This window comes from Pseudomonas sp. GW821-FHT09H03, assembly GCF_059415945.1.
This window is the reverse complement of record NZ_JBWKOF010000005.1, coordinates 124,746-240,088: the sequence shown is the minus strand read 5'-3', so window position 1 is coordinate 240,088 and position 115,343 is coordinate 124,746. Positions and strand designations below refer to the sequence as shown.

Annotated in this window: 86 protein-coding genes, 1 tRNA gene and 4 pseudogenes (1 of these 91 only partly in view); 43 read left to right on the top strand and 48 right to left on the bottom strand. The window is 60.5% G+C overall.

The features are described 5' to 3' along the window. The 4 genes from AC07OG_RS09330 to cobM all read left to right on the top strand — a co-directional run. Positions 1-5 carry the final stretch of a CbtB domain-containing protein gene (locus AC07OG_RS09330; protein ID WP_060540617.1) on the top strand. 187 nt of this gene lie to the left of the window's left edge, so 5 of the gene's 192 nt are visible here — the last part of the coding sequence; the start codon falls outside the window, past its left edge; the stop codon is at positions 3-5. An 11-nt stretch (positions 6-16) separates the two neighbouring features. Continuing rightward, the gene (locus AC07OG_RS09325) at positions 17-724 is read left to right on the top strand and encodes a CbtA family protein (RefSeq protein ID WP_495066839.1); all 708 of its coding nucleotides are present in this window, start codon (positions 17-19) and stop codon (positions 722-724) included. Then, positions 721-1,134 carry a cobalamin biosynthesis protein gene (locus tag AC07OG_RS09320; protein WP_060540615.1) on the top strand — a complete coding sequence of 138 codons (414 nt, stop codon included), beginning with the start codon at positions 721-723 and terminating at the stop codon, positions 1,132-1,134. Before AC07OG_RS09325 ends, AC07OG_RS09320 begins: the two co-directional genes overlap by 4 nt. Before the next feature lie 83 nt (positions 1,135-1,217). Next, complete coding sequence (cobM, locus tag AC07OG_RS09315; RefSeq protein WP_060540614.1) at positions 1,218-1,964, top strand: precorrin-4 C(11)-methyltransferase; 747 nt, start codon at positions 1,218-1,220, stop codon at positions 1,962-1,964. A gap of 282 nt (positions 1,965-2,246) precedes the next feature. On the opposite strand, the gene nfuA is transcribed toward cobM, so the two are convergent. Next, a complete protein-coding gene (gene nfuA / locus AC07OG_RS09310) occupies positions 2,247-2,831 on the bottom strand; it encodes a Fe-S biogenesis protein NfuA (protein ID WP_060540613.1) in 585 nt (194 codons plus the stop codon). Between the two features lie 208 nt (positions 2,832-3,039). Between nfuA and AC07OG_RS09305 the strand changes: the two genes are divergently transcribed. After that, a complete protein-coding gene (locus tag AC07OG_RS09305; RefSeq protein WP_495066838.1) occupies positions 3,040-7,143 on the top strand; it encodes a dermonecrotic toxin domain-containing protein in 4,104 nt (1,367 codons plus the stop codon). A gap of 57 nt (positions 7,144-7,200) precedes the next feature. Here AC07OG_RS09305 and AC07OG_RS09300 read toward each other — a convergent pair whose 3' ends face one another. Beyond that, positions 7,201-9,498, bottom strand: a complete 2,298-nt coding sequence (locus AC07OG_RS09300) for a fatty acid cis/trans isomerase (protein ID WP_495066837.1) — start codon at positions 9,496-9,498, stop codon at positions 7,201-7,203. A 156-nt stretch (positions 9,499-9,654) separates the two neighbouring features. Between AC07OG_RS09300 and metH the strand changes: the two genes are divergently transcribed. After that, complete coding sequence (gene metH, locus AC07OG_RS09295; protein ID WP_060540610.1) at positions 9,655-13,365, top strand: methionine synthase; 3,711 nt, start codon at positions 9,655-9,657, stop codon at positions 13,363-13,365. A 68-nt stretch (positions 13,366-13,433) separates the two neighbouring features. On the opposite strand, the gene AC07OG_RS09290 is transcribed toward metH, so the two are convergent. Further along, positions 13,434-20,489 carry an NEL-type E3 ubiquitin ligase domain-containing protein gene (locus tag AC07OG_RS09290; RefSeq protein WP_495066836.1) on the bottom strand — a complete coding sequence of 2,352 codons (7,056 nt, stop codon included), beginning with the start codon at positions 20,487-20,489 and terminating at the stop codon, positions 13,434-13,436. Between the two features lie 152 nt (positions 20,490-20,641). On the opposite strand from AC07OG_RS09290, the gene AC07OG_RS09285 reads away from it, so the two are divergent. The 3 genes from AC07OG_RS09285 to AC07OG_RS09275 all read left to right on the top strand — a co-directional run bounded on the left by AC07OG_RS09285 (position 20,642) and on the right by AC07OG_RS09275 (position 23,596). After that, entirely contained in the window at positions 20,642-20,860 is a 219-nt protein-coding gene (locus AC07OG_RS09285) for a DUF2970 domain-containing protein (protein WP_060540608.1), read from the top strand. Positions 20,861-21,459: 599 nt separating this feature from the next. Then, positions 21,460-23,118 (top strand): nitrite/sulfite reductase, encoded by a 1,659-nt coding sequence (locus AC07OG_RS09280; protein WP_495066835.1) that lies wholly within the window; start codon positions 21,460-21,462, stop codon positions 23,116-23,118. Further along, on the top strand, positions 23,102-23,596 hold the full coding sequence (locus AC07OG_RS09275) for a DUF934 domain-containing protein (protein ID WP_060540606.1): 495 nt from the start codon (positions 23,102-23,104) through the stop codon (positions 23,594-23,596). Before AC07OG_RS09280 ends, AC07OG_RS09275 begins: the two co-directional genes overlap by 17 nt. Before the next feature lie 82 nt (positions 23,597-23,678). On the opposite strand, the gene AC07OG_RS09270 is transcribed toward AC07OG_RS09275, so the two are convergent. Together AC07OG_RS09270 and sohB are read right to left on the bottom strand one after the other, a co-directional pair. Then, positions 23,679-27,539, bottom strand: a complete 3,861-nt coding sequence (locus AC07OG_RS09270) for a dermonecrotic toxin domain-containing protein (protein ID WP_495066834.1) — start codon at positions 27,537-27,539, stop codon at positions 23,679-23,681. Between the two features lie 197 nt (positions 27,540-27,736). Beyond that, positions 27,737-28,759 carry a protease SohB gene (gene sohB / locus AC07OG_RS09265; protein WP_060540604.1) on the bottom strand — a complete coding sequence of 341 codons (1,023 nt, stop codon included), beginning with the start codon at positions 28,757-28,759 and terminating at the stop codon, positions 27,737-27,739. A 199-nt stretch (positions 28,760-28,958) separates the two neighbouring features. On the opposite strand from sohB, the gene AC07OG_RS09260 reads away from it, so the two are divergent. From AC07OG_RS09260 to AC07OG_RS09240, 5 genes are all read left to right on the top strand, one after another. Beyond that, entirely contained in the window at positions 28,959-29,669 is a 711-nt protein-coding gene (locus AC07OG_RS09260) for a histidine phosphatase family protein (protein ID WP_060540603.1), read from the top strand. Positions 29,670-29,733: 64 nt separating this feature from the next. Continuing rightward, positions 29,734-30,048, top strand: coding sequence for an SCP2 sterol-binding domain-containing protein (locus AC07OG_RS09255; RefSeq protein ID WP_008154977.1), 315 nt, complete (start codon positions 29,734-29,736; stop codon positions 30,046-30,048). 126 nt (positions 30,049-30,174) lie between these two features. Further along, positions 30,175-31,038 carry a LysR family transcriptional regulator gene (locus AC07OG_RS09250; RefSeq protein ID WP_495066833.1) on the top strand — a complete coding sequence of 288 codons (864 nt, stop codon included), beginning with the start codon at positions 30,175-30,177 and terminating at the stop codon, positions 31,036-31,038. Positions 31,039-31,144: 106 nt separating this feature from the next. Then, complete coding sequence (locus AC07OG_RS09245; RefSeq protein ID WP_495066832.1) at positions 31,145-32,278, top strand: SRPBCC family protein; 1,134 nt, start codon at positions 31,145-31,147, stop codon at positions 32,276-32,278. After that, positions 32,275-33,351 (top strand): SMP-30/gluconolactonase/LRE family protein, encoded by a 1,077-nt coding sequence (locus tag AC07OG_RS09240; protein WP_495066831.1) that lies wholly within the window; start codon positions 32,275-32,277, stop codon positions 33,349-33,351. Before AC07OG_RS09245 ends, AC07OG_RS09240 begins: the two co-directional genes overlap by 4 nt. A 40-nt stretch (positions 33,352-33,391) precedes the next feature. Here the strand turns inward: AC07OG_RS09240 and AC07OG_RS09235 are convergent, their stop codons facing one another. Continuing rightward, positions 33,392-33,547: a hypothetical protein gene (locus AC07OG_RS09235; protein WP_495066830.1), complete on the bottom strand. Its 156-nt coding sequence runs from the start codon at positions 33,545-33,547 to the stop codon at positions 33,392-33,394. Positions 33,548-33,658: 111 nt separating this feature from the next. Next, a complete protein-coding gene (locus AC07OG_RS09230) occupies positions 33,659-33,901 on the bottom strand; it encodes an HP1242/YdcH family protein (protein WP_060540600.1) in 243 nt (80 codons plus the stop codon). A gap of 218 nt (positions 33,902-34,119) precedes the next feature. On the opposite strand from AC07OG_RS09230, the gene AC07OG_RS09225 reads away from it, so the two are divergent. From AC07OG_RS09225 to AC07OG_RS09195, 7 genes are all read left to right on the top strand, one after another. Next, a complete protein-coding gene (locus tag AC07OG_RS09225; RefSeq protein WP_218423214.1) occupies positions 34,120-34,641 on the top strand; it encodes a DUF4142 domain-containing protein in 522 nt (173 codons plus the stop codon). 259 nt (positions 34,642-34,900) lie between these two features. After that, the gene (locus AC07OG_RS09220) at positions 34,901-35,752 is read left to right on the top strand and encodes an STAS domain-containing protein (RefSeq protein WP_060540598.1); all 852 of its coding nucleotides are present in this window, start codon (positions 34,901-34,903) and stop codon (positions 35,750-35,752) included. 4 nt (positions 35,753-35,756) lie between these two features. Beyond that, positions 35,757-36,119 carry an STAS domain-containing protein gene (locus AC07OG_RS09215; RefSeq protein WP_218423216.1) on the top strand — a complete coding sequence of 121 codons (363 nt, stop codon included), beginning with the start codon at positions 35,757-35,759 and terminating at the stop codon, positions 36,117-36,119. After that, entirely contained in the window at positions 36,116-36,520 is a 405-nt protein-coding gene (locus AC07OG_RS09210) for an anti-sigma regulatory factor (RefSeq protein ID WP_060540596.1), read from the top strand. The genes AC07OG_RS09215 and AC07OG_RS09210 overlap by 4 nt, the downstream gene beginning before the upstream one ends. An 11-nt stretch (positions 36,521-36,531) precedes the next feature. Continuing rightward, positions 36,532-37,542 carry an ATP-binding protein gene (locus tag AC07OG_RS09205; protein ID WP_495066915.1) on the top strand — a complete coding sequence of 337 codons (1,011 nt, stop codon included), beginning with the start codon at positions 36,532-36,534 and terminating at the stop codon, positions 37,540-37,542. After that, a complete protein-coding gene (locus AC07OG_RS09200) occupies positions 37,535-38,410 on the top strand; it encodes a sensor histidine kinase (protein WP_218423217.1) in 876 nt (291 codons plus the stop codon). Before AC07OG_RS09205 ends, AC07OG_RS09200 begins: the two co-directional genes overlap by 8 nt. Beyond that, the gene (locus AC07OG_RS09195; RefSeq protein ID WP_060540593.1) at positions 38,400-40,343 is read left to right on the top strand and encodes a PAS domain-containing hybrid sensor histidine kinase/response regulator; all 1,944 of its coding nucleotides are present in this window, start codon (positions 38,400-38,402) and stop codon (positions 40,341-40,343) included. The genes AC07OG_RS09200 and AC07OG_RS09195 overlap by 11 nt, the downstream gene beginning before the upstream one ends. Before the next feature lie 121 nt (positions 40,344-40,464). On the opposite strand, the gene AC07OG_RS09190 is transcribed toward AC07OG_RS09195, so the two are convergent. From AC07OG_RS09190 to AC07OG_RS09105, 18 genes are all read right to left on the bottom strand, one after another. Further along, on the bottom strand, positions 40,465-43,101 hold the full coding sequence (locus AC07OG_RS09190) for an excinuclease ABC subunit UvrA (RefSeq protein ID WP_495066829.1): 2,637 nt from the start codon (positions 43,099-43,101) through the stop codon (positions 40,465-40,467). A 141-nt stretch (positions 43,102-43,242) separates the two neighbouring features. Further along, positions 43,243-45,354, bottom strand: a complete 2,112-nt coding sequence (locus tag AC07OG_RS09185) for a hybrid sensor histidine kinase/response regulator (protein WP_495066828.1) — start codon at positions 45,352-45,354, stop codon at positions 43,243-43,245. 146 nt (positions 45,355-45,500) lie between these two features. Continuing rightward, complete coding sequence (locus AC07OG_RS09180) at positions 45,501-48,599, bottom strand: error-prone DNA polymerase (RefSeq protein WP_201782591.1); 3,099 nt, start codon at positions 48,597-48,599, stop codon at positions 45,501-45,503. Further along, entirely contained in the window at positions 48,575-49,990 is a 1,416-nt protein-coding gene (locus AC07OG_RS09175; protein ID WP_495066827.1) for a Y-family DNA polymerase, read from the bottom strand. The genes AC07OG_RS09180 and AC07OG_RS09175 overlap by 25 nt, the downstream gene beginning before the upstream one ends. A gap of 7 nt (positions 49,991-49,997) precedes the next feature. Continuing rightward, positions 49,998-50,615 (bottom strand): translesion DNA synthesis-associated protein ImuA, encoded by a 618-nt coding sequence (gene imuA / locus AC07OG_RS09170; RefSeq protein WP_218423222.1) that lies wholly within the window; start codon positions 50,613-50,615, stop codon positions 49,998-50,000. Further along, a complete protein-coding gene (gene lexA / locus AC07OG_RS09165; protein WP_060540587.1) occupies positions 50,615-51,232 on the bottom strand; it encodes a transcriptional repressor LexA in 618 nt (205 codons plus the stop codon). The genes imuA and lexA overlap by 1 nt, the downstream gene beginning before the upstream one ends. Before the next feature lie 117 nt (positions 51,233-51,349). Beyond that, entirely contained in the window at positions 51,350-51,622 is a 273-nt protein-coding gene (locus AC07OG_RS09160; RefSeq protein WP_495066826.1) for a DUF971 domain-containing protein, read from the bottom strand. After that, positions 51,619-52,581 carry a HEAT repeat domain-containing protein gene (locus tag AC07OG_RS09155; protein WP_495066825.1) on the bottom strand — a complete coding sequence of 321 codons (963 nt, stop codon included), beginning with the start codon at positions 52,579-52,581 and terminating at the stop codon, positions 51,619-51,621. The genes AC07OG_RS09160 and AC07OG_RS09155 overlap by 4 nt, the downstream gene beginning before the upstream one ends. After that, positions 52,578-53,426 carry an ABC transporter ATP-binding protein gene (locus AC07OG_RS09150; RefSeq protein ID WP_495066824.1) on the bottom strand — a complete coding sequence of 283 codons (849 nt, stop codon included), beginning with the start codon at positions 53,424-53,426 and terminating at the stop codon, positions 52,578-52,580. Before AC07OG_RS09150 ends, AC07OG_RS09155 begins: the two co-directional genes overlap by 4 nt. After that, complete coding sequence (locus AC07OG_RS09145) at positions 53,426-54,208, bottom strand: ABC transporter permease (protein WP_060540583.1); 783 nt, start codon at positions 54,206-54,208, stop codon at positions 53,426-53,428. Before AC07OG_RS09145 ends, AC07OG_RS09150 begins: the two co-directional genes overlap by 1 nt. 41 nt (positions 54,209-54,249) lie before the next feature. After that, on the bottom strand, positions 54,250-54,699 hold the full coding sequence (locus AC07OG_RS09140) for a hypothetical protein (RefSeq protein WP_495066823.1): 450 nt from the start codon (positions 54,697-54,699) through the stop codon (positions 54,250-54,252). Between the two features lie 183 nt (positions 54,700-54,882). Continuing rightward, entirely contained in the window at positions 54,883-56,307 is a 1,425-nt protein-coding gene (locus AC07OG_RS09135) for an ABC transporter substrate-binding protein (RefSeq protein WP_495066822.1), read from the bottom strand. Positions 56,308-56,593: 286 nt separating this feature from the next. Further along, positions 56,594-56,839, bottom strand: coding sequence for a 4Fe-4S dicluster domain-containing protein (locus AC07OG_RS09130; protein ID WP_007946457.1), 246 nt, complete (start codon positions 56,837-56,839; stop codon positions 56,594-56,596). A 26-nt stretch (positions 56,840-56,865) separates the two neighbouring features. Next, on the bottom strand, positions 56,866-58,596 hold the full coding sequence (locus AC07OG_RS09125; RefSeq protein WP_495066821.1) for a fumarate reductase/succinate dehydrogenase flavoprotein subunit: 1,731 nt from the start codon (positions 58,594-58,596) through the stop codon (positions 56,866-56,868). Beyond that, positions 58,593-59,345 (bottom strand): GntR family transcriptional regulator, encoded by a 753-nt coding sequence (locus tag AC07OG_RS09120; protein ID WP_495066820.1) that lies wholly within the window; start codon positions 59,343-59,345, stop codon positions 58,593-58,595. Before AC07OG_RS09120 ends, AC07OG_RS09125 begins: the two co-directional genes overlap by 4 nt. A 154-nt stretch (positions 59,346-59,499) precedes the next feature. Further along, positions 59,500-60,468 (bottom strand): Gfo/Idh/MocA family protein, encoded by a 969-nt coding sequence (locus tag AC07OG_RS09115; protein WP_218423227.1) that lies wholly within the window; start codon positions 60,466-60,468, stop codon positions 59,500-59,502. A 16-nt stretch (positions 60,469-60,484) separates the two neighbouring features. Further along, positions 60,485-61,372 (bottom strand): Dyp-type peroxidase, encoded by an 888-nt coding sequence (locus AC07OG_RS09110; RefSeq protein WP_495066819.1) that lies wholly within the window; start codon positions 61,370-61,372, stop codon positions 60,485-60,487. A gap of 301 nt (positions 61,373-61,673) precedes the next feature. After that, a complete protein-coding gene (locus AC07OG_RS09105) occupies positions 61,674-62,714 on the bottom strand; it encodes an AraC family transcriptional regulator (RefSeq protein WP_495066818.1) in 1,041 nt (346 codons plus the stop codon). Between the two features lie 207 nt (positions 62,715-62,921). On the opposite strand from AC07OG_RS09105, the gene AC07OG_RS09100 reads away from it, so the two are divergent. Next, positions 62,922-63,866 carry a SphA family protein gene (locus AC07OG_RS09100; RefSeq protein ID WP_060540576.1) on the top strand — a complete coding sequence of 315 codons (945 nt, stop codon included), beginning with the start codon at positions 62,922-62,924 and terminating at the stop codon, positions 63,864-63,866. Positions 63,867-63,983: 117 nt separating this feature from the next. On the opposite strand, the gene AC07OG_RS09095 is transcribed toward AC07OG_RS09100, so the two are convergent. The 3 genes from AC07OG_RS09095 to AC07OG_RS09085 form a co-directional block, all read right to left on the bottom strand. Next, entirely contained in the window at positions 63,984-65,192 is a 1,209-nt protein-coding gene (locus AC07OG_RS09095) for a DSD1 family PLP-dependent enzyme (protein ID WP_495066914.1), read from the bottom strand. Between the two features lie 74 nt (positions 65,193-65,266). Then, entirely contained in the window at positions 65,267-66,661 is a 1,395-nt protein-coding gene (locus tag AC07OG_RS09090) for a D-arabinono-1,4-lactone oxidase (protein ID WP_495066817.1), read from the bottom strand. Positions 66,662-66,680: 19 nt separating this feature from the next. After that, the gene (locus AC07OG_RS09085) at positions 66,681-67,070 is read right to left on the bottom strand and encodes a c-type cytochrome (protein WP_256352456.1); all 390 of its coding nucleotides are present in this window, start codon (positions 67,068-67,070) and stop codon (positions 66,681-66,683) included. A 269-nt stretch (positions 67,071-67,339) separates the two neighbouring features. On the opposite strand from AC07OG_RS09085, the gene AC07OG_RS09080 reads away from it, so the two are divergent. Beyond that, positions 67,340-68,965 (top strand): NADP-dependent glyceraldehyde-3-phosphate dehydrogenase, encoded by a 1,626-nt coding sequence (locus AC07OG_RS09080; RefSeq protein WP_060540572.1) that lies wholly within the window; start codon positions 67,340-67,342, stop codon positions 68,963-68,965. A gap of 128 nt (positions 68,966-69,093) precedes the next feature. On the opposite strand, the gene AC07OG_RS09075 is transcribed toward AC07OG_RS09080, so the two are convergent. Next, positions 69,094-69,987, bottom strand: coding sequence for a DMT family transporter (locus AC07OG_RS09075; protein WP_495066816.1), 894 nt, complete (start codon positions 69,985-69,987; stop codon positions 69,094-69,096). Positions 69,988-70,122: 135 nt separating this feature from the next. Between AC07OG_RS09075 and AC07OG_RS09070 the strand changes: the two genes are divergently transcribed. Further along, complete coding sequence (locus tag AC07OG_RS09070) at positions 70,123-70,560, top strand: Lrp/AsnC family transcriptional regulator (RefSeq protein ID WP_060540570.1); 438 nt, start codon at positions 70,123-70,125, stop codon at positions 70,558-70,560. 57 nt (positions 70,561-70,617) lie between these two features. Continuing rightward, on the top strand, positions 70,618-70,944 hold the full coding sequence (locus AC07OG_RS09065) for a YceK/YidQ family lipoprotein (RefSeq protein WP_060540569.1): 327 nt from the start codon (positions 70,618-70,620) through the stop codon (positions 70,942-70,944). A gap of 58 nt (positions 70,945-71,002) precedes the next feature. Here the strand turns inward: AC07OG_RS09065 and AC07OG_RS09060 are convergent, their stop codons facing one another. Continuing rightward, on the bottom strand, positions 71,003-71,674 hold the full coding sequence (locus AC07OG_RS09060; protein ID WP_060540568.1) for a Bax inhibitor-1/YccA family protein: 672 nt from the start codon (positions 71,672-71,674) through the stop codon (positions 71,003-71,005). Between the two features lie 122 nt (positions 71,675-71,796). On the opposite strand from AC07OG_RS09060, the gene AC07OG_RS09055 reads away from it, so the two are divergent. Beyond that, positions 71,797-71,884: transfer RNA gene (locus AC07OG_RS09055), tRNA-Ser, on the top strand. Between the two features lie 439 nt (positions 71,885-72,323). After that, entirely contained in the window at positions 72,324-72,533 is a 210-nt protein-coding gene (locus AC07OG_RS09050; RefSeq protein WP_060540567.1) for a hypothetical protein, read from the top strand. 368 nt (positions 72,534-72,901) lie between these two features. Here AC07OG_RS09050 and AC07OG_RS09045 read toward each other — a convergent pair whose 3' ends face one another. Beyond that, positions 72,902-73,822, bottom strand: coding sequence for a LysR family transcriptional regulator (locus AC07OG_RS09045; protein ID WP_495066815.1), 921 nt, complete (start codon positions 73,820-73,822; stop codon positions 72,902-72,904). Positions 73,823-73,951: 129 nt separating this feature from the next. Between AC07OG_RS09045 and AC07OG_RS09040 the strand changes: the two genes are divergently transcribed. From AC07OG_RS09040 to AC07OG_RS09010, 7 genes are all read left to right on the top strand, one after another. Next, positions 73,952-74,599, top strand: coding sequence for an FMN-dependent NADH-azoreductase (locus AC07OG_RS09040; protein WP_495066814.1), 648 nt, complete (start codon positions 73,952-73,954; stop codon positions 74,597-74,599). Between the two features lie 43 nt (positions 74,600-74,642). After that, a complete protein-coding gene (locus AC07OG_RS09035; RefSeq protein WP_495066813.1) occupies positions 74,643-75,539 on the top strand; it encodes a pirin family protein in 897 nt (298 codons plus the stop codon). 141 nt (positions 75,540-75,680) lie between these two features. Continuing rightward, positions 75,681-76,442, top strand: a complete 762-nt coding sequence (locus AC07OG_RS09030) for an SDR family NAD(P)-dependent oxidoreductase (RefSeq protein WP_495066812.1) — start codon at positions 75,681-75,683, stop codon at positions 76,440-76,442. Positions 76,443-76,877: 435 nt separating this feature from the next. Beyond that, the gene (locus AC07OG_RS09025) at positions 76,878-77,786 is read left to right on the top strand and encodes a LysR substrate-binding domain-containing protein (RefSeq protein WP_218423236.1); all 909 of its coding nucleotides are present in this window, start codon (positions 76,878-76,880) and stop codon (positions 77,784-77,786) included. 247 nt (positions 77,787-78,033) lie between these two features. Further along, positions 78,034-78,780, top strand: coding sequence for an SDR family NAD(P)-dependent oxidoreductase (locus AC07OG_RS09020; RefSeq protein WP_495066811.1), 747 nt, complete (start codon positions 78,034-78,036; stop codon positions 78,778-78,780). Positions 78,781-78,790: 10 nt separating this feature from the next. Further along, a complete protein-coding gene (locus AC07OG_RS09015) occupies positions 78,791-79,084 on the top strand; it encodes a putative quinol monooxygenase (protein WP_095057962.1) in 294 nt (97 codons plus the stop codon). Positions 79,085-79,193: 109 nt separating this feature from the next. Next, on the top strand, positions 79,194-80,450 hold the full coding sequence (locus AC07OG_RS09010; RefSeq protein WP_495066810.1) for a serine hydrolase domain-containing protein: 1,257 nt from the start codon (positions 79,194-79,196) through the stop codon (positions 80,448-80,450). Positions 80,451-80,979: 529 nt separating this feature from the next. Here AC07OG_RS09010 and AC07OG_RS09005 read toward each other — a convergent pair. The 7 genes and pseudogenes from AC07OG_RS09005 to ehuR form a co-directional block, all read right to left on the bottom strand. Further along, positions 80,980-81,294 carry a hypothetical protein gene (locus AC07OG_RS09005; protein ID WP_495066809.1) on the bottom strand — a complete coding sequence of 105 codons (315 nt, stop codon included), beginning with the start codon at positions 81,292-81,294 and terminating at the stop codon, positions 80,980-80,982. A 139-nt stretch (positions 81,295-81,433) separates the two neighbouring features. Then, a pseudogene (locus tag AC07OG_RS09000) lies at positions 81,434-81,719 on the bottom strand (N-alpha-acetyl diaminobutyric acid deacetylase DoeB); the annotation flags it as partial. A 108-nt stretch (positions 81,720-81,827) separates the two neighbouring features. Next, positions 81,828-83,018 carry a beta-barrel domain-containing protein gene (locus AC07OG_RS08995; RefSeq protein ID WP_495066808.1) on the bottom strand — a complete coding sequence of 397 codons (1,191 nt, stop codon included), beginning with the start codon at positions 83,016-83,018 and terminating at the stop codon, positions 81,828-81,830. Continuing rightward, positions 83,015-85,180, bottom strand: coding sequence for a type I secretion system permease/ATPase (locus tag AC07OG_RS08990; protein ID WP_495066807.1), 2,166 nt, complete (start codon positions 85,178-85,180; stop codon positions 83,015-83,017). Before AC07OG_RS08990 ends, AC07OG_RS08995 begins: the two co-directional genes overlap by 4 nt. Beyond that, positions 85,177-86,379, bottom strand: coding sequence for a TolC family protein (locus AC07OG_RS08985; protein WP_495066806.1), 1,203 nt, complete (start codon positions 86,377-86,379; stop codon positions 85,177-85,179). The genes AC07OG_RS08990 and AC07OG_RS08985 overlap by 4 nt, the downstream gene beginning before the upstream one ends. A 140-nt stretch (positions 86,380-86,519) precedes the next feature. Beyond that, a complete protein-coding gene (locus tag AC07OG_RS08980; RefSeq protein ID WP_495066805.1) occupies positions 86,520-94,031 on the bottom strand; it encodes an Ig-like domain-containing protein in 7,512 nt (2,503 codons plus the stop codon). Between the two features lie 650 nt (positions 94,032-94,681). After that, positions 94,682-96,067, bottom strand: coding sequence for a MocR-like ectoine utilization transcription factor EhuR (ehuR, locus tag AC07OG_RS08975; RefSeq protein WP_495066804.1), 1,386 nt, complete (start codon positions 96,065-96,067; stop codon positions 94,682-94,684). Between the two features lie 227 nt (positions 96,068-96,294). On the opposite strand from ehuR, the gene AC07OG_RS08970 reads away from it, so the two are divergent. Continuing rightward, positions 96,295-96,579, top strand: a complete 285-nt coding sequence (locus AC07OG_RS08970) for a hypothetical protein (RefSeq protein WP_495066803.1) — start codon at positions 96,295-96,297, stop codon at positions 96,577-96,579. 44 nt (positions 96,580-96,623) lie between these two features. Here AC07OG_RS08970 and AC07OG_RS08965 read toward each other — a convergent pair whose 3' ends face one another. Next, entirely contained in the window at positions 96,624-97,073 is a 450-nt protein-coding gene (locus AC07OG_RS08965; RefSeq protein WP_495066802.1) for a hypothetical protein, read from the bottom strand. 151 nt (positions 97,074-97,224) lie between these two features. On the opposite strand from AC07OG_RS08965, the gene AC07OG_RS08960 reads away from it, so the two are divergent. Next, positions 97,225-98,031, top strand: coding sequence for a glycosyltransferase (locus AC07OG_RS08960; RefSeq protein ID WP_495066801.1), 807 nt, complete (start codon positions 97,225-97,227; stop codon positions 98,029-98,031). A 77-nt stretch (positions 98,032-98,108) separates the two neighbouring features. On the opposite strand, the gene mqo is transcribed toward AC07OG_RS08960, so the two are convergent. Then, positions 98,109-99,755 (bottom strand): malate dehydrogenase (quinone), encoded by a 1,647-nt coding sequence (gene mqo / locus AC07OG_RS08955; protein ID WP_495066800.1) that lies wholly within the window; start codon positions 99,753-99,755, stop codon positions 98,109-98,111. A gap of 382 nt (positions 99,756-100,137) precedes the next feature. Here mqo and ilvD point away from each other — a divergent pair, with 382 nt between their 5' ends. Then, complete coding sequence (ilvD, locus tag AC07OG_RS08950) at positions 100,138-101,820, top strand: dihydroxy-acid dehydratase (RefSeq protein ID WP_495066799.1); 1,683 nt, start codon at positions 100,138-100,140, stop codon at positions 101,818-101,820. Between the two features lie 151 nt (positions 101,821-101,971). Here ilvD and AC07OG_RS08945 read toward each other — a convergent pair whose 3' ends face one another. From AC07OG_RS08945 to AC07OG_RS08935, 3 genes and pseudogenes are all read right to left on the bottom strand, one after another. Beyond that, entirely contained in the window at positions 101,972-102,697 is a 726-nt protein-coding gene (locus AC07OG_RS08945; protein ID WP_495066913.1) for a methyl-accepting chemotaxis protein, read from the bottom strand. Between the two features lie 132 nt (positions 102,698-102,829). Beyond that, positions 102,830-103,114, bottom strand: a pseudogene (locus AC07OG_RS08940) (HAMP domain-containing protein); the annotation flags it as partial. Positions 103,115-103,681: 567 nt separating this feature from the next. Continuing rightward, positions 103,682-104,356, bottom strand: a complete 675-nt coding sequence (locus AC07OG_RS08935; RefSeq protein WP_495066798.1) for a DUF2238 domain-containing protein — start codon at positions 104,354-104,356, stop codon at positions 103,682-103,684. Positions 104,357-104,457: 101 nt separating this feature from the next. Between AC07OG_RS08935 and AC07OG_RS08930 the strand changes: the two are divergent. After that, a pseudogene (locus AC07OG_RS08930) lies at positions 104,458-104,667 on the top strand (nuclear transport factor 2 family protein); the annotation flags it as partial. 228 nt (positions 104,668-104,895) lie between these two features. On the opposite strand, the gene AC07OG_RS08925 reads toward AC07OG_RS08930, so the two are convergent. From AC07OG_RS08925 to AC07OG_RS08915, 3 genes are read right to left on the bottom strand one after another with little or no spacing between them, the layout of a single operon-like run. After that, the gene (locus AC07OG_RS08925; protein WP_060540552.1) at positions 104,896-106,404 is read right to left on the bottom strand and encodes a tripartite tricarboxylate transporter permease; all 1,509 of its coding nucleotides are present in this window, start codon (positions 106,402-106,404) and stop codon (positions 104,896-104,898) included. Positions 106,405-106,418: 14 nt separating this feature from the next. After that, positions 106,419-106,904: a tripartite tricarboxylate transporter TctB family protein gene (locus AC07OG_RS08920; protein WP_495066797.1), complete on the bottom strand. Its 486-nt coding sequence runs from the start codon at positions 106,902-106,904 to the stop codon at positions 106,419-106,421. A 1-nt stretch (position 106,905) separates the two neighbouring features. Next, positions 106,906-107,871 (bottom strand): Bug family tripartite tricarboxylate transporter substrate binding protein, encoded by a 966-nt coding sequence (locus AC07OG_RS08915; RefSeq protein WP_060540550.1) that lies wholly within the window; start codon positions 107,869-107,871, stop codon positions 106,906-106,908. A 223-nt stretch (positions 107,872-108,094) separates the two neighbouring features. On the opposite strand from AC07OG_RS08915, the gene AC07OG_RS08910 reads away from it, so the two are divergent. Beyond that, positions 108,095-110,488, top strand: coding sequence for a DUF3772 domain-containing protein (locus tag AC07OG_RS08910; protein WP_495066796.1), 2,394 nt, complete (start codon positions 108,095-108,097; stop codon positions 110,486-110,488). A 312-nt stretch (positions 110,489-110,800) separates the two neighbouring features. Here the strand turns inward: AC07OG_RS08910 and AC07OG_RS08905 are convergent, their stop codons facing one another. Together AC07OG_RS08905 and AC07OG_RS08900 are read right to left on the bottom strand one after the other, a co-directional pair. Then, complete coding sequence (locus AC07OG_RS08905) at positions 110,801-112,291, bottom strand: aldehyde dehydrogenase family protein (protein ID WP_495066795.1); 1,491 nt, start codon at positions 112,289-112,291, stop codon at positions 110,801-110,803. A gap of 140 nt (positions 112,292-112,431) precedes the next feature. Then, positions 112,432-112,821 (bottom strand): c-type cytochrome, encoded by a 390-nt coding sequence (locus tag AC07OG_RS08900; RefSeq protein ID WP_495066794.1) that lies wholly within the window; start codon positions 112,819-112,821, stop codon positions 112,432-112,434. 311 nt (positions 112,822-113,132) lie between these two features. Here AC07OG_RS08900 and AC07OG_RS08895 point away from each other — a divergent pair, with 311 nt between their 5' ends. The 4 genes and pseudogenes from AC07OG_RS08895 to AC07OG_RS08880 form a co-directional block, all read left to right on the top strand. Next, entirely contained in the window at positions 113,133-114,455 is a 1,323-nt protein-coding gene (locus tag AC07OG_RS08895) for an alginate export family protein (protein WP_495066793.1), read from the top strand. A gap of 54 nt (positions 114,456-114,509) precedes the next feature. Beyond that, positions 114,510-114,632 (top strand): hypothetical protein, encoded by a 123-nt coding sequence (locus AC07OG_RS08890; protein WP_495066792.1) that lies wholly within the window; start codon positions 114,510-114,512, stop codon positions 114,630-114,632. Next, the gene (locus tag AC07OG_RS08885) at positions 114,633-114,755 is read left to right on the top strand and encodes a hypothetical protein (protein ID WP_495066791.1); all 123 of its coding nucleotides are present in this window, start codon (positions 114,633-114,635) and stop codon (positions 114,753-114,755) included. Then, a pseudogene (locus AC07OG_RS08880) lies at positions 114,734-114,978 on the top strand (methyl-accepting chemotaxis protein); the annotation flags it as partial. The gene AC07OG_RS08885 and the pseudogene AC07OG_RS08880, both read left to right, overlap by 22 nt. Positions 114,979-115,343 lie beyond the last annotated feature (365 nt).

Genomic DNA, 115,343 nt, shown 5'->3' with positions numbered 1-115,343 from the left:
ATTGAGAGCTGCCGACATGATCAAGCGTATCGCGCAAACCGCAGGTTTCACCGGGCTTCTGGCCGCCCTGCTGCTGACCCTCTTGCAAAGCTTCTGGGTGGCCCCGTTGATATTGCAGGCCGAGACCTACGAAATAACCGAGCCGGCCGCCGTTGAAGTCCATGAACACGCAGGGGGCGCCAACGCCGCCCACACCCACGACGCCGAAGCCTGGGAGCCGCAAGACGGCTGGCAGCGCGTGCTGTCGACCACTGGGGGAAATCTGGTGGTGGCCGTCGGCTTCGCCCTGATGCTGGCCGGCCTGTATACCTTGCGCGCTCCGACCAGGACTTCCCAGGGTCTGCTCTGGGGCCTGGCCGGCTATGCGACTTTCGTGCTCGCGCCAACCCTCGGCCTGCCACCGGAACTGCCGGGCACCGCGGCGGCCGACCTGGCGCAACGTCAGCTCTGGTGGATCGGCACCGCGGCTTGCACGGCTGTCGGTATCGCCCTTATCGTTTTCGGCCGTCACTGGCTGATGAAAGCCCTGGGTGTCGCCACTCTCGCCGTTCCCCATTTGATTGGTGCGCCGCAACCTGAAGTGCATTCGATGCTCGCTCCAGAGGCGCTGGAGACACAATTCAAAATCGCTTCGCAGTTGACCAACGTGGCGTTCTGGCTGGCCCTGGGCCTGATCAGCGCCTGGTTGTTCCGCCGCAAAAGCGATGGCCAATACCACGCATGAGTGACATCAGCGCAGCGCCGACCCTCGTGGTCGGCCTGGGCTGCCAGCGCGGCTGCCCGGTCAGTACGCTGCTGGCGCTGCTGGAGCAGGCGTTGCAAGCACACCAGATCCAATTGCATGAAATAAAGGCCCTGGCCAGTATCGATCTCAAGCGCGAAGAGCCGGCCCTGAACGAGTTGGCCGCGCAGCTTGGGCTACCGGTGACCTACTTCAGCAGCGAACAACTTGCCGCCTATGAGCAACATCTCACTCATCAATCGCAAATCGCCTTCGAACGCACCGGCTGCTACGGCGTAGCGGAAAGCGCCGCCCTGGCATTGGCCGAACAACTGGCCCAGGCGCCGGCAAAGCTGCTGATTGCGCGACAAAAATATGCCCAGGCAACCCTGGCATTGGCTGGCGCGGCATAAAATCCCCGATAATCCCCACCTTCGATCATGAGCATTCTTCATCTGAAGCCTTGCCCAGCCGTTTTTTGCCACAGGAACCGAGCATGACCGTCTACTTCATTGGCGCAGGCCCCGGCGACCCCGAACTGATTACGGTCAAGGGCCAACGGCTGATTCGCAGCTGCCCGGTGATCATCTATGCCGGCTCGCTGGTGCCTGCTGCGGTATTGGAGGGTCATAGTGCCGAGCAGGTGGTCAACAGCGCTGAACTGCACCTGGAACAGATCATCGAGCTGATCAGGACCGCCCATGCCAATGGCCAGGACGTCGCGCGGGTGCATTCCGGCGACCCGAGCCTGTATGGCGCGATCGGCGAGCAGATCCGCTACCTGCGCGAACTGCATATTCCCTTCGAAATTGTCCCCGGCGTCACCGCCACGGCGGCCTGCGCGGCGCTGCTGGGTGCAGAGCTGACGCTGCCGGACGTATCCCAGAGCGTGATTCTTACCCGCTTCGCCGACAAAACCGCGATGCCTGCCGGCGAGGAACTGGGTAGCCTGGCGCAGCACGGGGCGACCATGGCGATTCACCTGGGGGTCAATCATCTGGAGAAAATCCTGGTCCAATTGCTGCCGCATTACGGTGCCGATTGCCCGATTGCGGTGATTCACCGGGCGACCTGGCCGGATCAGGATTGGGTGGTGGGGACGCTGGCGGACATTGCCGCAAAGGTTGAGGCCAAGGGGTTTCGGCGCACCGCGTTGATCCTGGTGGGTCGGGTGCTGGGCAGTGATCATTTCAGCGAGTCGTCGCTGTATCGCGCCGGGCATGCGCATCTTTACAGACCTTGAGCACGCCTGCCCCAGTGGTGAGGGGGTTTGCCTGTAGTAAGGAGACTTGAGGGGGCTTACCTGTGGCGAGGGGGCTTGCCCCCGCTGGGGCGCGAAGCGGCCCCCGGCATTCATCCAGATAAACCTTGCATTGAGGTACTGCGACGGCTTCGCCGCCGAGCGGGGCGGTGCGGCGGTCCGACAAGCCCCCTCGCCACAGGCAAGCCCCTCAGCACAGGATATCCATCACCCATAAAAAAACGGCGCTCACGGGGCGCCGTTTTTCATGCCGCAGCGAACCCCTTAGTAGTAGGCGTTTTCTTTCTGCGTGTGGTCGGTCACGTCACGTACACCCTTCAACTCAGGAATACGTTCGAGCAAAGTACGCTCGATGCCTTCCTTGAGGGTCACGTCAGCCTGGCCGCAGCCCTGGCAACCGCCGCCGAACTGCAGGACGGCAATGCCGTCTTCAACCACATCGATCAGGCTGACCTGGCCGCCGTGGCTGGCCAGCCCCGGGTTGATCTCGGTCTGCAGGTAATAGTTGATCCGCTCGTTGACAGGGCTGTCGGCAGTGACCGTCGGCACCTTGGCGTTTGGCGCCTTGATGGTTAACTGGCCGCCCATGCGGTCGGTGGCGTAGTCGACTACCGCGTCGTCCAGGAAGGCTTCGCTGAACGAATCGATGTAGGCGGTGAAGCTTTTCAGCCCAAGCGCCGTGTCTTCCGGCTTCTCTTCCCCCGGCTTGCAGTAGGCAATACAGGTTTCGGCGTACTGGGTGCCGGGCTGAGTGATAAAGACGCGGATGCCGATACCAGGGGTGTTCTGCTTGGAGAGCAGATCAGCCAGATAATCGTGGGCGGCGTCGGTAATGGTAATAGCGGTCATGGAAACTCCTCGCAGGCTTGGGCGCAGTTTACGCCAATCAGCGCGCCGGACAAAGTCCCAGTATTTTTGTCAGGAAAGTGCCAGCGATGGCGCCCGACTCCCGCGCGCCCTCGTACTGCGGTTTTTTGGCGGTACATATATACCGCAGTCACCACCTTCGGCTTCGATAACGTCCTCGCTTGAGAATTCTTTATCAGGCGCCTCCCCTATGACCGCTTCCGCTGCCTTGATCGAAGCCCGACAGCAAACCTACCTGAAACAACTGCTTGAGCATCAACTCGCGCTAAAGCATCTGCTCGACCAACAGCCCGAAGCCGCCGGGGTGCTGGCAGACCTGCTCGATGCAAAAATCCAGCGTTCGTTCCTCGATCATCCCCCGCCCGTTACCCTGGAAGCAGTGAGCTACGAAGAACACATCAAGCTCACCCTCCCATCAGGCTCGGAAACGGTTGTGCGCTCAGGCACAGCGCAACGCCCGTTGTCCGCGCTGTTCAACGACAAGCCCTGGGGAGGAGAGAATTTTGACGCCCCAAACCGGTTTTACCGCTACTACGCCAAAGCCACTTACCAGGTGAATGATCCGTCTGCCCCGCACAAGTTACGCACCATCAACAGCACCATCGGCAGCACGCCAGCATTCGAAACCTTTATTGAAGAGCTGATCCGCAGGCCGGATCGCCACTATCAGCAGCAACTGGACCGTTTCTGGCGCGGGGCATACACGCCGGGCAACCCGATGACCCGTCGCCAATGGCTGGCCGATCAATTGGCCAAGGCCTTGCTGGCCGAAGCGGCATTGCGTGTGGAAGACGGCACACTTGACGAGTCATGCAAGACGCTGGTCGGGCAAATCGTCAGCCATCCATCCAGCCAATTACGCGCACATCTACCGCAAACGCATAGGCCAGCCGCCTTCTCGCTGAGCCTTAAAGGCCGGAACGACGAGCCTGACATCCCTTTGGCCGGGGTATTCGTGCTCTCAAGCAAAACCCCTGTTGCCGATATCGATGCAAACACCGATATCGGTGCAGTCGCGCTTTTCACCCAGGATGTGGGTATTGATTCATTTGTCTCACTGCAGGCTCTTGATCAATTTTTGCGTACCAGATTCACCAATGCCGGTACCGGCGACAGCCTGATGACCCATATCACCTGGCAAGACCAGGCACGCGCCAACGGATACCAGGCGTCACCGCTGTTCAGTTACATTCAAGTTCACGAGAACCTTTTCGAAAATCGAGTGCACGCGTTGCTGGCCTTGCAGAAACAGGACATCGAGTACGGCTGGCGTCAATTGCCCCGACATGAGGTCAACGGCAAGCAGGTCCATGAACTGTTCAACCGTCTGGCCACTATCGGCTCATTCCTGGATACCCGGGACCTGCTGATCGAACGCAGCCGACGTTTCATCGAGGCAAGTTTGCCATCCTGGTACCGGGAGGCCGGTCCAGCGGACCAACAAGCACTCAAACGGCTGGCAGAGTCCGAGCTGGCAGCCAATAAAATCCTGGCCACAAAGATCCGGGAAGCAGCCATACCGCTCCTGCGAGAATTTTCCCGCAAGGAACTGGTCCGGCAACTGGCAATCGATTACCCGGACAAGGAAATTGACCCGGATAAAGTACCCGTCACCATGACCACCAGTATCAACCCCGCCAGCACGGGCGGCGGCGTTGGAGCTGATCAAGTCCCCTACACCAGTGACCCGACAATCCGGCCTGAGTACACGATCACCCTGTCATTGACCGAATTTGCACTAAAAAACAGTAATCCGTGGGACTTCAGCTTCTACAAGTTGTTTACCGGTGAAAAAACCTCGATGTCTGCGTCCGGCAAGACCACGTCCGGCGCACCCATCCAGTTCGATGCAAGCTATCTGACATCCCTCGTCCAGACGCTGGACGTGAGCAAAGGTTACGACCAGTTACTGCAAACACGCCTGATGGAGAAAGGTTCGTCCCTGCGCAAAACCTGGATCGATGCTCACCGAGCCAGCCTGGCGACTCATGCGCTGGCGGCCAGGCTGGACCCAAACTGTTTTCTCGAGGACAGGGAAAACCGTGGCTACCAATGGGTCAAGGCACTCATCGATGGCGATACCCCGGCCAGCCGAAAAACCGTTGGCAAACACAAAATCGTGGCGAGCTCGCTTCTGATTGCCAATTCCCCGGATGCCCGCAACGGCTACAACCTCAATGATGTATTGATGATCAGCGTGGACAATCGCCGAGCGCTGCCCAACGTCATCCTTTACACCCCTTGGGCACCGACGGGACACGCCATCAAGGAGTTTGCCGATAGTGCGACGATGCAGCAGTTCCTCAAGGATCAGTGGGACACATCGCCCGAATGGCGCCACTACTTCATGCAACGCCTGTCAACGCCCGGGCAGGCGGCACTGACCGAAAGCAAGGTCGCTCGCACCCTCTTGTTGAGCGAGCTGGTGCTCAATGCCCGAAGCCGAATCGGCAACCCCTTTGACACCCTTCATACCTTTGCCATTAACACCTCCCTGCACGACGCCTTGTACGAGCAGCAGGTCGTCACGCTGCGGCGTAACGCCGATCATCAATCCACCAGCAACGCCGAAGTCGAACGACAATCGTTGTGGAACAAAATCAGCTTCGGGCTGGACCTGTCGCTGAACCTGATCAGCTTTCTGCCCATCACCAGCGCCTTCAAAGCCGTCCGCAGCGTTACTCGAACGTTCCTGCTGCTCAATCAGATGGCGGCGTCAAAGTCTGCGGCCAGAGCCCTCTGGTCCATCACCGCAGCCAAGGGGCGACCCTTGCGGCTACCGGCATTCGGCGCGGTACCGGCATTCAGACCGCCCCCTGATCTGTCCGGAATAGAGGTGGCGGTCAACCCGCTGGATCTGGACCTGATCAAAGGCAATCTTTTTCAGAGCAAGACTTCGCCCCAACAATACGTCTTGATCGCCCGCAAGCACTACCTGTGCGATACAGCGCAGGGGCAGCGTTTCCTTTACCCCCAGGGTACGGGTTACAAAACCCTGCGCTACCCGCTGGTTCTGGATGAAACACTGGAAAACTGGCAAGCCGAACCCATGCTGCGATTATCAGGAGGCATGGGCCCTATCGAAAAAGGTCCGCTGCAGACCACTTACCTGGATTATGAATTGCCCCCGGCAGACCGAGCGGCGCTGCCGGCGCTCAATGTCTCGCTCGCCGGCTCCATGAGTCTTGGCATGCTACATCCGACCTTTGCGATGAATGCCCAGACAGCGGGCGTGTTGCACATCTTTGCCATTCAATCGAGATTGCGCCGACATGCCAGAAGCTACTTTCGAACCTTCCAGGCCCCTGCCAGACCGTTCATGCTACCGGGCCGGAATCTGTCGCCCGATCAACTTTTCCAATACCTGTTCGGCCAGCGCAATGGGCTGGTGTTCGGAGAAACGCATCACTATTCGCTGACACGTCAGTTTTTAATCAACAACATGGCGGAACTCAAACGCCAGGGTGTCCGGGGGTTTTACCTGGAAGTACTGAACACTGACCTGCACCAGGCCCTTCTGGATCAGTTCAACGCATCACCAACAGCTCATTTGCCTCATGTGCTGAGAGACAGGCTTCAACTGGTTGATGACCTGAGCACCGTCCCGGACGCCTACAGCTACACGCGTCTGGTAGAAGAAGCGCATGCTCAAGCAATCCCGGTCATGGCCCTGGATACCACCGCAAGCTCATTGATCACTGCGCAGACTCTCATACCCTCCCACATCCTGCCGACGCTATCGGATCAACTTGATCGGGTGACGATGTTCAACTTCTTTGCCTGGAAAAAAATTTCATTTGACCAGTTGGCCCACGGCCCGCATCGCTGGGTCGCACTTGTCGGGCAAGGACACAGCAATACACTGCAGAGCATTCCCGGGCTGGTCGAATTGACCAATGCCTCCAGCGTCCGGGTGGACAGTCGTATTGCCACGCAACCGAGCATGCGAGTCAAAAGTGATCCGGGCATCGTTATCCATTCCCCTTCCGGAACTCACCAGGTCACTCACGGATGCGACCTGCTCGCCTGCCTGCCGTGCCCGACAAATGAACACGAGATCGCCTTTCGTGTGCATAGCCCCAATCAGTTCACGACGACCAGAACGCCTTCCGGCCAGATAGCCGTGCACTACGTGAACGCTCAAGGCGAGCGCATTGATGTACCGGTGTTCGCTGACGGCAGCCAGGCCTATGTCAACCACGCAGCATTCGGCGCGGTGAGCAACCGACGTTTCAGTGACCTTGATGCACTGACTGACGCGCTGATGGATGAATTGGCGATGATCGAGGTCTGAGCCCTGTACAGGCTCTGACCTCGCTTTTCTATCGCCTGCCTCGCAGTCAACGACCCGCTAGAGATTCTCGTAGCGATTCATGTCCAGTACGCCCTCTTCCACCGGCTCGGTCTCGTGAATGTAACGACTCAAGTCATGGAAGTACTGCCAGAACTGCGGATGACTGCGACGTATACCCCAGCGCTCGACGATTTTCTCGAAGTCACTCGCATCCCTGGCGCGCTCCATTGCATCCACGAACACGGGAACTTGCCCGGCCGAAATGTTGAACATGAAGTTGGGGTAGCTGCTGAGAACGCCCGGGAAAATCGTGACGGTGTCCAGCCCTGGCTGGTAGCGCAGCGACTCACCCAACAGAAACGCCACATTGCTGTGCGCACGGTTGCGCAAAAGGCTGTAGACCTCGCGTTTGCCGCTGCGAGTCTCGACGCGCAACATGGTCGCTTCCGGCAACAGGTCAATGACCTTCAGACCTGCCGCAGGGCGCGCGGTCAGGCGGCTCATTGCCTGCTCGGCAGCCTGCAACTCGGGATCAATGTTTGGGCGCGAGCAATAGGCGCCCTCGCAGCGATTGATCGGATCGGGCCGGGCATTGAGCTCGCCATACCGGGCCAGCAATTGCCGGGCAAAATCGCGCTTGGGATCTGCCGCGTCCAGTTTCAGCGCGGTCGGTGTGTCATCGTCAATAGCCTCGTAGTCCAGCCACATCTTGAATTTGCCACTGTTCTGATACCAGTCGTCGAGGTAGCCCTCGCGTGAATCGGCGGGCATCAAGCGCAGGAAGTTCTGTTCGGCCCCATTGCGGATCAGGTCGAAGTACAGGCGCGTCTGGGCTTGATGGGAGACGTTGCCGAACACGTCGTAGTTGACCGCCAACTGATAATAAGTGCGCTCCAGCAACGGGAAATCGAACAGCCACATCGTCTGCGGTACGTCGCCAATCAGGCCCTTGGTCACCGAGGCGCTGTCGAAATGGCGGAAAATGCTCAGCAGCGAGTTGTCGTTGCCGGCCCACAGGCTCGACCAGCTCGGTGCCGGCACCTCGGCGTAGCTGTCCCGGCGCAGCACTTCGTATTCGTTGCGTTTGTCGCGGTAGTCATGCCACAAGCTCAGGACACTGCCGACATCGTCGTTCTGTCCCGGCATCGCCAGCAAAGGCGTCGCCTGGCCACGATAATTCGGATCGATAACGTATAGATCGTGCTCCGGCGCCTGGAACAGCGCCCAGAAGTTGTCGCGGATCACGTCCGTGGCAATCTGCCCACGACACACCGGACCACGGATAAAGGTGCGCACGAAGTACTCGGCGTTATCGAGCATGAACTGATAACGCGCCTGGGCCGGAATCGCTTCGAACGTCGCAAACGGGTTGGCCCGGCGCTCCGGTCCGTAACCCGGCAAGGCATCGACCTGCCAGTTGCCGCTGTAGAACAGGCTTTTCACCCGTGCCAGTTTCGCCGCGCTCAGCGGATAGCTGATGTGGGTCTTGTGCACGATCACGCCTTGCACCGGCCACAAGCGGTAATAAAACACGGTGCCCGGATCATCGTTCGGGCGACGGGTATTGATCAGGCCGATCGGCTGGCCGGTCGGTGTGCGCGAGCGCACCCACTGGAAGAAGTGCCCGGGCTCACCCTCCTTGAAAAACACGTGCGCGAGGAACCAGTGCTCATACAGCCAGCGCCCCACCAGGCTTTCCCGGGCGCCGGGCGAGTTCAGCAGGCTTTCCCATTGCACCACCTGCAACGCCTCTTTTGCGCTGGGGACCAGGGCGTGTTCATCGATCGGCGCACCGGACGCCAGCCAGCGCTGCAGCGTCTGGTATTGCTGATCGGTCAGGCCGGTCACCGCCAGCGGCATGCCCTCTTTGGGATGAGTGGCGGCATAGCCGTCAAACTCGGCGGGCGTGGCGCACATATTATTGCGGCTCAGGCCCAGGACGATGTCCGCCGGTAGTTTGGCATTGGGCTGCAATGGGGTTTTATGCCCCAACTCAAGCATCCGCGCCATCAACCCGGCCTGGGTGGCCTGGGCGTCGAGCACCGGATAAAACCCCTTCTGTTGCCAGGCCTGCTTGCCCCAGGCGTCATAAAACAGCCGGGTCGGTGCAACTGCCTGCCTGCGGTCACCATCGTACACCGGGACTTTTGTCGCCCCCCGTGCCGCGCCCTCACCGCTGCCCAGATTGAGCTGGCAGGCAGCGTCGTTGCAGGCATGGCACGCCACGCATTTTTCCGTGAAGATCGGCTGAATGTCGCGACTGTAGGAAATGGCAGAGGAAATCGCCGGGCCCTGCGCCGTTGCGCCCCAGCTTAAAAACAACAGCACAGTGCTGATGACGAAACGATACGACATGTCCCTGGTCCTGATCCTTTTGAAAACGCCGCGATTCTACCGGCCTGACGACCGCGCCAACATGAGCGATATTCATGCAAATCCCGAGGATGCTCTACAAGCGCACAAGTTTGCTATGATCCCGGCCCTTCGTCATGGTCTTACCGAGTAGTCCAAATGTCCGATCGCAGTGTTCGCCTTCAAGCTCTCAAGCACGCCCTCAAAGAGCGCATCCTGATACTCGATGGCGGCATGGGTACGATGATCCAGAGCTACAAGCTCGAGGAACAGGATTACCGTGGCAAACGCTTCGCTGACTGGCCCAGCGATGTCAAAGGCAACAACGACCTGTTGGTGCTGACGCGCCCGGATGTGATTGGCGGCATCGAGAAAGCCTACCTGGATGCCGGCGCTGACATTCTGGAAACCAACACCTTTAACGCCACCCGGATTTCCATGGCCGACTACGGCATGGAAGAACTGGCGTACGAACTGAACGTGGAAGGCGCGCGCCTGGCCCGCAAGGTCGCCGATGCGAAAACCCTCGAGAACCCGGACAAGCCACGCTTCGTCGCCGGCGTCCTGGGCCCGACCAGCCGCACCTGCTCGCTGTCGCCAGACGTGAACAACCCCGGCTATCGCAACGTGACCTTCGATGAACTGGTGGAAAACTACACCGAGGCCACCAAAGGCCTGATTGAAGGTGGCGCCGACCTGATCCTGATCGAAACCATTTTCGACACCCTCAACGCCAAAGCGGCGATCTTCGCCGTGCAAGGTGTGTTCGAGGAACTGGGCGTCGAATTGCCGATCATGATTTCCGGCACCATCACCGATGCTTCCGGTCGCACCCTGTCCGGCCAGACCACCGAAGCCTTCTGGAACTCCGTGGCCCACGCCAAGCCGATTTCCGTCGGCCTGAACTGCGCCCTCGGCGCCAGCGAACTGCGCCCGTACCTCGAAGAGTTATCGAACAAGGCCAACACCCACGTTTCCGCACACCCGAACGCCGGCCTGCCGAACGAATTCGGCGAATACGACGAACTGCCGGCACAAACCGCCAAGGTCATCGAAGAGTTCGCCCAAAGCGGCTTCCTCAACATCGTCGGCGGTTGCTGCGGCACCACTCCGGGCCACATCGAAGCCATCGCCAAGGCCGTGGCCGGTTATGCACCGCGGGAAATCCCGGACATTCCCAAGGCTTGCCGCCTCTCGGGCCTGGAACCCTTCACCATCGATCGCAACTCGCTGTTCGTCAACGTCGGCGAGCGCACCAACATCACCGGTTCCGCCAAGTTCGCCCGCCTGATCCGCGAAGACAACTACACCGAAGCCCTGGAAGTCGCGCTGCAGCAGGTCGAAGCCGGCGCCCAGGTGATCGACATCAACATGGACGAAGGGATGCTCGATTCGAAGAAGGCCATGGTGACCTTCCTCAATCTGATTGCCGGCGAACCGGACATCTCTCGCGTACCGATCATGATCGACTCCTCCAAGTGGGAAGTGATTGAAGCCGGCCTCAAATGCATCCAGGGCAAGGGCATCGTCAACTCGATCAGCATGAAAGAAGGCGTCGAGCAGTTCATTCACCACGCCAAACTGTGCAAGCGCTACGGCGCCGCCGTGGTAGTGATGGCCTTCGACGAAGCCGGCCAGGCCGACACCGAAGCGCGCAAGAAAGAAATCTGCAAGCGCTCCTACGACATTCTGGTCAACGAAGTAGACTTCCCGCCGGAAGACATCATCTTCGACCCGAACATCTTCGCCGTGGCCACCGGCATCGAAGAACACAACAACTACGCCGTCGATTTCATCAATGCCTGTGCCTACATCCGCGATGAACTGCCATACGCGCTGACCTCCGGCGGCGTGTCCAACGTGTCGTTCTCGTTCCGTGGCAACAACCCGGTGCGCGAGGCGATTCACTCGGTGTTCCTGCTGTACGCGATCCGTTCCGGCCTGACCATGGGCATCGTCAACGCCGGGCAACTGGAGATCTACGACCAGATCCCGGCAGAACTGCGCGACGCCGTGGAAGACGTGATCCTCAACCGTACCCCGGAAGGCACCGACGCCCTCCTCGCCATCGCCGACAAGTACAAAGGCGACGGCAGCGTCAAGGAAGCAGAGACCGAAGAGTGGCGCAACTGGGACGTCAACAAGCGCCTGGAGCACGCACTGGTCAAGGGCATCACCACCCACATCGTCGAAGACACCGAAGAATCCCGTCAGTCCTTCGCCCGCCCGATCGAAGTGATCGAAGGCCCGCTGATGTCCGGCATGAACATCGTCGGCGACCTGTTCGGCGCCGGCAAAATGTTCCTGCCGCAGGTGGTCAAGTCCGCCCGGGTGATGAAGCAGGCCGTGGCGCACCTGATCCCGTTCATCGAACTGGAAAAAGGCGACAAGCCAGAAGCCAAGGGCAAGATCCTCATGGCCACCGTCAAGGGCGACGTGCATGACATCGGCAAGAACATCGTCGGCGTCGTGCTCGGTTGCAACGGTTACGACATCGTCGACCTGGGCGTGATGGTGCCGGCGGAAAAGATCCTGCAGGTGGCCAAGGAGCAGAAGTGCGACATCATCGGCCTGTCCGGGCTGATCACGCCGTCCCTGGATGAGATGGTCCACGTCGCCCGGGAAATGCAGCGCCAGGACTTCCACCTGCCGCTGATGATCGGCGGCGCGACCACCTCCAAGGCGCACACGGCGGTGAAGATCGAACCCAAATACAGCAATGACGCGGTGATCTACGTCACCGACGCCTCCCGCGCTGTCGGCGTGGCAACCCAGTTGCTGTCCAAGGAACTCAAGGCCGGTTTTGTCGAGAAAACCCGCCTGGACTACATCGACGTTCGCGAGCGCACCGCCAACCGCAGTGCCCGCACCGAACGCCTGAGCTATGGCGCGGCCATCGCCAAGAAGCCGCAGTTCGACTGGGCAGGCTACACGCCGGTCAAGCCGACCTTCACTGGCACCCGCGTGCTGGACAACATCGACCTTAACGTTCTGGCCGAGTACATCGACTGGACGCCGTTTTTCATCTCCTGGGACCTGGCCGGCAAGTTCCCGCGCATTCTCCAGGACGAAGTGGTCGGTGAAGCTGCCACCTCGTTGTACACCGACGCAAGGGAAATGCTGCGCAAACTGATCGACGAAAAGCTGATCAGCGCCCGCGCGGTGTTCGGTTTCTGGCCGGCCAACCAGGTGCATGACGACGACATCGAACTCTACGGCGATGACGGCAAGCCAATGGCCAAGCTGCATCACCTGCGCCAGCAGATCATCAAGACCGACGGCAAGCCGAACTTCTCCCTGGCCGACTTCGTCGCACCCAAGGACAGTGAGGTCACCGACTATGTGGGCGGCTTCATCACCACCGCCGGCATCGGCGCCGAAGAAGTGGCCAAGGCTTATCAGGATGCCGGCGACGACTACAACTCGATCATGGTCAAGGCCCTGGCCGACCGCCTGGCCGAGGCCTGCGCCGAGTGGCTGCACCAGCAGGTGCGTAAAGACTATTGGGGTTATGCCAAGGACGAAGCGCTCGACAACGAGGCGCTGATCAAGGAGCAATACAGCGGCATCCGCCCTGCCCCGGGCTACCCGGCGTGCCCCGATCACACCGAGAAGGCCCAGTTGTTCGCCCTGCTCGATCCAGAAGCCGAGGAAATGCGCGCAGGCCGCAGCGGCGTGTTCCTCACCGAACACTATGCGATGTTCCCGGCGGCAGCAGTCAGCGGCTGGTACTTCGCCCACCCGCAGGCGCAATACTTTGCCGTGGGCAAGGTCGACAAGGATCAGGTGCAAAGCTACACGTCGCGTAAAGGCCAGGAGTTGAGCGTGACCGAACGCTGGCTGGCGCCGAACCTGGGCTATGACAACTGATTGATTGCCCGAAACACCCGGGGGGCCAGACACTGCCCCCGGGGTCTTCAATCAACGGGATGACAGGTTCACGGCGTGAGCGTGGCGATCTTCGGACCTGATAGTTCGATCAACACCTGCATTTCCTTTTGCTTCATTTCAATGTCCAGCATCACCAAGGCGCTCTTATAGGCCTCATTGAATTGCGGATATTGACCCTCGAGCACCTCCAGCCGTTGGCTGCGCTCTTGTTCCAGTTCGATGAACCGCTCAGGGTTTTCGCTCTTGAGCAGATCCGCCCAATAGGTGCGCTGCACCAAAGCCACGATCAGATCCTGTGACTGCTCGGCAGCGATGACCTTGGCATACGCCTCATCAATCATCTCCCTCGTCACATGCGAGGACTGCTCGTAGCGCATGTTTCTGAACTGCCCCGGCAGGTCCAGCCGATCGGCAAGGCCAATGCGGTACGCCAACTGCACTTCTGCTTCATCGTAATGGAGCTTCAAGCGCTTGCGCAGTTTGATGAAGTCTGCGGCGATCGACTCGATTGTGTCGAGGCGGAACTGGGCCCTGCCAAGCCGGAACAAAAGATTGGCCTGGTCCTGCACTGGAGCCGCCTTCAGAATGCCGCACTCGTAGACTTTCACCTCGATATCACTGAACACCAGGGCGTAACCGTCCGGACAGGTGTCAGACACATTGGCCATTTCAAACAGCACACCCCTGAGGGTTTCATCTTCCTGGGCTGCCCTGAGAACATCCGCGACACGTAACCTCAGCTTGCCGGGTTGTAACTTGTACTCCGGTGTACCCAACAGCTTGTGAAGCATCTTGAAAAAAGCCGTGCTTGCGGGCTCTTGTTTGAAATTGCTCCATATCCCGCTCAGTTCATCAGCTGTGCTGGATGTCGAATCTATCCATTGCTCCCGGGCCACATCCCCTGTCGTGTCGACCACCACTTCTTCGTCACTCGTGTCGTATTCCGATCCGTCAGAAGTGGACTCGCCCTCACCAAACTCGTGCTCATAAGTGCGCAATGCCTGATCAAGACTCTCGGTGGTATAACCCAAGCCATGACCGGTGCGCTCCAGATAACTGCCAATCTCATTCAGCTCATCGTCATCCAGGCTGTTGTCCGTGAGATTGATACCCCTGACCAGCTCGCTCGGGACATCACTCAGAAGTCCCTCGGGCAACACTTCGATCATGTTTTCGCTCAAATTCAGCGTCCTTAGCAAGGGAAGTTGCAGCGCGCCCTCCGGCCAGACGACCAGATTGTTCTCATGCAGGTCGAGCTCGCGCAGATTCCTCAGGGCCGTGACATTGAGTCCCTCCAGCGCGTTCGACGCCAGATTCAATGACTCCAGGGTGGTCAGGGCTGACACTCGAGCCTGCAAGTCCAGTGTGTTGATCATCTCGTTGCGAGCCGCGCTAAGCCTTTTGAGCTGACGAAAGGAGGTAACCGCCTCCGGCAAATTCAACAGGCCATTGGAATCGATCTCCAGGGTGTGGATATGGCTGAATGCGTCGACCAGTCCCTGCAAACCTTGCTCGCTCAGATAAACCCGGTTGATTTTCAAAGTGCCAACATGGGCAAAATCACCCGCCAATGGCGGAAAACTTCCCAGCGGCATCGATGAAAAATCAAGGGTGTAGGCCCCGGCCGGATGCTCGCCCGCCGCTGCGCCGCGAAGGTTTTGCCGCCAGCACGTCAGCAGTTGATCGGCGGCCCGGCGCCGTTCCAGCGCCGACACCCAAGTCAAAGTACGCAAGTCCCCGACCTGATAGGGCGGTTGTTCGATCCAGGCGTTGAGGGTCTGAACCAGATTCTGGTGCTGCTGCTCCCAGTCCGCGATTTGCCCATCAACGTCTTCTGCGTTCATACCCTTGCTGGAAAGTGCCTCTATGCGTTGTGTCGCCTCCGACTCCAGTAACTGGGCATCCAGTCGCATCAGCCGTGCCACTGGCGCAATTTGTTGTAGTTCCTGGGCTGTGATCGAAGGCACTTCAAGCAATAGCGCGGGATTGTGCGACACAAACTCAGGAAAATACTCCGGCTCGCCCCCGGTTCGCCCCTCCAGCAATGCCGTTCGCTCGATCCCCATTACCTTGGGAGCGGAAGTACTGGCCAGCAAATCCGTTCGCGCCCGGGGTGTCAGCGCACACCCGCTGACATCGACCACAGTACTGAAACCTTCGGTCAGCGCCTGCTCGGGAATGGTCGTGATCGCCGTACGGCTCAAATCCAGTTTGCGCAGCCCCGGCAGATCGAGCGCGCCATTGGGCCATTCTTTGATGCCCGTGCGGCCCAGGCGCAAGGTCTGCAGATGGGTCATCGCGGTGACATCCAGCGATTCCACCCGATTGAGCTGCAAGTTCAACTGTTCAAGGGCGGTCAGGCGATTCAAGTCGGCCTGCACCGCCGCCGTGACTGAAAGTTGATTGCGCGCCAGGTTCAACTCTGTCAATCGACCCAGTGTGCTCAACCCCTGGGGAATCGTGGACAATTGATTGCCGCTCAGATCCACCGATCGCACCTCGGGAAAGTGCTGCACAAAACCGCTGAGATCTTCAGCCGACACCCGCAGGTCCGACAGACCCAACACCTGCACATGGGTAAAACCGGTGGTCGGCAGCGCCGGCAGCTCAGGCAACGAGCCCAATGGCGAGCCTGCCAGATCAAGGAACGCCGCGCGAAGCGGTTGCGCCTGAGGAGCCCCCCATGAAGTCGACGGCTGAGCGACCTGCGCAGTTTCCCCGCCATAACGTTTGCGCAGACCGGCAAGCCAACAACTTCTGATGTCGGAGCAAATACGCTGCGCATTCAGCACAGAGGCGTTGAAGCGATCGCCAGTGGCGAATGATTGATGCCACCGGGACAGCTGCCGCTCCAGACTCGTCTCCTCCAGGTTCAGTTGTGTGAAACGCTGCACCAACATGCGATTGGACATGCCCTCGGCGAGCAACTCGCGCATGACGCTGGCGGAAAATACCGAATCATCGGAAAGGATGCGTTGCAAGGTCTTGCGGCAATAGCCGTGCACCATGGCGTCGACGTCAAACACGTGTGCAAGATGACTCGATACGTGCTCGAACGTCCGCATGAACTGCTCGGGTTCCAGCGCCATCCAATTGAGTTTAAGGGCGCGCCAGATATTTTCGTGCCCCGTAAACAACTCCTCCGGCAGCGTTGTAATCGAGGTTTGTTCGATGGACAACGCTTCCAGATCAGGTAAATCCAGCACCCCTTGCGGCCAGCCCATGTCCCCGGCCAGCGTCAGGGAGCGCAAACCGGTCATGGCGCTGACATCCATCCCGTTCACCTTGCCAAGCACGTACAAACGCTCCAGTTGCGGCATTGCACCTATCATTTGTTGCGCGCCATCGGCAAACAACGGTCCGTACCCGTAAATCGCGAGTTCGCGCACTTGTGGCAGGCCGGCAAGAACCTCGGCGACCCGTGCCAGATCGTTGGACTCCGTGTAAGTCAGATCAAGCATTGCGACGTTGGGAAAGGTTTGTGAAATGGCTTCGGGGGTTTGAGTGAGCAACAGGTCCGTATCCATGCACACACGGCGCACATGGGAGAAGTCGGCGGCAAGCGCCGGCAGGCTGTCGATGCCGTTCAACAAAATGATCGTGGAGGCCTCGCCATCGACGATACCCCTGGCTTGCCAGGCTTCTTTAATACTTTGCGCCGCATTCTGCAGATTGCGTGGCTCACCCTGCGCAGTCTCCAGCCAGCGGTCGAGCGTTGCACACAGCCCCTCGTACTCACGAGCGCGCAGATTCAACAGGTGAGCAATCTGCGATTCGGTGCGCCCATCCAGTATCAGCCTTTCAATCATTTGCGACGCCTGTTCATCGGAGAAACGCGGATAAACATCACGCACTCTCCCGACCAGGGACTGGTTCACTGACGCGCCCGCACCTCTTCCGCTCAAGGGGTACCCCAACCTTGCGTCGGCCAGTCGCTGCGGCCGTTTGAAGCGTTGCCTGGCAGCGTTTGGCACCAGCGTCTCGAGCATTTTCTGGCGATGCTGCGTAGCGTAGGCAGTGAGTGTCTCTTGCAGCGCGACACTCTGCCCGACGTGGGGCAGACCCAGCCCTTCGCGGGTAGCGTCGGGCAGAGCGTGCATGATCGAAGAGAAAAAGTTGTCACCCAGCTCCGGCACACTGTTCAGCGCGTTCTCTTGCTGGTCAAAAGCCTGAAACTGATTGGCTTTTCGATGTTGATAGCCATCCTTGACCAGGTACTTGACCTGCGTTGCCGACGGGCTGCCGATGCTGTCGAGCAAGGTGCCGCCGCAGTCGCCCTGGCGCAGCTCGATGCGCAGGTTCTTTGGCCAGCCAGGCAGATTCTGCAAGGCATGCAGGGCCAAACGCTGGCTGTCGGCCGACGCCATACTCTCCAGTGATAATCCGGCCATGGCCTTGTTCAGGCGAGCCAGACGCGCACGCGCTCGTGCCTTGAGTAACAGACTGCCGGGCAGTCGCGCCGTTTGCTTTAAGTGCAGACGCTCTCTGGTGGTCGCTCGAGAAAGTAGTTCTTGTACCGCGTCATTCGACAAGTCGGGAAAGCTGCGCTGCAAGGCCTTGAGTTCAGCCGTTTGCAGCTTTGTTGCGTTGGCGCCCTTTTCGATGCTGTCAAACATTGAGGCTTTATTGGCCGACAAATGATCGGCCAGCTGCTGTCGAAAAACCGCCTCTCGCTCGGCCTCGACCCGGGCGCCTTCGCCACCTAGCAAAGCGGTGATCTCACTCTCGTCCAGCGAGGAAAGCACCCGGTGCGGCAGCTTCCCGAGAGAAACATCCGCGTTTGAAATCCTGATGGCCGGCCTGGTCGGGATTGACGCTTTGCCATAAGTCAATGAAGCGCGACCCGGGTTTGCCTGATCAAAAATCTCGATGACTCGACCCTGCGGCCAACGCGGCATGTTGACCACGTGCGGCAAAGAAATATTAACGAGAGTGTCTGGCACTGATTCGCCCAGGCGCACCCGCTCAATCAGTTCGGTGACTTGGCGGTCGGCTTGAAATTGCGCCAGGACATCAGAGAGCACCGATGGCATTGCCCGGTTATCGGTATGCAACTTGCGCAGTGCATTGTCGTCGATGCCACTGAGCTCTGCGATTTTATCCAGGGTTGCAACGTCAAGTCCGTCGGTTGCGTGGCCCAGGCGCCGTAGCATCATCGCTCGATCCCATTCCAAGGGGCGCTCGAAGCGATGACGCCAGGCGCCCTGACCATTGTGTTCCAGCACCGGGTGATAGGCGTGCGGGTTCTTCGGGTGCTTGAGGCGCCACTTGCCCAAGGCCGGATCGAAAATTTTCTCGTATGGATCGCCATCGAGTTTGATGTAGGTCTTGCCGTTCAATTCATACTGCCCCGACGTGTTGGGCCTGAGCCCTTCGGGCAACACCACATCGCTCTTGTAAGGGGCCAGGCTGGGGCGCCACAGTTGCTCATCGCCAAACGGCAACTTGATATTGACCAGCCCATCGACAAATGGGTTTGACAGCACTTTTGGCGCTTTGCTGGCCACCGCGCCCATCGCAGCCATAAACGCCAGGTTCGCAGCGACCGACCCCAGGTAATTCCAGGCCTGATCGGTATCGCCGATGCTCCAGGCTTCAACCCCATGATAAACATCCGTGGTTAGTTGCACGGCCATCACGGCCATCATCACCTCCCCCAGGCCGGGCACAAAAAATGCGCCCACATTGAGTATGTCGAGCCCCCATTCGGCATAGTGGACCATCCTTGCATGCCAGGCGTCGTGGTCGACCTTGGCCGTCGGCACGGCGAGTTGTTCGGCCGTGTCTTTGAGGCGAGTCTGGTGCCGTGTGTACAGCTCGCCGAACGGCTGCGTATCAAAGAACGCCTCACTGATGTCCAGAGCCGGTTCGTCCCGGTAGGCATGTTGGTAGATTCCGTCACTGTGCCCCAGCAGGGTCTCCTGGCGGAGGGGGAAGTCAGGGCTCCATTTGAGCGTTTGCAGCGCCGTGCTGATCTTGCGCAGAAACTTCCCCGCATCGCCGTGGGGAATCAACCTGAGGAACGCGCGCTGATAGGCCGCATCGCGCAGCCGGTAGCACAAGTCATTTTCAAATGCCTTGAGCGAGGCGTACTCCATGACCGGCGCCAGCGGATCGCCAGGAATGCACACTATGATTCGCGAATCTTCGTAGGTCAGGACGTCAATCAGGTTTACCCCTGGATTCGTCCAGCTGAGATCGATCTTTTTGTTTTTGCGCCGGCTTGCGCCAATGACAAACAATTCACTGACAGGCGAACCCAGCACGTGCAATTGGCTGCACGTGACGCGCTCACCGTCGAGGGTCGGCGATGCGTCGCCGTTGAGCACTGCCAGCAAAGTGTTGTAAGCCGACGAAGTGATCAGCGACTTGAGATGGGCGATATGGGCATGCACGCGCAGGCTGTCCTTCCACGCCTGGATCGTTTGGTCTCGTACGGTAGAAACCCGCTCCGCGGCTTCAAACATCGCCGTCAAGTGATCCTGGTAGCGCTTGCCGATGTCCAGCTCACGGCAGAGGGCGGCGAAATCGGCGGGTTTTATCGAGAGCTTCTTGATCCGGTAACGGGTTGACGGCCCCTTTTGCGGGCGGTTCCAACCATAAGGCCCCTTACCGACCTCCAAATAGGGAACCAGAGCACCCCGCTCTGCAATGACGTCTTCGTCATCGAACGGTTGGCCGTCTGCAAAATTGCGCAGCGCCAACTCCAGCAGTGTCTGGTTGGTGGCGAGATCGTCGCTGAGAATCCTCTGATAGAACCAGGTCTGCGTGACATCCACGGTCAACCCGAACCTTTTTCTCAGCGCTGCCTCGAGCAAAGGTTGCGCGAATTCGGTGACCCCTTTGAGTCCTGTCAGTGTTTGCGCCAACGTCTGGTTGGACGTTCGACTCAACGTCTGACTATCGCGTACGCTTTGGCGCTGTTCGCTGGTCGCTTTCTCAAACCAGTCAGGCATAGCGTTTTCGGCCAGACCTCCCGGCGTTCTGGCCCGATCCAGAGCGCTGATATTTGCCGAGGTGAAATGGCGTATCCGCGAGTGCAGTTTTTTCTTGATGAAATGATTGTGCAGGCCTTTTTCCGTGGCCGATGACGTCCCATTCATTTAGCAATACCTGATGCGATTGGATAAGGCATCAGTCAATCAGCAGGTCCGCGACTCCAGGTGGTATATATCTATGGCGGGTGTCACAGCCTGTGATCTTTTTTCCGCGGCTTGTCTATGCTTGCCTGAGTCACGCGCACAATGAGGGATATATGGACGATCCAGCCGACAATAAACCGCCAACTTTCTGGCAAATGCTGCACAGCGTCCTGGCGGCCGCCTTTGGGGTACAGAGCGGGAAGAACCGGGCCCGGGACTTCACACACGGAAAACCCAGTCATTTCGTGCTGTTGGGCATACTGTTCACGGCAGTGTTTGCGCTGACGCTCTTTGGCATCGTCAAGCTTGTGCTGTTGCTGGCCGGGGTCTGAAACGGCTCAGCGCATCAGCCTCTGCAGGTTGAACGGGTAACGCCCCGTTCGATCCCCCACAGAGGTTTCGACATTCGGCCGTCCGAGCCCCTGGTAAATTCGCTGCGCACTATGGCCAGTGAACATTCCCAGAGCGGTGTTTATTCCGGCTTTTGTCCGCCAATCGTCATCGCCGGGCCCGGACGGGGGTCATTTATTGATGGCTGACCCAGAAAACCGCTGTCCCCACGACCAGAATGATCAGAAACAAAATCGCCCAGGCATCGACCGTGCTATCGCTTTTTTGTGCTTTGGTTGGGTTGCTCATTGCATCGCCTCTTGTCGGTTTTATCGGTGATTGCATAAAGACTCGATCACAGTAAAGACGACGATTGCCCTCACCACAAACAAGGGTAATGCAACGACGATATCCATTAGGCGATTTGGTTCTTTACATATTCTTAAACATCACTTTTGCGCATAACTGCAAACTGGTATCTTGCCCCGGCTCCGAAGGGAGTGCGCGGCCGTGCGCGCAGAATTGCAGAGGTTTTATCGGACTCCGGCAAGCACAAAAACGCAGCTGTATCCGAGCGACCCAGCCTGAGAACAGGACTTATATGTACGTATACGACGAATACGATCAGCGAATCATCGAGGACCGCGTCAAGCAGTTCCGTGATCAGACCCGACGCTATCTGGCAGGTGAGCTGAGCGAAGAAGAATTCCGCCCCCTGCGCCTGCAAAATGGCCTGTATATCCAGCGTTTCGCGCCGATGTTGCGGGTTGCCGTGCCTTACGGCCAGCTGACCTCGCGACAGATACGCATGATGGCCAAAATTGCCCGCGACTACGACAAGGGCTATGCCCACATCAGTACCCGTCAGAACGTGCAGTTCAACTGGCCGGCGGTGGAAGACATTCCAGACATCCTGGCTGAACTGGCCACCGTGCAGATGCATGCAATCCAGACCAGCGGCAACTGCCTGCGCAACGTTACCACCGACCAGTTTGCCGGCGTCGCCGCCGACGAACTGATCGACCCGCGCCCATGGTGCGAGATCGTCCGCCAGTGGACCACCTTCCACCCGGAATTCGCCTACCTGCCGCGCAAGTTCAAGATTGCCGTGAACGGTTCAAGCGCTGACCGCGCCGCCATCGAAGTCCACGACATCGGCCTGGAGCCTGTGCACAACGCCGCCGGCGAACTGGGTTTCCGTGTACTGGTCGGCGGTGGCCTGGGCCGTACGCCGGTCGTGGGTGCGTTCATCAATGAGTTCCTGCCCTGGGAACACCTGTTGAGCTACCTCGACGCCATCCTGCGGGTCTACAACCGTTATGGCCGTCGCGACAACAAGTACAAGGCGCGGATCAAGATTCTGGTCAAGGCGCTGACGCCTGAAGTCTTCGCCGAGAAAGTCGACGCGGAAATGGAGCACCTGCGCGGTGGCCAGACCACGTTGACCCAAGCCGAAGTCCAGCGCGTCGCCAAACACTTCGTCGACCCGGACTACAAGGCCCTGGACAACCAGACCGCCGCTCTGGCCGAGCTCGACAAGGAACACCCGGGCTTCGCCCGCTGGCGCACGCGCAACACCCTGGCCCACAAGAAGCCGGGTTATGTCGCAGTCACCCTGTCCCTGAAGCCGACCGGCGTTGCACCGGGCGACATCACCGACAAGCAGCTCGACGCCGTGGCCGACCTGGCCGACCGTTACAGCTTCGGTCAACTGCGCACCTCCCACGAGCAGAACATCATCCTGGCCGACGTCGAGCAGGACAAGCTGTTCACCCTGTGGGGCGAGTTGCGCGAGAAAGGCTTTGCCACGCCGAACATCGGCCTGCTCACCGACATCATCTGCTGCCCGGGTGGCGACTTCTGCTCCCTGGCCAACGCCAAGTCGATCCCGATCGCCGAATCGATCCAGCGTCGTTTCGATGACCTGGACTACCTGTTCGACATCGGTGAACTGGACCTGAACATTTCCGGTTGCATGAACGCCTGTGGTCACCACCACGTCGGCCATATCGGCATTCTCGGCGTGGACAAGAAAGGCGAAGAGTTCTATCAGGTTTCCCTCGGCGGCAGCGCCAGCCGCGACGCCAGCCTGGGCAAGATCCTCGGCCCGTCCTTCGCCCAGGAAGCCATGCCTGACGTGATCGAGAAGCTGATCGATGTGTACATCGAACAACGTACCGAAGACGAGCGCTTCATCGACACCTATCAGCGTATTGGCATCGACCTCTTCAAGGAACGCGTCTATGCAGCGAATCATTAAGAACAACGAAGTCGTCGACGAAACCTGGCACCTGCTGCCCAAGGACTTCAATATCGACGAGATCAGCAACTGCGACGACCTGATCGTGCCGTTGAAGTTGTGGCGCGAACACAGCCGCATGCTCCAGGCCCGCGATGGCGGGCTGGGCGTGTGGCTGGATGCCGATGAAGAAGCCGAGGAAATCGGCGATGACGTGGAGCAATTCAAGGTTATCGCCTTGAACTTCCCGGCATTCACCGATGGTCGCAACTACTCCAATGCCCGCCTGTTGCGTGACCGTTATGGGTTCAAAGGCGAACTGCGGGCCATTGGCGATGTGTTGCGCGACCAGTTGTTCTACATGCATCGCTGCGGTTTCGACGCCTTTGCCGTCCGCCCGGATAAAGATCCGTACGAAGCACTGGAAGGTCTCAAGGATTTCTCCGTGACCTATCAGGCCGCAACCGACGAACCGCTGCCGCTGTTCCGTCGCCGCTGATCAAACGAAGCCTTGACCCGCAACGGGTCAAGGCTTCGTTCAGTAGTTGCCTGTCATGCAGGCTGTCGGGCACAACGCCGGTTCAGTGCTCTATCGGAAACGGTTGCCCCAGCGCTACCCAGTCCCGGTAAAGCCTGGCGCGTTCCTCCAGCGCCGCGAATATCGCAAACGGATTGTCCGCATCCATCTCCGCCACCTCGACATCTTGAGTCAGTCTCGCCCAAAGCTGCTCAGAAGCATCTGCCTGGCCGAGCAGTTGCCAGACCCGCGCCTGCAGCGACAGATAATCCACCCGGAAATCCGCGGTCAATACCAGGCCATCCAGCACTCTTAAAAAGCGCTCGCCCTGCGGTCTTGCTGCCAAACGCTCCCAGATCAATCGTCTGGCCTGCCGCTGTTCTTCGCTGCCCTCGCGCAACCAATCAACAACGTTGCCGTGGGAGAGGCCAAGGTCACTCAACCACAGATTGATTCCGGTGCGCTTGCGGTGCTCCACGATTCGCAACAACGTATCTTCGTCGCTCAACGGATTGCCCTGCAAGAGAACGCGGTCACGGCTGATGGCCTGGTTGATGACGGCGGGAGGCACCCGGGTTATCCGGTTAGCCCGCAAGTCCAGCCGATTCAGATACGGCTGATCCATGCTGATAAGCGGACATGCGCTGATCCGCGTGTTTCTCAGGTTCAGCGAACGCAGCTCATTCATTCCCAGCACTACTGGCGGTACCATTAGCGGGTTTTCACTCAAATTGAGTGTCTGCAACTGAACCAACTCACAAAACTGCCCAGCCGTGCTCTCCCTCAATCGCATTTCGGTACTTTGCAGATTCAGCGAAGTGAGATGACGCAACTGCGCAATGGCGGGAGGCAACGAACTTTCCAGTTCGCCATCAATGTTCGGCAGTCGAAGATCGAAGCCTTGCAGATTCAAAGTGCGCAGATTAGGAAAAGACTCCAGGAAGCCATTCAGGCTTTCACGTTCGAACAGGTGAAAACCTTGCATCGTTAACTCGCTCACATCCAAGAGGCGAACATTGAGCGTGGGCAATCGATGGAAGTCTTCAAAGTCCATTTCCATCCTGAACCCCGTCAAGTGAGAGCCTGAATAGTGGCTGCCCTGCTCCGGGTCTCGCTTTTGCCAGATGGCGATCATTTCATCTGCCAGTTCGGTTCGGGTCTCGACCTCGTACCTGATCACTTCCTGCAGCATCGCCACATTACGGGCTGAGATCTGCGCCTGGGTCAGCCCTTGCGTTCCTTCTTCGCCGGGAACCAGAAAATCAATGTCCATGTCGGCGGCGTCGTTTGTGGCCTGATCGACCCAACTGCTCAAGTCGGTGTGCAACTGCTGGAGTTGCTGCTTCAACCCATCGATGTGGGCCTGAGCGCCAGCACCTGCCCGTTGCAATACCTGATCGGCATCGGCACTGGAAAACTCGGGATAAACCTCCTTGAGTTGCAACCTCATCATTTCATGGTTCATCGATTCGCCCTGGGCTGTCTGCGGAAAGCCACCTCCCCTGAGCCCTTGGGGCTTGAACGGCAGCTTGCTATCCATGCGCTGCAACCCTTGCATGTAATCACTTCTGGACATTGCCCGATCAGCGAGCTTGAGTCGCAGTTCACTTGCCGGATCACGTGATGTCAATTGCAACGCCGAACGTTCATCGTCCGACAACAAGCCGAGCAGCGCCGTATACAAGTCGGTTTTCCGGTCCCGGAGCCGATAGTGCTTTTCGCTCTTTATCAACTGTCGGACATCCGTTGTAACGGGAGCTCCGATACGGTCCAGTACCCGCCCGCTGGTCGACTCGTCGAGGAGGTCGATTCGCAGACTTTGTGGCCAACCGGGTAGATTATCCAGTGAATGCAAGGCCAGTGTGTCCGACTCCGGGTTGAGCACCGAACGCAAGTACAGCCCCTCATAGGCGCGATTGAGCCGCACGTGCTGCTGATACTGGCGGGCCTTGCTGTCCAGGCGCTTGAACACGTGCCTGGCCTCGCTTACATCGGGCGCCGTGCCAATATCCACTCCATAGCGATCGAGCATTTGTTCGATCGCTCCTGTCGGCAACCCAGGGTATTGCTGTTGAAACAACCGGACCCATTCATTCCCTGATTGCTGGAGCAATCGATAACGGCTATCGAAAAGCTCGGGTTGACCGGCCAGGCCAAGCTCCTGATCGATCCTGAAGCGGCTGATCGTATCGGCCAGCAAAGGCGTCGGTGGGCGCCCTTGCTGCATCAGGCGCAGCATGTCGTCGTCGACCGCGCTGACCTTGGCGATTTGCGCCAGCATTTCATCACTGAATGAAGCCACCGACGGGCCGATGCCACGCAGGAGCGCCACCCGGGTCGGAACGGGAACAGCCGATGGCCGGGCGGGTTCCACCACTGGCGACACTGCCTCGGTTTCGCCCGGGCCCCGTGGCGGTTTAGCCAAGTCGTCGATGTCAGCTGCCTCGCGCTCTACCAAAGCCGCGCCGCCAGCCATCGGCAGCGCATTGAGCAAGCCGAACACCGTGCGCGTAACGCCCTCGGATCGCTCATTGGCAGTTTTACCATTCACGGCCTGATCCAGTCCGTAGCCGGCATCAATCAGCCCGGCCAGCGCGAGCAAGCCCTCACCGCCCGGCACAAACAACGCCAAGGCACCGAAGCGGTTGATCCATTGCACAAGCGGCTCGACGAAGGCACTCAAGTTGTCACGGTTGACCTGGGCGTCGTCACGAATGGTTTCCACCCCTGCCTGCGCGGCGCGCTTCATGCAGAGCACCAGTTGCGCGAAGGGATCAGTGGCCGCGCCAGCCTGCTCGAAGCCTATGTACTCGGCCGGATCCCAAGGCCCGTCGTTGTTGAACCAGCCGGCGGTTTTTGTCAGCCAGTGAGTGTCCGGGTATTGAGCCATCGCTTCCAGCGCGGTCAGTACCCCGGCATGAAAATTGCCATCCGTACGATCGTTTTCGGCATAGTGCTGCGCCACGGTGTGCCTGGTGTCTTCGGACCTGCCCTGCGCCACCACCCAGCGTTGCATTTGTGCGGCGTCCGAAAACTCGTGAAAGGGTGATGAATTGCCGGGTATGTAGAACAGAATTCTCGAGCCATTGCGCTCGCGGTATGTCCAGATATCCGTTGCGGTGTAGCGATACACCTCAAGCCGCCCGGCCATGATCGAGTTGGGCATACGGGTCGCTGCCTGCATCTGTTCGAACGTCAATTTGTCCCAGGTTTGACCAGCCGGTAATCCCGCGGCTTGCAGGGCCAGTTCCAGGCCCTTCTGGCTCAGACTGTTTTCGTGGCGCTGCAAAAACGCATTCATGACAAACGCGGCCTTGACCGAAGTTCGCAGCGCATAGGCATGGCTGGCGGTAATTGCCGTATCCGATGGCCAGGCTCGGTCAAGGTACGCCTGATACAGATCCTTGAGTTCCAGGGTCCAGACCCAGTGCTTGAAGTCCGCGGGCCTCAGGGCGATTTGTGTTTGTGGTCCGTAGGTTTGCGGCACGGTGCGGCGATAGATGCCTTCATAGGTGCTGTGATTGCCGCTGCCGCGCAGGGCGAACTCGTCAACGTGCTCGACAATCCGCACCGAAGGCCCGATGTCGTGCGGGGTGACCAGGCCGAAAGCGTTTTCACCGAAGCGGTCGTCACCGACCTTCTGGTAATTGCCCAGCAACGCCTGGATCAGGGTCTGGGATTTGAATATTTGACCTTGATGGATGCCATCCTGTGGCGGATGGCCCTGGTAGTTGTAATCAAGCGTGACCAGCACGGCTGTTTGCGGATCAATGTAGCGCCCCCATTTTTCATGGAACAGTTGCTTCGCAAAATCGGCGGGGGTTTGTGGCATCGAGCTGTTGAAGGCTGTCTGCAGTTCGTCACGCATCCGGGGCGCGGGAGCCGCGACAGCGCTGAGGGTCGGGTCAGGTACGGGGGTATTCATGGGCAGTCCATTGCAGTCATAAATGAATGACGACAGTAAACCTGCCCGAGTCGGCGGGAAGTCGGAAAGATCCTGAACCGGCGAGGAAAAAATCAGCAGAGCAGAAAGAAACCGCCCCTCCAGAACAAAGAAACCGGGATTTACCCGGTCTCAATGTGTTTCACGTCGCAGTGGCGCCTTCGCACGCCTGCTTGCCGTTACCAGAAGCGTTGCTGGGTCAACCGGCTCCACCAACTGAGCAGGACGCGATCGACCGAGCCACTGGCCGCCATGCCGATACGTTCCGGCAGGCTTTTGCGCTCGGCATAGTGCAAGTGATAAAGCTCGGACTGCTTTGCGCGCTCGGCGAGGTACTCGTCGCTGGTCTTGAGCTCGTCCACCAGTTGCTTGTCGAGCGCCGCGACGCCGAGCCAGATTTCACCGGTCGCCACTTCGTCGATCGCCAGTTGCGGGCGATAGCGGGACACGAAGTTCTTGAACAGTTGATGGGTGATGTCCAGGTCTTCCTGAAACTTTTCCCGGCCCTTTTCGGTGTTTTCGCCGAATACCGTCAAGGTGCGCTTGTACTCGCCGGCGGTGAGGACTTCGAAGTCGATATCGTGTTTTTTCAGCAGGCGATTGACGTTGGGCAACTGCGCCACCACACCGATCGAGCCGAGGATCGCGAACGGCGCACTGATGATCTTCTGACCGATGCACGCCATCATGTAGCCACCGCTGGCGGCGACCTTGTCGATGCACACGGTCAGGGGCACGCCGGCCTCACGGATACGCGCCAGCTGCGAGGACGCCAGGCCGTAGCTGTGGACCATGCCGCCGCCGCTTTCCAGACGCAGTACCACTTCGTCCTTCGGTGTGGCCAGGGTCAGCAAGGCGGTGATTTCGTGGCGCAGGCTTTCGGTGGCTGAAGCCTTGATGTCGCCGTTGAAATCCAGCACGAACACCCGGGGCTTGGCCTCGGGCTTCTTCTTCTGTTTTTTCTCGGTTTTACTCTGGGACTTGCGCAGGGCCTTGAGCTGCTCCTTGTCGAGCAGGGTTTGCTCCAGGCGCTCGCGCAGCCCTTTGTAGAAATCATTGAGCTTGCTGACCTGCAACTGGCCCGACGACTTGCGCCGCCCCTTGCTGCGCAACGCCGCAAAGCTGGCCAGGACCACCAGAATGGCGATCACCAGGGTCACGGTCTTGGCCAGGAAAATGGCGTACTCGGACAAAAACTCCACAGGGACTCCTTAAACAATGCGCGGCTGGAACGCGCGGGATACCTCCAGCATACCCATGCACCGGCCTTGCGACCAGTCGTGAAACCTCTGGCAACAGGCCTGTAACGAGCATTTCAAACAAGCGTATGTTTTTTCATTGACAGCTCACCGCCATCCTCATAACCTCGCCAAACCTTCAACGTACCGGGACGACGCGGACGTGGGCAGCATCTACTTGATTCGACATGGCCAGGCCTCCTTCGGTGCAGACGACTATGACGTCCTGTCGCCCAACGGTATTCGTCAGGCAGAAATCCTTGGTCGACACCTGGCCGAACTCGGTATCAGCTTCGATCGCTGCCTGGCGGGCGACCTGCGCCGCCAGCAACACACGGCCACCAGCGCGCTGGAGCAATTCGCGGCGGTGGGCCTGCCGGTGCCGATCCTGGAGACCGATTCGGCCTTCAACGAGTTCGATGCCGATGCGGTGATTCGCGCCCTGCTCCCGGCGATGCTGCCCGACGAACCTGAAGCCTTGAACGTTCTGCGCAACGCGGCGCACAACCGTGCCGAGTTCCAGCGCATCTTCGCCCTGATCATCGAGCGCTGGCTCGCCGGTACCTACGACACGCCGGGCCTGGAAAGCTGGTTGGGTTTTGTCGAGCGCGTCCAGGCCGGACTGCATCGAATCCTCGACCAGGCCGACAACACCCAGAAAATCGCCGTGTTCACTTCCGGCGGGACCATCACCGCCCTGCTCCACCTGATCACGCAAATGCCTGCACGGCAGGCTTTTGAATTGAATTGGCAAATCGTCAACACTTCGCTCAACCACCTGAAGTTCCGTGGTCGCGAAGTGGCCCTGGCTTCCTTCAACAGTCATGCGCACCTGCAACTGCTGAAGGCCCCGGAACTCATCACGTTTCGCTGAGTCCGGATTATTGTGACCCTGGCTGTAACCACTCAGCTCTAATAACTCAAGAAAGGATCGAACCATGACCTCCGTAGCTGATGCCGTACAAGCAATGAAAGCCAAGTTCAACCCAGCCGCTGCTGCCGGCCTGGACCTGGTCTTCGGTTTCCGCATCGACGACACCAAGAACTTCTCGCTGATCGTCAAGGACAGCACCTGTGAGCTGCAAGAAGGCGAAAACCCGGACGCACAGGTCACTCTGGTGATGGACGGCGAAACCCTGGAAGGCATCGTCAGCGGCGAAACCGACGGCATGCAAGCGTTCATGGGCGGCAAACTGCGCGCTGAAGGCGACATGATGCTGGCAATGAAACTGTCCGAGCTGTTCCCGGCCTAAGCATGCCGCTCCCGGTTCCCGGGGGCACGTACGCTGGCAAACGAATCCCGCCCTAATGGCGGGATTCGTCGTTTTCCAGCCTAGAAATACTCTTACAATGCCTGCACACCCCACACCGGCCAGCCCATGGACATCGACCTCGCCCGCACCTTCCTCGAAATCGTCCGCCACGGCAGCCTTGCCGCGGCCGCTGAAAAACTCCACGTGACCCAGACCGCGATAACCGCGCGGGTGCAGAAACTGGAAAGCCAGCTGGGCAGCACACTGTTTGTGCGCAATCGCGCCGGGGCGCGCCTGACAGCCAATGGTGAAGCCTTCGTGGTGTATGCCAATCAACTGGTCGAAACCTGGGAAGCCGCGCGCCGGGATCTGCCGTTGCCCGAGGGTCTGCGTGACGTGCTGCACATCGGCGGCGAGGTCAGCCTGTGCAACCCGCTGATGCTCGGCTGGGCCGGCCAATTGCGTGAGAAAATACCCAGCCATGCCTTGCGCATGGAAATCCGTGACGGTGAAAACCTGTTGCGGCAACTGGAGCTGGGGGTTCTGGATGCAGCACTGGTCTACCAACCCGAATACTGGCCACGGCTGCAGGTCGAGCAAATTCTCGAAGAAAAGCTCATCCTGGTGCGCTCAGTCGAACGGCCCGATCCCTACGTGTACATCGACTGGGGAGCGGACTTCCGGCGCCGGCATGACGCCGCCCTGCCGGAAAAAGCCAAGGCGGCGCTGAGCTTCAATCTCGGCCCGCTGGGCTTGCAGTACATCCTCGAGAACGGCGGCAGCGGCTATTTCCGTACCCGCGTCGTGCAGAGTTATCTGCAAAGCGGCGTGCTGGAACGTGTGCCCCGGGCGCCCGAGTTCAGTTACCCGACCTATCTGGTCTACTCCCGCGACCGCGACTCACCCACCTTGCAACGGGCCTTCGACCTGCTGCGCGAGGTCATCGACTCGCACGAGGACTGGTCGCAACGCTGGGACCCGCTGAGCTGAATGCGCTGCGCACCGGAGCATGGCCGTTGTGTCGTCCAGGTTAGCGCAATCAACACGCCGGAATCGACTAATCTGCAGGAGAGAACAGTAACGTCAGGTGATTGCAGTGAGGCAGACCACCGAAGCATTCCGCAGCCGCTACCGTGCCGACATTCATCCCCTCTACAACCCCTGGCTGCACGGCGCCTTTGTCCTGTTCTTCGGAGTGCTGGCCATCAGTGTTTTCTGGAGCACCGTGCATCAGGTACTGCCTCTGCAATGGCTGGCTGTGCCTGTAACCCTGTTGTTCTGCAACCTTGGGGTGTATCTGGTGCATCGTCATCTGGGACATCATAAAAAACCATACGCCCGGCTGTTTTATGCCCGCCATGCCGGCGACCATCACAGTTTTTTCGCCCCCGGCCACATGACCTACAACAGCGCCCGCGACTGGCGGGTGATCCTGTTCCCGGCGTGGCTGATCGTGCTGCACACCCTCGTCATCACCCTGCCCCTGTGGTGGTTGCTCAAGCAACTGGATGCCAACGTCGCCGGGTTGGTCGGCGGCTGCCTGGTCCTCGGATATTTGGCCTACGAGGTGTTTCACGCCTGCGAGCACTTGCCGCCGCACAACCCGCTCACGCGGTTGCCGTGGATCCGCCAGATGCGTCGCCTGCATGAACTGCATCACCGTCGCGAGTTGATGCAGGAGCGTAATTTCAACATCGTTTTCCCACTGATGGACTATCTGTTCGGCACCCTCTATTGGGAGCCTGAACCCCTCGACCCGACGAGAACGCCCATGACCCGCATGCAGCACCAGACCGTCGTCGCCGCGCCCCCGATCGCCGTGCTTGCCTACGCCAGCACCGTCGCCCTTTGGCCGCAGTGGCATCCGTCATCGCTGCGCATCGATGGGCCGAAAGGCCCGTTACATGCCGGGGCGCGCTTCGAGGAAGACATCCGCGCCGGCGGGCGCGATGGGCACCTGAGCTGGGAGGTGACGCAGTACCTGCCCGGACGGCGCTGGTGCGCGCGGGCGCAAGGTGATCATGGCCTGTCGCTGCTGCTGACTTACGAGTGCGAAGCCGAGGGTGACAGCACCCGGTTTGTGCGCACCTTGCACTACCAGTTCAGCGGCCTGGCGATGCGGATTGCCAACCGGCTGCTGCTCAAGCGCCGAATCGATCACGAATCCGCAGCTTCCATGCTGGCCTTGCGCGAAATGGCGCACCAACACCTCAACGGAGTCAGCGCGTGAAGTGGCGACACATCGTATTACCGGTGTTCATCGCCATCGGCGGCTTCCTGCTGCTGATGCCGACCAAGGTCAAGCCAGTGGCCTGGACGCCGCAACCGGCGCCCTCCCTCAGCACCGGAGCGTACGCCGACAACCAGCGCCTCAAAGCCGTGGAGCGCGTTGGCGCGGCCGACATCGACGGGCCGGAAGCCTTGCTGCTGGAGGGCGACACATTGCTCACTGGCCTGCACGACGGCCGCCTGATCCGCACCAGCCTGGACGGCAAGAGCACCAAGGTCCTGACCGATACCGGCGGCCGACCGCTGGGCCTGGCCCGACATCCCAATGGTTTGCTGGTGATCGCCGATGCGGTCAAAGGCTTGTTGTCGCTGGATGCCCAGGGGCAGTTGGTCGCGCTGAGCACCGAGGCCGGCGGCGTGCCGTTCGGTTTCACCGACGACGTGGCCATCGACAAGCCCGGTCACTACGCCTACTTCAGCGATGCCTCCAGCCGCTTCGGCTATGGCCACGACGGCGAAGCCATCCTCGAGCACGGCGGTGACGGCCGTTTGCTGCGCTACGACTTCCAGACCGGCAAAACCTCGGTCCTGCTGGATAAACTGCAGTTCGCCAATGGCGTGACCCTGGGCCCGGAAGATGCGTTCGTGCTGGTCAATGAAACCGGCGCCTATCGCATCAGCCGCTACTGGCTCAGCGGGCCGAAGGCGGGCACCCATGATCTGTTCATCGATAACCTGCCTGGCCTGCCAGACAACCTGTCGTTCAACGGTCATGACCGTTTCTGGGTGGCGCTGTATGCCCCGCGCAATGCGCTACTCGACGCCACTGCAGCGCATCCCTTCGTACGCAAGATGATCGTACGGGCGATGACCGTGCTGCCCAAGCCCGTCGAGAAACGTGCCTTTGCCCTCGGCCTGGACCTTGAGGGCAAGGTGATTGCCAATTTGCAGGATGCCGGCAGTGACAATTACTCGCCAGTCACCACCGTGCGTGAGTACGGAGACTGGTTGTATTTCGGTTCACTCAAGGCAAGGTACATGGTGCGGTTGCCTTTGAGTAAGGCGTTGCAGTAAAGCAACGCCCGTAGTGACGCCATCGCCGGCAAGCCGGCGCCTACGAGGGTTCGTTACCTTCATCCTCCGGCAATTCATCGATGCCCGGCTCCTCCTCGGGATTGACCGTGGTGTGCTGCGGGCTCAAGGGTTCGGGATGGGTGGGCATCGGGTCGTAGCCACCGGTTTGTTCGCTGGGGAATTTGGGGTCGGTCATGGGGCACCTCGCATAGAGCCGTAAAATTGCGTCTCTGAACATTCGAGGTGCCGGTTTTGATCGCCGTTCCAACTTTTCAGTCACCAGCCGTCGGCGGCAGATGACTTAACGTCAGGAGCTGGCCTGGAGTTGCTGGACGATCTTGTCCTTGACCTGCAAGCGCTTTTCCTTGAGTTTTTTCAGCGCGTCATCGCTGGGGGCGTCCGATGTCGCGGTCTCGGCCTTGACCACGTCGGCATCGGCCTGGGAATACTTGTTCAGCAGTGAATCCAGTAACGGATCCTTGGTGCGTTTTTGCTGGATCTCTTCCTTCGTGCAGCGTAAATCCTGATAAAGGTCATGGGTCACCGGCATGGAACACCTCCGTTTGTTGATCGGCAGCGAAACGCGATCAATTGCGTTCACCAACTATCAGAATGGCCTTGGTTAGCCGGTTCTGTCGACCACCTGTCAGACCAGCGGCCTCCGTTCGTCGTCCTGTCGCAAATGCGATAAAACCTTTACCGGTAAAAACGCCTCCACAGCATAACGATCAATCGATCGGCCATAAAAACCTGTGTGGAGAATGACCAATGGACGGATTCAACTTGCGCCACCTCGCCCTGGCTGTCGCCCTGAGCACCAGCATGGGCAGCGCTTTTGCTGCCACTTCCAATGACTTCGTCGACAATGCCGCCGCCGGTGGCATCGCGGAAATCGAAACTAGCCGCCTGGCCCTGGAAAAAAGCCAGTCGGCCGACATCAAGGCATTCGCCAACATGATGATCACCGATCATTCCAAGGCCAACGATGAACTGGCGACCCTGGCGAAAAAGCACGATATCGAGGTTCCGGATACCACGACTCTGGTTAAGCAGGCCAAGGAGAAGCTACTCGACATGCGCGACGAGTCCTTCGATTCGGCCTACGCCAACAACCAGGTCAAAGCCCACGAAGACACTATCGAGTTGTTCAAGAAGGAAGCCAACACGGTGACCGACGACAAGACCAAGGGCGCCACCGAACTCAAGGCCTTTGCGCAAAAAATGCTGCCTGCGCTGGAGAAACACCTGGCCATGGCGAAAAAGCTCCAGGCCGCCCACCCGGACAAGTAGCGTCCCCCTGCACTAAAACAGCCGCCTGTTCTGGCGGCTTTTTTTTTTCTGGCGACTGAACATCTTCACTGGAAACAGCCCTTTGCGCCTGCGAAAGACTAAAAAAAACAGATCGCAGGCTTCACAAGCTCCTACAGTTGCTGTGAGCAAATTCAAATTCCTGCAAAAAACGAACAACTATTTCATCCGGCAAATGTCACTGCATTGCGCCGGCCGTTTTTTGGCAACCGGGCCCACACTTTCAAGGAGTTAAAGTCTCATGGCGGCACTGCAAACCAGCACTCTCGATGCGATGAACAAAAGCCAGGCGCAACTGATTGCCGAATGGTCCAAAAGCCTGGAAAACAGTGGGGCCACACGCAATCTCAAAGACGCGGACCTGAGGCAGCAGACCTCGGAGTTCCTGCAACTACTGGTTAGCGGACTGCAGGAGGGCAATGGACAGAACGTGGCAGCGCCGGGCTGGGACGCGATTCGGCAGTTCCTCGAAAAGCTCTCCCACAGCCGCGCCCTGCTCGGCCAGGATTCGCACCAGACCGCCAGTTTCATCTTTTCCCTCAAGGGCCCGGTGTTCGCCCTGCTGCAAAATCATTACCAGGACAGCCCGGCATTGCTGGCCGAACAGCTCTGGGAAGTCTCCCAACTGCTCGACGCCTTGGGCATGCACACCATTCGTACCTTCCAGAAGTCCCGGGAAGCGGTGATCAAGCGCCAGCAGGAAGAGTTGCTCGAGCTGTCGACCCCGGTGGTCAAGCTCTGGGACGGTGTACTGGCCCTGCCGATGATCGGCACCCTCGATTCGCAACGCACCCAGGTGGTGATGGAGTCGCTGCTGCAACGAATCGTCGACACCGGTTCGGAAATCGCCATTATCGACATCACCGGCGTACCGACTGTCGATACGCTGGTGGCCCAGCACCTGCTCAAAACCGTGACCGCGATTCGCCTGATGGGTGCCGATTGCATCATCAGTGGCGTGCGCCCACAGATCGCCCAGACCATCGTGCACTTGGGCCTGGACCTGCAAGGCGTGGTGACCAAAGCCAACCTGGCCGATGCCCTGAAGCTGGCCCTGACCCGCCTGGGATTGACTGTCGGCAAGGCGGGCTGAGCCCATGGAACGTATTCCCATATTGCAGATGGGCGACTTTCTGCTGGTGACCATTCAGGTCGACATGCATGATCAACTGGCCCTGACCTTGCAGGACGACCTGTCCGAGCGCATCAGCAGAACCTCAGCCCGTGGCGTACTGATCGACATTTCGGCGCTGGACATGGTCGACTCGTTCATTGGCCGAATGATCGGCACCATCTCCGGGCTGTCGAGCATCATGGATGCCCAGACCGTACTGGTCGGCATGCAGCCAGCGGTCGCCATTACCCTGGTGGAACTGGGCCTGACCCTGCCCGGCGTCCGGACTGCGCTGAATGTCGAGCGCGGGATGAAACTGCTGCAGGACCGAGTACAAGAACAATGACCGTGCGCAGCAGCGGCACCCAGCCCATTCAAATTGAACAGGACGTCGTGCTGGCGCGCCAGACCGCGCGCAAGCTGGCCCAGGAGTGCGGCATGCGGCTGATCGACCTGACCAAACTGGTCACCGCGGTCAGCGAGCTGGCGCGCAATACCATGGTCTACGGCGGCGGCGGTGATATGGATTGGCAGATCCTCGACGAAGAATCACGCACCGGCCTGCGCCTGACCTTCCGCGATGAAGGACCGGGCATCCCGGACATCAAGCTGGCGCTGACCGATGGCTGGACCTCAGGCTCCGGACTGGGCCTGGGCCTGACCGGTGCCAGGCGGCTGGTGGAAGAGTTCGAACTCGATACCGCGCCGGGCAAAGGCACTCGCGTAACGATCACCCGATGGACATGAATATCGGCAGAATGAACATCGGCAGCTCCCTGACCCAGGTGCTGGCGATCGAAGACAGCAGCCAGGTCGGTCACGCCCGCCGCACCGCCCAACAGCTGGCGCAAAGGCACGGTTTTGATGAGACCGACGCCGGGCGTGTCGCCCTGGTCGCCACCGAACTTGCCAGTAACATTCTCAAGCATGCGGCATGCGGTGAAATTCATCTGCGGGTCTTGCCCCGTGCATCGGGCGCGGGCATCGAGATACTGGCCGTCGACCGTGCCCAGGGCTTCGACCTGCAGGCCTGTCTGAGCGATGGCTTTTCCACGGGGGGTACCCAGGGTATCGGGCTGGGGGCGATTTCACGTCAGGCGCAAGTCTTCGATGCCTACGCCGATTCCCGGGGCGCCGTGCTGTTGGCCCGGCTGTATCCGCGCGAAGACAAGAGACCGGACCAACGCATGGGCGTCAGCCAGCATTCGTTACGCAACGATCCGGCCTGTGGCGATATCTGGCACGTAGCTTATGACGGATCGCGCATCAGTGCCCTGGTGATCGATGGCCTGGGGCATGGCGAAGACGCTGAACTGGCGGCCCGGGCGGGGGAGAAAGTGTTCGCAACCTCATCATTCAATGCGCCGCTTCTGTTGCTCGAAGACATTCACCAGGCCATGAACGGCACGCGCGGAGGTGCCCTGGCCATTGCCCAGTTTGACGCCCATCGCAATGCGCTGAACTACGTCGGTATAGGCAACATCGGCGCCTGCCTGATAGCCCCGGACCGATCCCGTGGCCTGGCCTCCCATCCCGGCATCGTTGGCGGGCAATATCGAAAGGCGCAACCCTTTGACTATGCTCAAGTGAATGGACAACTTTTGATTATGTACAGCGACGGTTTGCAGTCTCGTTGGAACCTGCAGGATTACCCCGGTCTGGTGTACCGGCATCCGGCCGTGATTGCCGCTTTGTTGCACCGCGACTTCTGTCGCGGGCGGGACGATGTCACGGTGCTGGTGATAGCTCTGGAGGCCTCCCATGGCTGAGTCACCCCTGATTGAGCTTGCTGATCAAGCCGCACTCATTGCGCAGTTGCAGGGCGAAGCCGCCGCGTTGCGCGAAGAACTGGATGAAACCAACCAGGGCGTGCTGGCGCTGTATGCCGAACTCGATACCCAGGCCGAACAGTTGCGCCAGGCCTCGGACCTCAAAAGCCGGTTCCTGTCGTACATGAGCCACGAGTTTCGTACGCCGCTTGGCTCGATTCTGAGCATCGCCAGCCTGCTGAGTGATGAACTGGACGGTCCGTTGAGCCCCGAGCAGCACAAACAGGTAACCTTCGTCAGTACTGCCGCGCGGGAACTGAGCGACATGGTCGACGATCTGCTTGACCTTGCGAAGATCGAGGCCGGGCGCATCACCATCTCACCCGCCTGGTTCGACATGTTCGACCTGTTCGCCGCGCTGCGCGGGATGTTCCGGCCGATTGTCGACGCCAGCGCCGTGGACCTGATTTTCGAGGAACCGGTGGGCCTGCCGCGCCTGTACACCGACGACAAGAAGCTCGCGCAGATCCTGCGCAACTTCATCGCCAATGCGCTGAAGTTCACCACCCGAGGTGAAGTCAGGATTTCGGCGCAGCTACAAAACAACACCCACGTGCGTTTTGCCGTCAGCGACACCGGTATCGGTATCGCCGAGTCGCTACATGGTGCATTGTTCGAAGACTTCTCCCAGGTCGATTCACCGCTGCAAAAGCGGCTGCGCGGTACCGGGCTCGGATTGTCACTGTGCAAACGCTTCGCCATCCTGCTCGGTGGCGAGGTCGGGATGCAAAGCGCTCCAGGTGTAGGCTCGACCTTTTTCGTGATCATCCCGCTGGCCATCGCCATGGAGCCTGCCGATGAAACGTGACCTGCGCTTGCTGGTCGTCGACGACAACGTTGCCACGCGCTACGCCTTGCGCCGGCGCCTGGAACGTCACGGTTACGAGGTACTCGAAGCCGGCACGGGTACCGAGGGCCTGGAACTGATCGCCAGCGTAACCTTCGACGCCCTGGTACTCGACGTCAACCTGCCGGACATGAGCGGTTTCGACATCGTGCGCAAACTGCGCGCCGACCCTGCCACCGCCCTGCTGCCGGTGATTCACGTGTCGGCGGCATCGATCCAGACTGGCGACATCATCACCGGCCTGGACGCCGGTGCCGATGCGTACCTGATCCACCCCGTCGACCCGGATGTACTGCTGGCCACCCTGCGCACCCTGCTGCGGGTACGGGATACCGAAAACGCCCTGCGCGAAAGCGAGGCGCGGTTTCGCGAGATTTTTGTCAACGTTTCGGCGCCCATTGCGGTGCTCGATGCTCAACTCAAGGTCCACGAATGCAATCACGCATTCACGCAACTGGTGCAGGACAACCGTGAACCGGACACCCTGCACGAGTGTTTTGCCGACGACCAGGATAGCGTGATCGAAGAGCTGCGCCTGCGCCTGGCCTATGGCGAGCGTTGGAAAGGCACCCTGAACATGCGGGTGCTGGGTGAAACCCGCGAAACCGAATGGCAGATTTCACCCTATCGCACTCCGGAACTGAGCCTGGTGTTCGTCGAGGACGTCACCGAGCACCGCCACCGCGAACGCTCGCACCTGGCCCGGCTGGACGACGCCACCACCCAGTTGGCCAGGGAAGTCGCTGAACGCGCGCGCACCGAAGCGCAACTGCTGCAAGTGCAGAAAATGGACGCCCTGGGCAAATTGACCGGAGGCATCGCCCATGACTTCAACAACTTGCTCACCGGCATCATCACTAGCCTGGAGCTGATCCAGAAACGCGCCGCCGAATCGCGCACCGACAAGGTCGGGTTCTACGCCGAAGCGGCACTGAGCTCGGCCATGAGCGCCGCGTCCCTGACGCATCGCCTGTTGGCGTTCGCCCGCCAGCAGCCACTCGATACCCGGCCCGTGGATATCAACGAACACATCCGCTCTCTCGAAGAATTGCTGGTGCGCACCATCGGCGAACGCATCACTCTGAAGCTGGAATTGACGTCCAAGCCAGCCATCGCGCTGGTCGATCCGATCCAGCTCGAAAGTGCCATGCTCAACCTGGTGATCAACGCGCGCGATGCCCTGCCCCAGGGTGGCAACATCTGGGTCAACACCTATGCCGCCTTCTCCCATGGCGACCCGAACCTGGCCGATGGCGCCTACGTCGCACTGTCGGTACGCGATGACGGCACCGGCATCGACCACAGCGTGATCGGCAAGGTATTCGACCCGTTCTTCACTACCAAACCCCTGGGCCAGGGGACCGGGCTCGGGCTGTCGAGCATCTATGGTTTCGCCCGGCAGTCGGGAGGCGATGCGCACATTCGCAGCGTGGCGCGGCGCGGCACCGAAGTGACCATCATGTTGCCGGCCAGCTCCGCCCCCACCGTGAGCCAGCTGGAACCCGTCAGCGTCGATCCCCAGGGTGCCGGTGAACATGTCTTGATCGTCGAAGATACAGCGTCGGTGCGTTTGTTCGTGGCTGAGGTGTTGGCGGATGCCGGCTACCGTTGCACCCAGGCGGGCGACATCGAGAGCGCCCTGGAGCGCCTGCAGAACGACCGGTCAATCGACCTGCTGCTGACCGATGTCGGCCTGCCGCGCATGAGCGGCCGCGAACTGGCGGATGTCGCGCGGGGCTGGCGTGAAACATTGCCGATCCTGTTCATGACCGGTTATGCGGAAACCGCGATCAATCGCCAGGTATTCCTCGGCGACGGCATGGAAATGCTGATCAAGCCGTTCCAGATCAATGAGCTGCTGGACAAGGTACGGCGCACGATTGATGGTGCATGACGGATAGCTTTCGCGAGCAAGCCCGCTCCCACACGGGACCTGTAGCGTTCCCGAATCCCTGTGGGAGCCGGCTTGGTCCGGACGGCGTTCCGACGATGAGGTGAGGAAGAACACCTCCATTTCAAGCCAGTTCAAGAGCCTTGGCCAAAAACGGCGCCGTGCGGCTCTTCTTGCTTTTGGCGACTTTCTGCGGAGTTCCGGCGACCACCACCCTGCCACCCTGATCCCCCGCGCCCGGGCCAATGTCGATCACCCAGTCACTCTGCGCCACCACGCGCATTTCATGTTCGACGACAATCACCGTGTGACCCGCCGTCACCAGCGTATTGAGCTGTTCCAGCAACCGGTCGACGTCGCGAGGGTGCAAGCCGGTGGTGGGTTCGTCGAGCACGTATAGCGTCGCCCCGCGCTGATTGCGTTGCAGTTCGGTGGCCAGTTTGATGCGCTGGGCCTCACCACCCGACAACTCGGTCGCCGGCTGACCAAGACGCAGGTAACCCAGGCCGATATCGCGCAGCACCTCCAGCGATCGACGTATGGACGCCTGCTCGGCGAACACCTCGACCGCTTCGTCCACCGTCAACTGCAACACCTGGGCAATGTTGCGTCCCTGCCAACTGATCGCCAGGGTCTGGGGGTTATAACGGGCACCGTGACAGGTCGGGCATGGCGCATAGACGCTGGGCATGAACAACAACTCGACGCTGACAAAGCCCTCGCCTTCACAGGGCGCGCAGCGCCCCTTGGCGACGTTGAAGGAAAACTGTCCGGCGTCATAGCCCGCCGCCTGCGCCTCGGCTGTGGCGGCATACAGCTTGCGCACGTTGTCGAACAGCCCGGTGTAGGTCGCAAGGTTGGAGCGCGGCGTACGGCCTATGGGTTTCTGGTCGACCTGGACCAGGCGCTTGATCGACGCCAGCCCGCCAGTGACCTGGCCACCACTGACTTGCGGCGAATCGTCTTCCAGACTCAACTCCTGCGCTTCGCTCTCGCTCGCCGGGCGCCCGAGATGGCTGCCGACCAGCTCCAGCAATGCCTGGCTGACCAGACTCGATTTCCCCGAGCCCGACACACCGGTCACTGCGGTAAAACAGCCAAGGGGGAATTCGACGCTGAGGTTGTTCAGGTTATTGCGGGTGACACCTTCCAGGCGCAGCCAGTCGCCGGGCTTGCGATTGCTCGCCGATTGGCTGCGCTGTCCGGCGAACAGATAATCGCGGGTCTGCGAGTCCGGCACATCCGCCAGCCCGGCCGGCGGGCCGCTGTACAGCACCCGTCCACCCTTCTCGCCTGCCGCCGGACCGACATCGATCAACCAGTCGGCGCGACGCATGGTTTCCAGGTCATGCTCGACCACGAACAGGGTATTGCCCGCCGCTTTCAGGCGTTGCAGGGCTTCGAACAACGCTTCGCCATCCGCCGGGTGCAGGCCGGCCGAAGGCTCGTCCAGCACGTAAATCACCCCGAACAACTGCGAACCCAATTGCGTTGCCAGGCGCAGGCGCTGCAACTCGCCGGACGACAAGGTCGGCGTGCTGCGTTCCAGGGCCAGGTAACCGAGGCCAAGATCGGTCAGGGTGCTGACCCGCTCCAGCAAGTCCTGGGCGATGCGTTGCGCGGCCAGGCGTTTTTCCACGGACAGGTTCGGCGTGTGGCGCACATCCGGGGCGTTGGCGTGACCACTGGCCCCGTGGGCCACGCGCTGTTCACGGGCCTCGCGGGTCTGGCTGTGAGTCAAGACTTCGCCCGTCTCATCGCCCTGTTCAGGATAATCCTCGGCCGCCACCGGCCTGAGGACTTGCGCGACCTGCAGCAACGGCATTTGTGCCAGTTCGCCGATGTCGTAGCCGGCAAAGGTCACCGACAGCGCCTCGCGCTTGAGGCGTTTGCCATCGCACAACGGGCAGGGACTGCCGAGCATGAACTGCGCGACTCGCTTCTTCATCAACGCACTCTGGGAGTGGCTGAAGGTGTGCAGGATGTACCGCCGCGCGCCGGTGAACGTGCCTTGGTAGCTGGGCTCCATTTTGCGCTTGAGGGCGACTCGGGTCTCCTGCGGTGTAAGCCCGGCGTAGACTGGCACCGTCGGGGTTTCTTCGGTGAAGAGTATCCAGTCGCGCTGTTTTTTCGGCAGGTCGCGCCAGGGAATATCGACGTCGTAGCCCATGGTCACCAGAATGTCGCGCAGGTTCTGGCCCTGCCAGGCCAGGGGCCAGGAAGCAACGGCACGCTGGCGTATGGTCAGGCTCGGGTCCGGGACCATCAGCGCCTCGGTGACTTCATACACCCGGCCCAGGCCGTGGCATTGCGGGCAGGCGCCTTGCGGGGTGTTTGGCGAAAAGTCTTCGGCATACAGCATCGGCTGTCCCGGCGGGTAACTGCCAGCCCGGGAGTACAGCATGCGGATCAGGCTCGACAAGGTCGTCACGCTGCCCACCGAAGAACGCGTGCTCGGCGTGCCTCGTTGTTGCTGCAAGGCCACTGCCGGCGGCAACCCCTCAATGGAATCCACATCCGGCACGCCGACCTGATCGATCAGGCGCCGCGCGTAAGGCGCCACGGATTCGAAATAGCGGCGTTGCGCTTCGGCATACAGGGTCGAGAACGCCAGTGACGACTTCCCCGAGCCGGATACCCCGGTGAACACCACCAGGGCATCGCGGGGGATATCCACATCGACATTCTTGAGGTTGTGTTCCCGGGCGCCGCGCACCCTGACCATGCCGGAGAGAGAGTTGCCGGTACGTTTGGAAGTCATCGAATCGCCTTGTTGGAAACTGAAAGAACACGATCATAATGTGGGAGCGGGCTTGCTCGCGAAGGCGGTGTATCAGTCACTATGAGTGTTGAATGACACTGCGCCTTCGCGAGCAAGCCCGCTCCCACATTTCGATCGTGGTCAACCTTTGAGCACTGTACGGATCATCTGTGTCAGTGCTTCAGGGCTATAAGGTTTGCTCAGCAAGTGGGTATCCGGGCTGAGCTGATGGTTGCGCGAGATGATGTCGCGGGTATGCCCGGAGGTAAACAGCACCGCCACCGGTGGCTCCTGCACTTTCGCCCAGGCGGCCAGCTCCGGACTCTTGATCAGGCCGGGCATGACCACGTCGGTGAAAATCAGGTCTACCTGCGCACCTTCCAGCAAGATTTGCATGGCGGCATCAGCATGGGTAGCCGTCAGGATCTCATAACCTTCATCGCGCAGTAACTCGACCACCGACGCCCGCACCGCGTCATTGTCCTCGACTACCAGGATGCGCTCATGCCCGCCCCGTTGCTCTACGTTGGGGTTCGGCGCGTCACTTGCAGCCAGACGCAAGGTGCGGGGGAAATACATTTGCACCCGGGTGCCCTGCCCGACCTCGCTGGCAATCTCGATATGCCCGCCGCTCTGCTTGACGAAACCGAAGACCATGCTCAAACCCAACCCGGTACCCTGACCGTCGGCTTTGGTAGTGAAGAAAGGCTCGAACGCCTGGGCCAGTACCTGCGGCGCCATGCCGACACCGCTGTCGGCAATTGACACGCGCACGTAGTCCCCGGCGACGATGCCTTTGCCGGTGCAGAACTCGCGGTCCAGGGTGATGTTTTCGGTACAAAGATTGATCGTTCCTTCACCGTGCATGGCGTCCCGGGCATTGATGGCCAGGTTGAGGATGGCGTTTTCCAGCTGATTGCGATCGACAAACACCTGCCATGGCGCCTTCGGAGCGCTCATATGCACCTGAAGGGTTTCGCCCAATGCACGTTGCAACAGCTCTGCCAGGCCATCGAAAATCTGCCGCAGCGTAAACACGGCTGGCGACAATGGCTGGCGCCGGGCGAACGCGAGCAGTTGCGAGGACAGCTTGGCCCCGCGCTCCACCGCGGCAATCGATGCCGCGACCCGGCGCTGCACATTGGCGTTGTCGGGTTCATGGCGCGCCAACAGGTGCAGGTTGCCAGCGATTACCTGCAACAGATTGTTGAAGTCATGGGCCACGCCACCGGTCAAGCCGCCGATGGCTTCGAGCTTCTGCGACTGACGCAATTGCTCTTCCGCCGTCAGGCGGGCCTCGACCTCATTGGCCACTCGCTGTTCAAGATTACGGGTGAACCTGAGCAGGGATTCTTCGGCGATCTTGCGTTCATGAATATCAATAAGTACGCCGGGAAAACGAAACGCTTCGCCCTGCTCGTTGAACTCGCAACAGCCACTGGCGAGTACCCAGAGATAACTGCCGTCCGGGCGCTGAATGCGGTATTCCACATTGTAGGGTTCGCCGGTATCAACCGACAGCTTGACCCGCTCCTGAACCCAGTTGCGGTCGTCCGGATGGATCCGCGCATCGGCGACTTCCTGGGACAGGTTGGCCAGGTCTTGCCCGGGTGGGTAGGAGAACGTGCGCACGAATCGCTCATCACCGGACAAGAGATTGGCCTTGATGTCCCAGACGAACGAACCGAGCAAGGCCCCGGCATTGAGCGCCAGGCGCACCCGTTCATTGTCGGCGCGATAGGCGTCTTCGGCCGCCTGGCGGCGCCGTTCGGAAATCACCCGTTCAGTGGTCTCCACCACCATGGCCATGACCCCGGCCGGATACCCCTGGTCATCGGAGACCGGGCTGTAGTAGAGGTCCATCCACACTTCTTCCGGCACCCCGGCACGCAGCAGCACCAATTCTTTATTGCGATAGGACAAGGTGCCGCCCGCCAGGCAGGTATCAACCACATGGCGGTTGAATTCGGCGACTTCCGGCCAACCCAGCTCTACCGGCGAACCCAACAGATAAGGATGACGGCCACCGGCGAACTTTGAATAGGCGTCGTTGTAGATCATGTACCCGGACCGCCCCCAGAGCATCACCATCGGCAGCGGTGACGCAAGCATCATCTGCACCGCGCTGTTCAGGCTTTTCGACCAGCTATCGAGCTTTCCCAGCTCGGTCCGGCTCCAGTCGAACGCACGAATGCGCCCAGCCATTTCGCCGCTCCAGCCGGCACACCCGTGGCTATCTTCTAGAAACTGCATCGGTTGCTTTATCCCGGTCATCCACACCCGTTTGATTCGAGCGTCGCGCACGCAATTCGTTTCATAGAGGTATAGCTGATTCACACCAGGTTCGAGGGTTGCGCGAATATTAAGGACTTCCTGTGGGCACTGGCTTTGCCACAAGGTCAGCGGAAGTCCCGGCTGCGCACGCTGATGCCATCCAGTAACGGGCTCAGGTCGCTCAAGCGCCCGGCAATCAAATGCCGCACCTCGCCCTCCTTCTCCCAGCGTCCATCGACCTTGAGCAACTGCGAGCCGACCAGGGCTTTGCGCTGGCGCTCGGCGAGGTCGCGCCAGACCACCACGTTGACGTTGCCGAACTCGTCCTCCAGGGTGACGAAGGTCACGCCACTGGCGGTGCTGGGCCGTTGCCGACCTGTCACCAGCCCGGCAACGCTGACCGGGCGGCCGTGCTCGACCTCCAGCAGTTCCTTCGAACTGCGACAACGCAGGGCTTTGAGTTCAGCGCGCAGCAACGCCAGCGGATGCGGCCCCAGGGTGGTGCCGACGCTGTTGTAATCGGCCAGCAGGTCCTCGCCAACAGTGGGCTTGGGCAACGCCACCGCGTCCTCTTCCTGACTCGGCAGGCCGGCAAACAAACCGAGCTGCCTGTGCACCCCCGCCACCTCCCAGCGCGCCCTGTGCCGGTCCCCGGCCAGGCCACGCAACGCCCCGGCATCGGCCAGCAGCTCGCGGGCACGGGCATCCAGGCAAGCCCGTTCACCGAGGTCGGCGACGTCGGCAAATGCGCCTTGGGCACGCGCCGCCTCAATGCGCAGGGCATCGTCCTCGCGAAAACCCTTGATCATGCGCAAGCCCAGGCGAATCGCCGGCTGCGCGCCGACCATCGGCTCCAGGCTGCAATCCCAGTCGCTGGCGCGCACATCCACCGGGCGCACCTGCAAATGGTGGCGACGCGCGTCCTGCAGAATCTGGTCAGGGCTGTAGAAACCCATGGGCCAGCTGTTGATCAGCGCACAGGCAAAGGCCGCCGGCTCATGGCACTTCAACCAGCAACTGGCGTAGGTCAGCAAGGCGAAACTGGCGGCGTGGGACTCGGGAAAACCATAGCTGCCAAAGCCCTTGATCTGCTCGAAAATCTGCGCGGCGAATTCCGCCGTGTAGCCCTTTTTCTTCATGCCGGCGGTCAGCCGATCCTTGTGCGGTTCGAGCCCGCCATGGCGCTTCCACGCCGCCATGGAACGGCGCAACTGATCGGCCTCGCCGGGGCTGTAGTCGGCGGCGACGATAGCGATCTGCATGACCTGTTCCTGAAACAGCGGGACACCCAGGGTGCGTTTCAACACCTCGCGCAACTCTTCGGAGGGGTAGCTTTCGAGTTCCTCCTTGTTTCGCCGACGCAGGTACGGATGCACCATGCCGCCCTGGATAGGTCCGGGGCGGACGATGGCCACCTCGATCACCAGGTCATAGAACGTGCGTGGCTTGAGCCTGGGCAGCATCGACATCTGGGCCCGGGATTCGATCTGGAACACGCCGACGGTATCGGCACGGCCAATCATGTCGTAGGTCTGCGAGTCTTCGGAGGGTACTGTCGCCAGGCTCAGGTCGCGGTTGCGATGGCGGCGCAACAGATCAAAGCAGCGACGTATCGCGCTGAGCATGCCCAAGGCGAGGATATCGACCTTGAGCAGCCCGACCGCATCGAGATCGTCCTTGTCCCACTGAATGATGGTGCGCTCGGCCATGGCGGCGTTTTCCACCGGTACGAGATGGTCCAGCGGCTGCTCGGAAATCACGAAGCCACCAGGGTGCTGGGACAGGTGCCGGGGGAAACCGATCAGTTGTCGGGTCAGGCTCAATACCCGGCGCAACACCGGGCTTTCGGGATCGAAGCCGCCTTCGCGCAGGCGCTCCACGGGCGGCGCTTCATCGCTCCAGTGACCGCAGCAATCGGCCAGGGCATTGATCTGGTCCGGGGGCAAGCCCAGGGCCTTGGCCACATCGCGCACCGCACCGGCGGCGTGGTAGGTGCTGACCACAGCCGTCAGCGCGGCACGGGTCCGGCCGTAACGCTGGAATACGTACTGCAAGACCTCTTCGCGGCGCTCGTGCTCGAAGTCCACATCGATATCCGGCGGCTCGTTGCGCTCTTTGGAGAGAAAACGCTCAAACAGCATGTTCATCCGCTCGGGGTCGATCTCGGTGATGCCCAAGGCAAAACACACCGCCGAGTTGGCCGCCGAGCCCCGGCCCTGACAGAGAATCTTCTCGCGCCGGGCGAAAGCGACGATGTCCTGAACGGTGAGGAAATAACTTTCATACCCCAGTTCGGCGATCAGCCCCAGTTCCTTATCAATCAGCGCGCGTACCTTGTCGCTGGCGCCTTCGGGCCAGCGCTGGCGAATGCCGCGCTCGGTCAACTCGCGTAGCCAGGACGCGGCACTTTGGCCTTGCGGCACCAGTTCCCGGGGATATTGATAGCGCAACTGAGCGAGGTCGAAGGTGCAGCGCCGGGCGATGTTCAGCGTTTCCTCGAGCAAGGCTTGCGGATAAAGCTCATGCAGGACGTCAAGACTGCGCAGATGACGCTCGCCATTGGGGTGCAGGCGCAACCCGGCATCGGCCACCGGCAGGTGATGGCGGATTGCGGTCATGGTGTCCTGCAGGGCACGTCGTCCACGGACATGCATGTGCACGTCGCCGCTCGCCACTGCTGGTATGCGCAGTTCACTGGCCAGGTTCAGCAAATCACTCAGGCGCTGGCTGTCGTCCTGGCCGCGATGCAACTGCACCGCCAGCCACAGGCGGTCGCCGAACACCTGTTGCAACCAGCGACCTTGCTCGAAGGCATCGACCGCGTCCGGTACCCACAGCGCCAGCAGCCCCGGCAGCGCTTCGCTGAAGTCTTCGCGCAGAACCTGGTACTGGCCCTTCTGTGTCCGGCGCCGGGCGCGGGTGATCAACCGGCACAGCGCCTGATAACCCTCGAGGCTCTCCGCCAGCAGCACCAGTTTCGGGCCGTTCTCGATCCGTACTTCACTGCCGATGATCAGCGCCAGCTCCACCGACTTCGCCGCCTGCCAGGCGCGCACGATGCCCGCCAGGGTGCATTCATCGCTGATTGCCAGGGCTTGATAACCCTGCTTTTTCGCCTGTTGGAACAGTTCCAGGGCGCTGGACGCACCGCGCTGGAAACTGAAATTCGACAGGCAGTGCAGCTCGGCATATTCGCGGCTCATGCAAACCAGCCCTGCAGCCACAGCGGGCCGTCCTCACCGACCGCCCGATAGGCCCAGCCTTGCTGGCCGGCACGGGTTTCGATCAGGTAATAGTCGCGGCGCACGTCATCACCGTCCCACCAGCCGGACTCTATACGTTCCGGCCCCATGAGGATGCGCGCCGAACCCTGGTGCACGGCCAGGGGTTCAGCCAGCAGCCAGCCCGGCCGCTTCACGGCGCCGAGCCCGGCACAGGGCTGGCTGTCGGCACGGGCCTGCCACGCGCATTCAGGGCGGTGATCGGCCTGGAAACGCAGACCATGCACGGCGTCATCGCCCAGCCGTGCGCGCAGGCGTTCGCGCAGTTGTTCCCATGGCAAGGACTGCTGAGGACGATCGTCGAACAGTTCCTGATGCTGGGGCACGAAGGTCGGCAAGTCTTCGGCGCGCAGGCGAAAACCCCGCACCGGGGCCTCGACCTGGACTTGCTCCAGCCGGCCCCGGGCCAGTTCAAACAGCATCGCCGGGTCACGTTCGGCGCTGAGCAGGCCGACCTTGATCAGCGTGTCCGGCAACCCGGCATGCTCCAGGTGCAGGTCAAACCGCTGCACGCCGCTGTCGCGCCCGCACAGAAACGCCGACAGGTCGCCGGTCAGGCGGCGCAGCGGGAACAGCAGGGCCTGATGGGACTGCACATCGAAGTTGAGTTCGATGCGCACATCGAAGCGGTCCGGTGGCAGGTAGAACGCCAGCGCCAGTCGCCGCATACCGAGCAAGGCGTCCAGGTGCTTGAGCACCGGGGCCTCGAAACGCCGGGCCAGGCTGTGCCGGGGCAGCGCCTGCACCTGACTCAAGGTGCGCAGGCCCATGCGTGACAAAGCGGTGGCGACCTGCGGCGCAAGGCCGATCCGGTCGACGGGCAATTGCCCCAGGTGATGCTGCAAGGCCTGGTCGTCAGGCACTACCAGACCGTCATAGGCGTTGGCCAGCACTCGCGCCGCCACCGGGTTGGGTGCGGCGACAATGCGGTGGCGAAAACCCAGTTCGTCGAGTTCGTGGCGCAAGCGCACTTCGAATTGTGCCCAGGTGCCGAACAAGCCCAGGCTGGACTCGATCTCGAACACCACGGCTCGCGGGTAATGCACGCTGACCTGGGAGCTGAAGCGATAGGCCCAGGCGGCGAGGAACTGCTGCCAGCGCTCGATTTCGGCGGCGTCGTATTCAGCCGTGGCAAAGCCCTTGCTCAAGGCCTGCGCGGCGCTCATGGACTGGCCGGGGCGCAAGCCCAGTGCCCGGGCCGGGCCATTGACCGCCTGCAATACCCGGCGCTGGGCCGGACCGGTCAGCAACGCCAGCGGTTCATCGGGATCGGCGCGCTGACGCAGTACCGCGTCCAGCGCCAATTGCGGGAAGAGAATGCACACCCAGCGCATGGCAACCTCAATGCCCCACGGGAAAGGCAATCGGCGTCGCACGGGCCAGGCCGCCCCGACACTTGAGCACGCGCAATTGCGCCGGCCTGGCATCGATGGCGATGCGCAGGGCCGCGGGCGAAGGGTTGATCGCTTCACTGAGGGGGCGATAGGCGAATGCCAGGGTCTGGCCGGTTTCCGCAGCCACCTGCAAGCGGCGCAAGGCGCGGTCATCGGCCTTGTGCGGCCAGCACAGCACGGCACCGCAACTGCCCGAACGCAGGCATTGTTCCGCGGCCCACAGGGCATCGCGCTCGCTGGCCTGGATGATCGACAGCTGGCGCAGATCAACCCCGGCGTTGTGCCACGCCTGGGGATACGGCACATAGGGCGGTGCCACCAGCACGATACGCTCGCCCGCCGCCGACAACCGCGCCAATGCTGGCCACAGCAGTTGCAGCTCACCCACGCCCTGCCCGGCCAGGAGGATCTCGCTCAGCGCAGCCTCGGGCCAGCCACCGGTGGGCAACGCCGCATCCAGCGCGGCATGCCCGGTGGGTTGCGGGCTGGCCGTGGGCGGCGCAGGTCGACCCCTCCAGACCTGGCCGCCATTGAACAGCGTATCCAGCGCAACGACGGCCCCCATCAGCCTTGCCTCACCAAGCCGCAGAACACCCCTTCGATGGCCAGGTCCTGACCGGCTTCGACGATGATCGGCTGGTAGGCCGGGTTGCGCGGCAGCAGCCGCACGACGTCACCGACCCGTTCGAAACGCTTGATGGTGACCTCACCGTCGAGCCGCGCCACCACGATCTGGCCGTTGAGCGCCTCGGGGTTGCGGTGTACGCCCACCAGGTCGCCGTCGAGAATACCGTCCCCGATCATCGAATCACCCCGGACCCGCAGCATGTAGTCCGGCGCCCGCGAGAAAATCGCCGGATCAAGCAACAGACGGCTGTGCACCTCGGCATCGGCACCGATCGGCGCACCCGCCGCGACCCGGCCGAGCACCGGAATGTCCAGCAACTCGGGGCGTGGCGGCTGCCCGAGCAGGCGAATGCCCCGGGCCTGATGGGGATTGACCTCGATGAAACCGGCCTCGGTCAGCGCCAGCACATGCTTGCGCGCCACGCTGCGAGAGGCAAAACCGAACGCCTCGCTGATTTCAGCGAGGCTGGGGGGCTGGCCATGCTCGGCGATGCGATCGCGGATAAAGGTCAGGATGGCGGTACGGCGGGGAGTCAGAGTCGTCATGGAGTACATTTGTACTCTTTTGGCGTTTTTCTGGCAAGGACTTGTAGGAGCAAGGCTGCGATCTTTGATCTTGTTCTTTAAAATCAAAGTCAAAAGATCGCAGCCTGCGGCAGCCCTTTGTATGCATCACAGTTCTGCCAGATACGCCCACGGATAAATCCCCCGCTCATGCCCATCACTGAACACCAGCTGCAAGCCATAGCCCTGCGGATTCAACTCAACCACCCGCACCCGGGCATCGACCATCGGCGTCATCCCCCGCAGACGAAACGCCCGGCACTGGGAACATGGGCACTGGCGGCGCAATTCGGCATGATCGAGCAACTGCTCGCGGCCATCGGGCCAGTTCAGGCGCAGCTGCTGTTTGCTCTGGGAGTTACCTGCCGAGAGCGGATTCATTGCAACTGACTCAAGGCGATGCGCACCGCCTTGCGCACTTCCGGGTCGCCGTCGTCTTGCGCGGCCCGCAGCGCCGGGATGGCGCCTCGATCATCGAGTTCGCCCAGTGCCAGCGCGGCTTCCTTGCGCAGGTTGCTGATGCGATGGCCGAGGGTTTCGATCAGCCCGTCGAGGGCCGGCACGTAGCGCAGGCGGCCGAGGCTGCGGGTGGCGCGCAGGCGCACTTGCCAGTAATCGTCGCTCAGGGCTTCGACGAGGGCCGGGCCGGCGTCGACGTGTCCGACCTTTCCGAGTGTGGTGGCGGCCTCCTCGCGCACTTGCCAGGCCTGATCCTGCAACGCCTGGCGCAGGGCCGGCAGCACCTGTGAGTCGGACGCCAGGCCAAGTGCACCAGTGGCGGCGCGGCGCACTTCGCTGTCCGGGTCGTCGCTGGCCAGTCGCGCCAGGGCCGGCAAGGCATCCAGTTGTTTGAGCCAGCCCAGTACACCAACCGCTTCACGGCGGACATTGGCGTCCTGATCTCCCAACGCCAGCAGCGCCGCCGAAGCCGCTTCTGGATAGCGCAACTCGCGCAACGCCCTGAACGCGGCGATGCGTACGCCTCTGTCGGCATGCCCGGTCCACGGCAGGATCACCCGCCCTGCCGCTTCGCTCTTGAGCAGACTGAGACTTTGCGCAGCGGCGGCCTGCACCGTTGCCGATGGATCGGTCAGCGCCTGGCACAGCGCCTCGACCACCGGTTGATCCTCCCAGGCCTCGAGCAACCGTGCGGCTTCGGCACGCACCTCTTCGGTCGGGTCGTCAGCCAGCCGGTCAACCAGCCACAACAGGCCGTCCGGTTCCTCCAGGTCAGCCAGTTCGATCAGCGCGATCCGGCGTACGCCGGGGTCGGCATCGGTCAGGCGCGGTTGCAGGGCAAGAATGTCGTCGTTGTCGGTTACATCGAATAGTGAGGTCATAGGGCAAATCGCGGCAGTTTGTTTTCAGGAGGCAGTCCGAGAGGGTTCAGGCGTGGCAATTGCCGCCCGTCTTCGTGACGCAGCAGTTCGAGGCAGTGGCGTTTCAAGCGGGAAAACTCATGGCTTGTCACCAGCTCAGTGGTACGCGGGCGCGGGAAGTCGAGGCGCAGGTCCTCGATGATCCGCCCCGGTCGCGTACTCATCACCAGCAGCCGGTCGGCGAGGAACAGCGCCTCATCGATGTCGTGGGTGACGAATACCACGGTGGTGCGGATGCGGGTCCAGATATCCAGCAGCAGTTCCTGCATGTTCAAGCGCGTCAGCGCATCAAGGGCACCGAAGGGCTCGTCCATCAGCAACAGCCGCGGTCGATTGACCAGCACCCGGGCGATTTCCACCCGTTGCTGCATGCCACCGGAGAGCTGGTTCGGCCAGCGTTCGGCAAAGCGTGCGAGCCCCACCAGCGCGAGGATTTCGTCGGCAGCCTTGTGTCGCTCGGCCTTGCCGATGCCACGCATTTTCAGACCGAAAGCGACGTTGTCGCGCACCGTGCGCCAGGGGAATAGCGTGTGTTGCTGGAACACCATGCCGCGCTGGGGCGATGGGCCGGATACCGGGGCGCCATCAACGTCAAGGGTGCCGGTACGCGGTTGCAGATGACCGGCCAGTGCGCCGAGCAAGGTGGATTTTCCGCAACCGGACGGCCCGAGAATGCACACGAACTGGCCGGGTTCGATCTGGCAGTCGAGACCCTGCACGGCTTCGAAAGCCGCGCTGCCCTCGCCCAGGCTGATCGACAAGCCACGGATGTCGATGCGGCCTTCAGGATGTTGAAAAACGCTCATCAGGCTTTTCCTCGTGGTCGATGCCAGGGCGTGAACAGTCCGCCCAGACGCTTGATCAACAGGCTGCTGCCCATCCCCAGGACGCCGATCAACAACATGCCAACCACGATGTCGGCGTAGTTCTGGATGGTGTAGGACTCCCAGGTGTAGTAGCCGATGCCGTACTGGCCGGAGATCATTTCCGCCGTCACCAGGCAAAACCACGACGTGCCCATGCCGATGGCAAGGCCAGTGATGATGCTCGGTGCGGCACCGGGCAGAATCACTTCGAGCAGGATCGCCCGGCGCCCTGCCCCGAGGCTTCTGGCCGAAGCGATCAATCGCGGATCGACACCTTCGACGCCGTGCACGGTGTTGAGCAGGATCGGGAACAAGGCGCCGGTGAAGGTGATGAACACCATCGACAATTCCGACGAGGGAAACATCAGGATCGCCAGGGGAATCCAGGCCACCGCCGGGATCGGACGCAGGACCTCCAAAGGCGGCAGCAGCAAATCTTCGGCCCATTTCGAGCGGCCGATGGCCAGGCCCAGGGTGATACCGATGAACAGCGCGGCGAGGTAACCGGCGAAGACCCGGCCGAGGCTGCTGCTCAGGTGTTGGCCGAGCTTGCCGGAGTCGCCGAGGCCCAGCGCGGCTTCAATCACCGCCAGCGGTGCCGGTACATTGGCGAAGGTCACCAGGCCGAGGTTCCAGTGATGGCTGGCGGCGAGTTGCCAGAACAGCAGGCAGAGCAGCAGTGAGGCGGCTCTTGATAACCAGCGGGTGGTCGGTATTTTCATGGATCGGGTTTCCAATTGTGCAACTGTGTGTTGGCGAACATTTACCCCCTCACCCCAGCCCTCTCCCCCAGGGGGGAGAGGGGGAAAGGGAGCCGATCGCTGGTGTTTTCCGAACCTGAGTTCAACTCGATATCAAAGGCCACCGAATGACCAGCAATCACCTCGGTCAGTCCTCTCCCCGGCAAGGGGTGAAGGAACAGGGAGCAGGTCTGGTGTTTTCCGAACCTGAGTTCAACCCAAATATCAAAGGCCACCGAATGACCAGAATTCACCTCGGTCAGTCCCCTCCCCGGCAAGGGGGTGAAGGAACAGGAAACAGGTCTGGTGTTTTCCGAACCTGAGTTCAACTCGATATCAAAGGCCACCGAATGACCAGCAATCACCTCGGCCAGTCCTCTCCCCGCCAAGGGGTGAAGGAACAGGAAGCAGGTCTGGTGTTTTTCCGAACCTGGGTTCAACCCAAATATCAAAGGCCACCGAATGACCAGCATTCACCTCGGTCAGTCCTCTCCCCGGCAAGGGGTGAAGGAACAGGAAGCAGGTCTGGTGTTTTCCGAACCGGAGCTCAACCCGAATATCAAAGGCCACCGAATGACCAGCATTCACCTCGGTCAGTCCCCTCTCCCTCGGGAGAGGGTTAGGGTGAGGGGCAGCCCTCAAGTCAGGCACCTAACTCAGCGGCTAACCACGGACTGGGTGGTGGCGTCGGTGAAGTCGAACACCTTTCCGCCCTGGGCCGTGGCGAACGCCTGGGCCTGCCCTTTGAGCAGAAATGCACTGAGCCGCCCTTGGGCATCACTGGCAAACCACGCTTGGTCGGCCAGCAACTTGATTCCGCTGTCACTGGCCTGGGCGTACACCGCGCGGATGCTTTTGCCTTCCTGCTTGAGGCTGGCCAACGCGGTGAACGCGGCTTGCGCCGAAGCGTACTGGCGCACTTTCGGTTCGCCACGCACCCAGATTTGCGCCACATGGTTGAAGTCGGTGATGGCTTTGCCGCTTGCCGCATCGACGGCCTTGAGTGGCGTTTGCCCGTAGTCGGCCAGTTGCGCGCTGTAGTCCAGGTTCGAGGCCTTGAAGGCGGCGCGGATGTACTGGTCGTCGATGAAATTGTTGAGATCGAGACCGCGATCGGCTTTCTTGAGCAATTTGAGGGTGTCGATGGCGGTGCCGACGGCCTGGCGGTATTCCGGTTTCCAGCTCAGGTCGCGGGTCTGCACGCCGAGCGGGCCGTGGAACAGGTAATTGACCTCGGCATCGACGCCTGTGACCTTGGCGATCAGTTCACTGTATTTCTCAGGCTCCGCCGCCAGCAATTGATTGGCCTCGATGCTCGCGCGCAGGTAGGCGACGACGATTTCCGGGTACTTCTTCGCATACGCCTGATCGACCAGCGCACCATGGAAAGTCGGCGCACCGGCCTGGGACCCGTCATAAATCTTGCGCGCGAAACCACGGCTGGGGAACAGTTCCGCGAAGGGTACGAAGTCGGCATGGGCGTCGATCTTGCCGGCCTGCAAAGCGGAGCCGGCAACTTCCGGTGGCTGGGCAACAATGTTCACATCCTTGAGCGGGTCCCAGCCCTGGGCCGCCACGGCGCGCAGCAACATGCCATGGGCGGTGGAAGCGAACGGCACGGAAATGCTCTTGCCCTTGAGCTCGGCCAGGGACTGCACGCCCGAGGCGCTCGGCACCACGATGCCGTTGCCACTGCCCTTGATGCTGCCCGAGAGCACACTGATAAACAGGCTGTGCTTGCCCGCTGTTTCAAACGCCACACCATTGAAGGCACCGGGGAAATCGGCCATGGCGCCGAAGTCGAGTTTGCCGGCGACCATCTCGTTGGTCAGGGGCGCGCCGCTGGTGAAGTTCTTCCACTGCACTTCATATTTGGCGTCCTTGTAGGGGCCGTCGTGGGGCAGGTATTTGTCCAGCAGGCCCAGCTCCCGAATCAACAGGCCGCCGGCGGCGCAGTTGATGGTGGTGTCCTGGGTGCCGATGGCAATGCGGATGGTTTCGGCCTGTGCCGACAGGGTGAAGGAAGCCAGTACCAGACCGGCGAAAGCTGCACGCAACATGAGTGTTTCCCCTCGAATCATTTATAGGATGTTCGTCTCCGCCACGATCAGGGCGTGGTGGGAAACGAGGGGTGTCTAGAATCTGGCGTCCGGTGGTTGCCGGATGGCGTTTTGGAGTTGTCTGTTCTGGCCTAATCGCGGGCAAGCCCGGCTCCCACAGGTTTCCTTGGTGTCTGTAAAACTTGAGATCCACCACAAATCCCTGTGGGAGCGGGCTTGCCCGCGAAGGCGTCCTGTCAGTCGATGGAGATGCAAGCTGTGCCGGCCTCATCGCCAGCAGGCTGGCTCCCACATTCGGGCTAGTGTTTCAGCGCAGCAGGTACGGGATCTCGACTTTCACCGCCCCGGTCGGGCAATCCTTTTCACACGGCATGCAGTACCAGCATTCGTCGAAGGCCATGTAGGCCTTTTGCGTGGCCGGGTTGATCGCCAGCAGGTCCATCGGGCAGACGTCGACGCACACCGTGCAGCCTTTGTGGGCGATGCAAAGATCCTCGTCGACCGTGACCGGCGCATTGGAACGGAAAAATATTTCCTGGGGTTGATAGGCCATGGGGCGAACTCTCCTGGGTTTAATCGTCAGGCCGCAAAGGCGCCGACCCGTAACCGGTCGTAGGCCTGCATTTCATCGGCGTCGAGCGGGATGATGTAAGGTTCGACCGCTTTCTTGAAACTGCTCATCTGGCCGTTTTCGTCCTTCTTGAGGTGGCAGTGGCAAAACCAGTCGCCGTCATTGCGCTGCGGGTGATCGACCCGGTAGTGGTAAAGCCCCCAGCGACTTTCCGCGCGGAACAAGGATGCGCGGGCGGCCATTTCCGCGCAGTCGCGGATCATGCTGACTTCCATGGCGCGCATCAGCTCGTGGGCGTTGTGGGCCTTGATCTGATCCAGATCGCGCTGGATGTCGCTGAAGCGTTGCAGGCCGATCTGCATCTTTTTGGTCACTTTCGGCGGTTGCAGGTAGTCGTTGACGAAGCGCCGCAGCTTGTACTCGACCTGGGCGGGCGGCAGGCCGTGTTCGCGGTCCAGGGGCGCGTAGACCCGCTGTTTTTCTGTCTCGATCTGCTGTGCGTCCAGTGCGGAAAACTCGCGACCAGCCACAAAATCCGCCGCGTTGGTCCCAGCGAACCAGCCATAAGTAAAAGCACCGAGCATGTAGTTGTGCGGCACGGCGGCCATGTCACCGGCCGAGTACAGCCCCTTGACCGACGTCTCGGCCCTCTCGTTGACCCACACCCCCGACGCCGAATGCCCGCTGCAAAAACCGATTTCGGAAATGTGCATCTCGACCATTTGCGTGCGGTAGTCAGTACCGCGATTGGCATGGAACTGGCCGCGGCTCGGGCGCTCGTTGCTGTGCAGGATCTCCTCGATGTTCTGGATGGTTTCCTCGGCCAGGTGATCGAGCTTGAGGAACACCGGGCCGTTGCCGCTTTCGAGTTCCTGGTGGAACTCCCACATCATCTGCCCGCTCCAGTAGTCGCACTCGATGAAGCGCTCGCCCTTGTTGTTGGCGGTATAGCCGCCCAGGGGACCGGTGACGTAGGCGCAGGCCGGGCCGTTGTAATCCTTGATCAAGGGGTTGATCTGGAAGCACTCCAGGTTCGCCAGCTCGGCGCCTGCGTGATAGGCCATGGCATATCCGTCGCCAGCATTGGTCGGGTTTTCGTAGGTGCCCATCAGGTAGCCCGAGGACGGCAGACCCAGTCGCCCGGCGGCGCCGCAGCACAGGATCACCGCCTTGGCCTTGATCACGTGGAAGTCGGCGGTGCGGCAGTCGAAGCCCATCACGCCATTGACGGCACCCTCGGCGTCGGTCAACAGGCGCGTGCAGACCAGGCGATTGGTGATACTGACCCGGGCCCGCTTCAGCTGGCGGTACAGGACCTTCTTGATGTCGTGCCCTTCGGGCATCGGCAACACGTAGGCACCCATGTGGTGAACCTTTTTCACCGCGTAGTCGCCGGTTTCGTCCTTCTCGAACTTCACCCCCCAGCGGTCCAGTTGCTCGATGGTTTCGAAGCTGTGCGTGGCATAGGCATACACCGCCGCCTGGTTGACGATGCCGTCGTTGGCGATGGTGATTTCCTTGGTGTACTGCTCCGGCGTCGAGTGGCCGGGAATGATCGCGTTGTTCAGGCCGTCCATGCCCATGCTGATCGCCCCGCTGCGCTTGACGTTGGCCTTGTCGATCAACAGCACGCGCAGATCGCGGTTGCGCTCCTTGGCCTTGATGGCCGCCATGGGCCCGGCGGTACCACCGCCGATGATGACGATGTCGTACTCCTGTTCGAGGGTGCTTCGAGTCATGCCTGATCCCCTTTGTGCCGGTCGATCCGCAGGCGGTACTGGAAGGCGTCGCCACGGTAGTAAAGGTGTTCGAAGTCCAGTGGGCGACCTTCGGCATCGTGGGTCAGTCGCTCGATGCGCATGATCGGCGAGCCGGGCTCGACGCTCAGGGCCTGGGTCAGGTCGCTGTCGGCCAGTACGGCATCGATGGCCAGGTCGGCGTGCCCGAGGGCAAGGCCGCAGTCGTTCTCCAGGATCAGGAAAATGTCGCGGGTGACCAGATCGGCCTTTTCCAGGCGCTCGCCGATGGCCTTGGGCAGGTAGGTGATTTCCAGGGAGATCGGCTCGCGGTTGATCAGACGCACCCGCTTGATCTGCGCCACGATCTCGCCTTCGGCGACCTGCAAGCGCTCGGCGACCAGCTTGTCGGCGGCGATGAATTTGAAACTGCGCAGGCGGTTGATCACCTCGTAGCCGCGACCGGTCATGGATTCGGCCAACCCTTGCAGGGTGCTGACGTTCTGGAAGGTTTTCGGTTTGGCGACGAAGGTGCCCTTGCCGTGAATCTTGAAGATCAGCCCTTCCTTTTGCAGATCACCGAGGGCCTGGCGCACAGTGATGCGGCTGACTTTGAACAGTGCGCCGAGTTCGCTTTCGGAAGGCATCTGGCTGTCTTGCGGGTATTCACCGTCGAGGATGCGCGCACGCAGCACGTCCCGAAGCTGGGTGTGCAGTGGGACGCTGCTGAGGGATAGAACGTTATCGGTCATGGCAGATCACTTGTTATAACGAGTTATGACGTGATCTTAGAGAGGCTATGCGAGGATTGAGAAATACTGTTTGAGCATAAGGTTATATGCGCACCGATATCCTCTGTGGGAGCGAGCCTGCTCGCTCCCACAGGACCACCTGCAGCCTGAGGTTTTAGTGTCGCTTGAGGATCTGATCCATCACCCAATCGGTTTTCAGCGCTTGCGCCGCCACCGCCGGATGCTGTGTTTCACCACGAATGTGTGCATTCATGCCTAATACGTGATGCCACTGGATGTGTTCATGATGGGCAATGTGCAGGCTGAGACTTTCATCCGCTTCAAGCTGCACCGGGTGTTCATCGAACACCGAAAAACTGATCCGCCCTTTACTGCCGATCAGCTCGACACGGTCTTCGCGACGATCAGCGACGAAGTTCCAGCAGCCCATGCCCAGCGCCCCGCAGGCGAATCGCCAACAGGCACTGACGGCGTCTTCGGCGGCATACAGTCCGGCTTGGCGCGCAGTCAGTCCGCTGACTTCATCGATGTCGCCCAGCAGGTACTGAAACAGGTCCAGGCCATGGCTGGCCAGGTCGGCGAAGTAGCCACCGCCGGCAATCGCCGGGTCGGTGCGCCAGTTGGCGCGGCCTTCCTGATCCGCCGCCGACGGGGCTTTGGTCAGGGTCCAGGTCAAATGCCGAACCTCGCCGATCCGCCCCTCCTCCAGCCACTGTCGCACTTGTTGAAAGCGTGGCAGCGAACGTCGGTAATAAGACACGAACAGGTGCAGCCCGGCATCGGCGAAGACCTGCTGCATTTCGCGACTTTGCCCGGCGCTCAGCGACATCGGCTTTTCCACGCAGCAGTGCTTGCCGGCGGCAGCCACCTGCAAGGCATAGGCACGATGGCTGTCGGGCGGTGTGGCGATGTACACCGCGTCGACCTCGGGATCGTTGATCAGCGCATCGACATCGGTATACACCCGAGCGATGCCGTGGCGCGCGGCATAATCAGCGACGGCCTCCCGGCGGCGCCCCATCACCGCCACCAGCGCCGAGCCCGGTGCCTTGTAGAAGGCCGGCCCGCTCTTGCGTTCAGCGACACTGCCACAACCAATCATGCCCCAGCGCACCACGTTCATAGTCACTCCCTGATTGTCAGCCGATGCGCAATGCGCGCAAGTCCAGATGGCCGTCCTTGAGCGGCGGGCACCAGTAGTAACCACCGGTGATCGGGCGGCTGATGCGGTACAAACCATCGGTGATGCCGTCTTCCAGACCGCTCATGCGCCGTAGTTGTGCTTCGAAGGCGTCGAGGGAAAAACCGAAGGCCAGGAACATCAGGCCGGCGTGCTCACCTTCGATCCATGGCATCGAACGGCGCACCACAAAGGCTTCGGGGGCGAAGCTTTCCTGGGCGGTGCGCTTGACGTGAGCCGAGACCGGCGCGTCATCGATTTCTTCGTTGTCGCTCAGGCGCCGGCCCATGATGTTGTCCTTTTCCCCGGACGACAGAGCGTGGAAGCCCTTGAGGTCATGCTGCCACTGCTGGATCGCGGCAAAACTGCCACCGACCAGGCCGTCAGCGCCCTCACCCACCAGCGCAGCGGCCACGGCAGCTTCGTCATGGGGGTTTTCGGTGCCATCTTCGTAACCGGTCAGGTCGTGGCCGGTCATATGGCGGAAGGTTTCGTTCATCTGCACCAGGCCCAGGGCCGGGGCCAATGCCGCGGCGATGGCGTTGCTGCGGTTGAGCAACTCGCCACGGTCGACACCGTGCAGCCAGCACCACAGCGCATGTTGCGTCGACGGGTTGTCGACACCGACCCCAGTCAATGCCGGGAATGCGCGCAGGCCTTCGATCTGGCCGTGCAACGCCTTGACCAGCGACTCGCCGAAACCGACGACAGCCGACGTCCCGTCCACCAGTTGCATCAAGTTGTCGAGCGCGGTCGGCAACGCTTCGGCGCATTGGAGGGCGAAGAACATATGACGGGCTTGAGGCGGAACAGGGGTGGCGAGAATGCCCGGCTGGTAATGGCTCATATGAACTCCTTGAAAAAGAGCACCGAGTTTAACCGCAGCACGAGGATTTGTGTGGTTTGAGAGGTTATGAAGCCCGGGTGAGGGGGCAACTGTGGCCTGGGGGCTACCTGCGGCCAGGGAGCTACTGCAGCCAGGGAGCTTTTGTGGCGAGGGGGCTTGCCCCCGCTGGAGTGCGAAGCGCTCCCCTGCATTCTCCAGTCATACCGGGTAGGCGGGTTTTGGGGCTGCTTCGCAACCCAGCGGGGGCAAGCCCCCTCGCCACAGAAGCCCGCTAGCCACAGCCCTGCGCAGTACAAAAAGATTAAACCACGCTGGGGCTTTCATGGCGGAACGCGCTAGGGCTCATGCCGGTCCAGCGCTTGAAGGCGCGGCGAAAACTGCGCACGTCGCTGTAGCCGACCTCCTCGGTGATGCGTTCAATGGACATGTCCGGGTTGGCCAGCAGGCTCATGGTACGACTCTGGCGCACCTGTTCCAGCAGCGTTTCAAAAGTCAGTGCGTGCTCAGTCAGGCGGCGGCGCAAGGTGCGGCTGCTCATGTTCAGGTCGCCGGCGATTTTCTCGATATGACTGCCCTCGGTCAGGTCCCGGGCAATCGCCCGCTCCACCGCCTGGATCAAGTCGATCTTCTGGTGCACCTGCGTGGCTTCCAACTCCAGCAGTTGCACCGCCTGACGCAACGCCAGGGAATGGTGATTGGGCAAGTGCACATCCAGCCAGTGCGCCGAGATCACCATGCGGTTCTGCAGGCAGCCGAAACGCACGTCCGGGCCCAGCAGTCGCGCATACTCGCTGAGATAATCCGGCGCGGCGTGCTTGAATTGCACCGCCACCGGCTTGAAATCGGTCCCGACCAGCGCCCGGCCATACACCAGCAGGCTGGCGAAAAACTCCTCGACCGCAAACAGCTGCACATCGGCGAATGGCAAGCGGCACTCGACGTCGACAAACACCCGATCACCCGCCTCCTCCACACTCGACACGACAATGCCGCCAGAGGTGTGTTGATGGCGAATGCCCAGTTCAAAGGCATCGCGAAGGGTCTTGCACAGTGACAAGACATGCCCCAGCAGCCCCAGGGTGCCGAGCACATTCTGCGCGCCGACCCACAAGCCCAGCCCCTGATTGGGCAAGACTTTGAGCGCTCGCTGAATCATGGTCACGGCCTGGCGGTAGGAGATGCGTTGCGCCGGGTCCTGGAGGTCTTCCAGGGTAAAGCCCAGCCCTCGGCACAGGGTGTCGGGGTTGACGCCTTTTTGCTCGGCGACTTCGGCCAGGGTTTGCAGGAGAAACGGCGACACCAGCGCCAGTTCAAAGGTGGGATCGATCACTTTCATTTGCATGGGGCATACATTCCGGGGCGAGCTGCATTCTTATTTTTGTAACCGGTTATGTCGAAGGAAGTTAGCACAGGGATTACAGGCTGTCCGCAGAAGTCCCCCTAAATGGCCGCCAATACCCTGCCTTGCAGGGCGCAGACAGCTTATTTCTATGTTGCGGCCCTCGTATGGACGCTGGAAAGCCCGCTAACAATAAGAATGAGTATGCCCATGATCCCGATCCGCACGACAATTCCCCTTCTGGTCATCAGCCTGGCCTGCGTCTGCGCCATTGAACCGGTACTGGCCACTGAGGCTGGCGTGGACAACATCGGCCCCGGCACCGACGGTTTTTTCATGTTGCCGCTGTCGCCCGACAGCCTTCCGGACAACATGCTGGCGTTCAACGTCTACTACAACCACTACAAGGCCAGGGAGCTGAATATCAGTTCGCTGGGCGGCAAGGTGCCGAACGTCGAGATCGAATCCACGGCGGTCATTCCGCGCCTGGATTACCTCACCCCGCTGCGGGTATTCGGGGGGCGACTGGGGGCTTACATCGCCCAGCCCTGGCTCAAGCAGGAAGTCTCGGTATTCGGCTTGCAGGACACCCGCGAAGGCATGGGCGACACCACATTCGCGCCGATCATTCTGTGGGACATGGGCCCGAACCTGACCCTCGGTGCCGCCGTGGAAGTCACCGTACCGACCGGCGAATACAGCATCGATCGCCTGGCCAACACCAGCAACAATTTCTACACCTACAAACCGCTGTTCTCCTTCACCTGGCTGCCGACGGATAAAACCGAGGTGTCGCTGAAGACGACGTACAGTTTCAACGAGAAAAACAAAGACACCGATTACAAGTCGGGGCAGATTTTCCACTTCGACTATTCGGCCAGCTACAAGATCACCGACGACCTGATGCTCGGGCTGAACGGCTACTACCTCAAGCAAACCACCGACGACAAACAGTTCGGCCACACCGTGCAGTTCAATGGCGAAGACGTGGACGACGGCGTGCGCGGTCAGGTGTTTGCGATTGGCCCGGCGTTGCACTGGACCTTTCTCAAGTACGCCAGCGCGGAGATTCGCTGGGCCAAGGAGTTTGATGTAGAAAACCGGCCCAAGGGCGAGATGCTCTGGGCCAAGGTGAGCATTCCTTACGCGTTTTGACTGAACTGACGCCATCGCGAGCAAGGCCGCTCCCACATTTAACCGCACTCCCCCTGCCAGGACTCGGTCAAATGTGGGCTTGCTCGCGATGGCGTCAGAACAAGCGCCAAAATACCTTCAGGAATACACCGGCCAGCTATCCACAATCCGCCCACCCCGAACCGCCAGCAAATCGCCAAACTGCAACAGCACCGACTCAGTCTGGGTAGGCCGTAAAAACACCTGGTCCTCAATCCCAAGCCCTACCGCCGCCGAACCATTCACCATTTCCTGGTTCGAGCTGCGGCCATACACTCCGTTACTCTGCAACCCAGCCGGCGATTCAAACTCCGCCATCCAGTTACCGCCATAAATGAAAAACGTCTCGCGCTGATTGGTATCCCACCAGGAAAACAGCCTGGATTTATCATCCAGCGCCGGAATGTTCACCGCCCCGGTGCTTTTCAACACCGGCGTGGCGATGTACGCCGCCGGCACATGTTCCACCAGGGACGGCAAATCATAGTGCGTAGGCTTGAGCATTGCCGTGCCCACCGAGACTTCACTGCTGAGCTGTTCATGCTCGTGCATACGATAGCTCGGGCTACCGGCGGTGTTGAGGGTCAGCCCTTCGTGCCATAGTCCGGGGTATTGCTGACGGGTGAAGTCGACGCAGCGGTTGTAAATCACCATCACCCTGGCGAACAACTCTTCAGAGGAGCCGAGTATCCCCGGCACGCCCATGCCCACGAACGGGTCATACCCCATGAATCCGGCGAACTCCAGGTGCTGTGGGTGCTGGCTGATCAGCGCGAGCATCTGCCCGAGTACTGCCACATCGCTGACACCGCCGCGATGCAGCCCGACATCCAGCTCGATGTTGATGCGCAGTCGCGTACCCAACCCCTGCGCCAGCGCCAGGTATTGCTGCAAGCGTTGCGGCGTATCGAGCAGCCATTGCAGTTGCTTCGAAGGGTCAAAAGCCCCCTTGTGCGACTGATAGAACAACTCGGCCGAACGCACCGGCAGCGGCTTGCCCAACAGGATGTCAGACTCGGGATACAGCGCCGCATCATGGTTCAGAAACGGTTGATGAAACGACATCAGCCGCTGGGTGCCGGCGCGCTTGCCGATGTAGCTCAACAGCCCCGGCGCCGGCAGCGACTTCTCCACCAGGCGCAGATGCTTGCCACCACGCTTGACCGATTGCATCACCACATCAATGTTGTGATCCAGCCGGTCGAGATCGATCAGCATCACCGGCCGCATCGGCCCGTGGTCCTTGAGTTCGCGGTTGAGCGCGCGAAAATAATCACTGTAGGGCGCGCCTCTATCACCCGGCCGCAGCCACACCCCGACTCCCGCCAGCAACGCACCCACGCCCACTGTCCCGATCAGGAAATTGCGCCGATTGACCGCCATCAGCTCACCCCCAGAATCGATGACAAATGCCCATTGAGAAACTTGCCACTGGGGTCCAGCGCCTGCCGCACCTCGATGAATTCCTGCCAGCGCGGATACAGTGGCTGCAGATTTTTTGCATTGAGGGTATGCAACTTGCCCCAATGGGGCCGGCCGTTGTACTTCCAGAAAATCGGCTCGACCGCGGCGAAGAAATTGTGATGGTCCATCTGATAGTGCTGGTGGACCGAAATCGAGCAACTGTCACGGCCCTCGAACATGCTCAAGGGAATGTCATCGGCCTTGACGTAGCGGTACTCGATCGGAAACCAGGTGCGCAGGTCCTTGTCCTGAATCAGCTTGAGAATCTCGCGCAGGCACGCCGGGCCATATTCGGCCGGCACTGAATACTCCATTTCGTTGAAGCGTACCGTGCGCACGTTGGCGTAGATGTCGAATGAGTCACCGACCCGGTCGTCGAAACTGGCGAGGTGGCGCAGGTTATTGAGCATGGTGCGGCGCAGGTCCGGGAAGTCGCTGCCGTACTTGTCGATTTTTTCGATCAGGGTGACGAACTCGTTGCCGCCCTCCTCATCCGCCGGGATCGGCGGTGTCGCCGGGTCACTGGTTTCGTTGAGGGCAATCGACAAGGCGTAGTCGGAATGGGTCACCACGAGCATTTCCCAGTGCTGGTTTTCCCGGGTGTTCTTGTCCAGGTCCTCCAGCAACTCTTCGGTTTTGGCGATCCACTGCCGCTCTCTCAAGCGATAAGCCGGGCGGTTTTGCAGACGGATCTTCGTGGCCACCCCAAGCGCACCGAGGGACACCCGCGCCGCGTTGAACACCTCTGGATGTCGCGTGCTGTCGCAGTCCAGTACCTCGCCAGTGGCGGTAACCAGTTGCAGGCCGCAGACATGGGCCGAATAGGACTGGAAGTTTTTCCCGGTGCCGTGGGTCGAGGTGGAAATGGCCCCAGCGAGGGTCTGATAGTCGATGTCGGCCATGTTGTGCAGGGCCTGGCCGATGTCCTTGAGCGGTGTGCCCATGCGCGACATCGGCGTACCGGCGGCGAACTCGGCTTGCAGGGTTTTCGCGTCGTGATCGAGCAAGCCGGTGAAGTAACTCAGCGACAGCAATGTGCCGTCGGTGGGCACCAGCGCGCTGAAGGAATGCGCCGAGCCTACCGGGCGAATCTTGCCGGGGGCCTGGCGCACCACCTGGGTCAGTTCATCCAGGTTCTTTGGCGCCAGCCGCGCCGCCGGCAGGCAACTCTGGCCACCCGACCAGTTGCGCCAGGGAATCAGCCGCGGCGCGCGCAGCAGTTCGGCCACCGCCGGCGTGGAGCCGAGCGCGGTAAAGGCACCAATGACACTTGCCCGTTGCAATAACTGACGCCGTGTTAAGTCCATCGTCATGAATCGCTCCCTGCCGTTCTTATTGTTGGAGTGGCTGGCCGGACATAAAGGCAATCAGCGCCAGGAACTGCTCCTGCGAGCACTGCATGCACATGCCCATCGGCGGCATGCCGTTGTAGCCGTTGATCGCGTGATCGAGCAGCGTGTCGGCGCCCTGCAATAGCCGTGGCTGCCAGGCGTTCTTGTCGCCGGTCAGCGGCGCACCGGCTGCCGGGTTGGCGTGGCAGAGCTTGCAACTGTTGTCATAGACCTGCGCCAGTTCGGCGTCGGCGGGCCTGGCAGTGGCAGCTTCCGCAGGAGTGGTCGGGTTTTTCGGCTCCTGGCCACACCCCGCAAGCAGGAAGGCGCAGACGCAGCCCACCAGGGCCAAACAAAGGCTAGGCTTTTCAATGAATCGGCGTGCCCGCATAGCTGTCCTCTCATGTGGCGCCCGGCCAGCCGGGTACACCTGTTTTTGTTGTGATCAAGGAGAGGTCAACACTAAGGCACCAGCGCACGCCGGTTGAGGGCATTGGGGGCCAACAAGGGGGGCTTCTGAGGCCATGACCGAACGCACCGCAAAGTCCGCACGCTGTCACGTTGCCGAGCAAAACCCTGAGATGAATCATGACAAGCGAGGTCGAGGTCTGCTAAGACGTTTCATCAGCGCATTTTTTTAAATCCAGAGAGGCTAGCGACATGACCACAGCCAACATTCTCGACAACCTGTTCCCGAGCCACGACGGCATCCCGGAAAAGTACCGCCTCGACGGCCAGACCGAACAGCGCGAGTACCTGGTCGATGGCCAGTTGAAGATCTGGAACGGCCCCCTGGCACAGGTGCGCAGCCCGGTTTACCTGAGCGGCGCGGATGGCGATGAGCAAGTAATCCTGGGCAGCACGCCCTTGTTGGATGCCGAGACCGCATTGACCGCCCTGGACGCCGCCGTGCGAGCTTATGACAGAGGTCAGGGCTTGTGGCCGACCATGCGGGTGGCCGAACGCATTCAGCACGTCGAAACCTTTCTGGGTCGCATGCGCGAACAGCGCGAGGCGGTGGTGAAGTTGCTGATGTGGGAGATCGGCAAGAACCTCAAGGACTCGGAAAAAGAGTTCGACCGCACCTGCGATTACATCGTCGACACCATCAATGCCCTCAAGGAGCTCGACCGCCGTTCCAGCCGCTTCGAGCTGGAACAGGACACCCTCGGCCAGATCCGCCGCGTGCCGCTGGGCGTCGCCCTGTGCATGGGCCCCTATAACTACCCGCTCAACGAAACCTTCACCACGCTGATCCCGGCGCTGATCATGGGCAACACCGTGGTGTTCAAACCGGCCAAGCTCGGCGTGCTGCTGATTCGCCCGTTGCTTGAAGCGTTCCGCGACAGCTTCCCGACCGGGGTGATCAACGTGATCTATGGCAGCGGTCGCGAGACCGTCAGCGCGCTGATGGCCAGCGGCAAGATCGACATCTTCGCGTTTATTGGCACCAACAAAGCCGCCAGCGACCTGAAAAAACTGCACCCCAAGCCTCACCGCTTGCGTGCGGCCCTGGGCCTGGACGCAAAAAACCCCGGCATCATCCTGCCGGAGGTTGATCTGGACAACGCCGTGAGCGAAGCGGTGACCGGCTCGTTGTCGTTCAACGGCCAGCGCTGCACCGCGCTGAAAATTCTCTTCGTCCATGAAGACGTGGTCGAAGCCTTCATCGACAAATTCAACGCCAGACTCGCCAGCCTAAAACCCGGCATGCCGTGGGACAGCGGCGTGGCACTGACACCACTGCCGGAGTCGGGCAAGGTCGATTACCTGCATGCTCTGGTGGCGGACGCCGAAAGCAAGGGTGCCCGGGTGGTCAACCCCAACGGCGGCCAGGCCCGCGCCTCGTTCTTCTACCCGGCTGTGCTGTACCCGGTGACCCCGCAAATGCGCGTCTACCAGGAAGAACAATTCGGCCCGGTGATCCCGATCGTGCCTTATCGTCACCTGGATACGGTAATCGACTACGTCCTGGAATCGGACTTCGGCCAGCAGTTGAGTATTTTCGGTACCAACCCGGTAGCGGTCGGCCGGCTGGTCGACACCTTCGCCAATCAGGTCGGGCGCATCAACCTCAATGCGCAATGCCAGCGCGGCCCCGACACCTACCCGTTCAACGGCCGCAAGAACTCGGCGGAGGGCACATTGTCGGTGCATGATGCGTTGCGGGTGTTTTCGATTCGGACACTGGTCGCCACCAAGTTCCAGGAAACCAACAAAGACCTGATCAGCGAGATCATCAGCGGACGCAGTTCGAGTTTTCTGACGACTGACTACATCTTCTAAGGGCAGCGTACGTCAACCATCGGTACAGCGCCGGTCCCGTACCGGCGCTATCGCCCCGCCAGGCTGATGCTGGTATCGGCGAGGTACACAGCACCAGGCCAGGACCGCGCCATGCTGGAACATCTGACTTATTGCGCCACCAGCTTGCGCGGTTTGAAGCCCCAGCCCTGTTGCATGCCCGCAGCAGCCAGCAGAATCGCAGCCACGCCAATCCACTGCAGCGGTTCCAGGCGATGGCCAAAGGCAAACCAGTCGACAAAAATCGCCGCGATCGGGTAGATAAACGACAACGCGCCGGTCAGTGCCGTCGGCAGTTTTTGAATCGCGCCATACAGCAACACGTACATCACCCCGGTATGGAAGATGCCCAGCGTCACCAGACTGGCCCAGGCACTCGGCGCTTGCGGCAACGCTGAAAAGTGCGCGAACGGTGCGAGCATCAGCACCCCGGTGCAGACCTGGATCAACGCGATCAGGTGCGGCGGTGTACCGATCAGGCGCTTGATGATCAACGCGGCAATGGCATAAAGCAATGCAGCGCCCAATGCCAGGGCGATCCCCATCAGGTAATCATTACCGCTCTCGCCCTGCCCGCCATGGGCGCTGACAATCGCCAGCATCCCGAGAAACGAAATGCCCAGCCAGAACAGTTTCTGCAGGGTGATTTTTTCGTTGAGGAACAATGCGGCCAGGCCCACCAGCATGAACGGCTGGACGTTGTAGACCGCCGTGCCGATGGCAATCGAGGCGCGGGAATAGGAGGCAAACAACAGCACCCAGTTGCCGACAATCGCCACGCCACTGAGCACCGCCAGCAGGAAGGTGGTGCGGGTCAGGATGCCCGGGCGCAGAAAGCCGAAGGCTGCGCAGATCAGCAACAAGGTGCCGGCGCCGAACAGGCAACGCCAGAACACCACGTCCAGTACCGGTTGCCCGGACACCAGCACAAACCAGCCGATGGTCCCGGAGATGAGCATGGCGGCGGTCATCTCGAACGAGCCGCGACGTATTGTTTTGTCCATCATCAGACTCCTGTGTTTGAGCGCAAAGTATGCCAAGCCACTTGGGGGCTTCTCCAGCGCAAAAAGCAGGCTAAACTCGGCTTCTGCCTTTTTTATAAAGGCACTTTCAATTAACTGCCTTACAGGGGTTCTGCCATGACCGACGACATCGACCAGGTGCTGATCAAGGCGTTGATGGAAGACTCGCGCCGCTCGCTCAAGGCCCTGGCGAACATCAGCGGCCTGTCCTCGCCCAGCGTAGCCGAGCGCCTGCGCCGGCTCGAAGAACGGGGTGTGCTCAAGGGCTACACCGTTGAAATCGACCCGAAATGCTTCGGCTATCAACTCCAGGCCATCGTGCGGATTCGCCCGCTGCCGGGTCAGCTGCAGGAAGTGGAACGGCAGATCCAGGCCATCCCTGAATTCACCGAGTGCGACAAGGTCACCGGCGACGACTGCTTCATCGCGCGCTTGCACGTGCGCTCGATGGAACAACTGGACACCCTGCTCGATCGCCTCAACACCCACGCCGAAACCAATACCGCAATCGTCAAGAAGACCCCGGTCAAACGCCGGTTGCCGCCAATGGCATGAGTGCTGTTTGCAGCGAATCGGCGTAGATTACTTGTTTTTCGGCTAAGGACAGGCGTTATGAAAATTCAGCTACTGCTGTTGGCGACGCTATTGCTTGCAGGGTGCGGCACCGTTCAAACGGTCGTGCGCGGCGACGACGTGGCGGTCAAAAGCCTCAAGGAGCAAAAAAGCTACTGTGGCGCAGTTCCACGAATCTACAGCGGTGTGACCTACGATTTTTGCAGTTTGAATGCGCCGCTGGGAACAGGGCTGGATCCACAAAACCACACCTTTGCTCCTGCCATCGTGCTGATCGATGTGGTCATCTCCGGCGCGTTCGATACCTTGCTGCTGCCCTACACCATCTACCGTCAGCAGGCCGATGGCAGCATTGTCATTAACTGACCAGCATTTGAGGCAATAAAAAACCCGCCGGAGCGGGTTTTTTACTCAAGGCCTTCGATCAATCATCGCGGCCCATGATGCCGAACAGCTGCAACAGGCTGATGAACAGGTTGTAGATCGATACATACAGGCTGATGGTCGCCATGATGTAGTTGCGCTCGCCGCCATGGATGATGGCGCTGGTCTGGTACAGGATGCAGACCGAGGAAAACAGCACGAAACCTGCGCTGATCGCCAGTTGCAGGCCGCTGATCTGGAAGAAGAAGCTCGCCACCGTCGCACCCAGCAGCACGAAGAAGCCCGCGGTGATGAAACCACTGAGGAAGCTCATGTCCTTGCGGCTGATCAGCACATAAGCCGACAGGCCACCGAACACCAGTGCCGTCATCGCGAAAGCCGAGCTGACCACTTCAGCGCCGCCCTGCATTCCCAGGTAACGGTTGAGGATCGGGCCGAGCAGGAAACCCATGAAACCGGTCAGGGCAAAGGCAGACACCAGGCCCCAGGCCGAATCACGGAGTTTGTTGGTGAGGAAGAAAAGGCCGTAGAAGCCGATCAGCACCACGAAAATGTTCGGGTAGCCAACACGCATCTGCTGCGCCACGTAGGCCATTACGCCGCTGAATGCGAGCGTCAGGGCGAGCAAGCCGTATGTGTTGCGCAGGACGCGGCTAACCTCTAGCTGCTCAGCCTGCACGCTGTTATTAACTGCGTAATCCTGTTCGCGCATGGCGACACTCCTGTTGGTTTGAAACGTTCAGTCGCAAAGATCATAACAGACACCTTGAAACTAGCTATGCAGAGAGTTTGACAGTGTGTTTCATTCAGGTATTATGGCGCCCGCAACGCAACGGAGGTGTGGCCGAGTGGTTTAAGGCAACGGTCTTGAAAACCGTCGACTGTAACAGGTCCATGAGTTCGAATCCCATCGCCTCCGCCATATTTGTACCGACAAAGCCCTGATTATTCAGGGCTTTGTCGTTTCTGGGGTTTGTAGCCAAGTACCTTGATGCACGAGGTGTTCCATAACTATTATGGAAGTGTTCCAGAACTCAGGCTGATTTCACGTCCCTCCCCCGACGTTTTGCCGACTGACCATCACAGCGCAATCAGAGGCATGATTCACCGGTGACCTTGATCGTCAGCAGGCCTCAGCGCACTAGCACCCCATGCTTGAAAACGGGCACAAAGCCAGCATTTGCTGAGTTTTCTACTGGCGCTCGCTGCAAACGGTGCCTTACAGAGCCAAACCGAAATTAGCGAATCCCCGAAAAAGCTCCCACGCCTTTTCGGCCCCCCCTCGGCGTCCTGCCGACCGTACCATCCCCTCTTTTATGATTGACCACTGCTACGCTGAAATCTCCACGGAGGATTTCGCGATGCCAAATTCTGACCTGCTCCCTTCCCTCCTGTTCAAACTCAATGAAAACCAACTCGCCCTCGAAGCCGCCATCATGGAGCTTTCTAACTGGGTCGAGCAGCAAGGATCGGCGGACGTCGCCGACAATGTGCGTGGCGCCCTGGAAGCCATCGACAAGAACGAAGAGTTCATCAAGATGACGCTAGCGGTGATAATGGCGCCGGAGTGACTGCAATCGGCCGATTCTGTTGAAAAAGTCGGTCATCCAAAACTGCTTGGTCATTGACCGGTGAAAACGCCTTTTGTACACGCTGCTACGTGAAATCCGCGTTTGGAGACCGTTGCTGAAAGTAAAGATTTCAATCTCGGATGCATACTTTTCAGTTGCGCAAACCATGGCCGACTTTTCCAACAGAATCGGCCACTAGCGGACCTGCAGATACGCTGTGACAAATGTCCGCCAAGGCCGATCTGCTGACTTATGCAATATGGATTGACAGGTCCTCGGCAAAGCGGACGGCTGACGAGTCGCTGCAACCAGACTGCTTGCGACCAAAAGCGGAAGGCTGGGCACACCGAATGTGGCAAGCAGGAAATTCACGTGAGCACCGCACGCATCTCGGCGCCGCCGAGGTTCTCCGCAAGGAAGTCGATCAGCTTGCGCACCGCCGGCACTTGCGCCCGGCGCGCCGGAAACATCGCATGGCAGATACCCCCCGGCGGCCCCCAGCCGGGCAGTAACTCGACCAGTTCGCCACTGCGGATGTGGGGCAAGCACATGTAGTCCGGCAGCACCGATGCGCCGATACCGCCCAGTACCGCGAACGCCAGGGTGGCCAGATCGCCCGCCACATAGCGCGGCGAATGGTGATGCACGTAGCTCGCGCCGCCGGGCCCCTGGAGGTGCCAGCTCTGGCGGCCGTCGCTGCTCGCGGACATCGCCACGCTATCAAGGCGGGCCAGCTCCTCGGGCTTTTCGATCGGCCCGTGCAAGCGCACCAGCTCACTGCTGGCAACCAGTACCGAGCGGATGATGCCGAAGTTCTTGACCGCAAGGGTTGCGCTGTTTTCGATCACGGGCCGCACGCGCAGCGCGATGTCCACGCCTTCCTCGATGGGGTCGACCGGACGGTTGACCACCATCATCTCCACACGCACCGCCGGATAACGGCTCATGAACACCGGTAACAAACGCCCCACTCTGCTGTGCGCCAGCGTCACCGGGCAACTGATGCGGATCGTGCCACGGGGCTCGATCTGGGCCTGGGCGACAGCCTCGCCGGCGGCCTGGGCCGCGTCGCGCATCGCGGCGCAATGCCGCAAGTACACCTCGCCGGCCGGGGTGAGCGAGAGACTGCGGGTACTGCGCTGCAACAGCTGTACGCCCAGTTGTGTCTCCAGCTCCGCTACCCGGCGGGACAGGCGCGACTTGGGAATGCCCAGTGCGCGCCCGGCTGCCGCGAAACCGCCGCGCTCGGCTACTTCCGCGAAATAGAACATGTCATTGAGATCCAGCATCTTTTATTGTCCTATTTTTGGAACGAATTAAGTCATTTTTGCCTACTTATCAATGAATCACCACAAATTTAAACTACAAATCATGCCGCTGCGATTACCGGCCCATTTACTTGAAGGAAGCGAAAGATCATGAAACTGCTGCACATTGATTCCAGTGTCTTGGGCGCCTATTCCGTTTCCCGCCTGTTGTCCGCCGAAGTCGTCGCGGAATGGCGCACGGCCACCCCCCAAACCACCGTCGAATACCTCGACCTGGCCGTGGACACCCCCAACCACTTCACTGCCGACGCGATTGGCATCAAGACTGGCCTGCAAGCCGAGCCAACCGAAGCCCAGCGATTCGAAAACGCGGTGTCGGAGCGCCTGGTGAGCCAGTTCCTCGCTTCGGACGTGATCGTCATCGGCGCCCCCTTCTACAACTTCAGCATTCCGACACAACTGAAAGCCTGGATCGACCGTCTGGCACAAACCGGTCGCACCTTCAAGTACACCGAGAAGGGCCCCGTGGGCCTGGCAGGCGGCAAGACCGTGATCGTGATCTCCAGCCGGGGTGGCATGTACTCGACCAGCGAAGGCGGTCAGGCGATGGAACATCAGGAGAGCTACCTGAAGGTAATCTTCGGTTTCTTTGGCATCACCGACGTGCGCTTCGTGCGTGCGGAAGGCCTCAGCAGGGGCGACACCGCCAAGGCTGCCGCACTGGAATCAGCCCGCTCGGACATCGCGGTGGCCGTGGGTCAGGCTGCTAACCAGGACCGGGCGAAGATCGCTGCCTGAGCGCGCCCCGCTCCCCGATCAATAGCTCACAGGAGCGATAAATATGAATTCCACTCCGGCACCCAACTCCAGCAGCCTGCGTTTTTCCCATCCGGTCACGCGTGCACCGCATGCAGTTGGTGCGCACTGCGATATCCGCCAGTTTCGCCATACCGACTTCGGCAGTGCGATGAGTCCACTGGTGTTGGTTGACCATTACGTGATGACCGGTCCCACGTTCGAACTGCACCCGCATGCCGGCATGTCGGCAGTAACGGTGCTGTTCGAAGACACCCAGGGGTGGATGAGCAGCCACGACACTGTGCACAACGACCATCGAATCGATCCTGGCGATCTGCACTGGACGCTGGCCGGCAAGGGTATCGTGCATACACAGCAGCCGGAGGGGGATCACCCCCGGTTACACGGACTGCAGTTGTTCGTCAATCTGCCGCGCCACCTGAAGCAGATCGAACCGGCGACGATGTTGGTGCGTGCCCGCGACGTGCCCGTGATCGAAAGCCCTGGTTTACGCCTGCGCGTGCTGGCCGGCACATTGGGTGGAAAGACCTCCCCACTGAATCCCCCTGAACCGATCTTGATCGTGGATGGCTGGCTGGATGTCGGCGTCCGTACCGCGTTGCCGATCCCATCCGGCTGGAATCTGTGGCTCTACACCATCTCCGGGAATCTGACCGCCCATGACTTTGATGTGCCAGAAAGCACTATCGGAGCCAGGCTGTCGTCCAGCGAAGCCGTTGCCATCTCGGTTGATAAAGCGGGAGCTGTGGAACTGCGCGCTGTAGATGGCGCGGTGAAGTTTGTTGCGATTGCCGGTGCGGCCATCAACGAACCGATTGTGCAGATGGGGCCATTTGTGATGAACAGCAGTGAAGAAGCCGAACAGGCCGTGGCGGATTTCAAAGCTGGGAGGTTTGGCGCCGTGAAGCCTTTTACGTGATTCACAGTCAAGCATGCAATGCGCTGACGGCCTAACAATTCATTCAAGCCGATACCGCTTTGCGGCGCGGCTTAATTCAAGCGCTGGGCGCCTTTCTAAATCGCTCATCAAAATAGACATACACGTTGAAGGGGAATGCACATGAGCACAGGTTCTCTCATTGGGAAGAATGCCTTGGTAACTGGCGCCGGCTCGGGCATTGGGCGACAGGTGGCAATTGCGTTGGCAGCACATGGGGCTCGAGTGGTACTGGTCGGTCGCCGTGCTGTCGAGCTTCGGCTGACCGGCACCGAGATTGACAATCGGGGTGGCAGTCACCTGGTCGTGGAAGCCGACATCACGAACGAGGACGATGTCAAAGCCTTGCTTGTCAAGGCACTTGCAGGTTGCGACCGGCTGGACATTGCCGTCAACGCCGCCGGTGTCTTTCGGGGAGGCGCGATGGACGAAATGGAGCTGGACAGCTTTAGCGAACTTCTGATGACCAACACGATTGGTACATGGCTGTGTCTCAAGCACGAAATGCTTGCCATGAAGAAGCAGGGACACGGTGTTATTGTCAACATCGCCTCGAACATCGGCGATCATTTGACCCGCCCTGGTACAGGTGCCTATGCAGCTTCTAAAGCGGCAGTGTCCGTTCTTACGCGGACCGCCGCACTGGAAGCGATCGGCAATGGAATCCGTATCAATAGCGTCAGCCCGGGCCCCGTCGATACGTCGATGTCTTACCGGCCTGGCGAGGACAAAGCCGCACGCGATGCGCGAGTCGCATCGACTAATCCGTCCGGTCGGGTAGCCAAGCTCGATGAGATTTCCTCTGCCGTTTTGTGGTTGTGTTCTGATGGAGCGGGCTACGTAGTCGGTCAGGATCTGGTGGTGGACGGTGGTGCTTCTATTTGACCATCGCAGCATATTGGCGCCTAAACTTGGTGAGTCCGGGCCATGAAGCGCCTACTTGAACAGGCGCCTGCCCCCTACTTCCAGCGGGCCGCCTACCGCGGTCCGCTTAAGTGAAATGTTGAAGTCCATCCCATGTAGCAGGCGACTGGCCGCTTCTTGAACGTGAGCAGACGCTATCGACCATTTTCGTGACGGCCCGCTTTGGCCGAGTACTTGTCGGTGGGCCGAGGTCCTGAGCGACTGGTTCACTCTCATACCTGCCGTTGAACCTCGGACTGCTTGACCGGCAGTTCACGGTCGTTTTCTGCCTCTCGCGATGGGTAGAAAACGGCCATAAGCGTCATTCGCAAAGGGCTGCTCTGGGTCGCCACAGTCAGAAAACGGCCATCAGCCGCCACTCAAACGTGTCTACGAAACCCGGGGCAGTTCATACCGATGCTTGATCTCAACGACCTGTACTACTTTAAGCTCCTTGCAGAACGTGGCAGCTTCACTGCTGCGGCGCAAACTCTTTCCATACCGACCGGCACACTAAGCCGCAGGCTGAAAGCCCTGGAAAACCATCTCGGCCTGCGTCTGATTGACCGCACCACTCGCCGGTTCGCTCTCACCGAGGCCGGCGAACAGCTCTATCTCTACGCCCGGAAGATTGTCGAACAGGCCGAGTCGGCCGAAGTTCATCTGCGCGGCGTGTTGGGCGAACCCGCAGGGCGTGTCCGGATGACCTGCCCGCAAGGGGTCCTGCGCTCTCTGCTTGTGCCACTGCTGCCGGAATTCCTTGCCCGCTATCCCCAAGTCAGCGTCGACATCATCGCAAGCAGCCGTTACACCGATCTAATTGCAGACGGCTTTGATCTTGGCCTGCGTTCGCATGAACAGGACCTGGTCGAGTCGTCGATGGTCGCGCGCCAACTGGCCACCTTGCAGATGGTGCTGGTAGCCAGCCCCAACTACTTTGGCGAGCGTCGGACTGCCAATCCTACAGATGTAGATGGCGTCGACGGTCTTCACCTGGCGACGCATAGCAGCTTAAGCGTCTGGACGTTGCGGGGGCCGGGCGAAGAACAGGCCACGGTACGGTTAAAAAACCGTCTCGGCTCAGACGATGTTTCGCTGCTCAAGGCAGCAGCTATTGCAGGCCAGGGCGTTGCCGTCGTGCCACTGCATACCTGCCGGACGGAACTGGCCGATGGAACGCTGGTGCGGGTCCTTCCCCAATGGGAGGTTTCTCGACGAACATTGAGCTTGATCCTGCCCTCCGCCAGGGGGCTGATGCCAGCGGTTCGGGCCTTTGCCGATTTTCTGATCGAGCGTTTGCCCCGCGCGGTTGAAGGACCACCATAGTCGTAATGTCAAATCGGGGGAGATTTCTTCCCTAGGGAAAAAATCTTTCTCGTTTCCCCGTCTTATTCCCATTACATGTTCAAACGTACCCTACGGGCTCTTTCATTCTGGATGCCGGCGGATCATAGAGTCATCGCCGTTGAAGTCCGGTGAATTCCAGATGCGCTAGCCATTCCGCTGGCCCCTTGTTCTTGGTTGTATCCAGCGCATAGATGAGCCAGAAGCAACCTATCTTCAGGAGCAAATGATGAAGCTTGTAAACAGAATTGCGGTTGTCACCGGAGGCTCACGTGGCATCGGCGCTGCCATCGCCCGCAAGCTCGCAGCTGAGGGCGCAATCGTTGCGGTTGTCTATCAGTCCGGAGTCGATCAGGCACAGTCGGTGGTTCGGGCGATCGGGGAGGCGGGGGGGGTAGCTGAGGCTTTTGCGGCGGATGTGGCGGACGCATCCGGTGTGCGCAGTGTTATCGCCTCGATCGTCGCACGTTTCGGCCGCATCGATATTCTGGTGAACAACGCCGGCATTTTCGAGGGGCGCACTTTTGCGGACATCGACGCGGACCATGTGAGCCGGCTCTTTGCCGTCAACATGAGCAGCGTATTGCACATGATGCAGGCAGCGGTTCCGCATTTTCCGCCTACCGGCGGGCGCGTGGTGAACGTCTCGACTAACCTGATCTATTCACCCCGCCCAGGTACAGCCATCTATGCCGCCAGTAAGGCTGCAGTGTCCGTATTGACGAATGGTTTTGCAAAGGAACTCGGCGCACGGGGGATCACGGTGAATGCGGTGGCGCCCTCGATGACAAGCACGGACATGACTGCGGCGACGCCCGACGCGCGCCGGCAAGCTGTGATCGCGGCGACACCGGCAGGGCGTATCGGTGAGCCCGAGGACATCGCGGACGTGGTCGTATTCCTTGCTTCGGACGAATCGCGCTGGATCACGGGGCGCACGCTCCTGACCGATGGCGGCTTGACTGACTCACTTTGAGTTGAACAGTATGTATGTTCTCACGGTAGAGCTAAAGATCCGGTCTGAGCGTCTCGCGGACTTTCTGCACGAGCTGTCGAATTTGCGCACGCTGATCGAACGTGAGCCTGACTGCCTGGGGTTTGACGTGCTGCAGAGCGAGGATTGTCCCCATCATGTGTTACTCGTTGAAACATGGAGTAGTCGAGCATATTTTGAAAATGTCCAGATGAAACGTCCCTATTACGCCCTCTATTTTGCGCGAGTTCACCCAATGTGGAACGCGGAGCGTCAACTGCATCACTGGTCCGCGGTCGCCCCTTGAAGACGTGATCCCGTGGGTGCGCAGGCCGCCGGGGAGGCGTTTTTTAGCATGTTACTTGCGAATCTTATTTGTTCAACCCACAAAAACCATAATAAGAAGGAAGTCTTTCATGCTGCACTCAGATCATTCATCAATCGCTGAGAGACGCCGTGTTCAGGTGGTGACGTGCGCTTCGGCACTGGTGCTGTCGTTGATTGCCTGTTCAAGCAACGCGGATTCAACGAAGCCCTACCTCCATGCACAGGAGCCAATTGGCGACGTCGAGACTATGTACAACGGCAAGCTCAGCGAAGACATGGCCGTTAACACCTTCCGCAACATTGATCGCTTGTTCCCTGTGCGCACCATCAAGGCCGCTGGTCATCCCTTTCCATTACCGCGCAGCGGCCAGCCGCTCGGGCCAGTTGCCTTTGACTTCAAAGGCAAGCAATACAACCTCGATGACTACGTCACGCTTAACCATGTAACGGGCCTGCTGGTGCTCAAGGACGGTAAAATCGTTACTGAGCGCTATGAAAAGGGCAATACAGCGGACACCCGGTGGATGTCGATGTCGGTGGCCAAGTCCATCACCTCGACGCTGGTGGGCGCCGCGTTGCAGGACGGTTCGATCAAAAGCCTGGATGACAAAGTAACCAACTACCTGCCTTCACTGGCTGGCAGTGGTTATGAACAGGCGACGGTACGTCAGGTGCTGGCCATGCGCTCTGGGGTCAAGTGGAGTGAGAAATACGCCGATCCGACCTCAGACCGGCGGATGATGCTCAAGCTGCAAATCGCGCAAGTACCCGGCTCGGCCCTCAAGTACATGGCCACACGGCCAAGCATCGCGACCCCAGGTACGCTGACCAACTACAGCACCGGGGAAACACAAGTACTGGGGCAATTGGTCAGCGCCGCCACGGGCAAGCCATTGGCGAATTACTTGAGTGAAAAAATCTGGGCACCGTATGGCATGCAAAGCGACGCCAACTGGTGGCTCGACGGCCCCAATGGCAATGAGGTGGGCGGCAGCGGTATCAGTGCGACGCTTGAAGATTACGGGCGCTTCGGACAGTTCGTACTCAGCGGCGGCAAGGCCGGCGACAAGCAGGTACTGCCCAAAGACTGGATGAGTTTCGTCAGTACAACCACTGGCGCGGATGCGGCATATGGCGACTTTGCTTCCATGTGGTGGCCTGCCTGGACAGAGGCTTCGAAGGCAGATAAAGCGTTTACCGCTGCCGGCATTTTTGGTCAGTACGTCTACATCAATCCAACCCACAATGTGGTGATTGTGGTTTGGCAAGCACAGACCAAATCCACCGGAGGCGAGGTCATCGACGACATGGTCGCCTTTGACGCCATCACCAAAGCCGCTCAATAAGCGCAATGCTGTTCGCTTAAGGATCCGGTAAGCGAAGTGAAACCCTTGTGTGTAAAGGAGCGGAAACCGCTACAGGCCTTAGCCCGATTGAGTCCAAATATCGGTCTTGAAAACCGTCGACTGTAACAGGTCCATGAGTTCGAATCCCATCGCCTCCGCCATATTTGTACCGACAAAGCCCTGATTATTCAGGGCTTTGTCGTTTCTGGCTTTTGACAATTCGCTGAGGCCTTCGAAGATCGGTCCCGCATCTTTTCGACCATTTCCGCAACTACATCCCTTCTCCGCGTTCTGCCACCCCCCCCCGCTCCCTTGCTGTGACAGTTGTACCTAAGAAGCCAAAACGACCTGGTCATACCCGATGCAAAAGGCTGTCAGGTCGAGTGAAAACAGGTGGGCAAGCCCGTGCAATTGCCCGCCAAACCCAGACGCTAGTGTGGGGGAAGTTGGGACGAACGGGCGAGATCAATGGGTTTCGAGCGTTCTGGACAGTCGAAGCCACTGACAAATGCGGGGCGCCGGCCTGCGACTAACCGCCCGGAGTATCGATATCAGCGTCTTGAACCGGCTTATGCTCAGGTTCGGATTTGAAGTCAGGGCTGTAGGCGTTTTCTTTGGCGGCGGGATCCGGCTTGTGATTATTGGGCGCCGTATCGGTTTGTGGCTCAGTGACAACTGGCGAATCCCGGTCATTCCCCGCCCCGGATTCACCGCGATCAGGGCTATCTTCGCGCGTCTTTGACGCAGCTTCAGGCCGTGCAGGATCGTGACCTGCTTCGTTATCCGTCGTGCGTGTTACGGCCTGCTGAGAGATGTTCCCAGGCGCATTCTCATCAATGTCCATGCTGACTCTCCATTCAGAGGCGCGGGATATCCGTGCATGAAGTTCAGACTTCGCAAAGACATCGCAAGTGCAGTGCAATGGACGAACGGTGGAAACCGTACACGCGACGTTCATTGGCTGCTCACACAGTGGTGCTCGGTCAGGGCAATACATCGGCAATGACTGCAATGATATCGCCGCGCTGCACCAGCCCCGGAACGTGGCGCGCCGCCAGCCGGCCGCTGCGGGCTGTGCGATATTCCGCCGGCGCGACGCCGCTCTGGGTAACGTCGTGAACACGGGCGACCACTTCTCCCATGCTCACGTAGTCGCCCAGATCACAGCACATTTCCAGCAGGCCGTCGTGTTCACTGTCGATGAAGCAATTGGCATTTGGCATGTTTGTCATAATTTGACTCCGTGGCCTGGATCTCACCTTCGAGAATCCAACAGCGTCTCGACGCAGGTCTCGGCGATCAGAATGCGTTGGGCGGCATGCCCCCCCCTTCCTCAATCGCCTTGATCGCCCGTTGACGCTACAACGGCCGAAAAATCTAATACAAGCGAGCCTTGAGCAATGGCCTTAGCAGGTAATTGAGCACGGTTCGCTTTCCGCTCTGTACATCCACTTCGGCAACCATGCCGGGTTTGATCGGCAGAACATCCTCCCCTTTGCGCAGATCACTGGAATCGGTCTTCACGAGTATCTTGTAGAAAGCCTCCTTACCGCGTGGGGTGTCTTCCTCGATGGTGTCTGCGCTGATCTGCTCCAGAGTGCCGGAAAGGTCGCCGTATACCGTATAGTCATACGCGGTGATCTTGACCCGCGCGGGCATCCCCGGGACCAGAAAGGCAACATCACGGGGTTTGACTTTCGCCTCGACCAGCAGTTTATCGTCGACCGGGATCACGTCCATGATCGCCTCGCCGGGCTGAATAACGCCACCGCGAGTAGTGATCATGATGTCGTTGACCCGTCCGTTGACCGGAGAACGCACCTCGGTACGACGCAACTGGTCTTCACGCTGCAACAGCGTCTGGTCAAGTGCGTTGAGTTCCGCTTTTTTCGACGACAGCTCGGTATAAGCATCCTGGAAATAGGCGTTGGCGACCTCGGTCAGTTTGCCATTCAGTGAGGCGATTTCCTTGCTCAAGCGCAACGCCTCCATTTCACTGGCCGCACGTTTATTCACCAGCGGTTCGATCAGACGAAACTGTCGGCGCGCCAGTTCCAGCTCCGACTTGAGCGAGTGCACCGCTTGCTGATAGGTGTCACGCCGCGCCTTGAACAGGGCGCGCTCACTCGCCATGAAAGCGCTGTTGCTGGAAAGACCTGGCGGGAAACTGATGGTGTCCTGGTTCAGGGTCTCTGCTTCCAGACGGGCAATAGCGGCGGACAGTGCCTCGGCCTGGCTCTTGCTCTCCATGTAGGCGGAGTGGAAACGGGTGTTGTCCAACTTGACCAGCAACTGCCCTGCCTCGACCAAGTCACCTTCATGCACCATCAACTGCCCGAGAATCCCGCCCTCAAGGCTCTGGATTTTCTGGATCCGGCTGTGGGGCACGATGCGTCCATCACCACGCGTCACTACGTCCAGTTCGGCCCAGGCTGCCCAGACGACAAACCCCACCATGCTTAACAGACAGGTCCAAAAGATTAACCAGGCGGTCGGACTCTCCATGGCCACCTGTGAGTCGCCAAGCGAACGCAACAGCTTAAATTCCGCGCGAGTATGAGTTCTCATACGACGTCCTTAGTGACGTTTACCTGGTTGCCACTGACAACACTGCTCAGCGGACCATCCATGATCAGCTTGCCCTGGCGCAGCACCAATGCTCGCTCGGTCAACACCAGCAGCGCACGCTTATGGGTGGAGAGGATCAACGTGCGTCCATCCAGCCAGCCCTGCAAGTAGCGAATGACATGAGCTTCGCTTTCCTGGTCGAACGCGGCGGTCGGCTCATCGAGCAGCACAATTGGCGGATCCTGAAGCAGCAGGCGGGTCAACCCAATGGCCTGGCGCTGTCCCCCCGAAACACTGGCGCTGCCCTCCAGCAACATGTCGAGCCCCAGGGGGTGTCCACGCACGAAGGTGCCCAGGCCAACACCATCCAGGACTGCGAATAATTCTTCGTCACTTTGATCGGCGTTATCCGGGGTCAGGTTTTCACGTAATGTGCCGTAAAACAGCACCGTGTCCTGGGGCAAGTAGCCAATGTTCTGGCGTAATCCGCTCGGGTCGATCTGGCCGATGCTCAGATGGTCGAGCAGAACGCTTCCCTGGTCGGCCGTGGTCAACCCGGACAACAAGCGCAGCAGCGTCGATTTGCCCGAACCGTTACCACCCAGCAAGGCCACATGCTCGCCCGGCTTGATCTGCAGTTGCGGGATATCCAGCGCCGGCAGTCCTTCCGCGTGGTAGCGCATCTGCAATTTCTCGATGCTGTAGTGGCCTTGCAGACGATCCACGTGAGCGAAGCGCCTGCCTGCCGGGCGCTCGGTAGGGGCATTCATCAATCCGTCGAGGCCCTCCATAGCGACCTTGACATGCTGCCATCGCGCGAGCAGGCCCGCCATCTGGCCCATGGGGGCGATTGCCCGTGCGGCCAGCAGCGAGCTGGCAATCAAGGCGCCGATCGTCATTTCACCGTTGCTGATCTGGTAGACGCCCACGATCAGTACGCCGACGTAGCCCAGCTGCTGGATCAACAGCGCTCCATGGCTGAGCACCGCGGTCAAACTGCGCGAGGTCACCGCCGACTGGGATAGCTCTGCGGTGAGCATTTCCCATTGGTTCAACAAGCGACCTTCGGCACGGCTTGCCTTGACTGTTTCCAGGTTTTCGATGGCTTCGAGCAATACGCCGTTCTTCACCGCCCCTTCCCGCAGATTCTGGCGCGACAACTGAGCGAGTTTTTTCTGCGCCAGCAGGCCCGGCAACAACATCAGCAGGATCGCCAACAACGGCACCCAGACGACAGAGCCGCCAATCAGAACGATCGCCAGCAGAAACAGGAAAACGAATGGCAGGTCACTGATGGCCGCTGCTGTACTCGAGGTGAAGAATTCGCGCACGGACTCGAATTCGCGGATCTGAGTGCTGAAGGCGCCCACCGACGCGGGTTTCGATTGCAGTCGAATCTGCAGCACCTGATTGAACAGAACCGAGGATAGATGCACGTCCAGACGCTTGCCCGTGACATCCAGAATGTGCGCGCGCAGGCTGCGCAGCACGAACTCCAGCAGCATCGCCAGCACTACGCCGCTGGTCAGGATCCACAAGGTATCAAAGGCGTTATTGGGTACCACCCGGTCATATACCTGCATGGCGAACAGCGCCGAGGAAACCGCCAGCAGGTTGGTCATCAGGGCCGCGACGCCGGTGGCGGCATAAGCCCGCCAGCAAGCCTTCAGGGGTGCCTTGAGCCAATGTTCGGCAGGCTCGCTGGCATAGCTTCCAGCGCGACCATCCGGGCGATACTGCGGCCGGGCGAACAATGCCGAGCCACTGTATTGCGCCTCCAGTTCCAGCAGAGACAGGGTCCGCTGACCACCGCCGCTGGACGCATCGAGCACAGTGACCTCCTCGCCCTGGCGCTCGACAAGGATGACACTTTGCCCATCGCGCAATTGCAGCAACACCGGCAGCAACGTTGGGCTGATGGCCATCAACGGAACCTCCAGCACCCGTGCGGTCAATCCAAGCCGGCGCAAGGCCCGGGGTGCCAGTTTCAGCGGCAACCGGCCCTTTTCCAGTGCCAGGCCCTCGCCGAGTTCGGCGATGCTGGCCGCCCGGCCAAACTGGCGACACAGCAACAGCAGCCCGTCACGCAGCGGATCCTGACTAAACGAGGGCGCTGCCTTGGCCTGGATTTCAGGGGTGTCCCTTTCGATGGCTTCAATCATGAAGTACCCCTCGGTGGCAATCGTTCTTCCAGCAGTGGAACCAGCAGGCCCAACTGGGCCGCTGCACGGTATTGCACACGCTTGCGTTCACTTTGGAGGTTGATGAACTGACGCTCCGCTTCGAAACGCTCGTTTTCAATGGTCAGCATGTCGGTCATGTCGCGAAGGCCGACAACAAATTGATCCTGATAAACGGCATCGACCTCCTTGGCATGCTTGATCTGTTCACGAAGCGACTGCTCACGCCATTTCGCGGTAGTTTCGTTCTCGACCAATGACGACACTTTGCGCCGGATATCGCGGCGCATGGTGTCCACGTTCCACTCAGCCGCCTCAAGACTCTGGCGGGCCGCGTTGGGTCGCTGAAAGATCGAAAGTCCATCGATGGTTTCCATGCGAATACGCAGGGCGATAACCGAATCACTGGTCAGCTGACCACCGAGTTCACGCCGCAACATCGAACCTTCCAGGTTCAGTTGGGGAAACATCGATGCATCCGCTTCGCGCACCTTCGCTTCCTCAACCGCCTGCTTCTGTTTGGCCTTGCGATACAGCGGTGATTGAGCAATGGCATTATCCAGGTCTCCCGCACCGCGCAGATGGGCGGAAAATGACTCGTCGCCGGGCTGTTCCAGACCGGCGGCCGGCCCCCCGACCAACTGTCGGTATTGCTGTTCGGCATCCTGCAGGGCGCCCTTTTCAATCAGCAATTGCTCCTGGGCCCGAGCCAATTCAAGGTTGGCCCGGCTCTCTTCGCCACTGTCGGTATATCCCGCGCTGGCACGTTGGCGAATCAAGTCACCGAGCTTGCCCAAACGGGAAATATGGCTGCGCACAGCGTCGAGCCGTTGCTCCGTCGTAAGTACATCCAGGTAGATTTCGCATATGTCCAACGCAGCATCCTCGCGGACCACCAGCAGGTTCTCCGTCTGCTCGCGCAACTTTGCCGAAGCGGTATCTACCTGACTCTCGACCCTCCCCCAGTCATACAGCCGTTGCGAAACCGTGAGGTCATAGCCCATGTCTCCGAACATGCCGTCCTCCGGCCCGGCCGATGCATTCACCTTCGGGTAGTACCCGTTCTTGCTCATATCCAGATCGGTTGATGCCCTGTTCACCTCGGACATGGCCGAGCGTACTTCGGGGTGCGCAGCCAGGCCCAGGTGAACGGCATCGGTTAGTGTGATCGCGGTTGCCATCTGCGGCAGTCCCTGTAGAACCAGGCAAGCCCCCCACAAAGGCAGGAAACCCGGCCTTTGTGGGGACTGGCACAGTGGACGCAAAGCGGTGAGTACTGTCCGGGCGAACGACCGGACAGCCCCCTTTCCGCCCGGCGCCGTCAGACGATCACCTGCAGATGGGTGTCTACCTGCAAATCGTTCACACCTAATGTGTATTGCGAATAGGTGGTATCGCCGACCGTGGTTTGCACTCCGGTGGCCACGGCACCGGTAATGTTCAGGGTGTCAAAGGCGTCCCCGCTGATATACAGCTGGTTAATCGAGTCGGTCAGGCTGTCTACCGCCGCGTCGGTCAGGGTCAGGGTGGTGCCAGCATCGCCGGTACCCATGTCGATTTTCTCGATATTGCTGACAGTGCCAAGGCCGGGATTATTGAAGTTGATGTTGATCCCGTCCAGCGCCAGGGTATCGAATCCGACGCCGCCGTCCACAGAGGTGAAGTTGATATCGGACACCACCATCGTGTCGTTGCCGATCCCGCCATTGAGGGTGTCGTGACCGGCCCCCCCTATCAGCAGATCATTCCCGGCATCACCATTGAGCGTGTCATCGCCGCTGCCGCCTCTTAACAGGTCATTGCCGCCGCCACCCGACAAGGTATCGTTGCCAGCGTGGCCATACAGGCGGTCGGCTGCCAATGTTCCGGTCAGCGTGTCGTTGCCCGCAGTGCCCTCCTGGATCCTGGTGTCACCTTGAGAGTCGAGGAGTTCGACATCCGCCAACGTGCCCGTAGCTGCGTTCGATGACAGGTTCTGGCTATCTGTCACCGTGACGAAGGTGCCATTGAGAATAGTTGCCCCCAGCGCGCTCACATCTTGCGCATAGTGCACAGTACCCAGTAGTTCGTTGATCGATTGGTTGTCGATGACTCCGCCGTCGGTTGCGGTAATGGTCAGCTCCGTTGAGCCGCCTATCAAACCCAGGATCCCCGGAGTGTTGACAATATCAATCTGTAGCCCCAGCTCCGCTGCCAGAGCATTTGAGGCAACAAACGTCAACGTATTCAAGCCCAGTAACGAGCCAGACGTCACCACGACACTAGTCAGGTTGCCATCACGGTCCACCGCCCTGAACGCCTGCGAACTCAAGTCAATCAGGTTCAGCGCGTCAGCGCCTATCAGGCCAAGCAGAGCTGTATTGTCTGCCTGAGCTTGAGGCGCGACGTTGACCGCCTCAACCCGGAACGGCAGTGTGTTGGACGCAGCCGAACTGTTGCCGGCCGCGTCACTGATCACGGCGCGGGATGTGTAGACACCATCGGCGTAGGTACCGGCCAGGGTCACTGCGGCATTGCCTGCCGTGAGTTCGGCCTGGGTCACGGTGTGGGTGGTGACGAAGTCGTTGGTGCCATCGTTGGCGGTGATGGTGATCACGTCATCCAACTGGGTGCCGGGGGTCAGCCCGACCACCGCCTGGATGCCATCGGCCAGTTCAGCGGCATTGATGTCGCCGGCGGCTTCGGCAATCGCCAGAGTCGGAGCAGCGGTGCCCGTCGCCCCGCCAGGGCTGGTGGCATCGACGGTGAATGGCAGTGAGCTGGACGGCGCCGAGCTGTTTCCCGCCGAGTCGCTGATCACGGCGCTGGATGTGTAGGAACCATTGGCGTAAGTGCCCGCCAATGTCACTGCGGCGTTGCCGGCCGTGAGGTCGGCCTCGATCACGGTGTGGGTGGTGACGAAGTTGCTGGTGCCATCGTTGGCGGTAATGGTGATCACGTCACCCAGCTGGGTGCCGGGGGTCAGCCCGACCACCGCCTGGATGCCATCGGCCAGTTCGGCGGCATTGATGCCGCCGGCGGCTTCGGCAATCGCCAGGGTCGGAGCAACGTTGCCCGTCACCCCGCCAGGGCTGGTGGCATCGACGCTGAACAGCAGCGGGTTGGACGGCGCCGAGCTGTTGCCGGCCGCGTCGCTGATCACGGCGCTGGTTGTGTAGTCACCATCGGCGTAGCTGCCCGCCAGAGTCAACGCCACGTTGCCGGCCGTGAGGTCGGCCTGGATCACCGTGTGGGTGGTGACGAAGTCGTTGGTGCCATCGTTGGCGGTGATGGTGATCACGTCACCCAGCTGGGTGCCGGGGGTCAGCCCGACCACCGCCTGGATGCCATCGGCCAGTTCGGCAGCATTGATGTCGCCGGCGGCTTCGGCAATCGCCAGGGTCGGAGCAGCGGTGCCCGTCGCCCCGCCAGGGCTGGTGGCATCGACGGTGAATGGCAGTGAGCTGGACGGCGCCGAGCTGTTTCCCGCCGCGTCGCTGATCACGGCGCTGGATGTGTAGGAACCATTGGCGTAAGTGCCCGCCAATGTGACTGCGGCGTTGCCGGCCGTGAGGTCGGCCTGGATCACGGTGTGGGTGGTGACGAAGTTGCTGGTGCCATCGTTGGCGGTAATGGTGATCACGTCACCCAGCTGGGTGCCGGGGGTCAGCCCGACCACCGCCTGGATGCCATCGGCCAGTTCGGCAGCATTGATGCCGCCGGCGGCTTCGGCAATCGCCAGGGTCGGAGCAACGTTGCCCGTCACCCCGCCAGGGTTGGTGGCATCGACGCTGAACAGCAGCGGGTTGGACGGCGCCGAGCTGTTGCCGGCCGCGTCGCTGATCACGGCACTGGTTGTGTAGTCACCATCGGCGTAGCTGCCCGCCAGAGTCACCGCCACGTTGCCGGCCGTGAGGTCGGCCTGGATCACTGTGTGGGTGGTGACGAAATCGCTGGTGCCATCGTTGGCAGTGATGGTGATCACGTCACCCAGCTGGGTGCCGGGGGTCAGCCCGACCACCGCCTGGATGCCATCGGCCAGTTCAGCGGCATTGATGTCGCCGGCGGCTTCGGCAATCGCCAGGGTAGGAGCAGCGGTGCCCGTCACGCCGCCAGGGCTGGTGGTATCGACGCTGAACAGCAGTGGGCTGGATGGCGCCGAGTTGTGGCCGGCCCCATCGCTGATCACGGCGCTGGTTGTGTAGGAACCATTGACGTAGGTGCCCGCCAATGTCACTGCGGCGTTGCCGGCGGTGAGGTTGGCCTGGGTCACGGTGTGGGTGGTGACGAAGTTGCTGGTGCCATCGTTAGCGGTGATGGTAATCACGTCACCCAGCTGGGTGCCGGGGGTCAGACCAACCACTGCCTGGATGCCATCGGCCAGTTCAGCGGCATTGATGCCGCCCACGGCTTCGGCAATGTTCAGGGTCGGGGCATCGTTGCCCGTCACCCCGCCTGGGTTGACGGTATCGACGCTAAACAGCAGTGGGCTGGATGGCGCCGAGCTGTTGCCGGCCGCATCGTTGATCACGGCGCGGATGCTGTAGTCGCCATCGGCGTAGGTGCCCGCCAGGGTCACCGCGACGTTGCCAGCCGTGAGGTCAGCCTGGATCACGGTATGGGTGGTGACGAAGTTGCTGGTGCCATCGTTGGCAGTGAGGGTGATCACGTCACCCAACTGGGTGCCGGGAGTCAACCCGACTACAGCCTGAATGCCATCGGCCAGCTCGGCGGCATCGATGCCATTGAGAGCCTCGGCAATCGCGAGGGTCGGAGCAACAGTGCCCGTCACCCCGCCAGGGCTGGTGGTATCGACGCTGAACAGCAGTGGGCTGGATGGCGCCGAGTTGTGGCCGGCCCCGTCGCTGATCACGGCGCTGGTTGTGTAGGAACCATTGACGTAGGTGCCCGCCAATGTCACTGCGGCGTTGCCGGCGGTGAGGTTGGCCTGGGTCACGGTGTGGGTGGTGACGAAGTTGCTGGTGCCATCGTTGGCGGTGATGGTAATCACGTCACCCAACTGGGTGCCGGGGGTCAGACCAACCACTGCCTGGATGCCATCGGCCAGTTCAGCGGCATTGATGCCGCCCACGGCTTCGGCAATCGCCAGGGTCGGGGCATCGGTGCCCGTCACCCCGCCTGGGTTGACGGTATCGACGCTGAACAGCAGTGGGCTGGACGGCGCCGAGCTGTTGCCAGCCGCATCGCTGATCACGGCGCGGATGCTGTAGTCGCCATCGGCGTAGGTGCCCGCGAGGGTCACCGCCACGTTGCCGGCCGTGAGGTCGGCCTGGGTCACAGTGTGGCTAGTGACAACGTCGTTGGTGCCATCATTGGCGGTGAGGGTGATGACATCACCCACCTGGGTATCGGGAGTCAACCCGACCACCGCCTGAATGCCATCGGCCAGTTCGGCGGCATCAATGCCATTGAGAGCCTCGGCAATCGCCACGGTCGGAGCATCGCTGCCCGTCACCCCGCCAGGGCTGGTGGCATCGACGCTGAACAGCAGTGGGCTGGACGGTGCCGAGCTGTTGCCGGCCGCATCGCTGATCACGGCGCGGATACTGTAGTCGCCATCGGCGTAGCTACCGGCCAGGGTCACCGCCACGTTGCCGGCCGTGAGGTCAGCCTGGGTCACGGTGTGGGTGGTGACGAAGTTGCTGGTGCCATCATTGGCGGTGAGGGTGATGACATCACCTGCCTGAGTGCCAGGAGTGAGCCCGACCACCGCCTGAATGCCATCGGCCAGTTCGGCGGCATTGATGCCACCACCTCCGGCCTCGGCGATAGTCACGGTAGGAGCATCGTTGCCCGCCACCCCGCCAGGGCTGGTTGCATCGACGCTGAACAGCAGTGGGCTGGACGGCGCCGAGCTGTTACCGGCCGCATCGCTGATCACGGCGCTGATACTGTAGTTGCCATCGGCGTAGGTGCCCGCCAGGGTCAGCGCAACGTTGCCGGCCGTGAGGTCGGCCTGGGTCACGGTGTGGCTGGTGACAACGTCGTTGGTGCCATCATTGGCGGTGAGGGTGATGACATCACCCACCTGGGTATCGGGAGTCAACCCGACCACCGCCTGAATGCCATCGGCCAGTTCGGCGGCATCAATGCCATTGAGAGCCTCGGCAATCGCCACGGTCGGAGCATCGCTGCCCGTCACCCCGCCAGGGCTGGTGGCATCGACGCTGAACTGCAGCGGGCTGGACGGCGCCGAGCTGTTGCCGGCCGAGTCGCTGATCACGGCGCTGATACTGTAGTTGCCATCGGCGTAGCTACCGGCCAGGGTCACCGCCACGTTGCCGGCCGTGAGGTCGGCCTGGGTCACGGTGTGGCTGGTAACAATGTCGTTGGTGCCATCATTGGCGGTGAGGGTGATCACATCACCTGCCTGAGTGCCAGGAGTGAGCCCGACCACCGCCTGAATGCCATCGGCCAGTTCGGCGGCATTGATGCCACCACCTCCGGCCTCGGCAATAGTCACGGTAGGAGCATCGTTGCCCGCCACCCCGCTAGGGCTGGTTGCATCGACGCTGAACAGCAGTGGGCTGGATGGCGCCGAGCTGTTGCCGGCCACGTCACTGATCACGGCGCTGATACTGTAGTTGCCATCGGCGTAGGTGCCCGCCAGGGTCAGCGCAACGTTGCCGGCCGTGAGGTCGGCCTGGGTCACGCTGTGGCTGGTGACAACGTCGTTGGTGCCATCATTGGCGGTGAGGGTGATGACATCACCCACCTGGGTGCCGGGGGTCAGCCCGACCACCGCCTGAATGCCATCGGCCAGTTCGGCGGCATCAATGCCATTGAGAGCCTCGGCAATCGCCACGGTCGGAGCATCGCTGCCCGTCACCCCGCCTGGGCTGGTGGCATCGACGCTGAACTGCAGCGTGCTGGACGGCGCCGAGTTGTTGCCGGCCGCGTCGCTGATCACGGCGCTGCTTGTGTAGTGACCATCGGCGTAGGTGCCGGCCAGGGTCACCACGACGATACCGTTCGTGAGATCGGCCTGGGTCACGGTGTGGGTGGTGACTAAGTCACTGGTGCCATCGTTGGTGGTGATGGTGATGACATCACCCACCTGGGTGCCAGTGGGCAGCCCGACTACCGCCTGAATGCCATTGGCCAGTTCGGCGGCATTGATGCCACCGCCCCCGGCTTCGGGAATCGCCAGGATCGGCGCATCGCTGCCAGACAACCCGCCAGCGCTGAGATCATGCTGGACAGTAATCACGTAAGGCGCGCTGGATACCGACTCATTGCTCGCCGCGTCCTGGCTGGTCGCGGTAAAACTGTAGTTGGCGTTCGCCAAGGGTGTCGTCAGCGTATAGCTCCAGGCACCGAGCGCATCAGCAACCACACTGTCGAGCAACACGCCGGCGAGGAAGATGTGCACGGTACTGCCTGCCTCGGCGGTACCCATGAGCGTTGGCAAATTGTCATCGGTGCTGCCGCCGTTGGCCACGGAGCCGGTTGCGCTGCCGACATCGTCCAGGATCGCACTGATCAGCGGGGCGCTAGGCGCGATACTGTCGACCAGGTCAGCGTCCACCACCACGCCGGTGGGGCTGCTGGTATTGCCGGCGGCATCGGTGGCCGTGACGCTGATAGCAGTACCATCACCCAGGGCCGGCACTGGTATTACCGACCAGTTTCCGGCGGCATCGGCAGCGACACTGTAATCAGCCACGCCGTCGCCGTTGACGTCGATAGCGATGGTACTCAAGGGTTCGCCGCTGCCTGCGAGCAGCGTGCCATTGGTGGGATTGACCACGGGTGCGGTCGGAGCCGTAGTGTCGATGGTGATGGAGTACGGCGCACTTTCGAGCGACTCGTTACCCGCCGCATCCACGCTGGTGACTTCGAAATGATGCACGCCCGCGCCCAAAGGCGCTGTCGGGGTGAAACTCCAATCGCCGTTGGAGTCGACTAAAGCTGTGCCCAGCAATGTATCGTCGACATAGACACGCACGGTAGTGCCGACATCCCCCCTGCCGGTCAGCGTGGGCGTTGTATCGTCCGTGGAAGCGCCATCGGCCAGATTGCCCGTCACACTACCCACGTCATCGTTAAATCCATTGATCTGCGCAATGGCTGGCGGCGTGGTATCCGGAGCGCTGGCGCTGGCGGGCGGGCTGACATTGCCTGCCGGATCGATCGCAACCACGTTCACTGTCTCGCCGTTGGCCAGTGGTGGAGTCAGGGGAATACTGTAATTGCCATCCGAGCCGACTACGGTGGTGAGATCACTGGTGCCATCACCATTCAAATCGACTCCCACCGTGCTACCCGGCTCAGCTGTACCGCTGATGACACTGCCGTCGGCATTGAAGCTGGCGGTCGGCGTGCCCGGAGGCGTGGTATCGGGCACGCTCGTGGCGGGTGGCGGTGCATCGTCCCCGCCTCCGCCGCCTCCGCCGCCCGAACTGAGTCCGGCGGCGAGGGCCACCGCTCCGGCCCCGAACAAAGCCCATCCCGCCAAGCCATCGTCATCCTCAGCGGCGGCGCCAGTCAGGGACTCAAAAGGTGAGGCCTCCGCCTGCGGGGTGTACTGAGCGAATACCGCACCGCCACTCGCGGCCGGCGACAGGTCGGCCAGCAACATGTTGCCTTCGTCATCCTTCAGGTAAAGCTGGCTATCGGCTTTATCCTGATAAAAGCCGACGATACGCAACGACTCTCCACCGGTGACGACGATCAAGTCTGCGCCTTCACGGCTGTATGAGGAAATGTCAGCGGGCCGTAGATTCAGAAATACGCGACTGGGTTCGGTGACAGTCAGTCCATCGGTCACGCCCTGGAATGAACCTGCGGTCGCAGGCTGATTGAGAGGGATGGCTTTTGCGGAAATATCCATGTTATCTCCAACTAGTTAGTACATCGCGAAGGCCAACCAAAAAACAGGATCCAGAGATCTACTTCAGAGCTCTACTCGTCATTGGGTGGTGCTCGGTACGGAACAGGGTTAATAGAACAAACATGTACAAAAAACTTCTGAGCGTGTTTTTTAAATGCCTGTGTTCCTGATCTGCTCTTTAAGCTAGTTATTCCCCTCGCCTTATGGCCGGCTGCAGGTGCGCTGGCGAACGAATTAACATTCGCTGCCAAGATGCTTCGTGTTGCACCTGCTGCAAAAAATGGCGAACAACCAGTACGGCACCGCGTCAAGCACAGGTATTCGCTCGGTGCGGTCACACTGAATTTGATGTAATAAAAAAGGGACAACGACTGACGTCGCGAAATTTGAAGCTGGGAAAACCCCATGCGAGCAGGATTTTGAGTTGAATCACCGTCCTTGATTGGCGCCAATGCGCAATTCCATTTAAGCCGCCTGGACAAGTCCCCGCCACACTGACGAGTAAGGCAAATACTGTTGAGCAACAGCTCCGACTTTTCCACATCCCAACTCCCGAGGGTGTTGTCCGAGTATAAAAACGGAAAACCCTCACAAGGAATGTACTAGTTCACTTTATCGAGGGGTATTTCACGCCCCGCCCCCCCCAAGAATCATGGTTCTGGCGATTGTCCGAACACCTCACGGATGTCGGACAATGCCTTGCGCAATACCTGGTCAGTGCATTTGGCGCCAACGCACAGCCGAACCGCTCGAGGCCTGGAGATGCCACGGACAAGAAAGGGGTCTGGCGGCGTCACTGCGATGTGCCGTGCGCGCAACGCCCGCACCATGTCGTCCACTTCCCATTGCGGCGGAATGTTTACCCAGGCGCTAGGTGCTTGCGGATGATGACCGAGCAGGTGTTCTTCAAGGTACTCCTTGACCATGGCCTGACGCTCACCGAGCAGTTTGCGTTGCAACTTCACCAGGCTGTCGGCACGCCCGTCGCGAATCCAGCGCGTCGCAATTTCGGCAATCAGGGGCGCGGCCATCCAGGTGCTGACGCGCAAAATACGTTCCGTGCGTTGGGTCAGACGCCCGGGCATCACCAGACAACCAATACGAAGACCGGCCATTACCGACTTGGTCATGCTCGTGCAGTAGAAGGACAACTCGGGAGCGTAATAACTGATCGGCCGGACATGCGGCTGAGCCACAAGCGGTCCATAAACATCGTCTTCGATGATGTGTACGCCAAACCGTCGTGCGATCGCTGCAATCTCACGGCGGCGGGCGTCGGGCATCAGGCTCGACGTAGGGTTGTTCAGGTTCGGCGTACACACCAGTGCAGTAATGCGCTCGTTACTGCACATATCCTCGAAGAAATCCGGGTCAATGCCGTCACTGTCCGTCGGCAACCCCTTGAGCGTAAACCCCAATATCTGGGCGTTACCGATCACGATGTGATTGGTCAACCCTTCGCAAAGCACGACGTCTTCAGGACCGGCAACCGATGCCAGGGCCAGAAAAATACTTTGGGAAGCACCATTGGTTATCAGCAGATTCTCACGCTCGACCTGCATGCCCAATCCATTGACCCACTCCATGGCCGCCTCGCGGTGCGCCTCTAACCCGGCCCGGGGTAGAAGGGAGGACATCCATGGCTGCTGATCTTCGGTGCTGAGTTCAGCGCATGTATCCTGCCAGATCCGGTCATGGACCTGAGTTTGCATGATGCGTGCGATTGACAGATCCACCACCGAGCGTTCCGCTGCTTCAAGAATTTCATCGGTGATCTGTTGAACGGTATTTCGCATGACAAAGCTGCCACGACCGACTTCACACCGCACCAGCCCCTGACGCTCCAGCACCTCATAGGCATTGTTCACCGTCTGAACGCTGATACCCAAAACGTTGGCGACCTGTCGCTGCGACGGCAGGCGCTGGTTATTTGCAAACCTCCCATTTTCGATTTCGCGAATGATGGTCTGCACCAGGGTTTTGTATTTGGACTCTCCAATGCGAGCTGAGCCAAGGGCCGCTTTCCAACTTTCCATGAAGATCGCGTCACTACTACCAATCGGGATTACATGATTACCAGAAAAGCGTAAAAATGTAATATCTAGTTCGATATAAGCACTATGGTACTAGAACCGTCTTCTATCTTGCTTATGATCAGATGCAGCACGCACATAGAAGCTGTTGGCCACCACTCGTCAGCCACCCGGCACCTTCCCTCCTGCGACTCCTCCAACCCAATACATCCCACCCACGGAAGACTGAAATGATGAACAGAACAATCGTTGTTCTGGCGTTCGCCAGCCTCCTGTCGACCCTCTCGATCTCGGCTTCTGCAACCCAGCGACCGGTAGAAGAAACGACCCTTCCACCCAACGAGGTTCCCGGAATCAACCAGTCGAACGTCCCTGAGTCAAACGCAGAAAAAGCCGATAAAAAGGGTGAGGAAGCGGCAGGTTCCAATTCCGGTGCCGAGTCGGGTTCGTTGAAAAAGGAAGCGGACGCCACGAGCGATGCAGACAAAGCAGTGGGCGGTGAACCTGGCAGCTAAGCCCCCTTACCCGCTCACTCGGCTCACACTTTGCAACAGCGCTCTCACTGCGTCGTCTTGACGACATCGCCGCAGAAAAGATCAAAGTTGCCATCCTCCGGAGCCGAACGCACGACGATGGAGTACTTGCGGGAAATCATGTCAGCGATCGCAATCGGCGCGCTCCTGTAAAAACTCCAGCCCTTGGCACCCGCCGCGCTCTGGACGTTGACCTTGTCATTCATGGCATAAGCGACTGTCCCTGGCTGCTGGCAAGAGCCCTTATTAACGAAGGTGTAAATGCGCGGAGGCAGGATGGTTCCGGAGGGAACACCGCTGATGTAGAAGTCGAAGTTGGTTTGCTTGTCGACGCCCGTCAACGTAGTAGTCCCCGCCTGGCCTTGATTCCTGTACGTGGCGGTCAATGGAAGGTTCAGCGACTGGTTCGATGAATGGGTACAGCCGGCCAGACTCGCGGCCACCAACAGCACAGCCACGGGGATACGGGGATTCATTGACAACCTCCAGTCATGGAAGAAGTGCGAGGGAAAGTATTGGTATAGCTCAATAACTCCAGCCCGCCTCGCCCGGGCAAAGGAAAATTAAGCTTGGGCTAAGGTTGCCCCGTTACCCTTCGGGACTCTTGGATTGTCGAGTATTTCGAAGATGAGCCCCAACGATACATCGCCCAAACCACCCTTCAGCATCGTCCTGGTTAATTACAAAACGTTCGACCTGACCAAAATTTGCCTGGACCTTTTGTTTGAGCATGTACAGCAAGCCAACATCCCGGTCTGGGTGGTTGATAACGGCTCGGCAGATGAAAGTATCGAATACCTGCGTTCACTCCAATGGATCAACCTGATCGAACGCGACGCCCCCGCCAAAGAACCCGGGCACATTGCCCACGGCAAGGCGCTGGACATGGCGTTGGCCAGAATCGACACCGACTATCTGTTCCTGATGCACACCGATACCTTCATCTACAACACCCAAGTGTTTGCCATGATGATGAAGTACTGCACCAGGGACCCGAACGTCGCCGCGGTCGGCTGCACCGAGCAGCTGAATCGAGGCACCCTCCGGACCCTTTGGCGCTTCAGTTCCCGCCTGTTCAAACATCACTACAGACGCCTGAAGCTAACCCTGGGCCTGCGTTCGAAAGAGCCAAAACCCTACAGGGAAACCCACCTGAAGAGCTTTTGTACGCTGTGGAACAGCCGGCTCATCAAACAGCATGGCCTGCACTTCCAGATAGATGATCGAGTGCCCGGTTATGAGCTGCAGGATCGCATGCTGCAACTTGGCCACAAGGTGGAGTTTCTCTCCCCCGGGAAAGTCTTCAGCTACCTGGATCACGTCCAGGCCGGAACAGTCGCGGCCGCGGGCGGCTACGCCGGCAATCACCGACGCACCCGGATGTACCGCAACATGCTCAAACGCTTTGATGCGGTGAACACTCAAAGGTCTTGAGCCGGCTTGCGCCAAACGCCCAAAACAAAGCGCACTGACCGTTACCGGTTCAGTGGGCTTTTTGATTGGGCCTCTGGTTACAGAGCCATATCACTCGCAGCATTTTCTTTCGGTGCTTTAGGTGCGTCAGCCGGGGCAGCAGCCGGAGCCGCTACCTGCCCAATCGCCGGCGGCGCAGTCAGCTCCAGCACCTTGGCGGTGTAAGCCCACTCCTGCGCAACCTTCTCGGGGCTGGCGTTCAACTGGGTGCCATAGCTAGGCACGATCTGGTGCAGTTTCTCCTGCCAGGCAGGGGTCGCGACCTTGTCCTTGAACACCTTCTGCAGCACGGTCAGCATGATCGGCGCAGCGGTCGAAGCACCTGGCGAGGCGCCCAGCAGACCGGCGATGGAGCCGTCCTGGGAAGCCACGATCTCGGTACCCAGTTTCAGCACGCCACCAGCGGCTTCATCACGCTTGATGATCTGCACGCGCTGGCCGGCCTGCCACAGGCGCCAGTCTTCAGCCTTGGCGTTCGGGAAGTACTCTTTCAAGGCGTTGAGGCGGTCTTCGTCCGACAGCATCAGCTGACCGGCAAGGTACTCGACCAGTGGGTATTCCTTGATGCCGACCTTGGTCATTGGCCACACGTTGTGCGTGGTCGTAGTGGTCAGCAGGTCCAGGTAAGAACCCTCTTTGAGGAACTTGGTGCTGAAGGTCGCGAACGGGCCAAACAGAATCACACGCTTGCCGTCGAGCACGCGGGTGTCCAGGTGCGGAACCGACATGGGTGGTGCGCCAACGGAGGCTTTGCCGTAGGCCTTGGCCAGGTGTTGCTCGGCGATGGCCGGGTTCTCGGTCACCAGGAACGAGCCGCCCACCGGGAAGCCTGCGTACTCCTTGGCTTCAGGAATGCCCGACTTCTGCAGCAGGTGCAGGGCACCGCCGCCGGCGCCGATGAACACGAACTTCGCGTCGGTCCCGGATTTGCTGCCGTCCTTGAGGTTCTTGTAGCTGACGTGCCAGCTGCCGTCTTCGTTGCGGGTGATGTCCTGCACTTCGCTGGACAGCTTCAAGTCGAATTTCGGCGTGGTTTGCAGGTGAGCAACGAACTGGCGCGTGATTTCGCCAAAGTTGACGTCGGTGCCGAGCGGCGACCAGGTGGCGGCGACTTTCTGGTTCGGGTCACGCCCTTCCATCATCAGCGGCACCCACTGCTTGATCACAGCCGGGTCTTCGGAGTACTGCATACCGGCGAACAGCGGGCTCGCTTGCAGAGCGTCGTAGCGCTTTTTCAGGAACTTGATGTTGTCGTCGCCCCACACAAAGCTCATGTGCGGCGTGGAGTTGATGAACGAACGCGGGTTCTTCAGCACACCTTGCTGAACCTGCCAGGCCCAGAACTGACGGGAGACCTGGAACGCTTCGTTGATTTCCACCGCCTTGGGGATCGAAACTTTGCCGCTCTCATCTTCCGGGGTGTAGTTCAGTTCCGCCAGAGCGGAGTGACCGGTACCGGCGTTGTTCCAGCCGTTGGAACTCTCCTGGGCAACACCGTCGAGGCGTTCGAGCATCTGCATCGAGGTGCCGGGTTCCAGCTCATTGAGCCAGACACCGAGGGTCGCACTCATGATGCCGCCGCCAATCAGCAGCACGTCGACTTTCTTGGCTTCTTCGGCCTGGGCGGTCGTCATCCCCAACGACAAGGCCAGCCCCAGGAGGGCCGTGTTCACTTTCTTAAACATCTGTAGCACCTATGATAAAACGCCATCCGCCCTTCCATCTGCACTCGCGAGCCCTGTTTCACGGCATTCAGGCAGGATGTCGTGGTTGCTCGCGCATGACGATTGGAGGGTGGGCACACAAGGCCGACGGACTGCATCGACCCCAGTTATATGTCCCTTCTGAACTGACTTTTTATCTTTTTTGGCTTCAGCTACTTGAGCGACAGTGATTCTGTTAACCCCTCTCAAAGAAAGGAAAACTGAATAAGTCAAACCAAGTTAGTGCAAATAATATCACGTCAGGGCAAACCCGCGCGTCTGTTCCTGACCTGCTGGTCTGGGCGTGGGCATCAGGCCCACTATACTCAACCTGTTTTTTCACAGACGCATGTGAGGATAGGTCATGAGTGACAAAGTCGATCTGCGCAAGTACTCCTCCCAAGTGGTCGACGGCGTCGAAGCCGCACCGGCCCGCTCCATGTTGCGCGCCGTGGGCTTCACCGACGAAGACTTCAAGAAGCCCCAGATCGGCATCGCCTCGACCTGGGCGATGGTCACGCCGTGCAACATGCACATCGACAAGCTGGCCGTCGAAGCGGAAAAAGGCGCGAACGCCGCCGGGGCCAAAGGCGTGATCTTCAACACCATCACCATTTCCGACGGCATCGCCAACGGCACCGAGGGCATGAAGTATTCGCTGGTGTCCCGGGAGGTGATTGCCGACTCCATCGAAGTGGTGGCCGGCTGCGAGGGCTTCGACGGCCTCGTCACGGTGGGCGGCTGCGACAAGAACATGCCAGGGTGCCTGATCGGCATGGCACGGCTCAATCGCCCTTCGATCTTTGTGTACGGCGGGACCATTCGCCCGGGCGCCGGCCATACCGATATCATTTCCGTGTTCGAAGCCGTGGGCCAGCATGCCCGGGGCGACATCAGCGAGATCCAGGTCAAGCAGATCGAGGAAGTGGCGATCCCCGGCCCCGGTTCCTGCGGTGGCATGTACACCGCCAATACCATGGCCTCGGCCATCGAAGCGCTGGGCATGAGCCTGCCCGGCTCCAGCTCCCAGGAAGCCATCGGCGGCGACAAGGCCTCGGACAGTTTCCGCGCCGGGCAGCAGGTCATGGAACTGCTCAAGCTCGACCTCAAGCCGCGCGACATCATGACCCGCAAGGCCTTCGAGAACGCCATCCGCGTTGTCATCGCCCTCGCCGGCTCGACCAACGCCGTGCTGCACTTGCTGGCCATGGCCAACGCAGTGGATGTCGAACTGACCCTGGATGATTTCGTCGAACTGGGCAAGGTCTCACCAGTGCTCGCCGACCTGCGCCCCAGCGGCCGCTACATGATGAGCGAGCTGGTAGCCATCGGCGGCATCCAGCCCCTGATGAAACGCATGCTCGACGCCGGCATGCTGCATGGCGATGTGCTGACCGTCACCGGCAAGACCCTGGCGCAAAACCTCGAAAACGTACCCGACTACCCGGTCGGCCAGGACGTGATCCGGCCTTTCGATCAGCCGATCAAGAAGGACTCGCACCTGGTGATATTGCGGGGCAACCTCGCGCCCACCGGCGCGGTGGCGAAGATCACCGGCAAGGAAGGCCTGCGGTTTGAAGGCACGGCGCGGGTCTACCACGGCGAGGAAGGTGCGCTGGCGGGCATTCTCAACGGCGAGGTCCAACCCGGCGAGGTCATCGTGATTCGCTATGAAGGGCCCAAGGGTGGGCCGGGTATGCGCGAGATGCTGTCGCCGACGTCGGCGGTCATGGGCAAGGGGTTGGGCAAAGATGTGGCGCTGATCACCGATGGGCGTTTCTCTGGTGGCTCACACGGATTCGTGGTCGGTCATATCACCCCGGAAGCGTTTGAGGGCGGGCCCATCGCGCTGATCGAGAACGGCGACAGGATCACCATCGACGCAGAAACCCGGCAGATCACGGTCGCGGTCTCGGATGCCGAACTGGCCGAGCGCAAGAGCCGTTGGGTGCGGCCTGAATCCAAGTACAAGCGTGGGGTGTTGGCCAAATATGCGAAGACGGTGTCGAGTGCTTCGGAAGGGGCAGTGACAGATAAATATCTATAATTTCAGCTGTCTGAACTGGCCCCTTCGCGAGCAAGCCCGCTCCCACATTTGATCGCGTTTCTATCTGAAGTACCCGATTGAATGTGGGAGCGGGCTTGCTCGCGAAGAGGCCGGCACTATCAACTCTAATCTTCTGACCCCCTCACAAGTCTCACAACCGAAAGCGCCCCACCGATTGCGACAGCTGACCCGCAAGCGTCGACAGCTCATCAGTGGTCAAAGCCGTCTGCCCAATCACCTTGCTGTTCCCCTCGGACATCCCGGCAATCATCTCCACCTGATGCGCGATTTCATTGCTGGCCAGGCTCTGTTCGCCAATCGTTCGGCTGATATCGTTGACCAATTGCGTGGTGTTGAGCGTGGCTTCGAGGATTTCACCGATAGCTCGCTCGACGTCGGCAGTCACGGCCATGCCTTTATCGACCTGGGCCACCCCCTCCTCCATGCTGATAACCGCCTCGCGGGTGCTTTGCTGAATGCGTGCGACCATGCTGGCGATCTCCTGGGTCGAGGCGCTGGTGCGCCCCGCCAGGCTGCGGACTTCGTCGGCGACCACGGCAAAACCACGGCCCTGCTCCCCGGCGCGCGCGGCCTCGATGGCAGCGTTCAATGCCAGCAGATTGGTCTGATCGGCGATGCCCTTGATCACCTGGATGATGTTGAAAATACCCTCCGACTCCTTGTCCAGGGTGCGGATCACTTGCGCCGATTGCTGCGCCGAACGGGAGATGCCGTCCATGTCAGTGACCACCTGACGGATTACCCGGCCGCCATCATTGGCCAGGGTCTCGGCCTGACTGGCCATGTTCAGCGCCCGCTGGGCATGCCGGGTGATTTCCTCGATGCTCGCGGTCATTTCGCTGGCGGCGGCGGCCATGGTGCTGGCCGCTGCGCTTTGCCGCTGGCTGCTGCCGGCGACCTGGTGGCAGCCGTTGCTCAGTTGCTCGCTCATGCCGCTCACGCCGTGGGCGTTGCTGCGCACCACCTCGATCATGCCGCGCAAATCCCGCTGCATGGTTGCCAGGCTGCGTAGCAACGCACTGGCTTCGTCCTGACCGGTGGCTTCGACAACCGGCTCGTTGAGATTGCCCCGGGCGATGCTGTCGGCGATGCGGCTGGCGGCCCGCAACGGCCCCGTGATGCTCGGAATTACCCAGCGTCCCAGCGCAAGCAACAGCAACAGGCTGGCAATCAGTACGGCACCCAGGGTGAGATTGGCGTTACTGATCGCCTGCTGGGTGCCCTGGCTGGTCTGCCGGGTGTTGTTCTCGATCAGCTCGCTGAGGGCTGCCATCTGCTCTTCCAGCTGGCTGAACGCCGTGTTGAACGTACCCAGCTCCTGTTGCGCCGCTTGCGGGTTATCCAGGGCCAACACGACGATACGCTCGGCGGCGCTGATGTAAGTGTCGAGACTTGGCTTGACCTGATTCAGGCCGGCCTTGATGGTTTCGTTGACCGCCAGATTGAGGTTTTCACCCAGCACCTGGCGAAACCGCTGGGCATGCTCCTCGATGGAGCTGCGCACTTCGGCTTTACTGCTGGTGCTCTTGCCCAGCCCGACCAGCATCGCCGACAGCACATCGGCGCGCAGTGCATCGTGCATCATGTCGGCTTCGAGGTGATTGCGCAGGGCGACCATGCCGACATCGTTGGCGTCAACGGCCCCGGCCATCGCGCTATTTCCCAGGTAACTGACCATGCTCATGATCAACGCAGCCAGCAGGCCGGTGCCCATCAGTAACAGTAAACGCAGTTTTATGGACACTTTGGGGTTTCCCTCTGGCACATCGGTCGATTGCTTCGCCCACCGCGAAAGTCGCGATTGAAGAGGTTATCGGCTGGCCGGAGCGGTAATTGAAGGTTATCCCCGCTGATTAGTGTTTTTGTGACATGCGGTAGGCCGTGATGCTTTTTCCGTCGCGCCGCGCAGGGAAACCAGCAGCAAACTGGCCAATGCGCCGAAGACTGCGATGGCCATGTCCTTTTGTGCGTCCCAGGGATCGTTTTGCGCGCCGACGAAGGCTTTCCCGGTGTCTTCACCCAGGTACGCCCCGCCGATCCATTCCACCAGTTCATACACGGCGGACGTCGAAAGGATGATGTTCAGGGTCACGAAAAACAGCCAGAACCCGCGCAGCGGCGTCAGTCGCCACAAGACTTCGCGCACCGGATAAGCCAATAGCAGCCCGTAGCTCAGGTGCACCAGGCGGTCGTAGTGATTGCGGTGGGCACCGGCCGCCCGGTCGAAGCTTAAGCCCAACCACGCTGAAGACCAACGATCGTAAGGCACCAGGGAATAGGTGTAATGGGCGCCCAGTTCATGCACGCACAGAAACGCAAACACCAGCGTGATGGACATTACCGACAAGCGAAACCGGCGAGAAACCGCTATCAGGGTCCCCACCAGCAATAACACCAACAGGTTCTCCAGCGCCCAGTCCACCCGGCTGCGGGGAGCAAAACCCGACACCACGACGACCAGCAAAAACGCCATGAGAAAGGTCAGGTCGAGCCGTAAACGCGAGTCAGACTGCATGGTGCAATACCTCGAAGTCAGGGCATTTCCTTTTAACTTCGAGGCAAGCGCGCCACGCAAGTTCGCTTTTTTCCTGTAACCCATGCCAGGTTGTACGATGACTTGAATCCGGCAAAAGCGCCTTCACGACCCTTGAAATGCAAAACCAGACCCTCACCGTCTCCGGCGATGTCGCGCTGGTCCGTCACCACTTCTCGGCGCAAGCGCTCAAAGGCACTGAAGTGGTGCCGAAGGAAATCGACAACTTCCAGGTCTGGCAAAAGCAGGACGGTAAATGGCTGTTGGCAGGACGGCAGGCGTTCAAGTTCTGATGCAGTCGTAAAGCAACCGCAAAATTACCTGTAGAAGCGAGCATGCTCGCGATGGACGTCAACGATCACGCGTGCTTACTGATCGGCGCGGTGTCCCCAAGTCCATCGCGAGCATGCTCGCTCCTACAGTGATCTGCAGCGCACACTAACTCTGAGTACGACACAAAATTGTCAGGCGACATCGATGTTGGCTGTGCCAACCTCATCGCGAGCTACCTCGCCTCTGGCTCAATCATCCTCATGCAACTTGATCCCCCGCGCGTGCAGCAAATGGGGAATCACCAGCACCAACAACGTCAACCCGAGGAAAAACGCCGAGATCGGCTGCGTCACGAACACCATCCAGTCACCCTGGCTGATGGACAAGGCATTGCGCAGTTGTTTCTCTGCCATGGGCCCCAGCAGCATGCCAACAATCACCGGGGCCACCGGGAAGTCGAAGCGCCGCATCAGCACGCCGCCCCAGCCGATGGCCAACATCAGCAGCAGGTCGAAGGAGGAATGGCGCATGCCGTACACGCCAATGGTGGCGAACACCAGAATCCCGGCATTCAGATAAGGCCGGGGAATCTGCAGCAGCTTGACCCACAGCCCCACCAGCGGCAGGTTCAGCACCAGCAGGATGACGTTGCCGATGTACAGCGACGCCACCAGGGTCCAGACCAGGTCGGCCGAGGTCTGGAAGAGCATCGGCCCCGGTTGCAGATTGTAGTTCTGGAACGCCGCCAGCAGGATCGCCGCGGTGGCCGACGTCGGGATGCCCAGGGTCAGCAATGGCACCAGTGACCCGGTAGCGCTGGCGTTGTTGGCCGCTTCCGGGCCGGCGACCCCCTCGATGGCGCCCTCGCCTTTATTGGCTGAAAACTCCTTGGGATACTTGCTGAGTTTGCGTTCGGCGGAATACGACAGAAAGGTCGGGATCTCCGCGCCCCCGGCCGGTATCGAGCCGAACGGAAAGCCGATCAGCGTGCCGCGCAGCCAGGCCGGAACCGAGCGTTTCCAGTCAGCCCGGGTCATCCACAATGAAGTCAGGCGATGCCGGCCTTCCGCGGATGGCGTCTGGTACAGCAGGCTGTACAAGGCCTCACCGACCGCAAACAAGCCGACCGCCACCAGCACCACTTCAATGCCGTCCACCAGTTCGGGAACACCCAGGGTGTAGCGGGCAATGCCCGACGTCGAATCCAGGCCGATCAGGCCGATGGTCAACCCGATGCCCAGCGAGGCAAAGCCGCGCAGCATCGAGGCGCCGAGCACCGCCGACACCGTGGTGAAAGACAGCACCAGAATGGCGAAGTATTCAGTCGGGCCGAAATTCAGCGCCAGCCGGGCCACCAGCGGTGCGAACAACGTCAGCAGGACCGTCGCGATGGTGCCGGCGACAAATGAGCCGATCGCCGCCGTAGCCAAGGCCGGACCTGCTCGGCCGTTGCGGGCCATGAGGTTGCCTTCCAGCGCCGTGACCATCGAGGACGACTCACCCGGCGTATTGAGCAGAATCGAGGTCGTGGAACCGCCGAACTGCGCGCCGTAGTAGATGCCGGCAAACATGATCAAGGCCCCGGTTGGATCGACCTTGGCGGTGATCGGCAACAGCAGGGCCACCGTCAACGCCGGCCCGATTCCCGGCAACACGCCGATGGCAGTGCCGAGCAGGCAGCCGATGAAGCCCCACATCAGGTTGATCGGCGTCAGCGCCGCGGAAAAACCCATCGCCAGGCTTGCGAGAATGTCCACGTGTCGAACTCCTGTCAGATCCAGACATTGACCAGCGCCGGCAAGGCAACTCCGAGTCCGGCGTTGAACAGCCAGTAGATCGGCAGGGTCAACGCCATGCCGATGGCCAGATCCCGCAGCGGATGACGGCTGCCAAAACCCCGCGCCGAACAGGCAAACAGCAAGCCGGCAGACAGTACGAAGCCGATGACATTGATAAGCAAGGCAACGCCGATCAGCCCGGCCGAGACCCAGGCCGCCCCGGCCTTGCCGCCGGCCACGGTGTTCGTCTGATCGTTATCCAGCTCGCGAAAGCCGCCGGTGCAGGCCTGGTAGCTCAGCAACAGCCCCACCGCCCCCAAAAAAACCGCGACCGCATAGGGGTAGACGTAAGCGGCGAGGATGATGAAGCCCATTTCCGGGGGAAAGCGCCAGGCGCCAATCGCCAGCACAACGCTGAGGGCGATCAGGCCGATGCCGACCGCCAATTGTGCCGGAATCACTGCACGGGTCCCGCTCATTTCAGAGCAGCCCGACCTTGACCAGCATCGCCCGCAGGCGCACGTGTTCTTCGTCGACGAATTTGCCGAACTCGTCACCGGTCAACACGCTGGGGGTCCAGGCGTTGGTTTGCACGTTGTCCTGCCACACCTTGCTGTTGCTGGCCGCCACCACCGCATCGATGACGTCCTTGCGCTGTTCGGCGCTCAGGCCCGCAGCGCCGTACACACCGCGCCAGTTGCCGATGATCACGTCGTAGCCGCTCTCTTTGAGCGTCGGCGCGTCGATCCCGGGGACGCGTTCGGGTGCACCGATGGCCAGAACCCGAAACTGGCCACTCTTGATGTACTGGCCCAGCTCGGCGTAGCCACCGGTGATGACCTTGAGCTGGCCGCCCAAGGCCTGGGCCACCACTTCACCGCCGCCACCGAAGGCCACGTAATTGACCTTGTTGACCGGCACGTCGAGCTTGCCCGCCAGCTCGGCGATGCCGATGTGATCGATCGAGCCCTTGGAGCCACCCCCGAAAGTAATGCTCGTCGGGTTGGCCTTGAAGGCCTTGATCAGGTCGTCGAGGGTCTTGAATTCAGATTCCTTGCGCACGGCAATCACGTTGTATTCGGTGAACAAACGGGCAATCGGCGTCACGTCCTTCAAGCTGATCTGCGGTTTGTTCTGCTCGATACCGGCGACCATGATCGCACCGACCACCAGCAGTGCGTTCGGGTCGCCCTTGGTGCTGTTGGCAAATTGCGCCAGCCCCAGGGTCCCGCCCGCGCCGCCCTTGTTCTCGAAGGTAACTGACTTGGCCGTGCCGGCTTCCACCAGGGCCTTGCCCAGTACCCGGGCGGTCTGGTCATAACCGCCACCCACTGAACCTGGGGCCATGAACTTGACGGTATCCAGCGCCAAGGCTGGAGCGATGAGCGCGACAGCGGTGATTGCAGCGGCCAGGCCGCGACTCAAACGACGGATCAAAGCGGACATGGGGATCTCCCGATTGTTTTTATGGGTGCCCTGTGTCCGTCGATCAGGAACAACAATCTGCTCAATGAACACTGGCCTGCGAACAAGTCTAGGCCATGGATCCGCGGGTGGTTGGTTTGAGACTCGCGCCAGCTGCGTCCCTTTCCAGCAAAACAATGCCCGAAGCCCTGCGTCATAGCCTAACCTCATAGGCTGAGTGACAAACAACGGATCGAACACGCCTATGCGCAACGCTTTCGGTTTGATGATGGTCGTCGTGCTTGCCCTCTTCGGGGCGAGCAGCACATGGGTGGCGGTGGCGGCGGAGCCAGCGCCACCGCCCGCCGCTGTCGCCAGTGCAGCCACTACCACCCTCAGCGTTTCCGATAGTGATCTGCAAGACCTGCAACGTCAGCTGAGCGGCCTCAAGCAGCAGGTTTCCCTGGCCACCAACTACAGCCAGCTGGAAGGTCCGCAGGATCTGGCCCAGGCCTTTATCCAGGAAGTGGATCGCCTCTCGGCACTGTTACTGCCCGAACAGTCGCAATTTCAGGCGCAATTGGCGGTGCTGGGGCCTGTTCCGCTCGATACCGCCGAAGCCGAGAAACCCGATATCACCCGCCAGCGGTCAACGCTCACCGAACAAAAAAACCAGGTCGATAGTCACCTCAAGGCCCTGACGGTACTCAAGGGCAGTGCCACCGAACTGCTTGGCCAGATCGCCAGCATTCGTCGCACCTTGCTGGAAACCGAAGTGACCCAGCAGACCAGAAGCATACTCAATCCCCTATTCTGGACCACGCTGCTCAATCCGCCACTGGATGACCGCAGACGTCTGACTGGTTTCATGCAACAAGTGGATGGCGCACTCGACGCCGCCTGGCAACCGGGGCAACGCCTTGCCACCAGCGCCATGGTGATACTGACCCTGGCCCTGTGGTTCGTCGGCCGGGGGGTGGCCGAACGAGGCTTGACCTGGCTGTGCATTCATAAAGTGCCAGAGGGGCGACTGCGGCGCAGCGCCCTGACGATGGCTTCGGTCATCGCCACCATGTTGACGGCCAGCATTGCCCTCAAACTGCTGTTTTTCGCTCTGACTTACCGCTTGCCGTTGCCTGCGCAACTGGCGGGATTCTCCGAAGAGATGGAAAAAACCCTCTATACCTGTGTGCTGATCACCGGATTGAGCCGCGCACTCCTGTCCACACAACATCCCTCATGGCGTCTGCCGGCCATTGCCGATCCGGTCGCACTGGCAATCAAACCATACCCCGGGCGTCTCGCCTTGGTCCTGCTGATTTTGGGCGCGGTGGCCCAGATCACCAACGTCACTGGAATCAGTGCTGAAGTGGTGATCTCGGTCCGCGGATTCATCGCGCTGGTCGTCTCGGCGTTGATCGCAGCACTTCTGATGCGCGCCAACAGGGTACGGCGCGGCCTGGTAGCCTCGGGTGAAATCCCCGAAGCGGGCAGGACGCTGGCAGGGATGGTGTATGCCTTCGCCAGCATCGCGGTGGTGGTTTCTTTCCTCGCTTTGCTGGTGGGATACGTATCCCTGGCCCGGTTCATCACCTACGAACTGGTCTGGCTGTACATCATTTTTGCCGGTTTCTACATGCTGACGCAGGTACTCAAGGATGCCTGCGAATATGTGTTTTCTCCTCGACAAAGCACCGGCAAGGCCCTGAAACAAATGCTCGGAATCGGCGACGCGCGCCTGGAGCAGATCTCGGTCATTCTGTCCGGCGCCGGCCGGGCCACACTGTTGCTGATCGCCTGCATCACCCTGCTGGTCGGGGGTGTGGGTTCGACCCTCGGGCAACTGGCGACCAACACCCTGGCCATACTCGGCGGTGACGGTTTGCGCAGATTGAACATTGTGCCGGGCAATGTGCTCAATGCCCTGCTGGCCGTGGTAATAGGCGTCTACCTGATCCGCTCGTTTCGTCGCTGGCTGGACAACGAGTTCCTGCCGAAGACGGCAATGGACCCAGGCATGTGCGCCTCGCTCAGCACCCTTTTTGCCAATATCGGCTACGCGTCGCTGGTGCTGCTGACGTTGTCATCACTGGGCATCAAGTGGACCAACCTGGCCTGGATCGTCAGCGCCCTGTCGGTGGGTATCGGCTTCGGCCTGCAGGAAATCGTCAAGAACTTCATCTCCGGGCTGATCCTGCTGACCGAGCGCCCGGTTAAAGTCGGTGATCTGATCAGCATCAGCGGAGTCGAAGGCGACATTCGCCGGATCAACGTGCGAGCTACGGAAATCCAACTGGCCGACCGGTCCATTGTCATCGTGCCCAATTCACAACTGATTTCGCAGAATCTGCGCAACGTCACGCTCGGCGGTAGCGCCCAGGGGGTGGCATCACTGGAACTGTTGCTGCCGCTGGATATCGACCCGGAGCAGGTGCGCAACCTGCTGTACGACGCCTACACCGAGCACGAATCCATTCTTGAGAAACCGGCACCCTTCGTGCGCTTCAGCCAGCTCAAGCCCGAAGGCATAACCCTGACGATTACCGGCTACGTCGGCAGCCCGCGCATGGTCGGCGCGATCAAAAGCGAGCTGCTGTTTGAAATACTCAAGCGCCTGGGTGCGGCGGGGATTCGACTGGCGAAACCGCCTGCGGGGTGAAGGCTGCGGTAGCCGCACTGCGCGACCAAACCTCCGCAGGGTTTGTGGTCACCGCAGAACAAAATGTGCGAGCGGGCTTGCTCGCGAATGCAGTGGGTCAGACGCCGGTGATTGCGACTGGCACACCGTCTTCGCGAGCAAGCCCGCTCCCACAGGGGATATCGGACAGCCGCAGGCTTTGTGGTCACCGCAGAACAAAATGTGCGAGCGAGCCTGCTCGCGATGGCGGAGTTTCAGCCAACAAGGGTGTTGACTGTACCGGCCTCATCGCGAGCATGCTCGCTCCTACAGGGGGCATGGGTGTTTACTGTCTCAATGCGCGATACACACCGATTTCAGCTCGGTGTAAGCCTCGATCACCGCGCGACCGAACTCGCGGCCCATGCCCGATTGCTTGACGCCACCGAACGGCATGGCCGGGTCGAGCAGCACGTGGGCGTTGACCCATACCGTGCCGGCTTCGATGCGTGGCACCAGGTTCATGGCTTTGCCCAGGTCGTTGGTCCACAGGCTGGCCGCCAGGCCGTAGCGGTTGTCGTTGGCCAGTTCAATCACTGCGTCTTCGTCATCGAACGGCATCACACCCAGTACCGGTCCGAACACTTCTTCACGGGCCACGGCCATGCTGTGGTCGATGTCGGCGAGGATGGTCGGCTGCACGAAGAAGCCGTCGCCTTGCAGCAACTCGCCACCGCAGACCACCCGCGCACCTTCCTGGCGGGCCAGTTCGATGTGCTTGAGCACACCCTGCTGCTGCTTGCGCGACACCAGCGGGTTGATCGCAGCATCGCAGTTCATTCCGTCGCCGATCGGCATGGCCGATACTGCTGCCGCGAGCGCTTCAACGAACTGGTCGTGGATCGAACGGTGCACGTAGAAGCGTGAAGCCGCTGCGCAAACCTGGCCGTTGTTGAGCAAGCCACCGAGGATCGCGCCCTGCACGGCTTTTTCGATGTCGGCATCGGCCAACACGATCATCGGGTTCTTGCCGCCCAGCTCCAGCGCAAAACGTGTCATGTTTTCCATGCACGCCACGCCGACGCTCTTGCCCACCGCGGTGGAACCGGTGAACGACACTTTGCTCACCAGCGGGTGTTTGGTCAGCACGCCACCTACCGAGGCACCGCCGCCGGTGACCACGTTGAACACGCCTGCCGGAATGCCGGCTTCGAGGGCCAGTTCAGCCAGGCGCATGGCCGTCAGCGGGGTTTCCATCGCCGGCTTGATGATCACCGTGCAACCGGTGGCCAGTGCGGGCATCAGCTTCCAGGCGGCAATCAGCAGCGGGAAATTCCATGGCACGATGCCGACCACCACCCCCACCGGCTCACGCTTGGTGAACGCAGTGAACTTGGCGCCCGGCGGCAGCGGGATCGACACGTCGAAGGTCTGGCCTTCGATCTTGGTCGCCCAGCCGGACATGTAGCGCATGAATTCCACGGTGGCGTTCAAGTCCAGCGCGCGGGCCATGTTGATCGACTTGCCCTGGCTCAGGGTTTCCAGCTGCGCCAGTTCTTCGGCATGCTCTTCCACCAGGCGGGTGAAGTTCAGCAGGATGCGCTCGCGGTCGGCCGGACGCAGACCCGACCACACACCGGATTTGAACGCCTTGTGCGAGGACTGCACGGCCTGCTCGATGACTTCCAGCGGCGCATCCAGGGTTTCGCACAGGGTTTGCCCGGTGGCCGGGTTGACCACGGCAATGCTGTCGCCTTCGGCAAATACCCACTGGCCGTCAATGAAGCAGCCGTGACGACGCTCGATAAAAGCAGCAACCTGGGGCAGGATTTCAACGTTGCTCATAATTCACCTTTCATTCAGATGTAGGAGCCGGCTTGCAGGCGAATGCGTCTTGACGGACGGTGCAAAATTCAAGGCCGTCTTCACTGACAAGCCAGCGCCTACAGGGGGCTGGTTAGTTGTTCAGGCGCACATCCGCCTGATCAGTGTTGTTCTTTGAGGAAGCAGGCCACGGCCTCACGGTCGTCGGCGGATGCCAGGCCCATGTACGGCATGTAGGTGCCCGGCACGTAGGCCTGAGGCTGGGTGATCAGTTGCTGGATGCTCTCGGCTTGCCAGTTGACGTCTTTGTCACGCATGGCCTGGGAGTAGCTGAAACCGGCCAGCGAGCCAGCCTTGCGCCCGTACACACCGGCCAGGTTCGGTCCCATCATTCCCGTGGTGCCCTTGGTCACCGCGTGGCAGACACTGCATTCATTGGCGAACAGTTCGGCACCACGGCGGGTGTCCGGGGCGCACTCGGCGGCGGCAACAGCCTGGGCCAGGGTGAACGAGAGCAAACCGAGCAGGGGCAAACGCAGCGACGTGAACATAGGAAGGCGACCTTGAAAATCCGCGCGCTCGCCAGCAGACGAGCGCCAACACTAAAAATGCCGAGGCACGGTGCTTCGGCAGGTTGGTAAGGATTGTCGGTGGTCGCAGGCGGGCAGGATTTGCCCTGCGTGCCAGTTGTGTTGGCCGGGCTGCCAAACGGCTCAAAACATTCTCGCGCTGTCACACAGCCATCAATCTGGCATGCACAACCAACTAATTGGCAAACAGGGCAAAGGACGAAAAAAAGTCGCGCCTTAGTATCTAAAAAGACCGCAAACCTGCGCTCAAGAACAAGAACGGATGTCATGCCATGCTCAAGTCCCCCTTGCTTCGCCTGTCGACACTCGCGCTGATGATCAGCGCTGGCCAGGCCTGCGCCTACGAACTCTACGCCGATGACAACAGTCACCTGAATGCCACTCTGGAAGCGGTATTCGGCGTGTTCCACAGCCAGGAAAACTACGCCCTCTCCGGCCGTCTAGCCGAAGGCTCCTCGTCGTGGCGCGAGGGCTACATCAAATACGGTCTGAGTTTCGACCAGGGCCTGGCGGGCGTGGGTACCGGTTATGGCGCAGCGAACATGCTCAGCTCCGGCACCTGGGGCGACGGCGATGCCGCCGGCTTCAGCGATGGTTCGGAACGCACCACCAAGTTCGAAGACGCCTACCTCGGCTGGCGCTCGGCCGACCTCTTCGAAGGGCTGGGCAGTGACGGCATCGACCTGTCCTTCGGCCGCCAGAACATCGTGGTCGGCGATGGCTTCCTGATCCAGGGCGATGCCTTGAACATGGGTAAAGGCCTGGCCGATGGCGAATTCAATCGCGGCGGCGCCTACTACCTGGCGGCGCGCAAGGCCTTCGACGAAACCGCCGTGCTGCGTATCGGCGGCAAGGAAGGCTGGCGCAGCGACCTGATGTGGTTGAAGTCCAACAACCGCGCCCAGGCCATGACCGAAATGTACGTCGGCACCCTGGAGCACGTGGCCGAAGCCGGCACCGTTGGCCTGACCTACATCGACACCACCGACGTCGACGAGCAATACGCCTCGCCGATCCAGCTTGAACGCGACGGCATGAAAACCTACAGCCTGCGCGCCACGGGCAATGCAGGGGTCAAAGACCTGTTCCTGTCCGGTGAATACGCCAAGCAGGACAAGCCCCACACCGACAGCGAAGACGCCTGGTACCTGGAAGCTGGCTGGACCTTCTCCGACGCGATCTGGACACCGAGCGCCAGCTACCGCTACAGCCGTTTTTCCGAAGGCTACGACACACTGTTCTACGGTTTCAGCCGTGGCTACGGCACCTGGTTCCAGGGCGAAGTGGCGGGCAACTACGCCGGGCCGTTCAACAGCAACTCGCGCATTCAGAACCTGACCGTGAAGGTCTCCCCACTGGAGAACCTCAACGTCGGTGTCATGTACTTCGACTTCGACACCATCGACCGCAACCTGGGCAACACCGATGGTCACGAAGTGGATCTGTACGCCGAATGGCACGTCAACGATCACCTGACCGTGATGCCGCTGATCGGCATTTACCAGCCGGACAAGAGCGCTGAAAACGGTGGTACCCAGTTGGGTAACAACGACCAGAACCTCTACAGCCAGGTGGTATTCGCCACCGGTTTCTAAGTCAGTACGGGGGCAGTGGCGCATCCGCTGCCCCTCTGGAAAAGGGCCTTTCCAATGCATAGAAAATTCCTCACGATCCAGAGCAAGATCACTTTGCTCGCCGGCCTCTGCCTGCTGCTGGTCGTGGGTCTGCTGATGGGATTGTCGCTGTACCAGAGCCACCGCAGCAGCCTGTAAGTGACCCAAGCCAGCAGCGACATGCTCGCCAACGCCGCCAGCGAGCACATGCAGGCACTGGGGGAAATGCAGGCCATGCAAGTGCGACGCACCCGGCACCCGGCACCCGCCTGGGCAGCGTGACCCAGCGCATCGGCGAGATTGACAACGTCAACCAGTCCGTCGCCACCGCCACCGCCACCGAGGAGCAGACCGCCGTGGTCAAGGCCTTGAACGTCGACATCACCCGGATCACAGCCTCAACCAGCAAGGCGTGGAGAATTTGCAGGCAACATTGCACGCTTGTACTGAACTGGAGCAGCAGGCTGGGCGGTTGAATCAGTTGGTGGGCAGCTTTCGGATCTGAGGTGCCTGACACACCGCCATCGCGAGCATGCTCGCTCCTTCAGTGTAATGCTGTTCACTTAAGCTGGGGCACACACTTGTGGCGAGGGGGCTTGCCCCCGTTGGCTGCGGAGCGGCCCCAAAACCTGCCACCGAGGTTTATCAGAGGCACCGCGTGTAATGGTTTTACGACTGCTTCGCAGCCAACGGGGGCAAGCCCCCTCGCCACAAAGTGTGCACCCGCTTAAGTGAACAGCATTACGCTCCTTCAGTGGGTTTTTGTCGTGCACAATTTCAGTGCTCACCGACAATCCCTGTGGGAGCCGGCCTGCCGGCGATGGGGCCGGAAAATCCAACACTTCTGGCACCTGACACACCGCCATCGCG

What these genes read in the sequence shown, in the direction of transcription:
- AC07OG_RS09225 (WP_218423214.1), top strand. Translation starts at nt 34,120, where the DNA reads ATGGACGGATTCAACTTGCGCCACCTCGCCCTGGCTGTCGCCCTGAGC.
- AC07OG_RS09325 (WP_495066839.1), top strand. Translation starts at nt 17, where the DNA reads ATGATCAAGCGTATCGCGCAAACCGCAGGTTTCACCGGGCTTCTGGCC.
- AC07OG_RS09185 (WP_495066828.1), bottom strand. Translation starts at nt 45,354, where the DNA reads ATGCAGTTTCTAGAAGATAGCCACGGGTGTGCCGGCTGGAGCGGCGAA.
- AC07OG_RS09320 (WP_060540615.1), top strand. Translation starts at nt 721, where the DNA reads ATGAGTGACATCAGCGCAGCGCCGACCCTCGTGGTCGGCCTGGGCTGC.
- AC07OG_RS09135 (WP_495066822.1), bottom strand. Translation starts at nt 56,307, where the DNA reads ATGATTCGAGGGGAAACACTCATGTTGCGTGCAGCTTTCGCCGGTCTG.
- AC07OG_RS09045 (WP_495066815.1), bottom strand. Translation starts at nt 73,822, where the DNA reads ATGCTGGATCTCAATGACATGTTCTATTTCGCGGAAGTAGCCGAGCGC.
- AC07OG_RS08900 (WP_495066794.1), bottom strand. Translation starts at nt 112,821, where the DNA reads ATGTTCACGTCGCTGCGTTTGCCCCTGCTCGGTTTGCTCTCGTTCACC.
- AC07OG_RS08990 (WP_495066807.1), bottom strand. Translation starts at nt 85,180, where the DNA reads ATGATTGAAGCCATCGAAAGGGACACCCCTGAAATCCAGGCCAAGGCA.
- AC07OG_RS09050 (WP_060540567.1), top strand. Translation starts at nt 72,324, where the DNA reads ATGCCAAATTCTGACCTGCTCCCTTCCCTCCTGTTCAAACTCAATGAA.
- metH (WP_060540610.1), top strand. Translation starts at nt 9,655, where the DNA reads ATGTCCGATCGCAGTGTTCGCCTTCAAGCTCTCAAGCACGCCCTCAAA.
- AC07OG_RS09040 (WP_495066814.1), top strand. Translation starts at nt 73,952, where the DNA reads ATGAAACTGCTGCACATTGATTCCAGTGTCTTGGGCGCCTATTCCGTT.
- mqo (WP_495066800.1), bottom strand. Translation starts at nt 99,755, where the DNA reads ATGTTTAAGAAAGTGAACACGGCCCTCCTGGGGCTGGCCTTGTCGTTG.
- AC07OG_RS09145 (WP_060540583.1), bottom strand. Translation starts at nt 54,208, where the DNA reads ATGAAAATACCGACCACCCGCTGGTTATCAAGAGCCGCCTCACTGCTG.
- AC07OG_RS08895 (WP_495066793.1), top strand. Translation starts at nt 113,133, where the DNA reads ATGCTCAAGTCCCCCTTGCTTCGCCTGTCGACACTCGCGCTGATGATC.
- AC07OG_RS09080 (WP_060540572.1), top strand. Translation starts at nt 67,340, where the DNA reads ATGACCACAGCCAACATTCTCGACAACCTGTTCCCGAGCCACGACGGC.
- AC07OG_RS09140 (WP_495066823.1), bottom strand. Translation starts at nt 54,699, where the DNA reads ATGCTGGTCATTCGGTGGCCTTTGATATTTGGGTTGAACCCAGGTTCG.
- cobM (WP_060540614.1), top strand. Translation starts at nt 1,218, where the DNA reads ATGACCGTCTACTTCATTGGCGCAGGCCCCGGCGACCCCGAACTGATT.
- AC07OG_RS09155 (WP_495066825.1), bottom strand. Translation starts at nt 52,581, where the DNA reads ATGACCTCACTATTCGATGTAACCGACAACGACGACATTCTTGCCCTG.
- AC07OG_RS08970 (WP_495066803.1), top strand. Translation starts at nt 96,295, where the DNA reads ATGATGAACAGAACAATCGTTGTTCTGGCGTTCGCCAGCCTCCTGTCG.
- AC07OG_RS09255 (WP_008154977.1), top strand. Translation starts at nt 29,734, where the DNA reads ATGACCTCCGTAGCTGATGCCGTACAAGCAATGAAAGCCAAGTTCAAC.
- AC07OG_RS09280 (WP_495066835.1), top strand. Translation starts at nt 21,460, where the DNA reads ATGTACGTATACGACGAATACGATCAGCGAATCATCGAGGACCGCGTC.
- AC07OG_RS09020 (WP_495066811.1), top strand. Translation starts at nt 78,034, where the DNA reads ATGAAGCTTGTAAACAGAATTGCGGTTGTCACCGGAGGCTCACGTGGC.
- AC07OG_RS09070 (WP_060540570.1), top strand. Translation starts at nt 70,123, where the DNA reads ATGACCGACGACATCGACCAGGTGCTGATCAAGGCGTTGATGGAAGAC.
- AC07OG_RS08960 (WP_495066801.1), top strand. Translation starts at nt 97,225, where the DNA reads ATGAGCCCCAACGATACATCGCCCAAACCACCCTTCAGCATCGTCCTG.
- AC07OG_RS09025 (WP_218423236.1), top strand. Translation starts at nt 76,878, where the DNA reads ATGCTTGATCTCAACGACCTGTACTACTTTAAGCTCCTTGCAGAACGT.
- AC07OG_RS09005 (WP_495066809.1), bottom strand. Translation starts at nt 81,294, where the DNA reads ATGGACATTGATGAGAATGCGCCTGGGAACATCTCTCAGCAGGCCGTA.
- AC07OG_RS09175 (WP_495066827.1), bottom strand. Translation starts at nt 49,990, where the DNA reads ATGCGCTGGGTGTGCATTCTCTTCCCGCAATTGGCGCTGGACGCGGTA.
- AC07OG_RS09200 (WP_218423217.1), top strand. Translation starts at nt 37,535, where the DNA reads ATGGCTGAGTCACCCCTGATTGAGCTTGCTGATCAAGCCGCACTCATT.
- AC07OG_RS09215 (WP_218423216.1), top strand. Translation starts at nt 35,757, where the DNA reads ATGGAACGTATTCCCATATTGCAGATGGGCGACTTTCTGCTGGTGACC.
- AC07OG_RS09235 (WP_495066830.1), bottom strand. Translation starts at nt 33,547, where the DNA reads ATGACCGACCCCAAATTCCCCAGCGAACAAACCGGTGGCTACGACCCG.
- AC07OG_RS09300 (WP_495066837.1), bottom strand. Translation starts at nt 9,498, where the DNA reads ATGTCGTATCGTTTCGTCATCAGCACTGTGCTGTTGTTTTTAAGCTGG.
- AC07OG_RS09130 (WP_007946457.1), bottom strand. Translation starts at nt 56,839, where the DNA reads ATGGCCTATCAACCCCAGGAAATATTTTTCCGTTCCAATGCGCCGGTC.
- AC07OG_RS09305 (WP_495066838.1), top strand. Translation starts at nt 3,040, where the DNA reads ATGACCGCTTCCGCTGCCTTGATCGAAGCCCGACAGCAAACCTACCTG.
- AC07OG_RS09090 (WP_495066817.1), bottom strand. Translation starts at nt 66,661, where the DNA reads ATGACGATGGACTTAACACGGCGTCAGTTATTGCAACGGGCAAGTGTC.
- AC07OG_RS08965 (WP_495066802.1), bottom strand. Translation starts at nt 97,073, where the DNA reads ATGAATCCCCGTATCCCCGTGGCTGTGCTGTTGGTGGCCGCGAGTCTG.
- AC07OG_RS08945 (WP_495066913.1), bottom strand. Translation starts at nt 102,697, where the DNA reads ATGGCCGCCGCCGCCAGCGAAATGACCGCGAGCATCGAGGAAATCACC.
- AC07OG_RS09085 (WP_256352456.1), bottom strand. Translation starts at nt 67,070, where the DNA reads ATGCGGGCACGCCGATTCATTGAAAAGCCTAGCCTTTGTTTGGCCCTG.
- nfuA (WP_060540613.1), bottom strand. Translation starts at nt 2,831, where the DNA reads ATGACCGCTATTACCATTACCGACGCCGCCCACGATTATCTGGCTGAT.
- AC07OG_RS08980 (WP_495066805.1), bottom strand. Translation starts at nt 94,031, where the DNA reads ATGGATATTTCCGCAAAAGCCATCCCTCTCAATCAGCCTGCGACCGCA.
- AC07OG_RS08920 (WP_495066797.1), bottom strand. Translation starts at nt 106,904, where the DNA reads ATGAGCGGGACCCGTGCAGTGATTCCGGCACAATTGGCGGTCGGCATC.
- ehuR (WP_495066804.1), bottom strand. Translation starts at nt 96,067, where the DNA reads ATGGAAAGTTGGAAAGCGGCCCTTGGCTCAGCTCGCATTGGAGAGTCC.
- AC07OG_RS09150 (WP_495066824.1), bottom strand. Translation starts at nt 53,426, where the DNA reads ATGAGCGTTTTTCAACATCCTGAAGGCCGCATCGACATCCGTGGCTTG.
- AC07OG_RS09160 (WP_495066826.1), bottom strand. Translation starts at nt 51,622, where the DNA reads ATGAATCCGCTCTCGGCAGGTAACTCCCAGAGCAAACAGCAGCTGCGC.
- AC07OG_RS08910 (WP_495066796.1), top strand. Translation starts at nt 108,095, where the DNA reads ATGCGCAACGCTTTCGGTTTGATGATGGTCGTCGTGCTTGCCCTCTTC.
- AC07OG_RS08995 (WP_495066808.1), bottom strand. Translation starts at nt 83,018, where the DNA reads ATGAGAACTCATACTCGCGCGGAATTTAAGCTGTTGCGTTCGCTTGGC.
- AC07OG_RS09035 (WP_495066813.1), top strand. Translation starts at nt 74,643, where the DNA reads ATGAATTCCACTCCGGCACCCAACTCCAGCAGCCTGCGTTTTTCCCAT.
- ilvD (WP_495066799.1), top strand. Translation starts at nt 100,138, where the DNA reads ATGAGTGACAAAGTCGATCTGCGCAAGTACTCCTCCCAAGTGGTCGAC.
- AC07OG_RS09270 (WP_495066834.1), bottom strand. Translation starts at nt 27,539, where the DNA reads ATGAATACCCCCGTACCTGACCCGACCCTCAGCGCTGTCGCGGCTCCC.
- imuA (WP_218423222.1), bottom strand. Translation starts at nt 50,615, where the DNA reads ATGGGGGCCGTCGTTGCGCTGGATACGCTGTTCAATGGCGGCCAGGTC.
- AC07OG_RS09060 (WP_060540568.1), bottom strand. Translation starts at nt 71,674, where the DNA reads ATGCGCGAACAGGATTACGCAGTTAATAACAGCGTGCAGGCTGAGCAG.
- AC07OG_RS09205 (WP_495066915.1), top strand. Translation starts at nt 36,532, where the DNA reads ATGAACATCGGCAGCTCCCTGACCCAGGTGCTGGCGATCGAAGACAGC.
- AC07OG_RS09010 (WP_495066810.1), top strand. Translation starts at nt 79,194, where the DNA reads ATGCTGCACTCAGATCATTCATCAATCGCTGAGAGACGCCGTGTTCAG.
- AC07OG_RS08985 (WP_495066806.1), bottom strand. Translation starts at nt 86,379, where the DNA reads ATGGCAACCGCGATCACACTAACCGATGCCGTTCACCTGGGCCTGGCT.
- AC07OG_RS09250 (WP_495066833.1), top strand. Translation starts at nt 30,175, where the DNA reads ATGGACATCGACCTCGCCCGCACCTTCCTCGAAATCGTCCGCCACGGC.
- AC07OG_RS09075 (WP_495066816.1), bottom strand. Translation starts at nt 69,987, where the DNA reads ATGGACAAAACAATACGTCGCGGCTCGTTCGAGATGACCGCCGCCATG.
- AC07OG_RS09115 (WP_218423227.1), bottom strand. Translation starts at nt 60,468, where the DNA reads ATGAACGTGGTGCGCTGGGGCATGATTGGTTGTGGCAGTGTCGCTGAA.
- AC07OG_RS08905 (WP_495066795.1), bottom strand. Translation starts at nt 112,291, where the DNA reads ATGAGCAACGTTGAAATCCTGCCCCAGGTTGCTGCTTTTATCGAGCGT.
- AC07OG_RS08915 (WP_060540550.1), bottom strand. Translation starts at nt 107,871, where the DNA reads ATGTCCGCTTTGATCCGTCGTTTGAGTCGCGGCCTGGCCGCTGCAATC.
- AC07OG_RS09195 (WP_060540593.1), top strand. Translation starts at nt 38,400, where the DNA reads ATGAAACGTGACCTGCGCTTGCTGGTCGTCGACGACAACGTTGCCACG.
- AC07OG_RS09275 (WP_060540606.1), top strand. Translation starts at nt 23,102, where the DNA reads ATGCAGCGAATCATTAAGAACAACGAAGTCGTCGACGAAACCTGGCAC.
- AC07OG_RS09110 (WP_495066819.1), bottom strand. Translation starts at nt 61,372, where the DNA reads ATGAGCCATTACCAGCCGGGCATTCTCGCCACCCCTGTTCCGCCTCAA.
- AC07OG_RS09125 (WP_495066821.1), bottom strand. Translation starts at nt 58,596, where the DNA reads ATGACTCGAAGCACCCTCGAACAGGAGTACGACATCGTCATCATCGGC.
- AC07OG_RS09230 (WP_060540600.1), bottom strand. Translation starts at nt 33,901, where the DNA reads ATGCCGGTGACCCATGACCTTTATCAGGATTTACGCTGCACGAAGGAA.
- AC07OG_RS08890 (WP_495066792.1), top strand. Translation starts at nt 114,510, where the DNA reads ATGCATAGAAAATTCCTCACGATCCAGAGCAAGATCACTTTGCTCGCC.
- AC07OG_RS09210 (WP_060540596.1), top strand. Translation starts at nt 36,116, where the DNA reads ATGACCGTGCGCAGCAGCGGCACCCAGCCCATTCAAATTGAACAGGAC.
- AC07OG_RS09030 (WP_495066812.1), top strand. Translation starts at nt 75,681, where the DNA reads ATGAGCACAGGTTCTCTCATTGGGAAGAATGCCTTGGTAACTGGCGCC.
- AC07OG_RS09290 (WP_495066836.1), bottom strand. Translation starts at nt 20,489, where the DNA reads ATGAATGGGACGTCATCGGCCACGGAAAAAGGCCTGCACAATCATTTC.
- lexA (WP_060540587.1), bottom strand. Translation starts at nt 51,232, where the DNA reads ATGTACTCCATGACGACTCTGACTCCCCGCCGTACCGCCATCCTGACC.
- AC07OG_RS08935 (WP_495066798.1), bottom strand. Translation starts at nt 104,356, where the DNA reads ATGCAGTCTGACTCGCGTTTACGGCTCGACCTGACCTTTCTCATGGCG.
- AC07OG_RS09105 (WP_495066818.1), bottom strand. Translation starts at nt 62,714, where the DNA reads ATGCAAATGAAAGTGATCGATCCCACCTTTGAACTGGCGCTGGTGTCG.
- AC07OG_RS09120 (WP_495066820.1), bottom strand. Translation starts at nt 59,345, where the DNA reads ATGACCGATAACGTTCTATCCCTCAGCAGCGTCCCACTGCACACCCAG.
- AC07OG_RS09220 (WP_060540598.1), top strand. Translation starts at nt 34,901, where the DNA reads ATGGCGGCACTGCAAACCAGCACTCTCGATGCGATGAACAAAAGCCAG.
- AC07OG_RS09285 (WP_060540608.1), top strand. Translation starts at nt 20,642, where the DNA reads ATGGACGATCCAGCCGACAATAAACCGCCAACTTTCTGGCAAATGCTG.
- AC07OG_RS09100 (WP_060540576.1), top strand. Translation starts at nt 62,922, where the DNA reads ATGATCCCGATCCGCACGACAATTCCCCTTCTGGTCATCAGCCTGGCC.
- AC07OG_RS09065 (WP_060540569.1), top strand. Translation starts at nt 70,618, where the DNA reads ATGAAAATTCAGCTACTGCTGTTGGCGACGCTATTGCTTGCAGGGTGC.
- AC07OG_RS09190 (WP_495066829.1), bottom strand. Translation starts at nt 43,101, where the DNA reads ATGACTTCCAAACGTACCGGCAACTCTCTCTCCGGCATGGTCAGGGTG.
- AC07OG_RS09015 (WP_095057962.1), top strand. Translation starts at nt 78,791, where the DNA reads ATGTATGTTCTCACGGTAGAGCTAAAGATCCGGTCTGAGCGTCTCGCG.